The sequence below is a fragment of the Pantoea sp. CS_6 genome, assembly GCF_041954745.1.
Classification (GTDB): domain Bacteria; phylum Pseudomonadota; class Gammaproteobacteria; order Enterobacterales; family Enterobacteriaceae; genus Pantoea; species Pantoea stewartii.
In genome coordinates this window covers 56,543-171,885 of sequence record NZ_JAVAYG010000002.1, presented here as the reverse complement: position 1 = coordinate 171,885, position 115,343 = coordinate 56,543, and the positions used below count along the sequence as shown (strand labels likewise).

Here is a 115,343-nt window from a genome sequence, read left to right as displayed (position 1 = left end):
TGGGTTATGCCGGGCTGAAATATGGCGAACTGGGTTCACTGGACTACGGCCGTAACTACGGTCTGGTTTATGACGCATTAAGCTACACCGATATGTTGCCGGTATGGGGTGGAGACTCTGCCTATAACGACGCCTTCCTGACTGCTCGCTCAGGTGGTGTACTGACCTGGCGCAATAAAGACTTCTTTGGTCTGGTGAAGGGCTGGAACATTGCGGCACAGTACGAAGGTAAGAACGATCGTACCTCGACCAACAATGCCGGTCTGCAGGTGAGCCGTGCGAATGGCGATGGCTTTGCTTTATCTACCTCATATGACTTTGATTTTGGTTTGAGTTTTGCTGGCGCTTACTCAAGCCTGCAACGTACTCAGGCACAAAACGCAGCGACTTTTGGTCGCGGTGACAAAGGACAGGTATGGGCAACATCTGTTAAGTATGATGCTAACCAGATTTACCTGGCAGCAATGTACGGTGAAACGCTTAACGCCACACCGATGCCTTCCAGTGCGACCGGTTTCGCTAACAAAGCACAGAACATGGAATTTGTTGCGCAATACCAGTTCCTGAATGGCTTACGCCCTTCATTAAGCTACGTCACCTCAAAAGGCAAAGACATTGAAGGCATCGGTGATGCCGATCTGTATAAATACTCTTCTGTGGGTGCAACTTACTACTTCAATAAAAACATGTCGGTGTACGGCGAATACCGTATTAACCTGCTGAAGAAAAATAATCCGCTGGGTCTGGCAACAGATGACATTACAGCGGTAGGTCTGGTCTACCAGTTCTAAGCGTTACCCCCTCATTGTTAAACGGCCCGGCCTGTGTCTGACGGGCCGTTTCTCTTTACCCCGTCCTCTCAGCTCAGGCGATAGTGACAGTCCGGCTGCATCGGTTGGGGCAGATCCTTCTCTCCCGCCATTTCCCGCAAATTGATTTCTATGTTGATGCAGATAGCATCCATCGGCAGATGGTTATTCTTATAGCCAAACGGCATTTCCAGCTCTTCCGCCAGCGTATCGAGCGACAAAAAGGTGTAGGAAATAAACATCGACACCAGCGGCGTCATCGCATGCAGGTCCGGCGCCAGCGCAAACGGCAGCAACGCACAAAACAGATAAACGGTACGCCGTAGCAGCAAGCCATAGGCAAACGGCACCGGCATGCTGGCCAGCCGTTCACATCCTCCCAGTACTGCCGCAATCTGGTTGAGGTTGTTGTCAATCGTGCTCCAGACAATATCGCTGATTACCCCTATTTGTCGCTGCTTTGCCAGCCACTGCGACAATTGCAAATGCAGCATATTTGCCGCCGAGTGCTGGCCCAGCAGCACCTCGGCCTCGCTGCCCAGCAGGCGCGTCAGGTCGTCACGTGCATCCGTATGACGGAGTTGATGTTTCAGACTGGCACAGAATGCCAGCAGCATGGCCTGCACCCGCTCCGTATCTGCCGGACAGAAGGCAATAACCTGACGCAAAATATTACGGCAGGCAATCAGCAACGCCCCCAGTAACAGGCGGGCCTCGCTGAATCGCGCATAGCAAACGCTGTTACGGAAACCCAGAAAGATAGCGATGGAGACGCCCAACAGGCTGAACGGCGCCAGCGTGAGCTTAATGCCCAGGGTTTCATACCAGTCCAGCAACGCCAGGGCGAGCAGCGACATTAACAGGTTAAGAAACAGGCGGAACAGGATATCGGGCAGAACAGAGCCATGCCAGGCAAACAGGCGGATAAACCAATGGTTGGGGGGTCGAAGAATCATGGTGTGCAGATAAATGGATATTTTTGCCGATTCTGCGAGTGTGCGTGTGCTTTTACCAGTGAAAAAGTGTGACAAAAATCACACTTTATTGTGACGTTAGTCGCTGAAGCTCAGCGGATCGGTAACCGGCGAGCGCGCCTCCGCCTGTTCCGCGGGCGGCTCATCCAGCGACAACGGCGGCTGGACCCTGAGGGTGATCCAGTTGGACGTGACGCGCTGTTGTTTACTGTCTTCGACCGTAACCGACAGATGGTAAGTATTGCTGGCCCCCGGAGTGCTGTCCCACGGCGGCACAATCACGCTCCAGCCGTCCGTTGCACTGTTGTTCGGAGGAGCAGTCAGACTCAGCGCCGCCGTGTCGCCCTGCCAGCTCAGCCCCTTAATCGCATGACTGGCGCGTACCTGCAGCTTAAGTGGAACGCTCTCGCCCGGATTAAGCTGCCATGGCGGTGTCGCCAGAAACACGGAGAGGGTTTTGCGCTGCCGGTAAGCCATTACCGGCGTTTGGCTGCGCGTGACGGTATCGTAGCGACTGCCACGCAACGAACGCATCTCGGCGACGTTACTGGCATCCAGCTGGCGGCTTAAAGCCACGCCAAAACGATAATTCAGTTTCAGCCCAACCTGATCCTGGGTCTCGCCGGCACTGCTGGTTTTGTGGCTGGCCGTGAAGGTCACCAGCGGCACGGGCGTGTAAGACAGCCCGAGCGAGAGTGCCGCCGGATTGTGGTAGCGATTACCGCTGTTAAACAGATCAACCTTTTCACCCAGATACTGCTGATAACTGAATGACACGCCCAGTTGACGGTAAAAAGGCAGATAGCTTTGAGTGGTGATGTCGTAACCTTCGGCCATGCGGTATTGCTGGCTGCTGTCACGATTGCGCCATCCTGAAAGCGGATGATAGTAATTAGCGGAGAGCCGCAGGTTGTTGCTCCAGGCTTCCGTTCCCACCGATGCGCGCTGGAGGCCGCTGCGAAAACTGCGATCGATAAAACTGTTGTAGCCTAACAGCCAGTTGCCCAGATCCCAGCGCTGGCCCAGTCCCGCATTACCGACCACCCCTTCCACCGTATCGTGCAGACCAAGCTGACTAAACGTCAGATAGCGGTTTTCATCGGCCAGCGGACTAAACAGATTACCGCCGGTCCCGTCAAAATTGCCGTCCATGTCGACTTTCAGGTCGAATTCTGCATTGCCGTAGGGAGAGAGCAGCGACTGCCCTTCCGTTTCCACCCGCGTCGCAACTTCGTCACGCAGATGATTAAACGCCCACTGCCCGGCCTGCTGACCAAAGGTCACATCGCTGCTGCTTTCACTGGCTTCTGCAATGCTTTTCGCCGCCTTCGCCAGTTTTTCACTCCACTGATGATCCTCTTCGACATGCCCCAGCGACGGAAGGTCGTCAAGCGACTGCCGGAAACGAGCAGGATCGCCAAACGGGGTGGCAGGAATCTGACTGTCGGCTTGCAGCGCACGAACAGGGGCGGCGGCGATGGCCGTCATGACAGTCAACGCGAGGAGAACAGGTCTGTAAATCACATCATCAGGTCCGGGCATAAACATTATCAGGTGGTTTCTCAACGAGAATGACAAAACCAGCGCAGACTATTTTAGCATAATGTGACCCAGATTAATGATTTGAAGCGATATTTGTGCTTAGCGAAGCGGCAAACCCCGCATGAAACGGGGTTAAGATAACCCCTCACCGACGTAACGCGCCGGGGAAAAGATCAGGAGAAAATCAATCCGCCGTCCACATTGATCGTTTGCCCGGTAATATAGCGCGCATCATCCGAGGCCAAAAACGCCACCAGCCCGGCCACATCCTGCGGCTGTCCGGCGCGCTTCAACGGAATTGTGTCGACCCACTCCGCCATCAGTTCGCCTTTGCCATAGGTTTTCTTATCGCTGCTGAGAATGGCCCCCCAGGCCCGATCGTTGTAATCCCACATTTCACTTTCAATAATGCCCGGGCAAAACGCATTCACGGTAATGTTCCAGCGCGCCAGTTCCAGTGCCAGACTTTGTGTAATACCGATTACCCCCATTTTACTGGCGGCGTAATGCGGCGTGTAGATAAAGCCTTTGCGTCCCTGGCCGGAGGACGTATTGATCAGGCTGCCGCCGTTTTGCTGCACCATGTATTTGGCCGCCTCACGACAGCACAGCCAGACACCGGTGGTATTGACGGCGAGCACGCGCTCGAAATCGCTTTTCGGCAGCGCATCAAACGCATCAATGGTGATAATCCCTGCGTTTTGAATCGACACGTCAATGCCGCCAAAACGTTCTGCGGCCTGCCGATACAGGCGTTGTACCTGCGCTTCATCCGTGACATCCGCCTGCAGGGCCAGGATAGCGGCCCCGGTGGCGCGAAGACTGTCGGCCGTGGCAAATACCCGATCAGCATTGGAGACCATCACAAGGTTTGCGCCGTCCTGGGCAAAGCGGGCGGCGATGCCGGCACCAATCCCGCGGCAGGCGCCGGTGATCACCACGGTTTTTCCACTAAAATTGCGGTTCATGCTGCTCCCCTGTTATCCATGACTGATATCAGCCCGTGGCGTGACCGGCTGCTTTTTTTCATGACGACGCAGCAGTATCACTTTGCTCTGCAGGCGCTGCTGGAACTGGTCAATCACCACGGCGGTCACTATCACCACGCCCTTGATCACCATTTGCCAGAAATCACTGACGCCCATCATGACCATGCCGTCAGCCAGAAAGACGATAACAAAGGCCCCGATGATTGAGCCGGAGAGACGACCGCGCCCCCCCGCCAGCGCGGTACCGCCCAGCACCGTGGCACCGATAGCATCCATTTCAAACATATTGCCGGTCATCGGATGCGCAGTCTGTAACTGGGAGGCAACGATCAGGCCGACCAGTGCGGCACACAGGCCCGAAAAGGCATAGACGAATACTTTCACTTTGATAATCGGCACACCGGCCAGCCTTGCGGCCGGTTCATTGCCGCCCGTCGCATAGATGTAGCGACCAAGCGGCGTTTTACGGGTGAGATAAAGGCCAAGCAGCAGGAAGCCGATCATCAGCCAGATCGGAATGTACACGCCCAGGAAGGTGCCCGATCCTAACCACGCGAAGCCGGTGTTGCCTAACGCAGGCAGGCCCACCAGGTTGGCATAGGTCGCGCCATCGTTAAACAGCAGCGCCGCGCCGCGGGCGACATACATCACGCCCAGGGTACAGATGAAGGGGGCGACGCCCAACCGGGTAATTATCGTCCCGTTAAGCATGCCCACCAGCACACCAAACAGCGCTACCACCAGAATCACCTCCGGCACGTTCAGGAAGAGCCGGTTCCCGTCCCATAACGGGATGCCTGCGGTCAGCAACGCCCCCGCGACCATACCGCAGATACCGGCAACCGCGCCCACCGAGAGATCAATGCCGCCGGTCAGGATGACAAGCGTCATGCCAATCGCCAGCAGGCCGGTAATCGCCACATGCTGCGTCATGATCAGTACGTTAGAGGGCGTCAGAAAATTCGGCACCATGACGCTAAAGAAACCGACGACGATCAGTAAGGCAATAAAGGTACGCGCCTTGAGCAAATACATATAAAGCAGATATTTTTGGTTCATGGAGTTCTCCGGCACCTCAGGCTTGCGGGGTTGACGCGCTAATCAGTTTTTCGCGCGTGGCATCCGCGCGGGGAAGATCGGCAGTAATACGGCCGTCGGCCATCACCAGAATGCGATCGGCCAGCGCCATGACCTCAACCAGTTCAGACGACGAAAACATGACCGCCAGCCCCTGTTGCGCCAGCTGACCAATCAGGTGGTACACATCGGTTTTGGCGCCCACATCAATGCCGCGCGTGGGTTCATCGAGCAGGACGACCTGAGGACCGGTCATCAGCGCTTTGCCCAGCACCACTTTCTGTTGGTTGCCGCCGCTCAGCGAGGTGATGGGCAGTTCGCTGTCGCTGACTTTAATGGCCAGCTGCCGAATCATGTCATTCACCCGCTGCTGCTCCCGTTCAGGGTTTACGAGGCCCAGCGCGCGTCGAAACCCGCGCAGGCTGAGATCGGACAACGTCATGTTGGCGGTGATCGACATCAACCCCACGATGCCTTCGCCCTTGCGATCCTCCGGCACCAGCGCAATCCCACGCCTGAGCCGCTGCTGAAAATTACAGGTATCCAGTCGCTGCTCACCCAGACAGATATGCCCGTCCTGACAGGGCTGTAGCCCGATCAGACCTTTAAACAGCTCCGTTCGCCCGGCACCCAGCAGACCATAAATCCCAATCACCTCGCCTTTACGCAGGCTAAAACTGACTGCATTCAGGCGGTAACCGCCGTTCTGATGCAGCGCCGTCAGCCCGTCGACTTTCAGTACCGTTTCGCCCTGTACGGCAGGCTGATAGTCGAAGTGTTTTTTCTTGTCGCCCACCATTTGCGCAATGATCCAGGGCACGCTGGCCTCGCGCACCTCCCGTTCCGCAATAAAGCGCCCGTCCCGGAAAATGGTGATGTGGTCGCCAATTTCCATCAGTTCTTCCAGCCGATGGGAGATATAAATGATGGTGACGCCACGTCGCTTGAGTTGCTCAATCACGTTGAACAGCACTTTGACTTCCGACTGACTCAGGGCGCTGGTGGGTTCGTCCATGATCAGCACGCGCGTGTCCTTTGACAGCGCCCGGGCGATCTCTACCAGTTGTTGATGACCAATGCCTAACTCATCCAGCGGCGCACAGGGATCGACGTCCAGCTCCAGCCGCTCCAGCAGCGCCTGGGCCAGCTGATACTGGTACTTTTCATTGATGACGCCGCGCTGAAAGAATTCGTTGGCGATAAAGATGTTGTCCATCACGTTCATATTGGGGAACAGGTTCAGTTCCTGAAAAATAATGCTGATGCCCAACTTCTCAGCCTGATGAGTGGAACTGAGCGTAACCGGCTTGCCATCCAGCCAGATTTCACCTGATGAGGGCGTTTCAACCCCCGCCAGCATCTTCATCATGGTGGATTTGCCTGCGCCGTTCTCCCCGATCAGCACATTTACTTTGTTGCGATACACCCGATAATTGACCTGATCCAGCGCGGTCACACCGGGATACACGCGTGACAGGCCACGCGTTTCAATAATGACGTCGTCTTGCGGTTGCGCTTCAGGCATGATCACCTCCTCACTGACGCGTAATCTGGGCTGGCGTGATAGCAGGAAGGGCGCGCGGAATATCCCAGCTACTGAACACCCCTACCACCTGGACGTGATCACCGATTTTGATATGGCTGTCCTTCATCATGTTGACGGCCTGCTGATTAATGGCTTTGCCAAAATCACTGAACAGATCCTGATTGTTGAAGTCCTGATAGCTGGTGCCTTTATACGCATCCCGCAGCGCCGTACCACGAATGATCGGGCCCGTCTGAATAGTGACAGTGTCACCTGATGCATCTTTGACTTTCATTTTGCCGTTGCGCGAGGTGGTCTCCAGCGCCGTGACATCGCCGCTGACACTGACGCTAAAGACACAGGGGTTTTCGCTTTGTGAGCGATAGCCGAGCGCCTTACAGGCGCTGTCCAGATCCTTCTCTGCCTGCAGCCGCTGCATCAACTCGCCCAGCGGTCTGGCCTGAGCGACGATCTGCGGAACCAGCTTCTGCTGCCAGAGGGCGTGGATGTTGGCCATGTGCGGATTGGGGGGATTCTTGAGATCGGCCAGTTCCTGCTGCGAGACAATACGGCAGCCACTCAGCGCGGCAACCACCAGTATCAGACAGAGTCGGTTGTACATACATTCTCCCTGGCGCCCGTAAAGACGGGCGCAATACGCGTGAATTACGACTTGTAGTTAAAATCTTGTACGTTTTTGGCATTGTCTGGCGTGATCAGAATGCCGCGGAACATCACACGTTGTTTCTCCGGCTTGACGCCCTTCTGGATGTAGTTATCCAGGTCAGTCATGCCCTGCGCGGCAATCGCCTGGGCCTGCAGCATGACGGTGGCTTTTAAGGTCCCGGCTTTCACCGCATCACGCTCGTCATTGCTGCCGTCAATCCCGACCACGACCACATCGTTGCGGCCTGCCGCTTTCAGTGCGGCAATCGCGCCCAGCGCAACCGGACCATTACCGCAAATCACCCCTTTTACGTCCGGGTGGGCCTGTAAAATGCTGTCCATGATGCGTTTGCCGTCGATAAGCGTGCCTTTGGCATCCTGACGGGCGATGCTTTGCATATCGGGATACTGTTCCAGTACCTGGTGGAAGGATTTTGAACGGGTGACGCAGTTGTTGTCTGCGAGATTACAGGTCAGCTCGGCATACTTGCCTTTCTCACCCATTTTCTCGACAAACACGTTGGCCACATCCGAACCGGCCTGAAAATTGTTATGGGTGATTTGTTCCAGCGCCACATCGTCTACCGGGATTTCGCGATTGATTAACACCACCGGTATCCCGGCGTCTTTCGCTTTCTTAATGGCTGCGACGCTGGCTGTCGAGTCCGCGTTATCCAGAATGATGCCCTGCACTTTTTTGCCGATGGCCGCATCGATCAGCTCATTTTGTTTTTTGACATCCTCACCATGAGACAGCACCGAGGTTTTGTAGCCCAGTTCCTGCGCTTTCAGATTGGCCCCCTTCGCTTCTGAGGCGTAATAGGGATTATCCAGGGAGTTAACCAAAATCATGATGGTGCCCTTTTCCACGGCAAGCGCCGCGTGGGAAAACAGGCAGGCGGCAATCGAAGTACAGAGCAACGTCGTTTTTTTCATGGTAATGTCTCGCTATTATCGTTGTGGCAGGGAAAAGATGACGGGGCTGGTCGCCTTACCAGATGGTGAATCCACCGTCGATCATCAGGTCAGCACCGGTGATCATGTCGCTGCCATTGCTGGCAAAGAACAGGACGGCGGCGGCAATTTCGTCGGTATAGGCAAAGCGGCCCAAGGGGATGAGTTTTTTCATTTCTGTGCCCTTCTCACCGCGCCAGGCTTTTTCGCCCATGGGCGTCAGTACCACCGTCGGTGATAAGGTATTGACGTTAATGCGGTGCGGGGCGAACTCTTTCGCCATCACCTTTGTCATACCCAGCAGGCCAGCTTTCGCCGAGGTATAGGCCACATGGTTGTCGATAGCGATGGACGCCGCCTGAGAGGCGATATTAATAATCTTGCCGCCGTTGCCAGCCCGGACCATGCGTTTCGCCACTGCCTGCGAGCACAGAAAAGGCCCGGTCAGATTGACGGCGATCTGCTTTTGCCATTCCGCAAATTCGGTGTCCAGCACCGGCTGGAGCATCACATAGCCCGCGCAGTTCACCAGAATGTCGATATGTCCGTAGTGGTTTTCCACCGCCCCGAACGCCCGTTCAACGTCGCTAGGTTCCGTCACATCACAGCACACCAGCTGCACCGGCTGACCCGCGAACGTCTCACGCAGGTGTTCCGCCTTTTCGGCTTCAAAAGGCGGATAAAGCAGCGCCAGGCGAGCCCCTTTCTTCAACAACATCTCGTTACTGGCCATGGCAATGCCGCCCAGGCCGCCCGTCACCACGGCTACTTTGCCGCTGAGATCCATGTTGTTGTCTACGCCATAACGCAGGTTAACGTCATATTCACTGCTCATCCGACTGTCCTCTCAGGTTTTTAATTCCCCACAATCATTTTCGAACAAAAATATATGCTATCGAATTGATGGTTAATGTGGTTAAGATCAAATTTCGCGAAAATGCCCTTCAGGCAGCTACGGCCCGTTAAAATGCCGTGATCCAGATTACAGATCCCGTGAAACAGGCGGTGCAAACGGTGACAGGGTGAGAGACAGGAGGCGACAATAAGTCACATTCATTTTCGTTCGAAAACAAACAGAGAACCGGCGCTCACTCGCCAACGCGAAACCGGCAAGGTAAACTCTTTCACAGCGCGTGAATGCACGAAGCCCGATGCAAGTAAAAGAGGGAGCATTTCGATTGAAAAGCAAAACTGAGCAGTTAGCTGAAATGCAGCAGCGGCGTGAAAAGATTTTAGAGATGATTCGGGAAGACGGCACGGTAACGGTTAAAGCGTTAACCCAAACCTTTGGGCTTACCGAGGCCACGCTGCGGACCGACCTGCGCATGCTGCAAAAACAGGGATTTGTACAACGCTATCATGGTGGCGCAACGCTGATGACAGGCAAGCAGAACACCGGCCTGTTGCAGCTTGAACGTCAGACGCATCTGGAAGAGAAAGACGCCATTGGTCGTCTGGCCGCACAGCACATCGAAAATGGCGATACGGTGATTTTCGATTCCGGTACGACAACGACGGCAATTGCCGATGCCATCAGCCACATTCGCCGTCTGTCTGTGGTCACCACCGCCGTCAACATCGCCCTGAAACTGGGCGGTGAGCCCGGCATTAATGTGTTGCTGACAGGCGGCACCTTTAAGTTTCCGACGCTGTCAACGTCGGGCGAGAAAGCGGCCAGCTTTTTTGAAAATGTGCTGGCGGAAAAGCTGTTTCTCGCCACCGCCTGTATTTCGCCGCGGCTGGGCCTGAGCTTTCCCAGTGAAACCGATATTAAAGTGAAAATGGCGATGATTAACTCCGCCAGTACCGTTTATGTCGTGGCGGACTCCAGCAAAATCGACAAGGTCTCGATGTTTGCCCTGCCCTGCGACTGGAGCCACATCCACTATCTGATCACCGACAGTGGGATCAGCCCGTCGCATATTGCGGCCTTTGAAGCGCTGGGCGTCAGGGTGCTGGTTGCGCCTACTCCGACCCGCCGGTCAGGATAGTCTGTCCCTGATTTTTCCCCCGACGCCGTCATCGTCAGTGCGATGCCGTCACGCTCATCGCCGCCCCGCGCGGTTGGGCAGCCATAAGATCGGCACGGTAATAGCGCACCACGTCGCCTACAATCAGTAACGACGGCGACACCGGTTTTTGCTGTTCGACCGTATCAGGCAACCCGGCCAGCGTGGTGATCAGCACCCGCTGGTCTCGGCGCGTACCGTTTTCAATGATTGCCACCGGCGTCGCCTCACTGCGGCCATATTCCCGTAACCGGGCGCTAATCACGCTGCTCCAGCTTAACCCCATGTAAAACACCAGCGTCTGATTGGTGGCGGTCAGCGCCGCCGCATCCAGCTGCGGTTCGCCGCTGCGCCCGTGCCCGGTGATAAAGCGCAATGACTGGGCGCAGTCACGGTGCGTCAGCGGAATGCCGCTGGCAGCCGCACAGCCCACGGCGGCGGTAATGCCGGGTACCACCTCGCAGACAATATTCGCCTGCTGCAGGCTGACCATCTCTTCGCCGCCACGGCCAAAGATAAAGGGATCGCCGCCTTTTAACCGCACGACATTGCGCCCGCTGGCGGCCAGATCCACCAGCAGTTGATTGATCTGTGCCTGCTTCAGGCCGTGATGACCCGGCTGTTTACCAACGTCGATACAGAGCGCGCTGCTGGCGACTTCCGCCATCACCGCTTCGCTGACCAGGCGATCATAAACCACGACGTCCGCGCATTGCAGCAGACGCAGCGCCTTGACTGTCAGTAGCTCCACATCCCCCGGCCCGGCCCCGACCAGCCAGACCTTGCCCGGGCTGGACGCGTTTTCCGGCGCCAGCAGTTTATCTAAAGCGTTGATCGCGATCGTCATTCTTCCTCCGGTACAGCAACGGAAAGCAAAAGGTGTTTTAGCTCCGGCAGACAGGAGCCGCAGTTAGTACCACAGTTGAGTGCGTTACCCAGTGCCTGGGTGCTGTGACAGCCCTGTTTAATCGCCTGTAAGATCGTGTTTTCTCCGACGCCAAAGCAGCTACAGATCGTCCGGCCAGCCACGGCACGTTGTGCCGATTGTCCCGCCAGCAGAGCATGCCGTTCCGCCGCATTCGCCGGCGCCTGGCGAAAAGCCTGCGCAACCCAGTCATGATCGATCGCGGGTAACGACGCGCCGGTATAAAAGGCCAGCTGCAGCTCACCGTTGCGCCAGGCCAGCAGGCGGTAATGCGGTTCCGCCGCGTGGGCGGTTTGCCGTTGCAGCCCGTCCAGCGGGATCGTTGCCGTGAGCCACTGTTCTGGGGAACCGTCTCCGGCAAGGCTAAAACGTTGCGCGCCCTCATAGGGTGTACGCGCCCAGTAGCGCAGTCCGTCAGGCGGGCTTACGTCGCGCTGCCAGAGCCAGCCCTGCCAGCGGGTGTGGAGCGGCTGGATACGCACGGCGGTTTGTTTAAAGGCAGGCTGTGCCGAGGCCGGACAGCGCGTTGAGGCCACCAGCCCGCCGACCGTGCCCTGCAGACTGAACTGTCGGTTCCAGTGCATAGGGACAAAGATCTCACCGCGTCGCAGACCGCTGTCCAGCGTCACGCGCACCGTCATCCAGCCCGCGTCGGACTGCACCCGTGCCAGTGCCCCCGCGCACAGGCCATAGCGTTGTGCGTCCTGCGGATGCAGTGCTGCAAACGGCTCATCACAATGCTGCATGAGCCGGGGAACCAGACCGGTGCGTGTCATGGTGTGCCACTGATCGCGGATCCGTCCGCTGTTCATCAATAACGGATACGCCGCCCTGCACGCGAAGGGCTGCGGCGTGGCCGGTGGCAACAGGCGGGCTTTACCATCAGGATGGTAAAAGTGCCGGTCGCTAAACAGCCGCGCGCAACCCTGGGGATAGCGGGCGTTGACCGGCCACTGCACCGGCGTCAGTGCATCCCACTGTGCGTCGCTCATCCCGGCCAGACCGCTGATATCAAACGCGCGCTGGCCGTTGTTCTCAAACCCCGACAACGCCGCGTGTTCGCGGAAGATGGCTGCCGGGTGCGTCCAGGCAAAGCCTTCATGAAAGCCCAGACGCTGGGCGACCTGGGCGAGTAACCACCAGTCCGGTTTCGCTTCTCCGGCCGGGGGCATAAACGCGCGCTGGCGGGAAATCCGACGTTCAGAATTGGTCACGGTGCCGTTCTTTTCCCCCCAGCCCTGCGCGGGTAGCAAAATATGCGCAAAGGCGGTGGTATCCGTTTGCGCCAGTACGTCTGACACTATCACCAGCGGACAGGCAGCCAGCGCCCGGGCAATGCGATTGCCTTCTGGCATCGAAACCGCCGGATTGGTGCCCATAATCCATACGGCTTTGATCGCCCCGCGATCAATGGCGTCGAACAGATCGACCGCCGTCAGGCCGGGCTGACGCGCCATACGCGGACTGCGCCAGAAACGCTGTAAACGGTCGCAGTCTTCCGCAGTGAAACTCATATGAGCCGCCAGTTGGTTGGCCAGTCCGCCAACCTCCCGCCCGCCCATCGCATTCGGCTGTCCGGTCAGCGAAAACGGGCCGCAGCCGGGTCGGCCTATCTTGCCGCTGAGCAGATGCGCATTGAGAATGGCATTGTTGTTGTCACTGCCGCTTTGTGACTGGTTGATGCCCATACACCATAAGGTCAGTACGCGCTCATGCCGGGTAAACAACCGGTAGAACGCGGCGATCATGTCGTGGCTGATATCACAATGGGCTGCCACCGTCGCACAATCCCACTGCCGCGCGGCCTGTATGGTTGTGTCTACACCGTCCAGATGCGGCAGCATCGTGGCGTCAATGCCGCCATGCTGTTCCAGCCAGTGCAACAGGCCCGAAAACAGGGCCGGATCGCTGCCCGGCCGGAGCGGTAAATGCAGATCGGCGAATTCACAACTGGCCGTGCGGCGCGGATCGATCACCACAACCTGCATCTCAGGGCGCTGCGTTTTTGCCTGCTTCAGGCGCTGAAACAGCACCGGATGAGCCCAGGCGGCGTTCGAGCCGACCAGGATAACCACCTCGGCCTGATCCAGATCCTCGTAACAGCACGGCACGGCATCCGCGCCGAACGCCCGTTTATAGCCCGTCACCGCTGAGGCCATGCACAGGCGTGAATTGGTATCGATATTGGCGACGCCGAGAAAACCTTTCATCAGCTTGTTCGCCACATAGTAATCCTCGGTCAGCAACTGGCCGGAACCGTAAAAAGCCACCGCCTCCGGGCCGTACGTATCGATAATCCTGCGCAGTCCGTCAGCCGCGGCATCCAGCGCCGCCTCCATGCTGACGCGCTGGTGATGAAGCTGAGGATGCAGCAACCGTCCGGCCTGTGTCAGGGTTTCGCCCAGCGCCGCGCCCTTCACGCACAGCCGCCCGGCATTCGCCGGATGACTGGCATCGCCCCGGACCTGAGCCGACGCGCTCTGCGACTGCGTGACCTCGACGCCGCAGCCCACACCGCAATAAGCGCAGGTGGTTTTCATGATGCCTGCGCCATCAGGTTAAGCGGACGGTTGGCGACCCACACCTGGCCGTCCTCCAGTTTGACCGGCCAGCAGCGCAGTTGATGCTGAGGGTTATCCAGGCTCTGTCCGTCCCGCAGGCGCACCCGCTGTTTGTAAAGCGGAGAGATCACCACCGGCTCCCCGGCAACATCGCCAAGGATGCCGCGTGACAGCACGCTGGCTTCGCTGCCTGGCTCACGATCCTCCAGCGCATAACAGTCATCACCCAGACGGAATAAAGCAATACGGACGCTGCCAAGACGGGCCCCAATGCCGGCCTCTGGCGGGATGGCCTCCAGTGGACAGATTTCGCTCCAGGGTTCGGCGGGCAGATGCATCAGGGGAATACCGCTGGCCTTGTGGGGCTGGCGTTGTCCGCGCACGCGCGCATAGTGCAGCGTTTCATCCGGGTGATCGCTGTTCACTGTGGCGGTAAACAGCGCACGTCGCGAAGGATCGGCCAGCGTGGTCTGCCATTCGCACTGCCAGGTGTCTACCACCTGTTGCATGTCCTGTTCCAGCGTGGCGGCGATCCCCAGGCTGTCATGAATCACCACCTCACGCAGGTAGTCCAGCCCGCCCTCCATGTTATCCATCCAGACGCTGGTACGCTGCAGGCGATCCGCCGTGCGCACGTAGAACATCAGAATCCGGTCGACGTACCGGATCAACGTGTCATCGTCCAGATCGCTGGCAAACAGTTCCGCATGGCGTGGCTTCATGCCGCCATTGCCGCAGACATACAGGTTCCAGCCGTTTTCCGTGGCGATGACCCCGATATCTTTACTTTGCGCTTCCGCACATTCGCGGGTACAGCCGGACACGGCCATCTTGATCTTATGTGGTGCGCGCAGGCCCTTATACCGGTTCTCCAGCGCGATGGCGAAGGCGGTAGAATCCTGCACGCCATAACGACACCAGGTCGAGCCAACGCAGGATTTCACTGTACGCAGGGATTTTCCGTAGGCATGACCGGTTTCAAAGCCGGCTTCCAGCAGGGTTTCCCAGATAGCAGGCAACTGGTCCAGTCGCGCACCAAACAGATCGATACGCTGGCCGCCGGTGATTTTGGTATAGAGATCGTAACGCGCGGCCACTTCGCCGATGGCGATCAGGCCCTGTGGCGTGATCTCGCCCCCTGGCACGCGCGGCACTACCGAATAGGTGCCATCTTTCTGGATATTGGCAAAGTAACGGTCGTTCGTGTCCTGTAAGGGTAAATGGGCCGGTTTCAGCAGGTAATCGTTCCAGCACGAGGCCAGCAGCGAACCCACCAGCGGTTTACATACCTCGCAACCACAGCCCCGTCCGTGGCTGGCCAGCAGCTCGTCAAAGGTTTTGATGCCATTGATACGGATCAGGTCATACAGCGCCTGGCGGGAATAGGCGAAGTGCTCACAGATGTCTTTTTTAACGGCGACGCCCTGGTTTTCCAGCTGAAACTCCATTACCTGTTTTACCAGCGCAGCGCAGCCGCCACAGCCGGTTGCCGCTTTGGTGCAGCTTTTAATACTGGCCATCTCGCCACAGCCGCTCTGCACCGCCTGGCAGATATCGCCTTTACTGACGTTATGACAGGAGCATACCTGGGCGCTGTCCGGCAGCGCAGCGACGCCCAACCCTTTGGCCGGCGCGCCATTTAATACAGGCAAAATCAGCGCTTCCGGTGCTGCCGGCAGCGGCATGTCATTTAACATCGTTTGCAGGAGGGTGGCATAGTCGCTGCTGTCTCCCACCAGCACGCCGCCCAGCAGTCGTGTATTGTCGGCGCTCACGACGATCTTCTTGTAAATGCCTTTTGGTCCATTGGCCCAGTGGTAGCTCAGGCTGCCCGGCGTTTTGCCGTGCGCATCGCCAAAGGAGGCGACTTCTACGCCCAGCAGCTTCAGTTTGGTGCTCATGTCGGCACCAGTGAACTGCGCGGGTTCGGCCGCCAGATGCCCGGCCAGCACTCGCGCCATCTGGTAGCCCGGCGCTACCAGGCCAAAAATCTGCCCGTTCCACAGCGCGCATTCGCCGATGGCATAAATGTCGCTGTCACTGGTCTGGCAATGGTCATTGATGGTAATGCCGCCGCGCGGCCCCACGCTGATGTCGGCACTGCGGGCCAGCTCATCACGCGGACGGATACCGGCAGAGAACAGCACCAGATCGGTGGCCAGCTCGCCGCCATCGGCAAAGTGCAGCACCAGACTGCCGTCAGGCTGGCTGGCAATTTGTTCGGTCTGCTTCGCGGTATGTACCGTCACGCCCAGCGCGTCGATTTTTTGCCGCAGCATCAGCGCCCCACCTTCGTCCAGTTGCACAGCCATCAGGCGCGGCGCAAACTCAACCACGTGGGTCTCCAGCCCAAGCTGCTTCAGCGCGTTGGCGGCCTCCAGGCCCAGCAGCCCGCCGCCGATCACCACGCCGCGCTGACTCTGGCGGGCACAGGCTGCGATGGCATCCAGATCGTCCAGCGTGCGGTAGACAAAGCAGCGCTCGCCGTCATGGCCGGGGACCGGGGGGACAAAGGCGCGCGAGCCGGTGGCCAGCACCAGCTTATCCCAGGCCAGCTCACGGCCCGTGCTGTCGCGCAGGCTGCGCTGCTGGCGATCGATCGCCTCTACCCGGCAACCGCTACGCAGTTCAATCGCGTTTTGGGCAAAAAATTCCTCGCTTACCAGCGACAACTGCGTGGCCGTTTTACCGGTGAAATACTCGGAAAGGTGAACCCGGTCGTAAGCCTGATAGCGCTCTTCGCCGTAAACCACCACGTGATAATGTTGATGCAGGTTACGATCGACCAGTTGCTCCAGAAAATGGTGGCTGACCATGCCGTGACCCACCACGGCTAATACAGGTTTCGTTTGGCTCATCACAGGGTTTCCTGCAGCCAGCGGCTGCGTTTCAGGTTCATCAAGGCCGAACAGCGTATTCACAGAAACCGGTCCGGCATTATGGAGTTGGTTCAGCAGCGCACCACTTTGCTGGCAGTCGCCATACAGCAGCACGCCGTTCAGCCGGCCGTCTTTGAGGAACAGGCGGCGATAGTGCCCGGCGATCGGGTCAAAACTAGTGACAGACGGTGCTTCGCGAACGTCACCGGCGCTAAACAGGGAAATGCCGCTGACTTTGAGACGGGTGCACGTGGCCGCGCTGTAGAAATCCGCCTGAGGCCGATCGGCCAGTTGCGCCGCCAGAATCTTCGCCTGGGCCAGACAGGGCGCGACCAGACCGAAGGTCTCGCCGCTGATTTCACAACATTCGCCTACGGCATAAATTCCCGCGTGCGCACTGCGCAACTGGCGATCTACCAGAATGCCGCGCTGGCAGGGAATCCCGGCGGCCTGCGCCAGGGCGATTGCCGGCTGGACACCAATGGCCATCACCACCTGCCGCGCCGCCAGCACCCGGCCATCGTGGAGGATCACGCTATCCGTCCGGATCGCCGCAAGGCTGGTATTCAGTTCACAGCGAATGCCGCGCGCACGGAGCTGAGCCAGCAGTAATTCCCCTGCCCTGGCGTCCAGTTGTTTGTCCAGCAAACACGACTGACGATGAAGCAGCGTAACCTGACGCCCCTGTGCCTGAAGGCCGGCGGCCGCTTCAATACCCAGAAAGCCGCCGCCGACCACCACGACCGGACCCTGCCCCGCCAGCAAAGTGTCTACATCCTGCAGCGTGCGAAAGGTGCTGACATGCGGCAGGTCGCTGCCTGGGACAGACGGCCGGCAGGGCTGCGATCCGGTCGCCAGTACCAGGCGGTCCCAGTGCAGCAGGCGCTGGTCGGTGCGTAAGGTCCGCTCAGCGACATTCACCTGTTCCACCGTCTCTCCCGCCAGCAAGGTCACGCCGTGACGGTGATACCAGTCACGATCGTGGATCAGCGTTTGCGCAACGGTGGTTTCCCCGGCCAGCAGTGGCGACAACAGCACACGGTTATAGTTGCCGTGCGGCTCACGGCCAATCACGGTGATGTCGTAACGCGTCGGCGCCAGCTGCAACAGGGTTTCCACCATGTGCATACCCGCCATCCCGTTACCCACAACCAGCAACCGTTGTCTCATGGTGTCGTCCTTATGCCGCCGAGGTCTGTTTTTCGTAGAGAAAATGCAGCACTTTCTGACGCAGCTGGTGATAACGCACGTCATCCGCCAGCGCCACGCGTGAACGCGGCCGGGCCAGGTCAATCGTCAGGATGTCGCCCACCTGCGCCGCCGGGCCATTGGTCATCATCAGCACCCGATCGGACAGCAACACGGCTTCATCCACATCATGGGTAATCAGGACGATGGTGGTGTTCAGCGCCTGCTGGATGCGCATGACGCTGTCCTGCAGATGCGCGCGCGTTAAGGCATCCAGCGCACCGAAGGGTTCGTCCAGCAGCAGCACGCGAGGTTTCATTGCCAGCGCGCGGGCGATGCCGACGCGCTGCTTCATGCCGCCGGAGATCTCGCCGGGGCGCTTATGCATGGCATGACTCATTTGCACCTGGTTGAGGTTGTGCTCGATCCAGTCACGTCTTTCGGCTTTGTTCATCTTGCTTTTGAACACCTGCTCGACCGCCAGCTCAACGTTTTGATACGCCGTCAGCCAGGGCAACAGCGAGTGGTTTTGAAACACAACGGCGCGCTCAGGGCCGGGGCCGGTGACTTCGCGGTTATCGCATAACAGGACGCCGCTGGTAGGCCGGGTTAAACCGGCGATCAGGTTGAGCAGCGTGGATTTGCCACAGCCAGAGTGACCGATCAGGCTCAGCGTTTCCCCCTGATGAAGATCAAAGCTGACATTATCGAGCGCCAGAAAATCGCCGCCGGAGGTGGTAAAACGCTGGCTGACCTGCTGTACACGAATGATAGGTTGCATAGTGTTCCCCTTATTTATCCCAGCTAAAACGACGCGCCAGCAGCATCAGTCCCTGCTCCAGTAGCAGGCCAACGACGCCAATCAGCAAAATGGCAATCAGGATGTTTTCAACATTGAGGTTGTTCCACTCGTTCCAGATCCAGAAGCCGATCCCCAGGCCGCCTGTCAGCATTTCGGCGGCCACGATCACCAGCCAGGCGATGCCAATCGACAGGCGGACCCCGGTCAGCACCGCTGGCAGAACGGCGGGAAACAGGATGCGGCGCAGGATGGTCCATTCCGACAGTTGCAGCACGCGCGCCACGTTGAGGTAATCCTGGGGAATGCGCTGTACGCCTTCTGCGGTATTGATAATCATCGGCCAGATGGAACAGATAAAAATGGTCCAGCTGGAGGCCGGTTCGGCCCGCTGAAACAGCAGCAGGCCGATAGGCAGCCAGGCCAGCGGGCTGACCGGGCGCAGTAGCGCGATAACCGGATTGAACATGCGTGCTACAAAGGTAAAACGCCCCAGCAGAAAGCCTGCGGGAATCCCCACCAGCGCGGCCAGACCAAAGCCGACAGCCACGCGCTGCAGCGAGGCCAGCACATTCCAGCCGATGCCCTGATCGTTAGGACCGTTGTTATAGAACGGATCGGCGAACAGGACTTTCGCCGCCTCCCAGGTGGCGTACGGGCCGGGAAAGCCTTTGCTGGAAAGCGCCGCGATCTGCCAGATCAGGAGCAGAAGCAGCACACCGCACAGCGCGGGAATGGCACGCTGCAAAAACGGACGCAGGCGCGCAGGTGAACGCATCTTTTTCGGCGTCACCTGAAGAGGCACCACGGTGGCGTGGGTGGGCAGCGTCTCAGGCTGCGCCAGCGAGCGAGTCTGGGTTTTCATCACGACCTCTCTTTATGGTTAATGGCAAAGCTGGCGGCGTAAGCGGCAGGATTCGTGCCATCCCATACCTTGCCGTCCATCAGGGTGCTGCTGCGCATCTCATTGCCGGGCAACGTGACGTTGCCGACAGCGCTGGCAGCCTGTTTGTAGATATCGATCTGGTTGATCTGCTTTGCGACAGCCAGGTAGTCCGGATCCTGGGTCAGCATTCCCCAGCGCTTAAGCTGGGTAAGGAACCACATACCATCGGACAGATACGGGAAACTGACGCTGCCGTCATGGAAGAAGCGCATCGCATGCGGATCCTGCCATTTCTGTCCCAGCCCGTTTTCGTACTGGCCGAGCATGCGGCCTTGCAGAATCTCAGGTTTGGTGTTGATCCAGGCGCGCCCGGCCAGCACCTGCGCCGTTTCGCGGCGGTTATCATCGGAGGCATCGATCCAGCGTGCCGTCTCAAGGACAGCCGCCGTCAGCGCGCGCGCCGTATTGGGGTTCTCTTTCACCCACGCGGCGCGGGTGCCGAGAATTTTTTCGGGATGATCGGGCCAAATCTGCTGACTGGTGACGACGGTAAAACCAATATCGTCGCTGATGGCGCGCTGGTTCCACGGCTCGCCCACACAGAAGCCGCTCATATTGCCAATCTTCATATTCATCACCATCTGCGGCGGCGGCACGACGACGGTGCGCACGTCATCAAACGGATTGATACCGGCATTCGCCAGCCAGTAGTACAGCCACATCGCGTGGGTGCTGGTCGGAAAGGTATGGGCAAAGGTGAGACTGCCTTTGGCCTGGCTGTCGATGGTCTTTTTCAGGCTGGCGGCATCGGTAACCTTCTGCGCTTTCAGCTGGTTCGACAGGGAGATCGCCTGGCCATTGTTATTGAGCGTCATCAGGTTCGCCATCGCATGCTGCGGGCCGGCAACGCCCAGTTGCAGGCCATAGATCAGGCTGTACAAAACGTGTGCCGCATCAAGCTCACCGGAGATCAGCTTGTCGCGGACGGCTGCCCAACTGGCTTCTTTACTGGGCTGTAGCGTCAGACCATATTTTTTGTCAAAGCCTTTCACCGAGGCCATGACGACCGGCGCACAGTCGGTCAGCGGAATAAATCCCACCCGCACGGTGGCTTTTTCTGGCGCATCGGAACCCGCCGCCCATACGGCGTTGCGCAATCCCGGCAACAGCCACAGCCCGCCAACGGCGGCGCTGGATAACAGCAGTTGACGACGAGACAGTGAAACTGGCGATTTGCTCATTTTTTGCCACCCTCAGGAAATAAAAAAAGGCGTCCTCTCCACTGCTTTCACAGGGAGATGGACGCCTTTATCCAAAGCACTCGCTTTACCGCCGTTGGCAAAGCAAATGCACACACTCAGTAAGGTAAAGCAAACCGCGTGCCAGCTTTGAAACGGTCCTGCGCGTGGCGCTTCAGGGTTTCCTCTGGCGAGTTTTTAACCGATTTTGCACATTGGTGACGCAGATCACGCACAAGCATTGTGCAGCTAACGCTTTCGAGTTACCTCTTCATCGTGGCGGCCACCGTGACGATCGCCTGAGCGATTTCCGGCAGCCGTTTGTTCTGATCCATCGCGCTTTTACGCAGCCGTTGCCAGGCGTGCTCTTCACTCAACCCATGCTGCTGCATCAGCCAGTTTTTAGCCTGGTCGAGCAGTTTGCGCTCTTCCAGCGTGGCGCGCAGAGTGGCCAGCTCATTGGCCTGATGCTGCAAACGCTGGGACTGCTCCGCGATCAACGACAGCAGCGAGCGACCGAGCTGGGGCGCCAGCCCGTCGCTGTTCAGCGCACCGGACTCGGCAGCCAGCCAGTCCGCCCCGGAGACATATAACGTAAAATTGCAGCCCGACTGTGCCACATGCAGGGGTTCAGCGGCCTGATGCTGTGCCAGTGCGATCGCCTCGCGGCAGCGCGACATCAGCTTGGCTGACAGCTGATCCTCCAGCAGTTTCATTTGATCGATACGCTGTGACAGCAGTGAAAACCAGTGCGGTGCGCCGCTGTCATCCCGCCGCCCGTCGGTACAGGCAATGCGCCGCAGTCGTTCAATCTCGCGACTGGCCTGCGCCAGCGGCTGCCAGTGATGCAAAACCGCCTCATCGGCAAACTGCTGGAACGTCGAAAAACTTTGCTCCTGTGCTTCAATTAAGGCCACCATGGCGCTGCGCTGCTCTGCGCTGAACTGGCCGGCGGCAAAGCCGGCCGCTCCCAGAGCGCGTTCCTGTCCCGCCAGCTCTTTGCCCTGCATAAAGCTGAACAGCGCAATGAGCGCGCGGGTAATGTCAGGATGGCTGGCGGTGTCGGCGGCTTCAAAGACCAGGTTCAGTAAGCTACGGATAATTGTGTTGAATGCCGCAACGGCCTGCGCGTGCGCAATCTGTTGTTGCGTAATCTGCTGGCGCAACGCCGGTAACCCGGCCAGGGCCTGCAGCGCGGCGGCGATCAGGTTACAGAACCGGCTGTATCCCGGCTGGGCTTCGGCTTTGGGTAAGGCCTGGCAAAAATCCCGTTGGCAGCGCGCCACATCCTGCTCACTGGCGAGCCGCTGCTCACCGTAAAGCCGGCCTTCAGAACAAATCCACAGAGTGCTCGCCCCCCGCTCACGCTGAAGCTGATGCACCAGTTCGCTGACGGTGGTAATGAGTTTACCGGTCTGGCGAAGGCGTTGCAGGCTGGCAATATCGCTTTGCCGTGAGGCCTGCACCCAGCTCAGTGCGTCATCCATTGCTCACCCCCTTTTCGTACAAAAAAGGAGTCAAGCAAAAGCCGTGCCGTCTTTTCTTAGCCTGACGGCTTGTGCCGCACGTTCCGCCCTTTCCGTTTCTCACTGCGGTGTAAAGTGGTTAACGCGGCTTATTCTTTTACCCAGGCCGCCGGGCCGTGGCAGGGATCGGATCACCCGCTTTTTTGAGGCGAAATGTCGCGAGTAATGCGCCCGATACTGCCCCGGAGGCGCCATCCCTGAAGCCCCTGCACAAGGAACGGGCTAAACGGCCATTACCATGCTATATCATTGGGTGCAATGGTTTGAATTCTCAAAAGTCTTAGGTAGACTGAGCGCTGTAAAGAGTGACCATGAGCGGCCTTGTCTCTGAACAGATCACCTGCCCGGCTGTGCGCCTCCCGATGAGGAGGCGCGATACGTGTGATAAACATCGTGCAGGCAGAGACACTGACGTGAGGAAAAGGGTGAAAAATCATTTAGCGTTTTGCCCGTTAGCTGCACATTTTTTGTCCGGCAGCAAAACGCCCCCTCCTCGGTCAATGCCGATTCGCCGGTGACGTGCAGTGGAACGCGCGCGCCCTGTTCGGGACATGCCCACCGCCCTTGCCTGAGTCAGGCCGCGCGGGCAAAGGCTCAACACAGCCCCGGTCCACCCTGACGTTGCCGATACGGATATGCCATTGCGGTGATGTCCGCGGGCAGGCTCCCGGCGAGGTTGAGCTGACCACCGGTGTGAACCATCGTCCTGACGGTGACACGCGAGGCAGCACGCATTTGCATGGCCAGATAACTTAACCCCTGTGCGTTGACGTGGGTGGCGACAGCAGACACTGCGGTCCTGTCACGACGGCAACCTGGATCATGAACTGATGAAATTTAACCCCTGCCGTCCTGCGCATGCTGCCGGACGCGCAACGCAACGCGGGAAGTACACACAGCCATGAGCGTGGAATCTTCACCGCGTGAGGTGACGACCTCTGGTCGCGAAAATTTGTTACTTAAAGCGGCCGCGCCTCTGCTGAATGCGGTGGTGCAAATTCGTCAGGCTGCTACCCACGATGACCCGGCAGGTTTACGTCAGTCTCTGATTGATGAAATCCGCCTGTTTGAACAACGCTGCAAGCAGGCAGGCCTGCCGTTTGAGATGATCATCGGTGCACGGTACTGTGTGTGCAGTGCCCTGGATGAAGCCGCCGCGCAAACGCCATGGGGCACGCGCGGCGTCTGGTCCGGCAACGGCATGCTGGTGACCTTCCATAATGAAAGCTGGGGCGGCGAAAAGTTCTTCCAGCTGCTTTCACGCATTTCACAAAGCCCTCAGCAGCACCTTTGGCTGCTGGAAATTATTCATTACTGCCTGCTGCTGGGTTATGAAGGGCGTTACCGGGGCAGTGAAAAAGGCCGGGCGCAGTGCGACAGCCTGCGGGCAAGGTTAAAAGCGCTGATCGACGAAACCCGTGCGCAGCAAACCACGGAGTCCACGCCGCTGGTGCAGGTACATCCGCTGGTTAATACGCTGGCCCGTCCGATGGTGCCACTCTGGGCCTGTGCCATGCTGGTCGCCCTGATCGGCTGCCTGATTTACAGCGGACTCAACTGGCGGCTCGGCAACGCGGCTGAGCCTCTGCTGCGCAGTCTGTATAATATGCCGTTGCCACAAATCATGATGAATCGTCGCCCTTCTTCGCCACAGGCGCTGCTCGACTTACGTCAGCGGTTAAATGACGTGATCGCCGCCGGCCAGCTCGAAGTCAGCGACGGTGCGTTTGGCAGCAAAGTGATTATCCCGGCAGACAAGCTGTTTGCCGAACAGGGCACGGTGATTAATCCGGTGGGCCGGGCGCTTCTGGCGCGCGTCTCCGCAGCGATGAAAGACGTCAAAGGCACCATTCTGGTGTCGGTGTTTACCGACGATCAGCCTGTTGACGGCAGTCGGTTTGCCTCAAACTATGAATTCTCTTTCGCCCGTGCCCGTGCGATTAGCCAGTTACTGCAGGTGCAACTGGCCGATTCACACGTGCTCCGGTCAGAAGGCCGCGGCGACAGCGATCCGCTGCTGCCCAACGACAGCAGCGAGAACCGTACCCGTAATCGCCGTGTTGAAATTACGCTGTTTGCCGCACCTGAAACACTGAGTACTCACCAAGGAACACCCTGATGCGCGCTTCTTTCCGCTTATTCTTAACGCATCGGCTGCTGTGGAGCTTTATTGGCGTCACGGCACTGAGTTGCCTGCTGTGGATGCTGGGACCGCTTATCGCGTGGAATGAAACCCGCCCGCTTGAACCCGCGCTACACCGCAAGATTGTGGTCAGTCTGCTTTATCTTCTCTGGATTGGTTTCCAGCTGATTCCTGCGCTGTACCGTGCCTGGTTCAACAGTCGCCTGCTTGACCGGTTGCAGGTCGCAGAGAGCGACGATCCGGCGGAACGGCAGGCCACTGAGGCGCTGCTCAGCCAGCGCTTTAGTGAGGCGGCCATGCGCCTCAAGCGCACCCATTTTGGCCGACGCCAGGGCAGCCTGTGGGCACGGATTAACGCCAATTACCTCTATCAGCTTCCCTGGTATCTGATGATTGGGGCGCCGGGTGCCGGTAAAACCACCGCTCTGCTCAATGCCGGCCTGAAATTTCCCCTGACCGATACGTTCGGCAACGAGGCCGTTCGCGGCGTCGGCGGTACCCGGCACTGCGACTGGTGGTTCACCGACAGCGCCGTGCTGATCGATACCGCCGGGCGCTATGCGTTACAGGAAAGTCAGCGGGCACGCGATGCCAGCGAGTGGCAGAGTTTTATCAATCTGCTAAAGCGCTATCGGGCGCGGCAGCCGATCAACGGCGTCATCCTGACCATCAGCGTCGCGGATTTACTCAGCGATTCGGCTGAGGCGCGTTACGAACAGGCGAATGCGCTGCGCGAACGGCTGAACGAACTGCATCAGCACACCGGTATTCATTTTCCCGTCTATGTCATGGTGACCAAAACCGACCTGCTGAAAGGCTTTATGAGTTATTTCGGCAGCATGGAGAAGGCCCGCCGCGATGCTATCTGGGGCTTCACGTTTCCCTGGGAAGCCGGTAAGCCACACAAGCAGGACTGGCATCTTCACTTCGAGGGGCAGTTTACCCAGTTAGAACAGCAACTGCAGCAGCAACTGGCCGGGCAAATGACCCATGAGCGCGACCTCAATGAGCGGGCAGAATGTTTTCTGTTTCCGCAGGAGTTTGCCTCGCTGCGTCCCCTGCTCAGCGAATACCTGGACAGCATTTTTTCCCCGCGTTCTGAGACCGTGGCCTGGAATCCTCGTGGGCTGTTCTTTACCAGCGGTACACAGGAAGGTTTGCCTTTTGACCGCGTGATGGGCGAGCTGAGCCGCAAACTGCAACTGCGTCAGGCGGGGGCACACTCGATTGCCGCCTGGGATCGGGTCAACCGCAACAGCCCTATTCCCGGCAATAAAGGCCAGAGCTTTTTTATTCGTGATTTGCTGAGCAATCTGGTGTTTAAAGAAAGTGGCCTGGCGGGCAGCAATCGTCGCTGGGAATACCGTAATCAGCTCCTGCACTGGATTGGCTACGGTATGCTGGCCGGGGCGCTGGTGATCATGAGCGGACTGTGGTTGATCAGCTACTATCAGAACCAGCATTATCTGCAGCAGGTTACCGCGCGCGTACCGGCAATTTCTGCACAAAGTCAGCAAGTGATACATCAGCCCGCTGATAATATTTTTGATCTGCTACCCTTTCTGAATAACCTGGTGAAGTTACCGGTGTCCGACCAGTTTTCTCTCGATAATCCGCCGCTTACTATGCGGGCAGGCTTATATCGTGGCAATCAGGTCAGCGATGCCGCCTGGGCGCTTTATCAAAATGCGCTTAAGTCTTTACTGCTGCCCCGGGTCGCTCAGCAGATCACCAACCTGCTGCGTAACGATCCCGGTGATGACAATGAATACAGTCGTAATGCGCTCCGCGCTTATCAGATGCTGTATCAGCCCAGAAACTACGATGGGGAATTTCTACGGGCCTGGCTACTGCAAAATCTGCAGCGTTCGTTACCTGAAAAGGTCAGCGCGCGGGATCTGCAGCAGCTTGACTGGCACTTAAGCCAGCTACTCGATCAGCAAATTCAGTCTTCACCTTATGCGCGTGACAATGCGCTGATGATGCGCAAGCTGGCTGATAATTTGAACAATGCGGGGCGCGGCGGCGCGGTACTGGCGATTGCCCCCGCGAAGGCACAGCGCCCGACAACGCATAATCCATAATGGCGAGGTGAACATGTCTGTATCTCTGGCCCCTGGCTGGTTTGGCAAACTGCCCTCAACAGGGGACTTTATACATCATCGGCTCACTGAACAGGTCATCACGCCGTGGAATCACTGGTTTCAGCAGGGCCTCATTCACTGGCATCAGCAGGACGCGGCCGTGAGCGCCGATTTTCTGCGCGCGCCGGTGTGGAATTTTGTGTTACCGATCACGCCAACGCGTCAGCAGGTACAGATGGGCTGCCTGTTACCGTCATGCGATCGTGTGGGGCGCGCCTGGCCGCTGCTGGCCTTGCTGAGCTTTCCGCTCAGTCAGTGGCATCCGGCACAGTTAACGATCTCGGGAGACTGGTATCAGGATTTGGGGGCCACGCTGCTGAATGCCGTGACTCACGGCCTGAGCCCGGACCAGCTCGATCAGCACATCCAGGCCCTGGCTCCGCTGATGGTCCCGGTCCAGCAGCCGTCAGATATTATGGATGTAATCGGTTTCGCGGACCTGCCCTGCACGCTGAGCTGGCAGGACGTCGCCGAACATTTCGACCCGCAGCAACACATAAGTTACTGGTGGAGCAACCGCAGTGACGGTTTCGTACATGCGACACACAAGCATAGCGGTACCCTCACGGCAGAACTGTTCTCATTACTGTTTAATCCGGCAGCAGGTGCACAGCCGGGACGCAACGGCCTCTATCCACCGATGTTCGAGTGAGACGTTGCCTTTGTCCTTCATAACGGGATAGCTCATGCAATTTACCATCGTTCAATGCACGTCTGATGTGCCGGTGAAAACCGTCACGTTTCATCCGCCGGGCGGCACGATCGGCCGCAGTCAGGATAACGATTTGGTGTTACCGGATGAAGCCCGTTCTATTTCTCGTCTGCAGGCGCTGGTGCACCTGTCCTGTAACGGGGAGTGCCGCCTGACTAATCAGGGCAGCGTGACACCGGTCGAACACAACGGTGTGCCGCTCAGCCGGGGGATGCAGGTGAGCCTGAAACACGGGGATGCTCTGCGCATTGGCGACTATGCCATCGACGTACGTGACCCCGCGGTACAGGGCATCAACAGCGATCCGTTGGCGTTTTTTAGCCATGCGGGCCCGCAGACGAATCCGCTGGATATCCCCGAATTTACTGAAGTCGAAGAGGTCGCTCAGGAACCTGTCGCCAGACGCCACGACCACCGGGGCGATGCCAGACTGGCCATTGAGCCCCAGGCCGGTGAGCCCCGATATGCGCCCTCGCCCGCCGCACACGATCACGATAACCTGGTCGCGGCGCTGCTTGACGGTATGGGACTAAGCAACGGCCACAATACGGTGATTAACGAAGAACAGATGCGGACCACTGGCCGCATGTTAAGTCTGTTTTCGCAGGGCACGGTGGCATTGCTGTCGTCGCGCTCTATCCTTAAACGGGGCGTCAAAGCGGAAATGACGATGATCCTGAACGAAGCAAATAACCCGTTCAAGATTCTGCCCTCGGGCAAAACCGTATTGATGCAGATGTACCAGAGCCAGATGCCGGGCTTTATGCAGCCTGAACAGGCGGTACGGGATGCGCTGGTGGATCTGCAGGCACATCAGTTGGGCATGATCGCCGGGATCCGCGCCATCATCGCCGCCATGTTGCAGTCGTTTAATCCGCAGGGGCTGGAGGAGCAGGCGAAGTCAGACGGTGCCGTGTCAAAAGTCCCGTTTACGCCTTATCAAAAAGCCGCACTGTGGGACTATTTCACTCGCCGCTATCAGCGCACTGCGGGTGAAATCGAAGACGATTTCCATACGCTGTTTGGTGAAGCTTTCCTTCATGCTTACGACATGGAGGTGAATCAGTACAAAGATTCCCAGACGCGTACGGATGATGCATGAATATCGCGTTTGCCCAGCGAAGTCAGCAAGGTCAGCGTGATGAACATGCGGATCGCACCGGTGTGGTACTGGATGCCCATCAGGCCAGCTTCGTGGTATGCGACGGCGTAGCGGGACTGCCCGGTGGGGAACAGGCGGCACAACTGGTATGCGACAGCCTGCTGACTCAGTTGCACACCTGTCCGCACCTTACCCTCGCCTTCACACAGCAGGCGATAGAAACGTGCCGCTCTGTGCTTGAAATCGCACAGGGTAATAATCCGAATTTTGCCGCGATGTGCACCACGCTGGCGGGCCTGTTTATCGACCGCACCCGACAGCGCGCATGGTGGGCGCACGCGGGCGACAGCCGGGTTTACCACTTTCGGCATGGCGTGCTCAATGCGGTCACCCGCGACCACAGCCTTGTGCAAAAACTGAGCGAGGCAGGCTATGAAAATACCGGAATTAACAGTAATTTACTTTATAATGCGCTCGGCACAGAACCTGCCCATCCTGTGAGCTTTTCTGACGAAATACTGCTGGAAGACGGCGATGCGTTTTTAGTCTGTAGCGACGGGTTTTGGCTCAATCTGACCACCCGGGAAATGGAGCAGACCTTGCGCATGGTGAATGCCTGTGAAGAGTGGCTGACGTTGATGGAACATGCCGTGAGCCGTGAAGTAAAGAAAGATAATCTGAGTGCGCTGGCCGTGTGGATCGGCGAACCGCAGGAGGCCACGCTGCTTTATTCGCTGGCTGACTCAACCCGTTTTCTGCCCTCTCGTGATGGATGAAAGAAACGCTATGAAAGTGTGGTTGCCCGCTCTGGCTACCTTGTTGATGGCCTTTACTGCGCAGGCGGAAAATTATCGCGTGGTGTACTCACCCAGCCTCGAACTGGAAGTGTATATCGACAACGTTGAAGGCAAAACGCCCGACGACTGGTGCCAGGAGACACTGCCACTGCGTATTGTCTCGGGTAAGAGCCAGAATGCAGAGATCCTTAAATCGTTCCTGCCGCGCGTCGGGACACTGTTAGCGAATCAGTGTAATGAACTGGACGTTCTGCCCTGGCAAATGACCAACAGCCAGGGCAGCGTGCTGGCTTCCGGCAGCGCCAGTAAATTGCAGAACTGGCGTCTGATTGTGAACGCCGATGCTGCCACAAGCAGTAACGTTCCGGTTGTCGCGTCGCGGCCAGCAGACAGCACCCCGTTACAGCATTTTGCGTTACCTGATGGCTGCCGCTTTCGCACCGCATGGGACGAAAACGGATTGTCGATCTTTGTCCCGCAAGGCGGTCGGTTGCGCTGCTCGTCGGAAGGCTGGCTCGAAGGCAACAGTGATATTACCGTCAGTGGACACGGCCAACCGCAGACGCTTGCCGTCACGTTTTACCAGGGTTACCCGATCGCCAGTCTGGCCATTGCCGGTAACGCCCTGCAAATCGTTAGCGTCAATAAACAGCGCATGATTGTGACCCGTGCTGATGCGCCTGACAGCTGGCTGGTGCTGCCTTTCGACGATACGCAACATCTGTGGCGCTTTGAGGGCACCCTTCTGGTCAGAGCGGATAAAGCCACTGCGCAGCAGAATGCCAGCGCCCTGTCTTCACGGCTCGACACGCTGCGTAGCCGGTGGGCAGGCAGTTTACCGTCACAACAGAAAGTGAATGTGTTACTTGTGGACACCTTGCGCGCGGATCAGGTTGATCCCGGCGCAGGTGCCTGGCGTAACATCCATTAATTATCGCGTTGCCTGGCAAGCAGGCCCAGTTCAGAGAGTCCACTATGTCGGCTAATGACAATCAGAAAGCAGTACCGAATGCCTTGCCTGACGGATATCGCTTTAACGAGTTCGAAATCAAAGAAGTGATTGGCGGCGGCGGTTTCGGCATTGTCTATCGCGCATGGGACCATCAACTTGAACGCACCATTGCCATTAAAGAATACATGCCTGTTTCGCTGGCGGTCAGGACGGCGGATATGTCGCTGGAATTGCGCGGTGAACGTTTTCAGAAGCTGTTTAATGCCGGTCTGAACAGCTTTATTCAGGAAGCCCGACTGCTGGCACGCTTCAATCATCCGGGCCTGTTGCATGTCCTGCGCTTCTGGGAACAAAACGGCACCGCCTATATGGGCACACTTTACTACAACGGCATGACGTTGAAAGAGTGGCAGTTAACCAGCCATGAGTCTATCACCGAAGACTGGATTCGCCGCTTACTGCCGCCCTTGCTGGGGGCTATCAATACCATTCATCAGGCTGGCTATCTGCATCGTGATATTTCGCTGGATAATATTCAGATTCAGGAAAATCAACTGCCGGTGCTGCTCGACTTTGGCTCTGCCCGCAAAGAGATAGGCAATCTCTCTGATGAAACCGAAATCATGCTGAAACCGGGTTTTGCCCCCATTGAGCAGTACAGCGAAGAAGGCGAAGGTGAACAAGGCCCGTGGACAGATATCTATGCGCTGGGCGCGGTACTGCACACGCTGATTACCGGCTCCCCGCCGCCGGTCAGCGTGGTGCGCTGCATTGAAGACAACTATCAACCGCTGGTAGTGCGTAAGCCTTCAGGCTATTCGCTGCCGCTGCTGCATGCCATTGACTGTGCGCTATTGATGAAACCGCACGATCGTCCGCAGAGCATCGACGTGTTTGCTGCCCTCATTGCCTTACCGGTCAGCGATGTGGAGGCGGTCGTTAACAGTCTGCAACAGCGCAATGACGCGCAAAACCAACTGGACGCAGCCGCGGCCGACACGGTCCCACCGGTGGTCCTGGCGATGAATCACGGGGCGACGATGGCGGAACCGCTGACCGGACGCACAGTGCGTCGTCTGTCACCGGGGCTTCTGGCGCTGGCCGCCGTTGCCGTTATTGCCGTCGGCGCGGTGGTGTGGGTTGAAAACTCGCAAACCGCTTCGGTGCCGCAGGTGGCGAAACGCAGTGCTGCACCAGCGACCGGCACGGTGCCCGCGGGCCTGGCGATGGTTTACCTGAAACTGGCCGGTGATGAACAGGTGGTCCTGAACGGTCAGCCCGTGGCCTTGCACGCCAGCAGCAACGGTTTTGCCGTGCTGAACCTGGCGGCAGGCCAGTACCGCATTGATGTGCATGCCGGGAATACGACGCGCAGTCAGTCCGTGGTAATTGACAGACCGGGCACCTGGCTGATTAACCCAACCCAGTGACCGGATGCTGCTGGCCTGGCGGGCGCGGATTACGCCTGTCTTGGCCAGTGCTGCTGCAGTTCACGCACCTGGCGCGCCAGGCGGATCAAATCGTCCTCCTGCATCCCGCGCTTAGTCAGTTCTTCTTCCAGCGAAAACAGGTACTGGGCGTTCGAGCCTAACGGTCCACTGGCCGCTGCGATCAGGGGCGCAACCGCCTGAGGACAGGTATCCGGTTCATAAAGCGGATGACGCGGATCCATAATAAAAACCAGCGCCGTCACGCGGCGTTGATCGTCCAGCACCAACTCACACCAGGTCGGCAAATAGCAGCCGGTGATCATTTCACGCTTCCACAGTAATGCCAGTTCGTCGTGCAGCCGTGATTCCGGCAGGCGAAATGCCAGTCCCTGCGTAATGCCACCCTCTTTCAGCGCCAGCATGCGCCCCGGATGGGAAGCCGTGCCGCGCCCGGCTGTGAGGCGCAAGCAAAAGGCACGGTGCCAGCCGTGCAGCGAGGCCGATGCCACTTCATCGGCTTCAAATACCGGGTTCCACATCAGAGAACCGTAGCCGAAGATCCATACCGGGCTGTGATCGGGCCGACATGCCAGGGTTGCCGCCAGCGACGCCGCGCGCTGTTCACAACTCCACAGTAATGTCTCCTCAATATCACCAAATGATGTTTTACAATCCGCTTTTAATAAAAATTCCCGGGTAAGCAATGCGACCTCCTCGACTTTCACCACGTCCTGTGTAAGACACTCCTCGGTTCTGTTGCGTGAACATTCACAAATTTACGCTGTATTCATTAAACTGACATTAATTATTAACAAAATCAGTTTCAAGTAAGAGTGGGAATATCCGCTAAAAAATAGCCTTTATTTAACTATTAAAAGCGGCAGCTATAACACCCAAAAAAAGTGTTTTACAGCGCGTAAAACGGTAAGGGCTGATGAGTTTCTTCACGGCATCCTGGCGTTCAGGATAACCCCTGCTCGCGCAACGTGAAGTAAACATGCGTAACGTGGGCGCGACAAGAAGCCTGAAACGTGGGCGATCAGAGGGAAGAAATGCGCGTGAGAACGGACATGATGCTGGCGGGACGGGACATATAAACGGGCCTGCTGTTCAGGCCCACAACGCAACACACTATTTTTTGGGATGCCATTTATCGTCATCCCCTTTTTCATAGTCATGTTTCACCGCTGACCAGGCCACTTTATGGGCCACTTCCTCGCGTGATTCATTGCCTCGTCGGTCATCGGGATCCTTATATTGTGACCAGGCATTGTTAAAGGCCTGCTGATAGATATCCTGGGCATGCGCTGGCAGGACGTGCTTAACGCTTTCTGGCAGGTCGCTTCGCTTAGCATAAGGCATCGTTTATCCTCCTCTAACATGATGGTTTATAAGTCTGGCGCAGATAAGCCAAAATGCAAACTGTGGTTTCTGCGCCTCTCCGCTTGTTATTTCTCTGTTCCGGCATTAACGATCACCTTATTGGGATGTATTTTGCAATAATGCGGAAGATTATCGCGAAAGAAGATTTGCTTTATGACTGATTTATCTGACAAAAGCGGGAATAAATTTTTATAAACCCCTTTTCAGGCTGAATGTGTGTGAAAGTAAAAAGCGGTAAATTTTCACCTGCTGTTCGATTGAAAAGTTACACTGCCTGACTTATATATTTCCCTGTCAGGATGGGTAAATGAATTGCCCCTTTTATTCAGCAGCGAGGAGAGTGAATGCCTTTACATGAAAAAACACGTCACAAAGAGTTTTCACTGATACTTCCCCTTATTGCCCTGGGTGTACTCTATTTTTTTGGTGCACAAACCTCACTCCCGCTCGTCGTCGGCATTAATTTACTGGCGCTGGTTGCTATTCTCAGCAGCGCGTTCAGCGTGGTGCGTCATGCGGATGTGCTGGCTCACCGCCTGGGCGAACCCTATGGTTCCCTGATCCTCAGCCTGTCTGTCGTGATTCTGGAAGTCAGCCTGATTTCGGCACTGATGGCCACCGGCGATGCGGCACCTGCGCTGATGCGCGATACGCTCTACTCGATCATTATGATCGTGACCGGCGGGCTGGTGGGCTTTGCCTTACTGCTGGGCGGCAGAAAGTTTGCGACGCAATACGTGAATCTGGCCGGGGTAAAGCAATACCTGATCGCTATTTTTCCGTTAGCCATCCTGGTGCTGGTGTTTCCGAATGCCTTGCCGGGCGGAAATTTCACCGCTGCGCAAAGTTTACTGATTGCCGCTATTTCTGCCGCGATGTATGGCGTTTTCCTGTTGATTCAGACCAAAACGCACCAGAGCCTGTTTGTCTATGAGCACGAAGATGACAGTGATGATGGCGATCCTCACCACGGTAAACCTTCTGCGCACAGTAGCCTCTGGCACGCCATCTGGCTGATCGTGCATCTGATTGCGGTGATTGCCGTCACCAAGATGAATGCTAACCCGCTGGAGCATCTGCTGACCGACCTCAACGCACCGAAGCAGTTCACCGGCTTCCTGGTGGCGTTACTGATCCTCTCACCGGAAGGTCTGGGTGCCATCCGGGCCGTCCTGATGAACCAGGTACAGCGCGCGATGAACCTGTTCTTTGGCTCAGTGCTGGCCACGATTTCGCTGACCGTACCGGCGGTCTCTATTATTGCGACGCTGACAGGCCAGGAATTGATATTCGGCCTGGAACCGCCGCAGATGGTCATTATGATTGCCTCTCTGATCCTGTGTCAGATTAGCTTCTCAACCGGCAGAACGAATGTGCTGAATGGTGCCGCGCACCTGGCCTTATTTGTCGGCTATCTGATGACCATCATGCTGTAATCTCACAAACCTGAGACGAAAAAAAAGAGCGAGAATTCGCTCTTTTTTCGTCTGCACTGCGGCTTATTTGCTGGTGTCCAGTGCCGGGAAGCTTTTCACCAGATCGTCAATCGCCTTCATCTGCACCAGGAACGGTTCCAGTTTATCCAGCGGTAACGCCGACGGACCGTCGCATTTGGCGTTGTCCGGCTCCGGATGGGCTTCAATAAACAGGCCCGCAATGCCCACCGCCATACCGGCACGCGCCAGTTCGGCCACCTGAGCACGGCGTCCGCCTGAGGCTGCACCGAACGGATCGCGGGTTTGCAGCGCGTGCGTCACGTCGAAAATCACCGGCGAATTATTCGTCACCTTCTTCATGACGTTGAAACCCAGCATATCCACTACCAGATTGTCGTAGCCAAAGTTACTGCCGCGGTCGCAAAGAATAACCTTGTCGTTTCCGCCTTCGGCAAACTTGTCCACGATGTTGCCCATCTGGCCGGGGCTGACAAACTGGGGCTTCTTGACGTTAATCACCGCGCCCGTTTTCGCCATCGCCTCAACCAGATCGGTCTGACGCGCCAGGAAGGCCGGCAGCTGAATCACGTCAACAACATCTGCCACAGGCTGAGCCTGCGCCGCTTCGTGCACATCGGTGATGATTTTCACGCCAAAGGCCTGCTTCAGCGCCTGGAAAATCTTCATGCCCTCTTCCAGGCCGGGGCCACGGTAAGAGTGGATGGAGGAGCGGTTGGCTTTGTCAAAAGACGCTTTGAAAACGTAAGGAATGCCGAGTTTGTCGGTCACGTTTACATAATGCTCGCAGATGCGCATCGCGAGGTCGTAGGATTCCAGCACGTTCATGCCGCCGAAGAGAACAAATGGCAGATCGTTTGCGACCCTGATATCACCAATACTGACAACTTTCTGTGTCATGCCCTTTCCTTATCTGGGGTGACGCTTAATGCAGCGTCACGCGTTTTTGTTCGATTGCGTGAATCTGGACTTTAATCATTTCGCTGACCGGATCCTCAGGACACTGTTCAACGAAGTAGGTTAAGTCCGTTAACGCGATATGATCGCACTCAAGCTGTGCATAGATTAATCCCCGATCGCGAATTTCATAGGGATCGTCCGGGTCAATGCGCAACAACACCTGGCTGACGTTCAGGGCCAGCTCCATCTGCTTTTCTTCCATCAGCGCCGCTTTCAGCGTATCCAGCATTTTGCGCATTACGCTGACGGTTTTGGCTTCGTCGAGATCGTCATCATACAGACGCGCCAGCGGGCTGATATTGCCTTTCAGCCATACTTCGAGCGTGTGCGTATCCAGGGTTTCCCCGTTGAACGGATTAATCAGCCACTTGTCGCCATCCAGCCAGTCGGCGCGCAGAATCAACTGCGTCGGGAAAATCACCGGCATCAGGGGCAGTTCCAGTTCCGCCGCAATATGCAGCAGAATCACGCCCAGTGACACGGCGGTTCCCTGACGGGTTTTCAGCACTTTATCCAGCCAGAGTGCATCAGACAGATTATACACGCCGCTGGCACCGCCAAATTTCCACTGCTTGTAAAACAGCTCCAGCAGCTTTTCGAGCTTTAAATCCGCATCCTGTTGGTCGCTGACGTAATCCCGGGCTTCAGCCACTAACGCCGCTAACTGTTGTTCGACCGACAGGGTCGGAAAATCGGTGCGAATGGCTTTGGTTGCACCCATCACCGCCTCACAGAGCGGTGTTTCACTGTAATCGAGTTGTTCGGTGGAGCTCATACTATCCCCAATAACGGCATTTTACTCAGTGCCAGCTTAATGATCGTCACCAGCGCGATTAAGGCGACCACAAAGGCCATCCAGCGGGTGCGATCAGAACGAGGGCGGCGGCTCAGCGCCACGGACCCAAGGGCAATATAGATAATAACGCCTAACAGCTTCTCCGTCAGCCAGCTTCCCTGAGGTGAAAAAGGATAGAAGTGGGTCAGCATTACCAGCGCTGCGCCGCTCAGCAGCAGCAACGTGTCGTTGACATGTGGAAGAATACGGACCCAGCGGCGTTGCAGTATGGCTGCGCCAACGCGCTGCCAGTAGAAGCGCAGCAGAAACAGCGAAACCGTGATCGCCACGGTCAGCAGATGCAGGTTTTTTAGCAGTGGGTAATAAGTAAACATCATTCATCCCTGTGATTTTACGTTGCGGCACTATACCGGTATCGGCGCGGTCTGCCCAAATGTGACCCGGGGATTGCCACCGTAATCCTTCACCGTGTCCACTGCCTGATAGTGGTGCTGGCACATCAGTTGACGCACCGCCTCATCCTGCTGCCAGCCATGTTCCAGGAGCAGCCAGCCACCCGGCTGTAACCAGGCGGGTGACTGTGCGATCAGCCACCGGAGATCGGCCATGCCCGCTTCCTCTGCCACCAGTGCGCTGCGCGGTTCAAAACGCACATCGCCCTCCTCCAGATGGTGATCGCTGGCATCAATGTAAGGCGGATTACTCACGATAAGATCAAATCGGATCGGGGTGAGCTGTGCAAACCAGTGGCTGTGCATAAACGTCGCGTTAGCTATCGCCAGATGCGCAGCGTTATCCTGCGCCAGCGCAACGGCAGCAGGGACACGATCAACGCCGATCACGGTGCAATCGGGCCGTTCGCTGGCAATCGCCAGGGCAATGGCACCGGTGCCCGTGCCGAGATCCAGCACGCGCGCAGGTGCGGCAGGCAATCGGGCCAGCGCCTGTTCAACCAGGATCTCGGTATCCGGCCGCGGGATAAGTGTGGCGTCGCTAACCCTCAGCGGGAGCGACCAGAATTCGCGCTCGCCAACTAAATGGGCAATCGGTTCTCCCCGTGCGCGCCGTGCCAGCAACGCCGTCAACTGTTGTAACTGCGCGTCACTGAGCAGGGTTTCATCAAAAGCCACCAGCCAGCTGCGGGGTTTGCCTGTGACATAACCCAGCAGGATTTCCGCATCACGCTTCGGGCTGTCGCCCCCACACAGCGTGGCAACCGCCTGTTTGAGCCAGTGGCGAATATCCATTAATCCTGACCGGCCAGCGCCGCCAGTTGGTCAGCCTGGTATTCCTGAACGATGGGTTCGATCAGGCTGTCCAGTTTACCTTCCATGGTTTCATCCAGACGATAAAGCGTCAGGTTGATGCGATGGTCGGTCACACGGCCCTGCGGGAAGTTATAGGTGCGGATACGATCGGAACGGTCACCGCTGCCCAGCAGGTTACGGCGGGTGCTGGCTTCAGCTTCGTGACGTTTTGCCATTTCGGCCGCATGGATACGCGCGCCCAACACCGATAAGGCTTTTGCCTTGTTCTTGTGCTGAGAGCGTTCATCCTGACATTCCACCACAATACCGGTCGGCAAGTGGGTAATACGGATCGCGGAGTCGGTGGTGTTAACGTGCTGCCCACCGGCACCGGAGGAGCGGAAAGTATCGATTTTTAAATCTGACGGGTTGATCTCGGGCAGCTCCGCTTCCGGCAGTTCAGGCATCACCGCCACCGTACAGGCAGAGGTATGAATACGGCCCTGGGATTCCGTCTCAGGTACGCGTTGTACGCGATGGCCGCCGGATTCAAATTTCAGTCGGCCATAGGCACCGTCACCCATAATACGGGCAATCACCTCTTTATAGCCACCGTGCTCACCGTCGTTAGCGCTGACGATTTCCACACGCCAGCGACGTGACTCGGCGTAACGGCTGTACATACGGAACAGGTCACCTGCAAAAATGGCCGCTTCGTCGCCACCGGTACCGGCACGGACTTCGACAAAACAGTCGCGCTCATCGTCCGGATCTTTCGGCAGCAGTAACAGCTGCAACTGTTGCTCCAGCGCGTCGGTTTTCTCACGCGCCGCCTGCAGCTCTTCCTGCGCCATATCGCGCATTTCAGGATCGTCGAGTAACATTTTAGCCGTCTCGATATCATCCTGGTTCTGCTGCCAGTCGCGGAAGCAGCGCGTGACATCGGTCAACTGAGCATATTCACGCGACAAAGCACGAAAGCGTTCCTGATCGGCAATGACGCCTGCATCGCCCAGCATCGCTTCCACTTCTTCGTGGCGCTCCTGCAGCGCTTCCAGTTTCGCAACAATAGAGGTTTTCATTTAACTGTGGGATTCCCGTAACAGAAGACGACAGCAGTGTGCCTAATCGAGACCCAGGCTGTCGCGTAAAATCTGCAGGCGTTCGCTGTCGCCGTCGCGCGCGGCCTGCTGAAGAGATTTGGTCGGTGCATGAATCAAACGGTTGGTCAGCTTGTGGGCCAGTTCCTGCATCACTTTTTGCGGATCGGCACCCTGCTGCAGCGCCTGCAGCGCACGGCCTTCCAGTTCAGCGCGGATATCATCCGCCTGAGCACGGTATTCACGAATAGAGTTGACCGCGCCCTGGGAACGCAGCCAGGCCATGAAATCGCTGCATTCCTGCACCACGATACTTTCGGCCTGCACCGCAGCGGCTTTGCGCTGGGCAAGGTTCTGCTCAATGATGGCCTGCAGATCGTCAACGCTATAGAGATAGGCATTCGCTAACTTGCCCACTTCCGGCTCTACGTCGCGCGGCACCGCAATATCCACCAGCAGCATTGGCTGGTTACGGCGCGCTTTGAGCGCCCGTTCCATCATGCCTTTACCAATGATGGGCAAGGGACTGGAGGTGGAAGTAATGACGATGTCGGCATCGGCCAGGCGCGCGTCGATGTCCGCAAGGCCAATCACTTCCGCGCCCACTTCTTTCGCCAGCGCGTCCGCGCGTTCGCGGGTACGGTTGGCAATAATCAGTTTTTTGACCTGATGTTCGCTCAGATGACGCGCCACCAGCTCAATGGTTTCTCCCGCGCCAACCAGTAACACGTTGACGGTGGAGAGGGACTCAAAGATCTGCCGCGCCAGCGTACAGGCGGCAAAGGCAACGGAAACGGCGTTCGCGCCGATCTCCGTTTCCGTACGCACGCGCTTGGCAACCGAGAAGGTTTTCTGGAACATACGTTCCAGTTCACTGCTCAGTGCATGACCGCGCTGCGAATCGGCAAAGGCTTTTTTCACCTGACCTAAAATCTGCGGCTCGCCCAGCACCAGCGAATCCAGCCCGCTGGCGACGCGCATAAGATGACTGACCGCCTCATTGTCCTGATGCCAGTAGAGGCTGTTACGTACATCCTCTTCATCAAGCTGGTGATAGTCACACAGCCAGCGCACCAGACGTTCCTGCAGATCGACCTGTTGCTCTACACTCAGGTAGAGTTCGGTTCGGTTACAGGTGGAGAGCACGACGCCACTCTGCACCATGGGCTGGGATAACAGGCTGTCTAAGGCCTGTTCCAGCGACTCCGGCCCGAACGCAACGCGTTCGCGCAGAGCAATGGGTGCAGTTTTGTGATTGATTCCGAGAGCGAGCAGCGTCATGGCGATTTAGGTTGGGTTGTCCCAATAATGTCAGGGTTTTGTGAAGCGCATTCTACAAGATGCAGCAGATCAAGAAAAGCCATACAAAGGCTATGACTGTAATAAGATTAAGCCGATCATAGCGATTTTACCGTATAACAGCATTGACGGTTAAAATGCGGATGGTTAGCGTTACCTGTTACCAATGAAAAATGAGTCCGAGGAGATGACCACTTGATGCTTACTTCCCCACGCAATCTGTTGCGCCTTTTACCCCTGGCCGGTGCTGTTCTGCTGGCTGCCTGTAGCATCAATAAACCACAAGGTCCCGGCCCGAGCGCCACTGCGCCCCAATGGCAACATCATCAGCAAGCGGTCAGTAAAGTGACGCAGTACCAGACACGCGGCGCGTTCGCCTATCTGTCGGACAAACAAAAAGTCTATGCCCGCTTCAACTGGCAGCAGACCGCACCTGACCGTTATCGTCTGCTGTTAACCAACCCGTTAGGCAGCACAGAACTGCAGCTTGATGCGCAGGGTTCTGTGGTGCAGATCGTGGATAGCCAGGGCAAACGCTATGTCAGCAACGATGCGCAGAAGATGATCTCGCAGCTGACCGGCATGGATATTCCGCTGACCAACCTGCGCCAGTGGATGATGGGCCTGCCGGGCGATGCGACCGACTACCAGCTTAACGATCAGTATCAGTTGCGCAGCCTGAACTATCAGCATGATGGCCAGACCTGGCAGGTGACCATCGCCGGCTACGACAGCAACATCACCCCTGCGCTGCCCGCCAGCCTGGAGCTGAAAGAAGGCGATCAGCGCATCAAGTTACGTATGGATAGCTGGACGCTGAAATGATCACCACCTGGCCTGCTCCGGCAAAACTGAACCTTTTTTTGTACATCACCGGGCGCCGGGCGGACGGTTACCATAACCTGCAAACCCTGTTTCAGTTTCTGGATTATGGCGACAGTCTGGAGATTGTTCCCGATCAGAGCGATGCCATTACCCTTCTCACGCCCGTGTCCGGCGTGCCGGATGCTGAAAACCTGATCGTGCGTGCCGCCGACATGCTTAAGGCGGCTGCCCGCGCGAAGGGAACGCTGCCGGCGCAGGCGGGTGCGCGGATCGCCATTGAAAAGCGTTTGCCAATGGGCGGTGGACTGGGTGGCGGTTCTTCTGACGCCGCTACGGTTCTGGTGGCGCTTAATCATCTCTGGAAAACCGGTTTTTCGCCGACGGAACTTGCACAGATGGGCGTGAAACTGGGTGCGGATGTCCCGGTGTTCGTTAAAGGGCACGCCGCCTTCGCCGAAGGGGTCGGCGAGGTGCTTTCTCCCGCATCGCCTGCCGAAAAATGGTATCTTGTTGCCCATCCCGGCGTCAGCGTGGCCACGCCGGTGGTCTTTAACGATCCGGCACTCCCCCGTGACACGCCCGTGCGCACTTTATCAGCACTTTTACAGGCCCCCTTTCTTAACGATTGCGAATCAGTAGTAAGAAAACGTTTTCGTGAGGTTGATGAGCTTGTTTCATGGCTGCTAGAATACGCGCCGTCGCGCCTGACAGGGACAGGTGCTTGTGTGTTTGCTGAATTTGACACCGAGTACGCTGCTCGCCAGGTGCTGGAACTTGCCCCGTCATGGGTGCGCGGTTTTGTAGCCCGAGGCGTTAACGTCTCGCCGTTACAGCGCACTCTGCAAGGCGATTAGCGATAGCGTGACTGTGTCACCCTGTTCCAGATACAGCACGTTTCGCACTCACATACCCGTGTGAACGATCACGACAGTATTCGCCGGTTACTGTCATGACGTTCATTCTCTGGACGCAAAGCCTGAGGTTCTTCTCGTGCCTGATATGAAGCTTTTTGCTGGTAACGCCACCCCGGAACTAGCACAACGTATTGCCAACCGCCTTTACACCAGCCTGGGCGACGCCGCTGTCGGTCGTTTCAGTGATGGCGAAGTAAGCGTACAAATTAATGAAAATGTACGCGGTGGTGATATTTTCATCATCCAGTCCACCTGTGCTCCCACCAATGATAATTTGATGGAACTGGTCGTGATGGTCGACGCGCTGCGTCGTGCTTCAGCTGGTCGTATTACCGCTGTTATCCCCTACTTTGGTTATGCCCGTCAGGACCGCCGCGTGCGTTCTGCGCGTGTGCCTATTACCGCCAAAGTCGTGGCTGACTTTCTTTCCAGCGTCGGCGTTGATCGTGTTTTAACGGTTGACCTGCACGCTGAGCAGATCCAGGGCTTCTTCGACGTCCCGGTTGATAACGTCTTCGGCAGTCCCATTCTGCTGGAGGATATGTTACAGATTGGCCTGGAAAACCCGATTGTTGTTTCGCCTGACATTGGCGGCGTGGTTCGTGCCCGTGCTATTGCGAAACTGCTGAACGACACCGATATGGCCATCATCGACAAACGTCGCCCGCGTGCGAACGTTTCTCAGGTCATGCATATCATTGGTGACGTTGCGGGCCGTGACTGTGTGCTGGTCGATGACATGATCGACACCGGCGGCACACTGTGCAAAGCCGCGGAAGCGCTGAAAGAGCGCGGTGCCAAGCGCGTGTTCGCGTACGCGACGCACCCTATCTTCTCCGGTAACGCGGTGGAAAACCTACGTAAATCTGTCATCGATCAGGTTATCGTGTGTGACACCATTCCGTTATCCGAAGAGATGAAGTCGCTGCCAAACGTCCGTACCCTGACGCTGTCAGGCATGCTGGCCGAAGCCATTCGCCGCATCAGTAACGAAGAGTCCATTTCGGCAATGTTCGAACACTAATCTTCGCAGGCCGGACACGCTGTCCGGCCTTTTCTTTTGTCTGTACCTCTCCCCTTCCGACAAAGCTGCTTGATTCACAGAAATTTTCGTTATGAGTCACCGCCGTTATTGTCACGCTTACTACGAAAAACTCTTTCGCTGAAATTATCTTATCTGCTCTTTTGCCATTCTGCGTTGAGTGGTACTTTGCCCGCACTTTTTATTGCGATCGTTTTCCACTATGAACCTCGACGTCTATACGTTATTTATTTGCGAACTCTACGTACTGGGGTTTATGAGTCTGATCCTGGCATTTGCCTGGGTCGGTTCGCATTACGATCGCACGCTGGGCTATGTTTGCGTGGCCATTTTACTGACGCTGGTCGCCTTTATTCTCAGTAGCCTGCGCAGCCAGGGCTATCAGTTTTTACCGGTGGCCATGAGCAACGTGTTGCTTATGCTGGCTTACGGGGGATTGTTCAGCGCGTTTCGCACATTTTGCGGTAAGCAGCCGGGGATGAGTGGTCTGGTCGGAGCGCTGATCTGGTCACTGCTCTGCCTGATTCCGGGATTTTATTACAGCTTATCGCTGCGCGTACTGGTGCTCTGCCTGCTCTGCATCGGGTATACCGGAGCGCTTATCTATTTTCTCTGGCTGGCGCGGCGCAATATGGATGCAACGTTCTGGCCTGCCCAGCTCCTGCTCTGGATTCACCTGATATTCCATGTGGCTCGCATATTTCTGGATAATTCCCGCCCGGTTGGCGTTCAGGGCGCGATAAGCGGATCGAATTTCTCCGTCTATGTGATTATGGAATCCATGCTGTTTGTCATTGGGTTTACCGTGACGATTCTGGCGATGGTCAATGAGCGGACGCGCAATGCGCTGAAAGCGGCTTCACTGCACGATCCTCTGACCAATATCTGGAACCGTCGTGCGCTGTTTACCGGGGCCGAGGTGATGATTAAAGCCTGTCAGAAGCAGAATAAAGCGCTGACGGTGGTGTTATTCGATCTGGACCATTTTAAAGGCATTAATGACCGCTACGGGCATCATCAGGGCGACCAGGTTCTGATTGATTTCAGTCACCGTGTGTCCGGCATGCTGCCTGAAGGGGCGCGCTTTGCGCGACTGGGCGGCGAAGAATTTGCCGCCCTTCTGCCGATGATGTCAGCGCAGGCTAACGTCTGGTGCGAGCAGGTGCGCCAGGCGATCCACCTTTCCCGACCGGGGCAGATTCCCTATTCCGTCAGCATTGGCTTCTCTACCGCCGACAATCGCCACATTGATTTTGGCGAACTGATGGCGCTGGCTGACAAAGCGCTCTATCAGGCAAAAGCCAAAGGCAGAAACCGAACCCAACCCTGCCTGACGTTGCCGGGAACGTGATTATGACGAGTGATGGCTGCGGCGGCAGCGTTTATCGCCATAATGCCGCTCCCAGTAATAGCGATCTTCGACTTTCTCACGACCGCTAATGCAGGCACCGGCCAGCCATAACAGTGCGCCAAAGAAAATCCCAAACATCGCGCCCTGCGCCAGTATCTGCGGCAGATTTAAAGAGGGAAGTTGGTTGATAATCGAAAAACCAACGCCGAGTACCATGGTCACTAAGCCCAGTGCCATTAAGGCATTTCCTGCCATACGTGAGTGATGACGTTTCATCTTTCACCTCCTGACGGTGCGGTCCGATGAGCGCACACAATGTTAACCTGTCAGTAGTTTAGGCAATGACAGCAGGCTAATTTGTGCACTTCGTCACACTCAGAGCAGGATAAGTGTGACCAAAGCATAATTACAGCTTATTGATTTAGATGGAAAACAATTAATCACCGACACTAATAATTCGTGGCTCACACTTTGTGATCCGCAGCCTGGCACAGTAAACTACTGCCCTTTGGTGATAACAGCAGGATATTCCTTGTGAGCAGCATTAAACTGATTGTCGGCCTGGCGAATCCCGGTGCGGAATATACCGCCACGCGCCATAACGCGGGGGCGTGGTATCTGGATTTGCTGGCTGAGCGGCACAATCAGTCGTTAAAAGAAGAAACCAAATTTTTCGGTTATACGGCGCGACTGGCGCTGGCGGGCGAAGATGTCCGACTGCTGGTGCCCACCACCTTTATGAACCTCAGCGGCAAAGCGGTCGCGGCGATGGCGACCTTCTACCGTATTGCGCCCGAAGAAATTTTGGTGGCGCACGATGAACTCGATCTGCCACCGGGCATTGCGAAATTCAAACAAGGCGGCGGTCACGGCGGTCATAACGGCCTGAAAGACATCATCAGCAAGCTGGGCAATAATAATAACTTTCATCGTCTGCGCATCGGTATCGGCCATCCCGGTGACCGCAACAAAGTGACCGGATTTGTGTTAGGCAAACCGCCCGCCAGCGAGCAAAAGCTGATCGATGACGCCATTGATGAAGCAGCGCGCTGCACCGAACTGTGGCTGAAGGAAGATCGCATTAAGGCAATGAACCGCCTGCATGCCTTTAAGCCTGTCTAATCGCCCCGATTGTCGCGAATCTGTGTATAATGCGCGAAAATTATCTTACGTTTCCGGCAGCGCCTGCGTTCAGGCGTTGCCCATCCAGCTATAAAGGGTATTAAACCATGGGATTCAAATGCGGTATCGTGGGCCTGCCAAATGTCGGTAAATCCACTCTGTTTAACGCGCTGACAAAAGCGGGTATTGAAGCGGCGAACTTCCCCTTCTGCACCATTGAACCCAACACGGGCGTTGTACCTATGCCTGACCTGCGTCTGGATCAGCTGTCCGAGATCGTCAAGCCACAGCGCGTGGTTCCGACTACCATGGAATTCGTCGATATCGCCGGTCTGGTAAAAGGTGCATCGAAAGGTGAAGGCCTGGGCAACCAGTTCCTGACCAATATCCGTGAAACCGAAGCGATCGGCCACGTGGTTCGCTGCTTTGAAAACGACAATATTATCCACGTGAATAATAAAGTCGATCCGGCTGATGATATCGAAACCATCAACACCGAGCTGGCGCTGGCGGATCTGGACACCTGTGAACGCGCACTGCAGCGCGTGCAGAAAAAAGCCAAAGGCGGCGATAAAGACGCGAAAGCGGAACAGGCGGCGCTGGAGAAATGTCTGCCTCATCTGGAAAACGCGGGCATGCTGCGCGCGCTGGATCTGACCGATGAAGACAAAGCCGCCCTGCGTTATCTGAGCTTCCTGACGCTCAAGCCCACGATGTACATCGCTAATGTCAACGAAGATGGATTTGAAAACAACCCGTACCTGGATAAAGTGCGCGAAATCGCCGCCAAAGAAGGTTCTGTCGTTGTGCCAGTCTGCGCCTCTGTCGAATCTGATATCGCCGAACTGGAAGACGAAGATCGTGACGAGTTTATGGCCGAGCTGGGCATCGAAGAGCCAGGCCTGAACCGCGTGATTCGTGCCGGTTACGCACTGCTGAATCTGCAGACCTATTTCACCGCCGGCGTCAAAGAAGTACGCGCATGGACTATCCCTGTTGGCGCCACCGCCCCACAGGCCGCCGGTAAAATCCATACCGATTTCGAGAAAGGCTTTATTCGCGCACAAACGATCGCGTTTGAAGACTTTATTACCTATAAGGGTGAGCAAGGCGCGAAAGAAGCGGGCAAGATGCGTTCAGAAGGCAAAGAGTACATCGTTAAAGATGGCGATGTGATGAATTTCTTGTTTAACGTCTAATCCACACGGTGAAGTGAACTGCACGTGAATGAATAAGGTTGTGAAAGCCACGCGAATGCGTGGCTTTTTTGTTTTAAAGCTTCACAGAACAGGTTTGAAAAAAGCCGCTAAAACATTGAGGATCAAACGCAACGTAGGCTGAATTTTCCGTCTTGAAAATAAGGCGGTAAATAAGCAATCTGACGAGGTATGATAAATCACAACAAGAAAGCCCGGGTTCACTTTGCCATTACCTTAGTTGTTATCCCTGCTTAACAGAGACTGGCGCAGGGCCTTCCTGGTCGCGGCGCCAGCGGTGATTTACCGTGACGAGGAAAGTGTCTGCAGCACTTTCAGCTCGGCGACCGCTTCCTGCATCGCATCCATACCTGCCGTTAAGGTGCGCAGATTATCCAGCTGTTTCGCCATCCCTGCCCGTTCATGACGGCTTCGATCGCTCATGGCGGCAATCGCATCGGCAGCCTGGATACTGCGGTCTGTCATGTCCGTCGCGGTTTGTACCGTGTTTGTCGCGACATCGCGGATACGCGAGATCGTGTCGACCGCATCATTAATGTTGCTAGCGGTCGCTTCAGCCTGCTCTTTCGAGGATTGCGCCAGACGGCGAACTTCCCCTGCCACAACGGCAAATCCTCTGCCAGCTTCCCCCGCGCGTGCAGCCTCGACAGCGGCATTGAGCGCCAGAATATTGGTCTGGAAAGCGATATTGCTGATGCCGTGCGTAATAACGTTGATACCGTTAGATATCGCTTCCAGATCGTCCAGCCCGTCCCCCAGGCGCCCTTGTGCCTGCTGGCTTTCTTTGGCAAGAGTGCTGATAGCGCGAATGCTGCTTTCGGCCATCGACAACGCTTCGCTCTGGCTCTGGGTTGCCGCCTCAAGCACCGGCAGCGCCTGAACGATAGGTGCCAACTCCTGCTGATAGCTCACCACGCGAGCCAGCACGCCCGACTGGACGCGGTTTAGCGCTTCCCAGCGACGTAACGCGCGCTGCGCATAGTGCGCGGCATAGCTGGCATATTCCACCGGAAATTGCGCCATGGCGTTTACGTTATGATTGAAGAACACCAGTGCAGACAAAGTCTGATTGATCGGTACGCCCAGAATTTCACCAAAGCTGGAGAACCCGGCAGCCGGAATGCCTTTAAAGAAATGCGCATCGTGCAGCTTATCGGGATTGCCCTGTCGGCGCAGTATGCAGTCATTCATCAGGACCGCCGCCGGTTTGCCGTGACGTTGCGTAAAGGCCTGCCAGTCCCGCAGCGTAGCCTGCTTAAAATCGGTTTCACGCATTAAGTAAAGCCGATCGCCAAATTCCAGATCGCAAAAAAACTGTACACTGTGGCTGTCCATCTTCGCTACAGAACGAATGAAATACGCGTCACCTACCTTCACCGCAAACGTTAAACCTTTCAGACGCTCCGTCAGCTGCTGTTCATTGCAGCCCAGATGTTCAGCCAGTGCCTGGGTGAAGGGCTGTTGCTGCCCCTGTGGGTTGAACACGGAAGTCAGGGTACGCTTAACCGGATCCGCCTCGGCAATCAGCCAGCTCTTGTTCAGTGGCTCGAAGTTCTGACTCTTAAAGGGTGAAAAGGACTTACCCGCCGCCATTTTGCAGAAAACAATAACGGCTTTCCCCTGCAGTACACGCCCGCCAGCGCCAATCCATGTCCCGTCAAAGGTGACGCGTCCACCGGCGGATCCGCCGATTGCCAGGCAGGGAAAGCGGCCCGTATTATACCAGGCCTGCATTAAAAACCCTTCCGATGCAGACAGCCCGTCACAGTAAATCATGGCAAAGGTACGGTCAGCAGAGAGCGGCATGCTCAGCCTCAACGCAGCCAGCTCATCCTGGATGGCACGAATGCGATCCGTCGCCGTGTGGGTATCGTGAAGGTGCAGATCGACCACATGTGTTTCATGCTCTGCAATCAGGTTACGGGGTAACCAGAGCCAGCTGCCTTCCTGCCCGTCGCCTTTGCAGTACGTTGTTTGCTTGCCGCTGGCGCTGAGCGCTCCGTTAGAGGAGAGCGTAATGACGGTCAAATCTGTTGATGTAAAGCGTTGCCATGCCTGACTGACCTTATGAAAATCGGCCTCTGGCGGCACAAACGTCAGCAAAATACCCGCAGCACGACTGCTGAGGCCTGCTGCAGAGAGCGAAGTGGGTAAGCTTTCACAGTTAAAGATCCCGTTGGCGGGCTGAGATCCCCCCGCAAAACGTGAACCGGTTAAGCTTCTGGTCATTGTCTTGATGACAGACATATTGTTGTTTCCACTGTAATTAAAAGGAATGCACGTACTGGTGTCGTAAAAAAGCACACAAATGACTGAGTAATAATCAGCTTTGACGCTTCAGGCTCAGCCCCAACATTGAGCTGAGCATGCGTTATCGACACAGGAGGCAATTGCTTCAACGATTACTGCGATTATTGTTATTGATGGGTCAGTGCTGGACAGGGCGACGGTTGCAACAGGCTGGTTCTCTGCATTTTCATTGGGATGCCTGCCCGCAGTTAAGATGCGCACAGAACCGCCGCGCCCTTTCCGCCCGGACGCCTTCATGGCCAGCGCAGTGATCTGCCCTTCTGTTTTGTCATGCTAAAACCCGTCACGCCGTAAGACAGAGGGGAAGACATGACTTTTTTACTGCGATTTACCGATGCTTTGATGACGGGAGGGATATAAGAAAAACCTATGAATAATGCGTCTTAACTCATTGACAAAATTTAATTTTTACAGAAATTACCATGACGTGTTTTCTTACATTTAATTGTCCTGGTTTCGATAAAGGTTGGTCTGTCTGTGCCGAAAGATCACCGTCCCCCTCTCCCTTTATCAGGATAGATTTATGAAGATCGCAACACGGCTCGGTTTGGGTTTTGGCACGTTAATCATTTTTTTCTCCTTGTGCATAGTGGTAGCCATTCATTCTTTATACCAGTCTAAAAACACCCTTGAAGCCATTGTTCAGGGTGATATGAAGAAAACAAAATTAATCACAGACCTGACACTTATTCAGCGTGATATGGCAATCACGGTAAGGAATCTGTCCTTATTTACAGATGAAAAAGGTCTTGAAGAGCAATCCGCTCGTCTTGAAAAATTAAAAGCCCGGTTTGTTGACAGCAGTTCTCAACTGGGCCAGATGATTGACCAGTCGGGCAGTAACGAGGAAAAAAAAGCGTTTGAGGCAATAGAAAAGAGTCAAAAAAATGCCCTGGACTCCTTCAGTAATACTGTTCCTCTGGCATTGGGGAAAAATAACGCAGCAACAGTGAAATTTCTTCTTGATACCGTCAGACCAGCCCAGAACCCCCTGATTGACGGACTCACCTCAATGGGCGAAGTGCTCACTCAGCGCTCTGATAATGCCGTCAGTCAGAACAGTAAGACAACGGAGCAAGCCTATATTATTTTGCTGGTTCTGCTGGGCATTGCGGTCATTTTGGGCTTGCTGACGGGAAGTTACCTGATTCGCAAGATTATGCGTGAACTCGGCGGTGAGCCGGTTACAGCGCAACGGCTCGCTTACGCTATTTCACAAGGGAATCTGACCTCAACGGTTCAACTGCGAAAAAATGATGACCGCAGCCTCATGGCGTCTCTGGACGCTATGCAAGCCAGACTGCGCGGGATCGTGTTGCAGATTAAAGACGCCTCCGCGTCCGTTGCGCTGGCGGCCGATGAAATCGACCGGGGAAATACAGAACTCTCATCACGAACCGAGCAGCAGGCTGCCGCGCTGCAGCAGACCGCCGCCAGCATGGAGCAACTCACCAGCACGGTGAAGAGCAACACAGCCGGTGCGCAGCAGACCGCTGAATCTGCCCGGGCAACAGCAGAGACCGTTAACGCCGACAAGTCCAAGGTCAGCCACATGACCGATACCATGCACAACATCCATGAGAGCGCAGTCAAGGTCCGTGATATTACGTCCGTGATTGAAAGCATCGCTTTTCAGACCAACATCCTGGCGTTGAATGCCGCCGTGGAAGCCGCGCGTGCAGGTGAAGATGGTCGCGGATTCGCCGTCGTGGCTGGTGAGGTGCGGACACTTGCCCAGCGTAGTGCCACAGCCGCGAAAGACATCAAGCGTCTGATTGAACAGGCCGTCGCACACGTTGACAGCGGCGTAGAAATTGCCGCGCTAACCGGGCAGAGCGTCCTGAAGGTCATGAGTATGGTCAGCGACCTGGCTGAAGGGATGGACTCGATTGCCCGGGCCTCTTCTGAACAGCTGCAGGGAATTTCAGAAGTCAGCGTGGCAGTGAATCAGATGGACGGCGTCACACAGAATAACGCGGCGCTGGTCCAGGAATCGTCAATGGCCTCCCGTTCGCTGTCTGAACAGGCCCAAACATTACGACAGATTGTTGGGTCGTTTAGCGTCTGAACATTCAGGTAACGCCGGCGTTCCAGGCTTCATCAGGAAGGTACAGGGACAATCACATCCGCCTGGCGCAGGTTCACAGGCTGTGGTATCTGCGACAAATTCCGGCGCGTGTTACGAAGGGATGGCGCTTTGTATCGTGACTTATTCAGGCTGCCCTAAACGTCGCAACGGTAAAAGAGAGTGGCGCTCATGCGCCCTCTCTTCCTCGCCAGCGAAATGCGTGAGCCTGGCGCTGATTTTCATGCATGTCCTGATGTGCCACAACGCAGCGTTACCGGACGTCCGTATGACTGTCGTTGACAAGCCGCCTACAGATCCTGCAGGGCCTGGATAATTGACGTATTCATCTCATGAACCGCCTCTTCACGCCGGCGATAGTATGTCCATTTACCGACCTTGCTTGCCTCAAGCAGGCCGGCATCATGCAGCGCTTTCAGACATAACGAGGTGGCGGGCTGTGAGAGGCCCGCTTTGTCCTGAATAAGACTGGCACAGACACCGTACTGATCGAAGGGATACAGCTGAGAATAGTCAGCAAAGGCTTCGTCAGGGCGTTTAAGCCATTTGAGCACCGCAACCCGTGTCGGGTTAGCCAGTAATTTAATGGCATTTTCAGGTGTCATGCCGTCTCAGAACCTCAAGCAGAATAGAAAGGGTAGTCAGTATAGCCTTTCTCACTTCCACCATACAGTGAGGCAGGATCCGCGTTGTTCAGCGGGTAGCCCATTTTGAAACGCGCCGGTAAATCCGGGTTAGCGATAAACGTGCGCCCGAAGCCAAACAGATCGCCCCATCCCTTTTCCAGCATACGTTCGGCCTTTTCCCTGGTATAACGTCCGGAATACATGATGGGGGAACGGAAGGTTTCACGCAGCGCAATACGGAAGCTTTCGGGCATCTCCGGACTGTTGTCCCAGTCCGCTTCGGCGATAGACAGATAGCCAGTTTCAAGCTCGTTTAGCATCTGCGCAGCACGAATGTAGGTAGCATGCGGATCGCGTTCAACCAGCCCCAGATAAACGCGTTCTTCCTCTGTGCTTGAGAACAATGGCGCGAAACGTACGCCGACACGGTGACTGCCAAATACCGCACTCACCGCTTCGGTGACTTCACGCAGGAAGCGCAGGCGGTTATCAAGGGAGCCGCCATATTCATCGGTACGGAAATTGGTGTGTTCAGAAATAAACTGATTGATCAGATAACCGTTGGCGGCATGCAGCTCGACACCGTCAAAACCGGCTTTTTTCGCGTTCTCTGCTGCCGTGCGGTACATCGCCACAATCGCTTTGACTTCCGATGTGGTCAGTTCGCGCGGCATGCTGGGTTCCGTCAGCATACCGGCACCAGGTCCGGTTTCAATAAAGACCCGTACGCCGCTGGCGGCAACGGCGGAAGGAGCAACAGGCGGCTGTTTACCGGGCTGCAACGCATTGTGCGATACGCGGCCCACGTGCCAGAGCTGGCAAAAGAGCGTTCCGCCCTCTGCATGCACAGCGTCGGTGACGTTTCGCCATCCCGCAATTTGTGCGTCGCTGTGAATGCCAGGCGTCCAGGCATAGCCCTGCCCGCGCGGTTCAATTTGCGTACCTTCGGTAATCATGAAGCCCGCGCTGGCACGCTGGCGATAGTACTCCACCATCATCGTGCCGGGAATGTTGCCCGGCTGCTCGCTACGGCAACGGGTCAGGGGTGGAAGCGCAATGCGGTTACGCAACGTGAGATCACCCAGCGTCAGGGGCGTGAAAAGAGACGACATAATTAACATCCTTAAAAAGAAATAGGGTTGACATTATATTTACACATTTAAATTTGTAAATATGTAATGTGTGCGGTTATCTCCCGTTGTCATGATGACTCTGCCAGATTGCCTTCACCGCGCCCTTCACCTAAGCGTTACCGTTATCCTCACGGCGGAACGACCGGGCTGATGGTGGCTGTTTCGGCTTTTTTGCGGCAAAAATCAGCATCACTCCGCCGGTAGGAAAATCCCTCACTGCCCTTTATCAGCGCAGTATGAACGCGTGCAGCAGCCTGGATGATGAACGCAGCAAAACAATGGCAGATCGGCGCATAAAGCAGAAGATAGCCGCTTTATACCCTGTTAAATCGTCAGAACCGGTCACCTGAAACGCGACCTGCGGTACAGCTCGGGCAGAGACGAAGGCGAGTCGCCTTCACATAACATTGCTTGTCTGTCCCGTCCTCAGCGTATGCATGCCGCCCTTTTCAGGAGAGAAGACAGAGATATATCAGGCTGGGGATACGACGGCACGTAATCTTTGCGCCACGGGGGCTTCTTCACTGGCTCATGCCCCCATGTCTTCACCCTTTCCTTTGCACCCTTTTTACACCGCACCCGATCTTTTTTACGCCACTTTTACACGCCGGGCGCTTAAATCAACGGCACCGGGCGCTAAGGCGTCCATGTAAAAGGAAACCGTTGATGAAATGTGTGAATGCGGCCTCTTTCCTGCCGGTTTGTGGTGATGCCGTGATTGCGGATCTTGCCGAGCAGCAGCGGCTGCGCCTGCTTTCTCCCCGTAAATGGTTCAGAGAGACAATGGAGGTCAACACCGATCCGTCCATGCTCAATCCGCGGCTGATTGCCCAGTGGCTGGGTTCGGCTATTCCCGATGCACGTCTGCTGACGCTGGCGCTGAACAGCAGTCTTTGCTTTGGCCTCTATCGTCATACCCGGCAGATTGGTTTTGCGCGGGTCGTTACCGATATGGCCGAAACCTGGGTTATACAGGACCTGTTTATCTCGCCAGAGTATCGCTATATCGGGCTGGGATCCTGGCTGCTCCACTGCTGTCTGACCCACCCTGGCGCCAGTGGCTGTCATCGCATTATTGCACTGAGCGACAGCGCCCAGGACTTTCTTGAACGTAATGGATTCATTTGCCATGCCTCGCTGCCGGGTCTTTATCTCAGGGCGGTTGCCCCTTACGGCCTGAGCGACTCGTTGAGCGCTGACCGCGCCCACCACCATTAAGCGGACAGGACGCTTTGCCATGTGTGGCCTGCTGCAGTTTTTCATCCGACCTCAACCCGATAACGGCTGGACGCCGGGCACGGCAACTGATGCCCTGCCCGCCCATAAGGAAAACACCATGTCAGGTTTTATCCTTGTATCACATAATCATTCACAACGTTCCACGCTGTCTGCAATTTATGAAGGCCTGCTTTCCCGCCACGGCGGGCTCTGGATAAGCTGGGATGGTGAGACGACGATGCTGCCTTCTGATGCACCAAGGCCGCTGAGCATTCAGCAGAAAGGCCCTTATGAAACGCTGAACTTTCCTCTGTCTTCCGCCGAAGTGAAAGAGGGTTATCACCATTATGTTCATCAGGGATTGTGGCCGGTTTTCCACCAGCGTCCGGATTTGGCCCGCTTTTCTGCTGACGGCTATCGGGAATACAAAAAGATTAACGAAGCCTATGCGCGGGTCATCTGTGATAACGCTATGCCCGAAGACACCATCTGGATACAGGATTACCATCTGCTGGGCTGCGCCCATTACCTTCGTGAGGCCGGACTGACTAATCCTGTGGGCTTTTTCCTGCACCAGCCCTTTCCCTCAGGCACGATGTTTGAGGCGATTCCCGACTGGCGCTGGCTCACACAGTCGCTGCTGTGCTGTGATTTGCTCGGCTTTCAGACCGTTCAGGACCTGAACAACTTTATCGTCTGGCTGGAAAGCGAATTCCGCACCGAGCGCCTGAGCGTAGACAGCGTTCGCGTGCAGGGGCGGATTGTAAAGCTCGGCGTCTTTCCTGTCGGGATCGATCTGGACGATGTGCGCTGCCTGCGTGACAGCAACAGCTGTGCGTTTATGGAAATGCAGTGTCGTGAAAGCTTACCGGAAAACACCGTTCTGAGCGGCGGTCATCTTGATGAAAGCGCCGGACTGCCTTACCGCATCAGCGCGGTAGAAGTGTTACTGCGCAAACATGCCGTCTATCAAAAAAATATTACCCTGCTGCAACTGGCCCCGCCTGCTGCGGGCTACGCGGACCGGGCAGCGGCTGTCACGCACACGTTAGAAACTCTGTGCGGAGAATGTAATGGCGTGCATGGCATGATGAACTGGTATCCCGTGAATTGCCTGACGCATGCCTACAGCCGTGAGGAGCAGGCGGGTATTTATCGTGCCTCACGCGTCGCGCTGGTCACGCCCCTGATGTCAGGCATGAGTCTGATGGCGAAGATGTATGTGGCCCTGCAGGATCCAGAAAACCCGGGTGTGTTGATCCTGTCACAGTTTGCGGGCGCGGCGGAGCAGATGGACGGCGCGCTTATCGTCAATCCCTACGATCCGGATGCCATGGCCGATGCCATTCACAGTGCTCTGCTGATGCCGCTGCGTGAACGGCGACACCTGCACGCGCGCCTGATGAAGGGGTTACATCTGCATGACAGCCATCACTGGGCAGAGGCATTTCTGTCTGTGCTGGGCGGCATGCCGGTCCTTCCGGGCCCGGTTATGGCAGCCGCGCCCGCGTTGCGTCTGAGCAGCAGCCGGGTGCGCTACTGAGGTGACAGGCAAACGCTGCGCCAGTCAGCCCCCTGGCGCCGGTTGCGGCACGGCAGACAACCTGACCGGGTCGCTGTCCTTTGCTGGCACTCAGAGCAACGCTTCAAATCACAGCCGCTGTGCTTTCCAGCGCGGCAACAATCGCGGCTTCCATTTTTTCAGGAGAAGTGATGGGGGCAAATCGTCTGAGCGGTTTACCATCACGCGCGATCAGAAACTTAGTGAAATTCCACTTAATCCGCCCACCCAACACACCAGGCAATGCCTGTTTCAGGAAACGAAACACCGGGTGCGCTGCGGCGCCGTTGACCTCGACTTTCTCGAACATCGGGAAGCTCACGCCATAGTTGATATGGCAGGTCTGTGCGATATCGTCGGCATTACCGGGTTCCTGCCTGCCGAACTGGTTGCAGGGAAAGCCCAGTACCACCAGCCCCTGATCGGCATACTTTTTGTAAAGCGCTTCCAGGCCTGCATATTGGGGCGTGAAGCCACAATGACTGGCGGTATTCACCACCAACACCACCTTGCCTGCATAGTCGGCCATCGTAATGCGCTCGCCATGTAAACGGGTCGCACTGAGTTGATAAAAGACCGTCATAGTGTAATCCTCAGAGAAAAACTTTTATCGCCAGGACTGGCGCGCCGTACATCACAACACAGGGACCCGGCAAGCCGACTTTTGATCGGCGGCAAAGGCGCTGGCAACAGGATGTGGCCCGGCCCACCCGTTTTATGGCACACCCTCTTCGCGCTTAGCCAGGGATAACACTGGCCAGGGTATTTAAAAAGACGTGGCCAAAGCATAACAGAGAAATACGCCTGTCATTAAACCAGCGGTGTAAAGCGGAACGATGTCGCGTTAAGATGAAAAAGGCCCGGCCCCCGTGTTTACAGGCGTTTGTTGCCTGTCCCATCAGAGCGGCTGTCTGGCTCATCCTGTCCGTTTCTCCCAACGTCATTGGGCGATCAGTTACTTTGAAACCTGATGATTTGACCTCTAAAAATCAGAATCCAAAATAAACCTGTACAATGACTGATTTGTTGTATAACTTAGATCTATACACTCAGCATAATAACTGTACAATGGAGAAACTTATGCAACACAGACTGCCCGTAACTGGCGTAAGTAAAGATGTTTCATCCTTCTTCAGCCGCGCATCACTGCCCTCTCAGCAGGAAACGTTGGGCGTTGTTGTGGTTGAAATACTCAGAGCAGGTCGTACGCTGAACCGCAAAGCGCTTTGCAAGTCGCTCATTGAACGTATGAGCCATGTTTCTTCTCCTCAGGAAGAAGAACACCTGCAGGAACTGTTGCGCCTTCTGTTCTGATACTGGCTGGAACCTTCTGAAAGGGACTTTGCGGCACAGTGGCTGATATACACGACAGCCGGGCAGGCAAAACTTATTCAGAGAGTAATAATGACATACAGTAAAGATGAAAAACTCCGTGACACACTCATTGGAGAGGCTGCCCTGGCATCCCTTGAGGAGCAGGGCAGCGTCACATTCAAGAGCGTGCTGGAAAATCTTGATGCCATCATGCGTTCTTCTGACAGCGAAGAGAAAAGCCGCGCAGTCAGCATGGCCATCAGTGAAATTAAAGCCGATATGGCCGCTCGTCGCTCTCCTGATGACAGGGACGATGACCATGCCGCCCATCTGTCACAAGATGCCGATGAAACCTCACGGAACTGACCGTGTCTCAGCGTTATACACGTCTGTCAAAGCAAGTCATTTACGATTAACGACACAAGCAGGCTGTCTGTTTGGGGGTGAAAACAGCGTCGAAGCGTTATCCCTGCCAGGCAAGGCTTTCTGGAAGACAAAACGTTTCGTATTACCGTGACCGGAACGACACCAGAGAGAGTAAGGCCCGATATTCTGCGCACGTAGATTACGGCGACTGGCCCGACTGCGACGCAGATAAGAAGATGCCTGACGTGAAGCGGATATTAATGCATCTTTTTCATAAGCCGGATAATGAGTTCACCGCAGTCCGCGCGCGTTTTTGCCTCTACGCTATGTTCACTCATCGTCTGCAAGGCCTTCGTCAGGTCTTCAGGCATGACAGTGCCCTCCCGTCTCAGGAGCTGGCTGACGGTTCTGCCTACCAGAGCAAGCACCTCTTGTGGAATATCGTGCTCATTGTTTTTCAATCGTCCTCCCGGCAGGTGTATAAACATACAGTTTATCACTTTTCATCCCACCACCCAACCCTGGCTCTTTCTTGCGCTTTCAGGTTAAGACAGTGCAAATGAAACTGAACACCCGAAGAGATTACGCTAACGGTAATAACTTTAAATGAAAAAGATTTTCTCCCTTCCGGTCGCAGTGCCATTATGTTCCCTTTAACGCACGAATAACAGACTTGGTCTGGGTTACGCGTACCTGTTTCTGAGCGCATCACGACAGAACAGGGTAAGTGCTGAATATTTTAAGCAGGCATTATCTGCGGGGACGACTACAGTCAGTGGTGAGGTTGTCATAAATCGTACTTATGGAGGATTGACCGTGTTACTTCAAGACGACGAGAAAGGCCACGTCATTATTGGCGAAGCAGCATTGCACCTGGCGCTGGCTGACAGGGAAATAAACATTACTTCTCTGATGAATGAACTGAGACGCATGGCAACAGACAATTGCAGCGACGATCGCCTGAGTAAAATCCTGGAAGCCAGAACATGGCTAAGAGCATTTTTAACGCCCGGTCTCGTAAAGCAGCCAGTGCCCTACCTGCAGACACTTGCAGGCCTGAACGAAGAAAAGAAATAACGCCAATGGACGTAGTCCGGCCCCGGCCGGAAGACGACGATACGAGATAACCTCATCGGTCTCGCGCGAGCGTGTACCGGCCGGAGATACTGTCAGGGACGACACTTCACGGCATGTTGCGCATAACCACGGTGTTGTCTTTTGCTCCTCGTGCGGTCAAAACACGTTCTGTAAACGAAACGATCGCGTCAAACACGCGGAAACAGCTGGCTCACGACGCGTGGCGCTTTCTTTCAAGTACGGCCGCCCCCCTTCCTCACTGTGTTCCCCTGACACTCACTTTCGGGTTGACTTTGCAGCCTGTCAGAAATATGCAGGACGATTTAACGTTGACCTGCGTGTCGTTTTGTTTATAGTGAGTCGCTGTTCTGCTCAGGAAAGCACCATTTTGTCCCCTGACAGGCATCGCCGTCTGCCCCGGACATCGCGTCCCGGCAGGAATGTCCTTCCTGAAAGCCCCTTATGGCCGTAAAGGAGAATTACCATCATGCGTCTTACGCCACCCTGAGTTTTCCCCCTTCCCTGGCGCACCGGCTTAACCGATCGCGCACGCAATAACATCCCGACTGCGGATGTGCTTTTGCATCACTAAATTTTGCCCGCATGGGCTTACTTTCATCTAAAAAAATGAGAAATCAATATGTTGCTGTCCTCGACGCGTAAGGACTGGCTGGGTAACGTCCGGGGTGACGTCCTTGCCGGTATTGTGGTCGCGCTCGCCCTTATTCCAGAAGCGATCGCCTTTTCGATTATTGCTGGCGTAGATCCCCAGGTCGGACTCTACTCCGCGTTCTGTATTCCCTTCGTTATGGCCTTTCTCGGTGGCCGACCGGCGATGATTTCGTCGGCCACCGGCGCGATGGCGCTGCTGATGGTCACGCTGGTTAAAGAGCACGGCTTGCAGTATCTGCTGGCGACCTCCGTGCTGACCGGCCTTCTGCAGTTGCTGGCAGGCTATCTCAGGTTAGGCAGTCTGATGCGCTACGTCTCACGCTCGGTGGTGACCGGCTTCGTCAACGCGCTGGCCATCCTGATATTTATGGCCCAGTTGCCGGAACTGACTCATGTGAGCTGGCAGGTTTATGCCCTGACCGCTGCCGGGCTCGGCATCATTTATCTTTTCCCCCGGATCACCAAAGCCATCCCTTCCCCCCTGGTCTGCATTATTGTTCTGACTGCAATCTCTGTATGGCTCCATCTGGATGTGCGCACCGTCGGCGATATGGGCAGGCTGCCCGACAGCCTGCCCGTGTTTCTGATCCCGGACATTCCGCTGAATCTGCACACCCTGCTGATCATCCTGCCTTACGCCGCAGGCCTGGCTGTGGTGGGATTGCTGGAGTCGATGATGACCGCCACCATCGTGGATGACATGACCGATACAGGCAGCGATAAAAACCGCGAGTGCAAAGCGCAAGGGATCGCCAACATCTGTACCGCCTTTATTGGCGGTATGGCGGGCTGCGCCATGATTGGTCAGTCGGTGATTAACGTGAAGTCAGGCGGCCGGGGACGGTTGTCCACCCTGACGGCGGGCGTGGTGTTACTGCTGATGGTGGTCTTTCTGCGCCAGTGGGTGTCTCAGATCCCGATGGCAGCCCTGGTCGCCGTGATGATTATGGTATCTGTAGGAACCTTCTCCTGGCAGTCGATTGCCAACCTGCGCACCCATCCCATGTCCACCAGCGTGGTGATGCTGGCCACCGTCGTCGTTGTGGTCGCCACTCACAACCTGGCGCTGGGGGTGCTGATCGGCGTACTGATTGCCTCGCTGAACTTTGCCACTAAAGTGGCGCGCTTTATGGCGGTGTCCTCTGAACGGCAAGGCAACACACGAATTTATACCGTGACGGGCCAGGTCTTTTTTGCCTCGTCCGATCGCTTCACCCGCCATTTTGACGTCAGCGAGGAGGTGGAACGCGTCATTATTGATGTCACCCATGCACATTTCTGGGACATCACGTCAGTAAGCGCGCTGGACCGCATCGTGATCAAGTTCCGGCGGGAAGGCACGGAGGTCGGGCTGCGGGGAATGAATGCGGCAACGCAAACTTTGGTTGACCGCTTCGGCGTGCATGACAAACCTGACGAGATTGAAAGACTGATGAACGGTCACTGAGAAACAGGGCTGGGGCTGTTTGTCCCAGCCACTGGAGGCGTGGCCAGACGCGCCACGCTTTCCCGCAGTTGAGTGTTTCGGATGGGCCTTCTACGCTTAAGCCTGACCAGATGGGCGTTACTGTACCGTCTGTTTATATTCAACGGTTAACGGAGGTCAAATGACAGACACGACTGTCACCCATAGAGATACCCACACGCTTTTTTTTGATGTCAATGAAACCCTCCTGGATACCGCGCCGTTAAAAGCCTGTGTGGTGCGTCGCCTGGGCAATAAACCCGAACGCGCAGAAGCCTGGTTCACTTCGCTGCTGCATTACTCGCTGGTGGAATCCGTCACAGGCAGCTGGCACAGCTTTGGTGATATCGCAGAAGCCGTGCTGCAGATGACCGCCGAACGCTATGGGATCACGCCTTTACCTGACGCTACTTCGCTGGCTGACGCCTTATCGGCCATGCCGGCTTTTCCTGACGTTGCAGACGGTTTATCCGCATTAAAATCGCACGGCCTGACGCTGGTGGCGTTGACGAACTCGTCACAGGCGCTGGCTGAAAAACAACTCAGTCAGGCGGGACTAAGCTCTTTTTTCAGCCGGGTGCTCAGCGTCGAGTCATTACAGGTCTATAAGCCGGATTTGCGCGTTTATCGCTGGGCAATGGATGAAATGAAACAGCCAGCCACATCATGCATGATGGTAGCCGCGCACGGCTGGGATGTCGGCGGTGCGAAGCGCGCGGGGATGAAAACCGCCTTTATCGCGCGGCCGGGACAAACGCCTTTCCCGTTGGCGCCTGAACCCGATGTGATCGTCAGGGATATTGGCGCGCTTGCCGCTGTGTTCACTCACCGGTGAAACAGAACCTGCCCCGCGGTAACGACAGCCCGCAGGGCAGAAAAACCCACGCATCCCTGCTATGATCGCCGCCTGAAAAGCAGTAAGCACTTTCCCTGAGGACCTGATATGACCCCTGATGTTCCACTCAAGTATTATGACATTGCTGAAGAATACGCGGCAGAGACAGCAACGCCGGTCAGCGAGTCAGAACATGATGCGCTGGCGCACTACTTCCAGTTACTGATTACCCGGCTGATGAATAACGAAGCGATCAGCGAAGACGCGCAGCAGGAGATGGCCGCCGAGGCAGGCATTGATGCGGCGCGTATTGACGAGATCGCCACCTTTCTGAATCAATGGGGCAATGAGGACTAATGTCGATAATTGATGCACGTCCGTGCATCAGTTTTATGGGCTGCCTGTCCGCTTTCTGTTTCTTTTAATATATGGACTCAAAAAAAGGCTTTTTCACACTCAGCAGGAGCAAGAGGAACGGCACAATGCCTGATGTGGGCGGTCAAGAAAGTGAATGTCACAACGGAGCGCCGTCATGTGAAACTGCACCTGTGCCGGGCACAGGCGCAGACGATAAACGCTAGGACGCGTGTTTGCCGAAGGATACCGACTCCTCCTCCTCATTGGTAATATTAGGTTTCGCCAGGCTGGCGCTCACGCCCCAAAAGTAGCAGACCAGGGATGCGACAATGATAAGGATCATATCGAATGGCGTGCTAATCACGCCGCTCCCGCCGTAGGTACCGAGCATGGAAATCACCATCACCACAATGTAGTAAGCCAGCAGCCACCAAGCGCAACGCAGATCCTGACTGAATTCGCTGTTCTTCTTACCAAAGACGGCGTAAGCGACCCAGGCAATAATCAGGATCGGGATAAGAATCTCATTGACCGACCAGCCGCTCCAGTAAATCAGGAGCGTACTGGCTACAAACGCCAGCGGACTGAGCAGCCCGGCTATCGGCAGGCGAAACGGGCGCTGCATGTCCGGCAGGTGACGACGAAATGCGCCCAGCGTGATCGGGCCCGGCATATAGGTAAAGACGGTGGCCGAGGTGACCGCACCGATTAATCCGCCCCAGACCTGAAACTCAGAAGGCAGCGTCCAGGCGATGGCCAGCAGCAGCGATAACCACAATGCGCCGCGTGGTACGCCCGATTTTGCATCCACTTCACCAAACACTTTAAACAGATGACCGTTACGCGCCCAGGCAAACAGCACGCGCGCAGCCCCCGCCAGATAGATGTTGCCGGTTCCGGCCGGAGAAATCACGGCGTCGATAAGAATCAGGTTAATCAGCCAGGTCAGTCCCAGGCTGCGCGCTAAATCGGCATAGGGCGACTGGAACACCTGCTTCAGCCCGGCCCAGCCATGTTGTGACAGTAAATCGGCCGGCACCGCGCCCATAAAGGCATACTGCAGGGCCAGGTAAATCACGAAGCTGACAGCAATGGCAATACCAATCGCCAGCGGTACGTTGCGCTGTGGGTTTTTGGCTTCACTCGCAAAATCCACGGCCTGGCGAAAACCAAGGTAGGCAAAGACAATCCCTGCCCCCGTCAGCGAGCTAAAAACACCATGCGCCCCGCCCGGCGGTGCTGGCGGAACGTCAAGATTCGGCGCATGAAAGTAAAGCAGGAGCGTAATGATGGTCAGTACCGGCACGATAAATTTGAAGGTGGTAACAATGGTATTCACACGACCAAAAAAACTCACGCTCCAGTAGTTAAGCAGGAAAAATACCACCAGCAGCCCAATCTGCACCACAAACCCTAATCCCGTTGGGCTGCCGTCCGTATGCCCCAGGGCAGGCCACCAGTAAATCGCGTACTGACGAACGGCCTCCACTTCCACTCCGGCGGTGCTGGTATACGCCAGCAGAGAACTGACACCAATGACAAAGCCGACGATATTGCCGTGCGAATAGTTGGGATAGCGCACAAAACCGCCTGCGCGCGGCAACGCCGAGGAGAGCTCGGCGTAAACCAGGCCAATCATCAGCACAATCACCGCACCCAGCACCCAGGCCCAGCCGGTATGGCTGCCTGCATAACCGGAGCTGTTAAGGGCGGCATACAGCCAGCCCGACCCGATCATGGAGCCGATGCCCAGTAACGACAGATCGACCAATCCTAATTTCTTTTTAAGTCCCGTGGACGCCATAATATGCCCCTGTATGATTTTGATTATTAGATGTTGTGCGTGGGAATAAAGCATATTGTGTGCCAGCACTATTTTACTGTCGTGATGGTTTATGTAAGAAACATTCTGGTTCACATAAGCAGGCGATAAAGGGTTTCAGGCGATACTTTCTACGGAAATAAACAGATCTGTCGACAATCAGGGCAAAATTAAGCAGGAGATCACGGTGCAAGGCGCACTGCAATGATCCGAAAAATATATTGTGAAGGTAATTGAAACATTCCGTCACCGGTAAAAAAGTCATGACACAGTTTTGGACGCCTCTGAGCCTGAAAGCCGGTGAAACAGCCCCCTGAGAAACTGACGCGCCTACCTTCTGCCCTGCCTTAGTCAGGCTTTGTACGCCCGCCGTTCGCATTTTGCCGGGCCATCCGATGCGGGAACGTCAGACGCAAAAACAGGCTTTCCCCATCCTCATTAATATGATCAATAAGAGCGGGCAGTCACAGACGGCGTTTTTTGCACCAGGCCGACACGTAAAGATGTGTTCTGGCCTGCCGGGAATAAAAACAGATTGGTCAGGCGGCACGGAACTTTTTTATCTGGCCCGCTGATGGTGTGTTAATACCCTGTCCGCAACATGAAGGGAGAATAAGTGAGAAAATGACGCAGTGCGGTGCCCTTATTTAAACAGCGGATGTCAGTGAATCATCTTTATTAAACGGGCACATTTTGCGCCTGTTGCCAGCGTCCTTAACGGATCCGGTAATCCAGCCCATCCGGGCTGGATTACCGGCACAACAGGCTCCCGGGAAAGCCACCGTTACCCGATACTCAACTTTGGGTAGGCTTCCCACTATACCGGCTGATCGGTTTTTCAGACGGCTGTTTCATCTCACGTCCAAACGCGCGGACGCCTGCCAGAGCCGGTTTAATCCCGCGCCATAACTCTTCATCTTTCAGTAATCGGATGATGCCGCGGATGCCGGGTGCGCTTTTGTCTTCCCCGGCCAGTCCGGCCCCCCGCATCGCTTTTGCGGCATTAACGATCCCCAACAGCACAGGATTGAACTCTTCGGGGGGAATCGTTGCCAGCGCCTTAAAGACCAGGGACAGATTCTGCATGGCATTAAGCGCTCCAGGCTGGTTCAGGCCGTCAACCAGCACTCCGGCAATCTGGGTATTGGCATTGACGATATCTGTAGCCAGACGCAGGAAGCCATGTTGATGAAGGCTTTCCAGCAGCGTGGCAAGGGCTTCGTTTGCTGTGGGCTCGGTGCGCGTGGGCGGCACGTCATACTTTAGCGGTTCAGCCATTAAAACTTCTCCGGATGGGCGGTGTGTTCAGGCGGCAGCGTATAACCTGGCTGACGCCATTTATCCTCAACGGGCAGATGATCGCGCGGCGTGCGGTGCCCATGGCGAAAATTGTGCGACGGCAGCGGTGAAGCGTGAGGAGGACGCGCCAGCTTCTCCAGGCGAATGGCAATTTCTTTATAGGCTGGCGTCTGCACGTCTGGATCGTGATGATCCCCCGTGAGTCCGTTTACGCCCGGCTTACCATGATGTATCGGGATAAAAAGGATATTACCTGCCACGCGTTCAGTAATGATCACCGGCACCTCAAGCGCACCGCGCCGTGACGTCAGTCTGACCCAGTCGCCTTCCTGCAAGTGACGCTCCTGCGCCAGTGCGGGGCTGATTTCAACGTACCAGTGAGGCGACAGCGAGGTGATTCGTCCCCCCGCCCCCGTCTGGTTGGTGGCCTGAAAATGCTCCAGCATGCGGCCGTTGTTAAGCAGCAGATCATAATGGGCATCGCTCTCCTCGGCAGGCGCTTCCCACTGCAACGGATAAAGCCGCGCTTTGCCATCGGGGAAGTGAAAACCGTCGGTATAGAGCAACGGCGTGCTACTGCCGTCGGCGCTGACAGGCCAGAGCTGTGACTGCCAGCCCGCCAGCCGGTCATAGCTGACGCCGGCAAAGATACCGGCGATGCGCGCCGCTTCCGCCATGATGTCGGCAGGATGCTGATAATACCAGGGATGGCCCAGACGGCTGGCGAGTTCGGTCAGTATCCGCCAGTCGGGACGACTGTCGCCTAAGGGCGGTAGCACCTCGTAAAAGCGCTGGATACGCCGTTCGGTATTCACGAACGTCCCCTCTTTTTCGACGCTCGGGCAGGCAGGCAACACGACATCCGCAAATTCTGCCGTCCGGCTCATAAAGATATCCTGCACCACCATAAAATCGAGACGACTGAACGCCTCATGGACTTTTGTGGAATGCGCATCCGCAAATGCCGTTTCTTCACCAATGATGTACATCGCTTTCAGCGTGCCCTGATGCGCCTGCTCGATCATCCGGTAATTATCTGCGCCCTCTTCCGCCGAAAGCGCTTCCGGATCGACGCCCCAGGCCGCCGCCCATTTTTGCCGCACGGCCGGATCCGTGACGCTTTCATAGCCGGGATAGACATTACTCAGGCAGCCAAAATCACTGGCCCCCTGCACATTATTGTGGCCGCGCATGGGATACCCGCCGGTGCCTGGCTTACCATAGTTGCCGGTCACCAGCAGCAGATTCGAGAGTGCGGTGCTGGTATCCGAACCGTGACTGTGCTGCGTAATGCCCATCGCCCACAACAGACAGGCGCTTTTGGCCTGGCCTATCATTTCTGCCGCGTTCGTCAGTTCCTGCACACTCAGACCGGTTAACTGACTGGCATAGTCGAGCGTGAAAGGCGCCAGCGACGCCCGAAACTCGGCGACGTTATTGACCTTTTCGGCAAGAAAGGCCTCATCGGCATAACCGTGATCGAACATGTAACGCGCCATCGCCGATGCCCATACCATGTCATAACCCGGCTTAATCCGCAGGTACAGATCCGCGCGCTCAGCCATTTCATGGCGACGGGGATCCACAACGAGAAGCTGCTGCCCGTGATGTTTATGGGACTGTTTGATATGGGAGGCAATGACCGGGTGATTTTCTGCAATGTTGCTGCCGACGATAATGATCAGCGACGCCTGCTGCATATCCTTGATGGTTCCCGCGTCGCCCCCATGCCCGACGGTCCGGAACAATCCCTGGGTGGCAGGGTTTTGACAATAGCGGGAGGAGTTATCGACATTGTTAGTGCCAAAGATTAAACGGGCGATTTTTTGTGTCAGATAGGCTTCTTCATTACTGGCTTTACTGGAACCGATAAAGCCGATGCTGTTGCCGCCCGACTGTCGATGAATCTGCGTCAGGCGCTGGACGATAACCGCCAGCGCTTCATCCCAGCTGGCGGGACGAAAGCGCCCCTGCTCACGGATAAGCGGGGTGGTCAGGCGGTGCGGATCATTCACAAAATCCCAGCCAAACTTGCCTTTTACACAGGTTGAAATGCCGTTTGCGGGTGCATCTGCAACCGGCTGCACTTTTAAGATGTGGCGATCACGCGTCCACATTTCAAAACTGCAGCCTACGCCACAATAAGTGCAGACCGTTTTCGTTTTTTTAATTTCAGACTGGCGCATCGCCATATCGATCAGTGAAACACCGGTAACGGGTCCCGCGCCGATGCTGTTTTCCAGTTTTTTAACCACGTCAATCAGCGGACGTTTCACGGTTTCCGGCATATTGGTGAAGGGACCGGCATTGGGCTGCATCGTTTTTTCCAGCAGCGCATTGCAGGGGCAAACGGTAACGCAATGGCCGCAGCTCACACAGCTTGATCCGGCTATGCGCTCGCCACCGTCCCACAATACGCGGGGATGATCGGCGGTGTAATCGATAGACAGCGTTTCGTTTACCTCGACGTTCTGGCACGCCTCTACACAGCGACCACAGAGGATACACTGGTCAGGATCGTAAGTATAAAAGGGGTTGGTATGGTCTTTTTCCGCAGGTTTACGCTCATAGGGATAATACTGAATCGGTATCGCCATATCGCTGACCGCGTTGTGTAAGGTGCAGTCGCCGGTATTGTGTTCGCATACCGTACAGTAAAGTTCATGGCGCGCTAAAACGCGGTCCATGCCCTCTTCCTGCGCCGCCTGCGCCTGCGGATCTACACTGCTCACCACCATGTCGTGTGCGGTTTCTAACGTACATCCCCGCACCAGTTTGCCCGCATGCTCTACCCAACAGACATCACAGGTTTCCAGTGGCTTCAGAGCGGGGTGATAACAGACATGCGGCAGTTTTTTGCCGTGCAGTTCGAGAAAATCAATCAGGGGCAAACCTGCCTGACCTGACAGCCGTTCCCCGTTGTAGACAATGGTGCATGTTTCCATGATTTTACCTTTTTTCTTTTCGCGGATGGGATACGCGGTCATCGGCTTTCTGCCTGTATAAAGGCCAGGTAATTTTTATTTCCTGTTAAAACTAGTTGTGCACAGTCGATAAATCAGGCGAGACGGCAGGAGAATTTGAGGGCAAAGGGGTAACAAAGTGTAAGCGCAATATCGGAAACAGGATTCTTATACCAACGGAATATGAAACAGGCAGCCAGCCACCAGGAAAACTCTTAAATTCTTTTTTTTGCTCCCTTCCTAATAGTTTTAGGTTGCCGCTTACGCTTGCGAAAAAATATTTTGTGAAATTAACTTAGCGACAGGTTTCCCCCAAACCGAATTTCACTGTTTCACTTAACCGCCGCGCCGGCGGTTTTTTTTCGCTTAAATAAAGCCAGCAAATGACGTAGCGCCATCATATAACAGACCCGCGTTTTTTCGGTGCATACTTTCGGATGCCAAACGATTATATTCACGTTTCTCTCGTATTATAAACGCCGCCCTGTACCAGACCTTTCCACAGCAGGTATGGGCTGTGACTTACGCTGGCACAGTGAAGGCGAGGCGGCCTCGTCCTTTGCCAGCCATGCTGTTGAGATAAAACGTCATCGGTCAGCCAGCTAACCACAGGGGCCGTCTTTAACCGCCAACAGTCCGGTCCCCCGTACTCAGACGAGATCCCAGACTGCGGCGGCCCGGTTAACTGCGGATTATTCAGGGTTTTAAAATCACTTTTGTCCACCCGCTGTCGCGGTTGTCAAAATGTTTATAGCCCTCTGCGGCTTCTGTCAGCTGTAGCCGGTGGGAAATGATTTGTCCCGGCTTCGCTTTGTCCTGCGCGATCAGACGCGCCAGCTGGCGGTTATAGGCTTTGACGTTTGCCTGGCCAGTGCGGACAGACTGGCCTTTAAACCAGAAGCTGCCGAAGTCGAAAGGCATTTTACCTTCTTTCGCCAGATCGGTGGCAGCACCAGGATCCTGTGGCACAAACACACCCACCACACCAATGCCGCCCGTCGCTTTGGTGGAGGCCACCAGGCTGTTCATGGTGTCGGCGTTATCTTCAACCCCATGTTTGTTACAGCACTGATATCCCACACATTCGCAGCCACAATCGGTGCCCCGGCCATCCGTCAGGTCGAGGATTTTATTTACCGCATCGGCCCCGGTGGCATTAATGGCAATGGCACCGAGTTTTTCAGCCAACGCCAGCCTGTCGGCGTGCGTGTCCACGACGTACACTTCGGAGGCACCCTTGATAATCGCCGAATGCGCCGCCATCAGTCCTACCGGCCCAGCGCCATAGATAGCCACACTTTCACCGGGTTTGAGCCCCGCCAGTTCAGTGGCATGCCAGCCGGTGGGAAAAATATCAGACAGCATGACGTAATCGTCTTCCTTTTCAACCGCATCGGGTGGCAGCACCAGGCAGTTAAAATCGGCAAAGGGTACGCGCAATAATTCTGCCTGACCACCAGACCAGGGCCCCATTTCGGCAAAGCCGTACGCCGCCCCTGCCGTGCCTGGATTGGTCGTCAGGCAGAAGCCTGTCAGCCCTTTTTCACAGTTTTCGCAGAATCCGCAGCCGACGTTGAAAGGCAGGCAGACATAATCTCCGACTTTCACGCGCTCTACACCGCTGCCGATCTCTACCACCTGCCCCAGATTTTCATGGCCCAGGATACGGCCCTGTTCGAAGCTGGTACGCCCTTCGTACATATGAAGATCGGATCCGCAAATATTGGTGGTGGTGATACGAACCAGAACATCCGTGGGACGCTCAATTTTGGCATCGGGCACGTCTTTTACTGACACATCGTATGGTCCGTTATAAACGACTGCTTTCATATTTTTCCCCTCGGGTCATGGATGATTTGGCGCCCACCGGCCCTGACCGGGACGGCGAGCGGCATCAGATTTTCTGGGCTGGTTAATCAGCCTGACGCTAATCGTGCGTTCGCTGTGGAAAGAGGCCGTTCGCTTAAAATACGCGTGACTAAAAAGCGTGATTGCCTGCCCTGTTTTTAAAATAATTAGGGTTGCGCAATATTTTCGGATATTTCCGACAAATTTAACTACGGTGGAATAATGACAGATTCCCTCTGGAATGACCTGCGATACATTTCTCCTTCGTGGTTAAGATTTGCCTTCATGTTCTTTTTAAATCAGTCTTAAAAGCGTAACTGAGATAAATAAAATTGCTGCTCATCGTGAAAATTAATTCAAATAAAAATAACTTAGACTTTTTTTACAATGACTTATCTGAGAAGGTGATTATGTGAACGGAAGTTACAAAGGAGAAAAGCGAAGCCGCCTGCTGATTTAATGCACAGCAAGGCCGTAAACCTGAACAGATTAATTACAGACGGTATCCGAAAACATGCATTCCTTCTGTCTGACAGAAAATCGTGTTTATTTTTCACAGGTTGCGCATTATGCCCGGCAGGGGATTATCACGGCCTGGCTTATATTACCTTTCTGCGTGTTAATTTATCATGGCAGTATTCGCGCTTGTGGCCCGTTCACGCCGGGCTTTAATTACAGGCTGCCGGATGCTTACTCTGTCAATACAGATTCAGGCAATACGCTGATCCTGCCTGTGTGCTAACGGTTCTTTCCTTCGGTGCTGAGCCGGTCTGGCGGGTCAGACCGGTGTGGAGACATAAACGTGCACAACGCTATCAGGCAGGGAGATGGCAGCAGGTAAGTGATCTCCGGCCTGCCCCGTCCGATGAGGTGCCTGCGAGGGCGCAGGTTTTTACGATGCGGCAGCGTGCCCATTCAGCTGGGTTTTGAACGTCCCGGCAATATCTTACTTTCCGCGCCCTGCTGTTTAGCGGAAAAATCCTGTTCCACAGGGTGTTCTGTGCCCATCCGGCTACTGATGTCGATACCGAACACACAGAAGCCCAGCAAGTCTTTGGCTTCATCTTCCACCCGGGTAATGATAACCAGATCAATTCGACCGCCCGGCAGCGTCACTTCATAAGGCGGATAAGGCAGCCCTTTTTCACGGAAGTTTTGAAGCCATAACAGTTTATCCGCCTCCGAAGGGATGACTTCATAGATATAACGGTCGATGAGATCGTCCAGCTCCCAGCAGACGCGTTCGGCGAAGGTCTCACTGGCATCCACGATCCGGAGATCCGTGTTGAGGAAACAGATGGAGGTCCCGGGCGCAGCGTACATGGACGAGATCTGATGCGCGCGCTGATCGAGAGACATGCGTTCTACCCTGCGATGAAATTTTTTGCCCGGTCGGGTGAGTAACAACGCATGCGTCTCATCTGCGGTCAGCGGCTTGCCGAATAAATAGCCCTGCGCATAGGTGCAGCCTATCTTACGCAGCATTTCCGCTTCTTCCTCTGTTTCAACCCCTTCGGCGATCACATCCATATCCAGGCTGCGTCCCAGGCCGACAACGCTGGAAACAATCTTGCGACTGTCCTTTTGGTGCAGCATTGAGCGAATGAAACTGCTGTCGATTTTGATTGTGGTGGCAGGAAGCTGAATGAGCCAGGCCAGGCTTGAGAAGCCGGTGCCAAAGTCATCCATTGCTATCATGCAGCCCATCTCTGAAAGGTAATCAATCTGCGCACGCGCTGAATCCACATCATCTATCAGAGCCGTTTCGGTGATTTCTATCTTGAGCCTGGGCAAACTGAAGGCGTACTGATTTGCCACGTGCTTGATGATGTCAGGCAGATGACGGCCCTTCAGTTGGGAAGGCGAAACATTAACCGATAAAAACTGCTGTTCGGGCCAGGTGCCTGCGGTCAGAATGCCCTGAGTTAACAGGACGGCGGTCAGTTCATTCAGCAGGCCCTGACGTTCCATTTCGGGAATGAATTGATCGGGCGGGATAATAAGCCCGTCCGGTAAAACGCGGCGGGCCAGCATTTCAAAGCCGACTACCCGCTCATCCTCGAGCGACACAATCGGCTGAAAATAAGGCGTAAATTCACCGGCCTGAAGCCGTTTCTTAAAGCAGGTATGCAATGTCGCATTTTTTCTTTTCGTGTTCATTCAGGTGCCTGCAACCTGCCGCGTGTTTTCATCCGGCCGTTATGGGTGATCGGTTAGTCGTTAAGTCCTCATAAAATGACGAGGTTTCATATCTGAAAAAGGCGCGCTGGCGGAATGTCTGCCGTCACCCTCTCTTTCAGTCAGTCATGAAAGGTTGAGCCGCCGTGAGACGGCCGCATCATATTGCTGCACGTCGGGAAACGCCGGGCGTTTTGCCTTTCATTCTTCTGCCAGCACTTGCGCTGTGATCGTGTTATCGGCATTAAACAAGCGAACCGTAGTGATTTATGCTTTTCAGTTGCGAATCACCTCGCATGATCCCCGCTAAGCCCCTGCCCTGTCTTGCTGACAGGCTACTGAAGAGCCGCAGCCAGGCGGCGCATTGACCATGTTGATCAGGCTGGGGCGAAATTTTTTCGTCCTGCGTGGCGCGTCACTGACAAACGCCCCGGAAAGACGAGGGACACCGTCACGGCAGACTGACTTGTCCCTGCAGCAAAAACGCGGTGCTCCCGCTACCTTGCTTCATCCTGAACGAGCCGGCACGCGGGAGGTTATGTAAAGACAGAAACTGACTATGTAAATTATTCCTTGTCTGGCCGGGCCTGCCGATAACCTCTTTGCAGCATTAGCGGAAACAATTCGTATGGAGAACCCTATGTTCAGACCAGGAAAAATGTCACTCAACATGATGCTCAACGCGGCTTTCCTGACCGTCATCATGCTCGGCGTGTGTATTACCCTTTTTGCCGGTATCAAGCTCAGTACGGTCAGAGATCAGCAGAAGCTGACGGTGGCCCGACTGAATGATTTACGCACCTTACAGACCATTAAGGACAACGTTGCACAGCAAACTACGCTGCTTCTGGCGGCATCCTCGGGTGACAGGCACGCATCCATACAGGATATCGCTGCAAAATTTGCGGCATTACAACAAAACAGTGATGACACCACTGCCCACTTCCGCACGCTGATTAACGGTGCGCGTACCATTCCGGGTATTAACCTCAGCGAAGTGGATGAAGCCTCTGACTTTTTGAAAAAAATCGAAACGTCATCGCCGCCTTTCAAGGCCAGTGCGACGCGCGCCCTGCAACAGGACGCCAATGCCGTCCGTGAACATATCGACAACGCGCTACTGACGGACCTGGCGAACTACCGCTCAGCCGTCAGCGATATGGTGGCTTATCAGGATCGTGTAACCGGCGGTACGGCAGTGAAGACCGAAACGGGGCTCGCAGGCGTGTTCCTGTCGCTGAGCGTGCTCACCGTGGTGTTTATCGCTCTGGGCTTTGTCATGAGCTGGCTGATTACGCGCCGTATCAAGAAACAGTTGGGCGCAGAACCCGCCCAGGCACAGGCACTGGCCGCCGCCATTGCCGCCGGCGATCTGAGTACGCCGGTTAAACTTCGCCGCGATGATGCTTTCAGCCTGATGGCCTCACTGGCAGGCATGCAGGACAACCTGCGTGATCTGGTATCGCAGATTAAAGCCTCATCCGCTTCCGTCTCGCTGGCGGCCGATGAAATCTCACGAGGCAATACCGAGCTGTCTTCCCGAACCGAACAGCAGGCCGCCGCGTTACAGGAAACGGCCGCCAGTATGGAGCAGCTGACGACAACGGTGAAAAACAATGCCGCCAGTGCGCAGAAGACCGCCGAGTCTGCCCGTGAGACCGCATTGCTGGCACGTAAGGGGGAAACTGACGTGCAGAAAATGTCGGATACCATGCACACGATTTCGGCCAGTGCGCTTAAAGTTCGCGACATCATCGCCGTGATCGAAAGCATCGCCTTCCAGACCAATATTCTGGCGCTCAATGCCGCCGTAGAAGCCGCGCGCGCCGGTGAAGATGGCCGGGGTTTTGCGGTCGTTGCGGGGGAGGTCAGAACACTGGCGCAGCGCAGTGCGACGGCAGCCCGTGACATCAAGCAGCTCATTGAGCAGGCGGTTACGCAGGTGGAAAGCGGCGTGGGCGTCGCACAGGGAACGGGGGAAAGTATTCTGAAGATTGTCGGTATGGTCGGCTCACTGGCGTCCGCCATGGATGAGATTTCACTGGCATCGTCTGAGCAGATGCAAGGCATTTCCCAGGTCAGCATCGCCGTCAGCCAGATGGATGGCGTCACGCAAAATAACGCAGCCCTGGTTGAGGAATCTTCCACCGCGTCTCACGGTCTGTCTGATCAGGCGCATGCGCTCCAGGCGATTGTGGAAACGTTCAGGATCTAATCCCGACAGAGGCCAGATGCAGATGCTGGCCTCTTTCATGCTCAACGCGCCGCTCTCAGCTCTCCCCTTTCCCGTTTCTCAGCCATCAGGCATCGCTGTCTTTTAGCGGCTTCGTTACGGGCTTTCATGACAAACCATCTGCGCATTCATTTCTATCGGTCAGGACAGTCAGATGAAACGCCATTCAGTCCCTCGGCATCCTGTTTAAAGGATTTAAAATGCTGATTGTCGTCAATTTTCACCACATAGATAGAATCGAAATCGGTTGCTGGCCAGTCCGGCACCTGCCCGGCATCCCCACCCGTTTTTTCAACCAGCCTGCGCGCAGCGGTCACCAGATTTTTGTGTTCCCAGGAGATAAACGTCAGAGGCACCGCTTTTTCTGCCAGCAGATCCGCGACCAGCTTATTGGGCTTGTCGGCGTGAAAGCGCAGTATGACGGGTTGAGAAACCTGTACCGCCAGAGGAATAAGGGTTGAAAGCGGGCGCAGTGAACTGCCGGTTTTATCCTCTTTTGGTGCCGAGGCATAAAGCGCATCGGGATTACCGTAGCGGCTGAGCAATACCCTCGGCAGTTTCAGGGCGCGATTCAGCCCTTTGCAGGTCAGTTGCCCGCTGGCATTGTCGGGCTTTTCGCCATGACGGAAAAACACAAATGTACTGTCAGCCGAAGCCTTCAACGGGATAAGTGTTGCAAGACCAAACAACAGCGCGAAAACGTTTTTCATCCGGATTTCCTGTTGGCGATGATGGCGGAGTGGATAACCTACTTCACGTGGGCCTGTAATAACCAGGGGTAAATGATGGGTAAGACGGCAAAAGCAAAAGACTGGCAAAGATATCGCGGTTGCTGTGGTCAGATTTATCGGCTGTATTGCGTCTGCCAGGCGCGAATATTTTTTGGCGGCGGTCTGTGATTATAAGGCCTGCCCCGTTTCCCTTCTCTGCGTTGTAAGAGACCGGCCCGCGAAAAAAGCCCCATTCGGGCATTACCCTACATGATCTGCAGACAACGCTGCCCGGCTAAACAGTAGAAAATTTAATCATTTAGCTGACTTATGCATCCTGCAACATGGCCGATAACCTGTCTGTAGTTAATTTTAATCACAGGGAGCAATTATGTTAGGCAAATTATTCAGGAAATCCCCGCCCGCGCCAGAAGTCATTTTACCGCCACGCCAGGAGGTGCCCGTCGAAGAAGTGCCGCCATGCGGGACGTTATCCGATCGTCTGGACAGTTTTTTGACTCTGCTGCCAGAGTTCTTGTGGGTCTGTGAGGGGAAAGACATCACCGACAGCACTCCGCTCTGGATTTCATCTGCCGCGCCGTTTAATTTTCCGCAAGGGGGCAACAATATCCTGACTCTCTCGGCGCTTTGCTCGCTTGTTCATGATGAAGACAAAAGTCATTTCAGACAGCTTTTACGAACCGTTCAACCCTCTGCCGCTTCCGGTGTGACCCATAAATGCCGTTTTATGACGGCAGGCGGCAGCTACGAATGGTTTCAGGTAGCCGTTAAACGTGAGCGCGGCGCTGACGGCCATAATCAGAGGCTGACAGGTACGTTGCTGAACATCAGTGAGGACGTGGCGCACGAAAGCGAATATGACATTGTCATGACCCGCTTCAACCTGTCGCGTGAAATGCTGAATGACGGGCTCTGGGACCTGCAGATCATCAATGGTGACCCTTTACATCCGAATAACGTTTTCTGGTGGTCCCCACAGTTCAGAAAACTGCTTGGATTCGAAACCGTTGAAGAGTTTCCTGATGTGATTGACAGCTGGGCTTCCCGCCTCCATCCCGACGACAGTCAGCACACGCTGGATGCCTTTATCAAACACCTTAACGACCATTCGGGCGCAACAGGTTATGACGTTGAATACCGCGTTAAACTCAAAAACGGCAATTACCGGTGGTTCCGTGCACGTGGGCAGACCCGACGGGACAAAGAGGGTATACCTTTGCGGGCGGTCGGGGCGCTAATCGATATACAGACGCTGAAAGACCAGGAAGTTCAGGCTGAACATGAACGCCAGCGAAGAGATGAGGCATCAGCCTCTGTCAGTGAGATCGCTGATTTGGTCTCTGAAAATGCCAATATTGCCGCTCAGATCAAACTCATCTCACTGAATGCCAGCATTGAGGCCGCCAGAGCCGGCGTGCAGGGACGAGGGTTTTCTGTTATTGCCAGCGAAATCCGCGAACTGGCTGACAGAACCGCGGAGATAACCGAAAACATAAGCCGTCTGCAGATCCGGCTGGATGCCTCTTCGCGCCTGTAAAATTACCACTGCACCCTTCAGTTTTATCGCACACTTTCTGGTTGGCTTCCGGGGAGTGTGCCCACTACTCAACACAACATCCCATTTTGCCAGGCTCGGACTGAATTGCGCATCCTACCGTTTACTGCCTCTACTACGGGTCCAAAACCGGGCCTGGTCATCGGTGAATATGTGTTAACGCGCGATGAGACAAAATATGGACTGGATTTTGCTTGTTTTATGGGCTGTATCAAAGGGCGTGCAGGCAGGAAGAGCGCTTACGCTTCACGGCGCTGAATGCTGATGAGCTGCATTACGGAATGCAGCTCACCGGCGTCTGTTAACGAAGCAGAGACAGCATGGTCTGCGGCACCTGGTTGGCCTGTGCCAGTACAGAAGAACCGGCCTGCTGCAGGATCTGCGCGCGGGACATGTTTGACACTTCCGTCGCGTAGTCCGCATCCTGAATACGGCTGCGGGCAGCGGTCAGGTTGGTCACGGTGTTGTTCAGGTTGCTGATGGTGGACTCAAAACGGTTCTGAGACGCACCCAGCAGGCTGCGCTGGTTGTCGACCGCCTTAATCGCTTTATCAATGTCGGCCAGCGGCGTATTGCTGGACGCCGTCCCGCCAGTGCCGCCGGTGACCGCGCCCTTCAGAACGTCGAAGCCGATAGCAGAGGTGCTGCGGGCATTGCCGTTTACGGTCTGGCCCGTGGTTGTCTCGGTATTCTGGGTGGTGCCAGACTGCCCCGCTGCCGCCAGGTCGAAGCCGTCACTTGCGCTCAGCGTAATGCCGATTGTCTGACCGTCTTTTGCGCCTACCTGGAAGTTGTAGGTGGTGCTGCCGGAACCGGTGTTCAGGACTTTAATGCCGTTGAAGTCGGTTTGTTTGGTGACGCGGTCAATTTCCTGCATACGCTGGTTAACTTCAGCCTGGATTGAGTCAATGTCAGACGCTGAGTTAGAGCTGTTCTGCGCCTGAACGGTCAGGTCGCGTACGCGTTGCAGGTTATTGTTGATTTCAGTCAGTGCGCCTTCAGCTGTCTGCGACAGAGAGATCCCGTCGTTGGCGTTACGGGCTGCAACAGTCATACCGTTGATGTTAGAAGTAAAGCGGTTAGCGATAGCTTCGCCGGCTGCGTCGTCTTTAGCGCTGTTGATGCGCAGACCGGAAGAGAGACGCTCAATTGCCGTGCCCAGAGCAGACTGTGATTTGGTCAGGTTATTCTGCGTAACCAGTGAAAGCGTATTTGTGTTAATGACGGCCATGTTAAGTCCTTGTAGTTAAAGCGTGTATATCACGCTATACCGTTATCGCCACGATAGTTACTTTCTTTAACTGTGTCGTAGAGAAATCATCTAACTGTCATATACTGCTGCTTTTTTAACCAGGCCTCGTTGCTGATAATGCCCGCGTTGAGCGAGAAATGGAGATATATATTCTCAACGAGAGATCTTTCTTTTTTTATGGTTACTCAGAAAGTTTTTTAGGCCATCAATAAAAATGCGCACCCTCAGGGAGAGATGTAAGCGAGTGGGGTAAATAGCATGGATAGCAACCTCCTCGCCTTGTGTATCAGCCAATACCTGTACCAGGTGTCCTGCTAAAATATCCTTTTCAATCATGAATGAAGGTAAATAACCGATACCCAATCCGGTTATGGCAGCTAAGCGTATGGCATCGCCGCTGTCGAACCTGACATGGTTCCTGCCGTTCAGCGTTATTTGCCCATGCTCCTCGTCAAAGAGTGTCCATGCGCCTGAAGCCGCTCCTAAACCATAAACAAGACGACGATGCTCTTTAAGGTCAGCAGGTGATTCCGGTTTACCCCATTGCTTAAGATAGTCCGGTGATACGAATAGCTGTGACCTTGCTCTGTCGATCACCTGCGTGATGTATTGGTGGCTTGTGGCTGCATTGCCTACCCGAACGGCAAGGTCAAATCCTTCTTCCACCAGATCGACAACCCGATCGCTAAAGCTGAGTTCAATGTTTATATTCGGTGAGTTCTGTAAAAACGTCTGGAGAAAAGGAAGGATAACCATTTTGCCATAACCCTCTGACACGGTCAGTCTCAGGATGCCTTTTGGCAGTGGTGAATTATGCCGGATACTGGCTTCGGCTTCTTCTATGTCTTCCAGTAATCTGCAGCAGCGGTGATAGAATTCATGCCCCTCTGTGGTCAGAGATAACCGCCGCGTGGTGCGTTGAAAAAGCCTTGTCTGCAGGTGCTCTTCTAACCGGGTTATCGCTTTACCCGCCGCAGAGCGCGTTAACCCCATCGCCTTGCCGCCAGCAACAAAACTCCCTGCCTCTGCAACCGCGACAAAGATCCGCATTGCCCTGATGTCCAGAGCGGAGCCTGTAGACTTTGTCGAAGCGATTTTCCTGCCCGTCATTAGGGAACCTTTTTCGTCAATAATTACTTTAAAGTGAAATTGTAGAATTTCACTCATTAAGGTCACAACAATGTTGTCGAAAAATGCACAAAAGCTCTTGAATGGATGGATAGCTGCGGCTGGCCCGGTTGTAAAGAAGCTGTATGGTCAGTCTGAAGACAGCTGGACTGATATCCGTAAACACTATATGCAAGGCCTTGAAAAAATTTTTCCTGCTATCGAAGGGGTTTCCTGTCACACCACCACGTTGGGCAACGTGCCGGTAATGATCAGCGAAACTCAAGAACATGCCGGAAGCCGGGTGGCGCTGTACATTCATGGCGGCGGCTATGTGCATGGCGGTGTCGAAGCGTATCGGGGATTAACGGGCAGGATAGCCACATCGTTAAAAGCCAGCGTCTATACCCCAGACTATCGACAGGCTCCCGACTTCCCTTTCCCAACGCCTGTAGATGATGTTTTTTCAGCTTATCGGTCGTTACTCGACAGTGGTATCGATGCCAAAAATCTGGTTCTGGCAGGCGATTCAGCGGGAGGTGCAATGGTAATTACAGTGATGCGTAAGGCGCGTGACGCGGGTATTCCGCTCCCCGCTGCGGCAGTGGCTATTTCACCCTGGGCAGATCTTACTCATAGCGGTTTGTCAGCCACGACCCGTGAGGGAATTGATCCTGTTTGTAGCGTCGGTTTTCTCAACCGATTAGCAAGAGAGTTTCTTGCAGGTGAGCTTCCAACGCATCCTGATGCCTCTCCGGTTTATGCGAATGTTCAGGGGCTTGCACCCACACTCATACAGGTGGGTGAGAATGAAGTCATGTTAAGTGGGGCGATTCAACTCGCTTCGAACTTAGGGGAAGCACGTGTGCGCACGTCGCTTGAAGTCTGGCCCGGCATGTTCCATGTATGGCACTTACTGGCCGGTACCCTGCCAGAGGCCGACCAGGCTCTGCGCAATGCGATTCGTTTCCTGGATGATGCTTTAACAGAGGGTTAACCTGCTAACAATAAATCAGCACGGCATTTTACATCCGCTTCTGGCACGGAGCGGACGCTAAGATCTCTTCCTTTGTCCGCTGTGAGCGAAAAGCGGACTTTCGTCGTTTTTCTACATCAGGTAAAGACCTGTAACGCAGCCTCTTATCAGTCAACCGGGAGCAGCTAACCTGTACAGCTGTCGCTATGGAGGAATCGTAAATACATTATTCAGACACAAGGTTGTGATTTTTTTCCTGAAAAAAATCCCCTCACACTTATCGTGAAGAAATAAAACAGGCATTTAAGATAGTTATATGCTCAATTTTCAAAAACAGCAGGTAATCTCATGATTTTAAGTGCTGATCACGTCGGTTTTTCAGTTAAAAATATTGAAGACTCATTATTCTTTTGGACCCATATCCTTGGAGGGAAGTTATTACGCGAAGGGAAAATGTCTGGACCTGTTATTGATGAAGTAACAGGCGCAAGGGGAGCGGATGTCCGAATGGCTTTGCTTGAACTGGCTGGCATTAAAATTGAATTATTACAATACAATAACATTGAACAGCCACAGGAGCCTTCAGCGCCCTATATCCCAGGCTACGCGCATCTTGCGTTTATAGTGCAGGATCTTGATGTGCTCTTGAGCAAAGTATCGGACTATGGCTGGAAGACGCCAGGGAAACCGCAGACAATTTTGTCAGGACCCATGCAGGGAACCAGAGTAATATATTTACAAAGCCCCGATGGTCAGACGCTTGAGTTGATGGAACGCAGTCAATGAAGTCCACATGTTATGACTTATTAAAAAAGTAATATTTGCAATGTTTGCTTCTGGCACAAAGCAGACTCCCGGTCATATCATTTAAGATGAGCCATCAGTATATCACTGCCAAATAACCCCTTAATTTCTAAAAAATAAACACTGGTTAAGCTGTGCCGGCAGCGTTGCGAGGCTGTCGGCAATGCTTTTTCCTGTAACAGCTGACTTATATGAGTCTGTTAACGTTGGCCCGATCCTTCCTTTTCATACAGTTCAGGCTATCCACATAAATCCTGATCGCAGGGCGGATGCACATTACTGAATAAACAGGAAAGTATTTATCCACCGTGACAACCCGGCACTTAAACGGAACACGCTCTTAGAATGTCTGCCAGTTATTATCAGAACGACCCGCTTCGCCTGGGGAAGGATAAACATGTCCCTGCCCTGACGTTTCCGGGCTGATTACCGGCTTCTTATTTTCTGAGCTTTTGCGGGCGATATAATAAAAGCAGAAACCAGTTTGCTCAGTGACATGGCCTGCTCCTTAAGGGACAGCGCAGCCGCAGAAGCTTCATCGACAAGTGCAGCATTTTGTTGTGTAACGTCATCCATCTGATTGACCGCCTGATGAACCTGGCTGATACCCTGCGACTGTTCTCTGGCCACCACTAATATTTCATTAATAAGGTCGTTCACCTGATTCACCGCATCGTTCATGCGGTCAAGATTATATCTGACCCCCTCAGTCTGTTCCGAACCTTTATGGATAAACTGCATCGACGAATCAATCAGCTCTCTGATTTCCTTTGCCGAGGAGGAGGTTCGTTGCGCAAGATTACGTACCTCGCCAGCCACCACGGCACAACCATGGCCTTCTTCACCGCGCGACGGACGTATTGATTATGATGCGATTCAGCGCCTGGGTAGCATCAATGGTGTTAAAGGATGAGTTGTCCTGGGGCATGCGGGTGAAAGCACATTCCTGACCCGGGAAGAACAGGCCTCGGTAATACGTGCTTTCGTTACGTCTGTTGAAGGAAAGATTCCTGTGATTGCAGGTATCACCAGTGAGGGGCCGGAAGTGGCAGCGCTTGAAGCTAAGCGGGCTGTTGATGCGGAGGCTTCAGCTGGCCTTCTTTATCCTTCACATGGCTGGCTCCGGTTCGGTTATCAGGATGGTGCTCCTCAGGACCGCTATCGCGTTGTGTATGAGGAAAGCGGGCTACCATTGATTCTGTTCCAGTACCCGGATGTGACCAAAGCGACTTATAACCTGAAAACCTTACTTGATATCTCAGCGCAGCCCGGGGTTTTTGCCATAAAGAACGGTATCAGAAACATGCGTCGCTGGGATACAGAAATCCCCTTGATTCGCCGGGAGCGTCCTGACCTTCAGGTGCTGACCTGCCACGATGAATATTTGTTGCACACCGTTTTTGATGTGGATGGCATGTTAGTGGGCTACGGTAATATCGCCCCGGAACCTCGGATTGAAATGATTAAGGCGGGCAAGGTTCAGGATTACAGTAAGGCCCGTAAAATCCATGACCGCCTGCTGCCTGTAACGAAAGCGGTTTACCATCGCGGATCTCACATGGAAGGCACGGTGGCACTGAAACATGCACTGGTTGCACGTGGCATTCTTGACCATGCGACAGTGCGTTCTCCCCTGCTTCCTTTAGGCGATGGCGCAGCAGCAGAAATCCATGCGGCGATGCGTTCTGCTGAACCTGGGCTTGTAAATTAGTGTTCCTTGTCTGAGGCTTGATTAGCCGGCCAGACGTTTCGGACCGGTTAATGTTTTATCAAAAAGACTGTCAGTGAATACGATTACCGACTTCTGTTGCGATCGTGGCTGGCGAAGTCAGAAATCTTGCACAGCGATCCTCCGCCTCGACGCGTGACTGATTGAATCATCCATCGCGTTTGTCGAGGCCGGAGCGTCTCAGGCCAGTGACGTTGGTGAGAACATGGCGCGAATGGATGATGCAGTCCGTCAGGTCACCGATCTGATTGAAGAAATTTCGGTTGCAGCGCAGGAGCAGTCGCTGGGAATAAGCCAGGTGCATCAGGCGGTGAATCAGATGGACGACGTGACGCAGCAGAACGCCGCGTTGGTTGAAGAAGCGTCCTCCGCTGCCCGTTCTCTGACCGAACAGGCAGAAGCGCTGAACGGCCTGGTCGCCGCGTTTACGCCTGGTGCAGACGGGAACGTCAGAAAGCCCGATATCAAGCCAAATCCGGGCAGATCTGCCGCGCAACCAGTAACATTAACGCCGCTGGCGGGAACATACCAGAGTAGCGAGAATAACTGGACGCAGTTCTGACACACAGGATATACCGCCGGCCAGCCCCGGCGGTATATCCGCCATCTAAGGGCAATCGGCTCACCGAAGGCAAATCAGAATGCACAGCAATATATTACAGGCGGTAAAACAGCTGTATTAAGCGCATTATTGAGGATGCGAACAGCACGTTGATTAACTATGTTGACGCAGGCCTGGATTACATCAGAATCCAGGTCCTGGCGGATACCATTTCGCATTATGAATTGTCTGTCACCCGGCGCTTTATACATTCTATAAAGAACTGGTCCATTATGGTTTGACAACGCAAATCATCAGCAAAATATACTATTACTTGAGATATTCGGACTAATATATAAATTATATTTCAACATAATCATAAACTTGCAATTTACATTTACTTTGCCGATTATCATTAAGCGAACCGGCTAACCGGTGAGTAACACTCTATAATCGATAGCAAGTTAATGCAGTCATTTGGGGCTCACGTCCGGGCCCCTTTTTTCTGTGGTTTTAAGGCATGAATACGCGCCTGACGTCAACCCGCATAAGGACGAAAGCGAAAAGCATTACACTTAATATTCGTCTTGTGATCGCGACAAGGGATTGGCTTTTAGCGCTGAGCAGAGGCGTTGAATACTTCATATTTCAGCGTTTAATACCCGACAGGCAAAGCTTGCACCTTTCACTTTATCCCGATGATGTAGTGTTCTCACATTATGGCAGACCGCGTTTCTGTAACAGGGGTTTTACACTAAGGTAGTTATGAAACGATTAATTTATTTTTTCTTATTGATGACAGGCAATGCTCTCGCCGCTCAGACGCCAGACCTTAAAACAGTACAGGAATACTGCCACATCACGTCCATTCCGTTAATTCAGGCCGCCTCTGATGCCGTCATTTTTGACGCGTTTGGACACCCTGAAAAAATGAAAGCGCTGTCTGATACCGTTTTTTCAAGCCAGATTTTTAAAACTGCGCCTGACGATGTCCGGAAAGCGATGAAAGACACGCTTGAAGAGGTGATTCTGTCCAAAGACAAGAAAGATAAACTGTTAAAAGCCTACTCAGGTGACAGTCAGCATGACCGGAATGTCCTGTCGTCAGTCTGGGCATATTATTCAGTCGAACCTTACCTGATCAGGTGCGCATATATGAAATTTGCGGGCTAAATCCCCCAATCTTTTCTGCCTGCGCCTGGACAAATGACGGAGCGACGTCACCGACCATCAGCGTCAGCTCCTTACTCCTGTTCTCCGCCTGGTTGGCCATACGCAACCTGTAAGCAGCGGTTCGGCATGTTTGCGCGGTCTTACCTTTGCCGTACGTTTACAGCATGCGCAAGTCGCAGATGGCGGGGAGCGAGTGTATCTGATGCCAGCCAGGACGTTTAATAAATGCGCCGTGCGTACAGAGGATAAACGTCAGCGATACGCAGCCATTCTGCGCACGACACCTTACACTTTTTTGCAGGTAAGCTGGTTTTCCGCAGCAGAAAAGCAATGTGCCCGGGATGCACGCCGAAAGTCGCTTACATTGTCTGTGTGATGATTGATCACCTGCTCTGCGCCCGTTAGCAGAGCAGGTTTAATGATAATGAAACTCGGCTATCGGACGTAAAGCGGCCTGGGTTGCGTCGTTTTAAACCGCCTTTTACTCTGTAAACCCACCTTCCGGGTCAGATTCATAAACGATCGCGTTTGCATCAGCCAATCACACGGATCAATGCTCCGCGAATACGCATCATCACTCCCTCATAACGGTGACTACCCCACACTGCCGCGTTTTGCGCAGACATAGGTGGCGAAAGTTTGCGGTCTGCTGAGCGTCAGTAAAGATGTTAATCAGGCGACGCGCCTGCTGATAGCATTGCCAGCCGCTTCTGCCGGATTTATGCACTGCGCCCTCCTCTCGTCTGTTCATGAACTCCAGTCAGGCTGCCGCCTGCTTCGGACGCACGCTTAACCTTCCGGTGTCCGGCCAGACGGCCAGTCAGACGCTGGCGGGGGAGCAGGACAGCGCTCAGCCTACAGTGCGCCAACATTTTCGACGCGCCAAATGTGGCACAGGCATTAACGTACAGAGAGGGTTCAGTCCCAGGAAAACGGACGCAGAAGGGTTAAAGAGCACAGCGTCAGGCGAAGGCGTGATCCGCTAAAGCACGCCGCCCAGCGACGTTCGCGATGGAAAGTGAAATATTAATTTAACAAAACAAGTGTGGAGCAAGCGGAGCGGTGTGCCGATAGTAAATTGTAGTTAGTAACTAAAAACACAGCAAAATAACAACTTAAAAGAGAGAGCGCATGAAAATTTCCACCCGCCTTGCCGCCGGTTTCGGCCTTCTTATCCTCCTGTCTGCCATATGTACTGGCACTGCGCTTCATGCCCTCATTAAAGCGCGTGAAAGCCTGGATGATGTTGTTCGTTACAAAATGAAAAAAAGCCAGCTTGCCACCCTCATGCTCAGTGAACTGAAAGACATGGCCATCTCGGTGAGGACACTCGGCCTGCTCAGCACTCCTGAAGACATGAAACCTGCTGATGTACTCATGCAGAAGAGTAAAGCCGACTTTCTGACCAGCCTTGCAGAAATGCATCAGATCATGGAAGCAGACTCAACGCCAGCGGGTCAGGAAGCGCTGAAAAGACTGAACGACGCTCAGAACGCTTTTTTTACCGTTTTTGAAAATGCCAGACAGCTCGGACTCGCCAATCAGGACAAGGCCTTTATTGCCTATCTTGCAAAAGAGGTCAATCCGGTTCAGGACAGGATGCTCAGCGCCCTTACTGACCTGGTAAAAATACAGAAGAAGGTTAGCGTCACATCCGGAGAACAAAACAGTGCCGCCATCGCACATGCCTCACTCATCCTGATGTTGCTCGCTGTCGCATCCGTGCTTGTTGCGGCAGGCACCGGTGTTTTCATTACCCGGCTGCTGATGCGTCAGCTGGGCGGTGAGCCCGCACAGGCGCAGACGCTGGCTGCCAGCATCGCCGCAGGTGACCTGACCACCCCCGTCGTCCTTCGCCGCAACGACACAACCAGCCTGCTGGCCTCGCTGGACAGCATGCAGGCCAACCTGCGCGGCCTGGTGTCGCAGATCAAGGATGCCGCCGCCTCCGTGGCCCTGGCCGCCGACGAAATCGCTAAAGGTAATACAGAACTCTCTTCCCGCACCGAAGAACAGGCCGCCGCGCTGCAGGAAACCGCCGCCAGCATGGAGCAGCTGACCGCCACGGTGAAGAGCAACACTGCCGGTGCGCAGCAGACTGCGGAGTCCGCCCGCGAGACGGCGCGCACGGTCGACGCCGACAAGGCAAAGGTCACTGACATGACGGAGACGATGCATAACATTCAGGCAAGTGCGCTGAAGGTCCGGGATATTACGTCGGTGATTGAGAGCATTGCGTTCCAGACCAATATCCTGGCGCTGAACGCCGCCGTTGAAGCGGCGCGCGCCGGGGAGGAAGGTCGCGGCTTCGCCGTGGTGGCAGGTGAGGTCCGTACGCTGGCGCAGCGCAGCGCCACGGCAGCGAAGGACATCAAGGCCCTGATTGAACAGGCCGTGAGCCAGGTGGAAAGCGGCGTGGAGGTTGCCACTGGCACCGGGCAGAGCATCATGAAAATCGTGGATATGGTCGGTGAACTGGCCGAATCCATGGACACGATTGCGCTGGCCTCGTCGGAGCAGATGCAGGGGATTTCGCAGGTCAGCGTGGCGGTGAGCCAGATGGACGGCGTGACGCAGAACAACGCGGCGCTGGTCGAGGAGTCATCGTCGGCATCCCGCTCCCTCTCTGAGCAGGCGCACGCCCTGCGCGGCATGGTGGAGGCATTCCGTGTCTGAAAAGGATGACATCGAGTACATGACTCTCGTCCTGAGACTAAAAGCAGATGTTGATGTACTTTTTACGCAACTGAAAAGCGGTGACTACAGCAGCCCGGATACCTTTGCCAACAATCTCCATCATCTGCTGCGAATGGTTAAGGACATTGAGCCCTTTCTGGCACAGTCCGGTCTTATTGATCGCCTGGCGCGTACTGATTTGCTGCTCACGGCAGATCTGCTGGGTATCGTCAGTTCAGTCGCCATACTGGGAAACTTTATTCACTGTCTTTCCCGTCAGGCCGCAAAAGAAACAACGGAGAAGCCGAAACCTGACGCGGGCTGAAATATGCCTGTCATGAAGTGCGAGTTAACTCTGATGTGATGTGGTTGTTGTCAGAAAGATACTTATCGCCTTCGGGCTGGCCCGTCGCGTTTATGCCGACGGGCTTTTTTTTACAGGCATAATGTCTGCCAGACAGCCCCTGACTTCCCCTGCCCTTCCCTGCCTCCGGCCTGTCCGATCCTGTAGCGTGTTTCTTCACGGTCAGAAGACGCCCTGGACCGGACTGAATAAACAGACATTACCGGCTCACCGGGCGGACTATTCTTATCATTTGCGTTAGTCGCCATTTCCGGACCGGCAGCATTCGCTGACAGTCGGGTACACCGAAGCCTGCCGTGGCTGACGATGACACGGCATTGTCTCTGCTTGCGCCAGGCGCCTGCCCCCGCTGTACAGCACCAGCATGTGAATCCCTCCCTGTGGGCGCATTACGCTTCCAGATTTGACTACATCAAGACTCCGTGCGGCATCGTCATCAATAGCGGTATGAGCACCTTGACTCCCGTGCTGGCCGGGCATTTTTCAAACATAAAGCGCGCGCATTGCTGCTCATCTTCCTTACACTGTGACTTCCCGCTCCTGTCTGCACCCCACATGAACCCCAGTGAAATTCCCCCTGAACCGCAACGAAACACGTCAGCGTCATAATGGTTGCGCCACGCTTATCGGCACCTCGGATACCGACAAGGCAGGATTAAACAAACCACGGCTTTAAGCGTCCAGGCGGACGCCGCTTAGTGCATCAGGACGACTGATGTATCAGATGGCAGGTCAGATGTTTCGTGTGCGCTGTTTTGCTTTTTTGCCGCGCCAGTACTCTTCAAGGTAAGGCAGCAATTCAAGCACCACTATTCCTGTAAGCACAGCCACGATATAGTGGCCTGGCAACGGGTCTGTTCTGAGTTTAAGTTCAAATCGTGCAGATTCCTCACCGAAACCAAACAGCGCCAAAAACTGCGGCCAGTGACGGGAAACCACCAGCAGAAGCGCCACTAAAGGTAGCATTTCCAAAAAACTGTGCACATGCTGCTCAACCGGTGAGACCCGCCTTGCGGTCACAGCATAAGTCACATCCCACAGCGCTGTTGCCTCATGGCAGAAAAACAGCACTATCATAAACGCAATGACTAACGCGTTTACCTCTAAAAAGAGGGCCGCGAGTAAGGGCAGGCCCATCTCCAGAAACATCAGAATATGAATATAGGTTTCTTTCAGACCGGTGGTGGTTTCGATATCAGTGGCTCTGTGACAAAGCCAGTCCGCAAACCCAGCAATAAGCCAGACAGGCAAAACAAAGTAGAGCAGCAGCAACATCTGAGGATCGGAAGAAGGAAGCATTTTACTTTACCTGTAAAGCTTAAATGAAAAAGCATAGACGCAGAGCGAGGGTGAGCAAGGCAACCGGGACAGGATGAGCAGGACTGCGCGCCCCAAACAACTACATAAGCAGGTCAGAAACGTCCGCTTCTGCCACCGCACAAACATTCATGCGTCAGACAAGCGACACTATCCTCGCGAACCTTGTATTAGAAACAGTGCCAGAGCAGCAGACGTTACCCTGGCAGAGGGGAACGACCGCCTTTACAGGCAAACATGGCGGGCTTACAAACCGGTTACTGCACCGTCTTCCCTGAATTATTTACCCTCAGTTGCAACGCAGCTCCCTCGACAAACGCTCAAGATGTCACCGCGCGTTATAAAAGCGGGGGGATGAAGTGTAAGCCGTACTTCTACAGGTCCTTGCACATATACACGCTTAAAGGATCGCTGATATAGGGAGGGAAAGCCTCACAAAGTCTGTAGCCGCATCGACGATACAGCGCTATAGCGGGCTGTTGATGAATGCCGGTTTCAAGGCGTAGCTGATAACAGCTGTTCTCTGACGCGAATTTTTCAAGTGAGGCCAGAATTTGCTCGCCGAGTTGGCGCCCCCGATATTCTGGACGAATGTAAACCCGTTTAATTTCGCCTACGTTGCCGTCCTGAAGAAGTAAAGTGCCACAACCAGCGGGCAGCCCATTAGCATCACGCGCAATGACGCAGCGCAGTTTCTTATTACTGACGGTGGAAAGGTCCAGGCAATGATGACTTTCTGCAGGATAAAGCGCGCGTTGAAACGCATCAAGTTCACTTACCAGGCAGGCTAACGCAGCGTCATCTTTATTTATTTCTGACAGGTAGAACATGATAGTCCTTTTCATTTTCGTCTGATGAAATCATCACGATATTTCAGACCTGTTTATATTGTTTGTCTGACTCAGCACATGAACAGGCCTTATTTAATGACGCAGGCCATCACCTGTTGTGCTCCATGCCGGGTTCTGGCGCATTATTTCAACAATCGGTCTCACGTTTAAAAAACGCGCTTCCCCTTTACTGGCGTACAACAAGAAAGTCACCCTACCTCCCTTCAATCAACGATAAACAGCGTTGCGCCCTGCGTTGTCGTCGAGCGATGCGCTTCGGCATTGTCCGCCACCTGATAGCTCATGCCAGGCGTCAGGACAAACACTCGTCCATCGTCCAGTTCCGTGGTCATTTCGCCTTTCAGGCACAGAAGAATGTGACCTTTTAAACACCAGTGATCGGCGACATAACCCGGAGAGTACTCAACCATTCTCACCCGGATAGCGCCAAACTTTGCCACACGCCAGAGCGCGAAGCCGCATTCACCTTCATGGCGTTCTTCCTCGATCTGTGACCAGTCGGTTGTGCCAAAAGGGATATTTTCCATCTTCATTTTTTATGCCTTATTCGCGAGGGTGAGTGACGTCACCTGGGGTATTTAAAGCGGAGCAGGCAGATAACGGCTGGCTCAGTAAACGCGACGCTTCTGCTTCAGGCCATTAAAACATTTCCTACCCTCTGCGCTCGGGTATGTGAGCCGTGAATACGAGTGGAATCGATGACAAACCTGGCGATAGTTAAACGGATCAGCGGATGGCTTTATCACTTTCCGGCTTTCTGTTTAGCTTTCTTAAACGTGTTATCTTTTCCCTGAACACCCGTACGTATTGACACTGCGTCCACGTAACGGTTTAGCGCAGCAAATTGCGTTTAATCCAGCGCCTCAGGGTTGATCACGTGGCTTGTGTCACCCTGGAAAAAACGCACCACATTGTCAAACGCGGTGCGGAAATAAAGCGTGTAACTGTCCTTTTCAACATAGCCGATGTGGGGCGTGCAAAGTACGTTGGGCATCGATAACACTGGATGCGCCGGATCGTAAAGGGGCTCTGCCTCAAAGACATCCAGCGCGGCAAATCCCGGACGGCCCTGCCGGAGCGCGCTCAGCAGGGCGCCCTCTGCCACCAGCTCTGCCCGGCTGGTGTTCACAAACAACGCATCGGGCTTCATCTGCACCAGATCGCTCAGCGTGATGTTGCCCTCGGTGGCGGCCACCAGGCGCTGATGAACAGTTATCACATCGCTGGTCGCAAAAAACGCCTCACGGCTGGCTGGCACGATTAAGCCTTCTTGCTGCGCTTCCTGTCGGGCGCGATCGCTGCCCCAAATCTGCACTTGCATGCCAAACGCGCGGGCGTAAGCCGCAATGCGCTTGCCGATTTTGCCGTAGCCCAGAATCCCTAACGTCTGTTTGTGTACACCCTGCCCCAGTTCTGCCTGCCAGTGTCCGGCACGCATGGCGTTAACGGCCTGTACGAACTTCCTGCGGGCCGCCATGATTAACAGCCATGTCAGCTCTGCCGGCGCAACGGGCGAACCCACGCCTTCCACCACCGCCACGCCAGCCCGGGAACAGGCTGCAAGATCGATATTGCGGGCGATCTTGCCGGTCTGGCTGATCAGCTTCAGTTGGGGCGTACGCTGTAAAAACGCCTCGTCAATGGTGGTGCGCTCGCGAATCAGGATCAGGGCCTGAGCACTTGCCAGCGCTTCAGCGGCGGCGGGATCGCAATGGATATCCCCAACAGCGGTACAGTGAAAGGCCGGATGGCGTTTCAGGCAGTCCAGTCCTGCCGTAGCCAGTTGATAATCGTCGGGAATACATACCGGTATCGTCATCGTTACGCGCGCCTCAAGAGTCGGATTCGCTTTTCACTGCCGCCTGTAAACAGTCTTACATCATTAAAACACCAACAGGGTTTCGTCAATCGACTTCGCCGCATTCTGTCCACGCTTTTGAGCAAGGCAGGCCCTGCCAATGGGTTGCAAAAAAAAGAGTGAATAGAAATCGCAGGACGCACGTTTACTCAGCAGAAATCTGAACGAGAGAACCCACGTCATGATTCATGCTCAACCCGTAAAACCCCGACAGCACGATGACCGGCTGACTCTGGCGCTGCACTGGATCACCGCCGCCAGCCTCCTCTTTTTATTCGCCAGCGCCCACATCTGGCAATGGCTGGAGCGCGGCACGCCGCTCAGGAAAGGCTTACAGTCAGTGCACATTTCCTGGGGTATTTTGCTGGCGCTGGTGATGGTGGTTCGTCCGGTCTGGCGGGTGATGAGTCAATGCTCGCCGCGTTATGCCCTGCCTGCGGCGTCGATATCCCGTCCGGCATCCATTCTGTCTCACTGCGTGCACGGCGCGCGCTGTCTGTTGCTGTTCACACAGGTTGTATTGGGCTTTCTGTTCCGCTGGGCACAGCAGGAGCCGTTTCACTTTTTCGGCCTCTTCGAGCTGAGCGGGCGGGTCCATGTCGATCCCCTGTTTAAACATTCATTGAGGGAATGGCATAACACCATCGCCTGGACGCTGATCGTTCTGGCCGCGTTTCATGCCCTGGCCGCCCTGCTTCATCACTTTGTTTTCCGCGATAACGTGCTGCGTCGCATGCTGCCCGTTCGCCCCTTCCGTTAACTGGAGCTCTGCCATGAAAAACATTGCATCGATACTGCATAATACAGGCCGTAAACTATGGGTTCCGGCGCTGCTGCTGGTTATCCACACCGCACCCGCGCTGGCCGCAGGGGATGACAGCACCAACAGTACGATCCCGGACTGTCCGCATGGGCAGGTTTATGACAGCAAGCGTAAACAGTGCGTCCCCGATAAATCGGCGCGTCTGACTGACGAAGACAAAACCCGTTATGCCTATCATCTGGCGAAAAAAGGCGAGTACCAGGCCGCGCTGACGCTGCTGGACAAGCTGAAACAGCCTGACACCGCCGAGGCCTGGAATTACCGCGGCTATGCCACCCGAAAACTCGGGCGAACCGATGAAGGTATCGGGTATTATCAGCGTTCGCTGGCGCTCAATCCACGCTATGCCAAAGTACGTGAATATCTCGGCGAAGCGTGGCTTATTAAAGGTCGTCCCGACCTGGCGAAAGCGCAGTTAAATACTCTCGCCCGCCTGTGCGGAACGGGCTGCGAGGAGTATCGTGATTTGCAGGCCGCCATTGCTGGCCATCCGGAATCCTGATACGCAATGCGAGGACAGTGATATTACGACCAGCGAAGTTCGTCAGCAGCTTGCTGCCCATCTGACGCGCCTGTGGCGCTACGGCCTGGTGCTGTCCCGAAACCACGACGTTGCCGAAGAGCTGGTACAGTCGACCTGCGTTCGCGCGCTCGAAAAGAGCGCGCAGTATACGCCCGGCACGCGCATCGATCGCTGGCTGTTCACGATCCTTCACTCCATCTGGATTTCTGATCTGCGCGCCCGCCGCGTGCGGCTGGGACAGGGCTTTGTTGACAGTGACGAACTGCTGGCCCCGGACGCGCAGGAACGTGATGAAAAACGCCTGCATTTTCAGAAAATCATGCAGCGCGTCAGTGCGCTACCGGAAGCCCAGCGTAATACCGTGTTTCTGGTCTATGTAGAAGGCTTTACCTACCAGGAAGCCGCAGAGACGCTGGCCGTGCCTGTCGGCACCATCATGAGCAGGCTGGCCACCGCGCGTTCGGCGCTGGCCAGGTCGTTTGATGATAGGGATGCCGCAAAGGAGAAACGCTCATGAACACGTCGCAATTTACGCCTCCGTACAGCGACGAAGCCCTGGTCGCCTGGCTGGATGGCGAGATGGATCCGGCTGACGCGCGCAGGCTCGAAGCGCTGCTGGAGACGGATTCTGATCTGGCTGAGCGCATTGATGAACTGATGAAAAGCCAGCTCGACTTTGAGGCGGCCTTTGCGCCGTTACTGGACAAAGCCCCGGAAGCCAACATGCGGCGCCAGTTGGATGCGCTCTCAGCTCCCCCCACGCCTGAACCCAAAATGACGTCCACTACGGGCGTCAGTCGTCGTTCACTGATCGCCGCCTCGCTGAGTTTTCTGCTGATCGGCTCGGGACTGGGTTATCTGGCGCGCCCCGGCAAAACCGCGCTGAGTGAGAGTGAGAAGATTCGCGATCTTGAAGCGCAGTACATGTCGCTCTACAGCGCAGAAACCCTGCTGGATGCCGATAACTCCCCTGCCGCCTTGCAGCATGGCCTGGCCCGCACGGCACAGGATATCGGTCTGCATCTGAATACGCAGCAGCTCACGCTGCCCGACGCAGAGTTAAAAATGGTGCGCATGCTACGCTATGACAGTACGTCAATTGCGCAGATTGCCTGGATCCATGCGGAATATGGCCCGATGGCGCTGTGCATTTCCCCCGATGCGCATCCGACCTCAACCGGGCTTGAGCGCGAACAGCGCCATGATATGCGCCTGGTGTGGTGGCATCACCGCGGCTACCAGTTTGTTCTGATTGGCCGCAATCCGGCCGGGGAGTTATCCGCCAGCGCCAGTGCCCTGAAAACCGCGCTTAACGCCTGACCACCACGCGGCAGTTAGCCAGGCGCGTTCAGGGGACATGGCTGGCCTCTGCCTGAATATCGATAGTAATGGTTACCCTGTCATCCACCAGCGAGGTAAAGCGATCCATATGGTAGGCCGAGCGCGAGATCGTGGTCATCGCATGCAGCGAGATCCTGTCGCCAGTCTCTGCGGTGCGATCATGCTCTTCCATCGTCGCGTCAAGGATCACTGGTCGCTGGACGTCCTTCACCGCTAACGCACCAAAAAGCCGGTATTTACCGTTGCCGCGCGCCACGATGCGGGTGCTGGTAAAGACGATGTTGGGATAGCGCGGCGCATCAAAAAACATGCTGCTTTTCAGCTGATAGGTCAGCAGATTGTTTGAGGCGATTAGCGTGGAAACCGGAATGGTGACCCGGACATGATTATCCAGCTCATTCGCCGGGTTCAGCGTCACCTCGCCGGTCACGCCCGTCAGTTTCGCATGCGACATCCCGCCAAAGGCACGCCATGACAGCCCTATTGCCGTGTCAGGCGTGGAAATCGTGTAGTAAAGCGGGGCCGCATGGGCGAACGGACTCAGCAGCACTCCAGCAACCAAAAAAGAAACAGCGCGCGTCATAGCAGGTTTCTCCAGTAAACAGACAACGCGTTAACGCGCCAGGTGACAACGTTATTCGATTAATACTTACAGTTATATAACATTCGTGAGGCCGGAGATCGCATTTGGATGGGGAAGCGGCACGGTTATGTGAGGTAGATGCAGGATAGTGCGGCGGTTTTTGGCGATGCGCGAGCGTCTTTCCGCTGTGAGCGGGTTGTTGGCGCGGTGTCCGGCGTGGAGGTTGCCCAACCTGTTATCTGAAGCGGATGCAGATCTTCATCGCTTGTGATAAGAAAGAAAATTAATCTGAGTTCAGGAGATGAGTTATGTACCTGGATGATATTCCCCTTAATTTTCGGCAGCATGAAACCTTTTATCTGATCGCCCCGGACATGAGTCGTACGGAAGAAATGCAGCAAAAACTGAATGCATTTAGTTCCCTTCATCATGAATTCCTGCTCTGGTCTCCCGGTTTTCACTCTCTGAATGCTGTTGAGAAAAGTATGGCGGAGGCGGCCGGGAATTTCCTGAATGACAACGTTGAATATAAGTTTTTAATCATTGATCGTCAGTCAGATGACCTCTCAGGCTGTATTAGCTTATTTATCAGGAATCGCGCGATTCCTTATTATGAAATCGGCTACTGGCTCGCCACTGATATGTGGGGTAAAGGCATTATGTCTGAAGCTTGTAAGCTGGTCACAAACATGGCCGCCGATTTTTTTCAGGCAAAGCGAATCGAAATTCGTACGGCAGGGCGTAACGTACGCAGTCAGTCTGTTGCGTTAAAGTGCGGTTTCAAACCCGAAGCCAGACTGGTTAACGAACGCCTCGATAGTCTGGGGCGGATTGATGATACGGTTATCTACCGGTATTAGCACGGCTTAAATATGAGTGATAAATCAGAAAAAGAGCGGTTTTCTACCTGCTCATTTTGCATCTCGTCAGCGATGCCATCACAGCTTCAGTGCGATGACACAAATGCAGAGTTTTGCTGCAAAGGCGGAAAGGCGAAATTACGTTGCATACGCTTTATCTCTTCTGCCGGTGGCAGGCCAAACAGCCGTTTGAACTCGCGATTAAACTGGGACGGGCTCTCGTAGCCAACGGCGTAGCTCGCGGCGGCGGCAGTGAGCTGCTGACGGACCATCAGCATTCGCGCCTGATGCAGGCGAACTGATTTTACATACTGCATCGGCGGCAGCTGGGTTATGGCTTTAAAGTGGTGATGAAAGGTCGGCACGCTCATACCGCTTTCCGCCGCCAGTTGCGTGAGCGTTAAAGGATCAGCATAAGTGGCATGGATACGTCGTAAGGCTTTGCCGATTTTGCCGAACTGACCTTGTAAAGCCAGCGCCGCCCGCATTGCGTTGCCCTGCGCGCCGGTTAATACACGAAAATAAAGTTCGCGCATCCTCCCGTGCCCCAGAATGGCGGCTTCTGCGGGATTCTCCAGCACGTCAAGCACACGTAACACAGCCGTTTTTATCGTGTCATCCATCGGGCTCGATATCATGCTCTCAGGCGCGGCGGAAAGTTGCGGTGCACCATGCTGCTCAATCTGCAGCATCAGTTCCGCAGCAAGCTGAAAATCCAGATGAATATATATAGCCAGTAGCGAATGGTCTGCCGATGCGTCAGTTTCCATGGTAAAGGGCACGGGGACTGAGACGGCAAGATAGTGCTGTTCATCGTACAGATAGGTCTTTTGACCGAAATAACCGCGTTTACGGCCCTGGCAGACAATGACAAGGCCGGGATCATAGAGCACAGGGGTTCTGGCAAGCGGGCGGTTGGCGCGCAAAATTCTCACATCGGGCAGCGCAGTAAGGTTGTACCCTTCCTGAACGGCCAGTGTTTTTACCCGTGTAATCATGTCGGACATTATCGCACCCTCATAAAATCAGGCAATAAAACCAGAAGATATGGCCTGAAAATCCATCGGTGCAGAGAATATCATGCAGCTTTTACTGCATGGGAATAAATTATGACATCTGCAAAAACGATTTTTATCACCGGTGTGAGTAGTGGCTTTGGTCTTGCCCTGGCGAAGGAAGCCCTGCTTGCGGGCCATCGGGTTATCGGAACCGTGCGCAACCCTGACGCATTACAGGCATTTGAAGCGCTTGATGCGCAGCGGACATTTGGTCGCCTGCTTGACGTGACAGACGTTGAGCGAATTGCTGAGACCGTTAAGGAGATAGTCGCTACCGTTGGTCCTGTTGATGTTCTGGTTAACAATGCTGGTTATGGTCATGAAGGCATTCTGGAAGAATCCTCGCTGGAAGAAATGCGCCGCCAGTTTGACGTAAATGTGTTTGGCGCAGTGGCGATGATAAAAGCCGTCCTGCCAGAGATGCGTCAGCGACGCTGCGGTCACATCATCAATATCACGTCAATGGGTGGTTTTATCACCCTGCCCGGTATCAGCTATTACTGCGGCAGCAAATTTGCGCTGGAAGGCATATCAGAAACCTTAGGTAAGGAACTGGCCCCGTTTAATGTAAAAGTCACCGCGGTCGCACCCGGCTCGTTTCGCACCGACTGGGCCGGTCGCTCAATGTCACGCAGTGCCCGCACCCTCCCGGACTATGACGCGTTATTTGACCCCATTCGTCAGGCGCGTCAGGAAAAAAGCGGAAACCAGCCCGGTGATCCCGTAAAAGCAGCGCAGGCCATCCTGACGTTGATTGAAAGCCCGAGCCCACCCGCGCACTTGTTGTTAGGCAGTGATGCATTAACGTTGGTGCGGCAAAAGCTCGCCGCTTTGCATCATGAAATCGAACAGTGGGAATCCCTGACACTTTCAACAGATGGCTAATTCGTTGCTGAAATACATCCCTGTGGTGGCTGTTGAAACGGTCAGTCATCACAGGTGGATGGTGCGTATGATAAAGGGGTTACCCGGGAGTGAAGGTAATTTCCATTATTCCCGGGCGTTGAAATTGTTCTGTAGCTTTGTGCCAGAATCAGACCTGGAATCCAAAATGAGGCGCTGTTAAATACGAAAACGATTAGTTTTTCGAAGCTGCTCTTGTCTTCAGGTAATACTCACCTGCAAGGTAACCCGTTACCGCAATGAAGGTTATTGCCCCGCCCAGTAATGTATTGCTGGGCGGTAATTCACTGAAAAAGATCCAGACCCATAAAGGCCCCAGCACAATATCAGTTTGCGCAATAAGGCTGGCTTCAGCGGGGTTAATATACCGACTACCTGCCATGAAAAGGAGATAACTCAGACTCTGCGTGGCCAGCGCAAAAGCACACAACCATACCATGTCATGTAAACCGGGAAGTGGAAGGCCCTGCGGCATCATTGTAAAACAGAATGCACCGCAGAGTGCGCACGCCAGTGCCGTAACTGCTGGCAGATTCATATCCGGCCATGTCCCGGACATCACGATGCTGGCGGCAAAACCGGCCGTCATCATGAGTGCCAGTGCGTTACCCGCCATATCGCCCGTACCTGAGGCAGAGGTCGCCATAACAATGACCCCCACGAGACTCAGTGCCGCAGAAATAAGCGCGCGCTTTGTTATTTTTTTCTTCTGTATCAGCCAGCCCAGCCCCATGGCAAAAAAGGGAATGGTGGCATAAACCGTCATCACACCAGCAACACTGGTGAGTTTCAATGCCGCTACGTAACAAAACATAGAAACCGCCATGACGGCAGCAGTGATCAGACCTTTTATACCCACATCATGACGGAATGCAAAACGGCGCAAATACCCACCCAGCGCCAGCAGAAGAACCAGTGACAGAAAAGCAAACAGTGACCGCCATGCGACCATTGCCCACGTGTTCATATCGAGCATTCTCACGAAGAAACCTGCTGAACTCCACATGACGGCGGAAAGGCACACCATGCTTATCCCCAGACTGTGCCTGCTGGCGGTTTTAAACAGTGGCATCTCTTATCCTTGTTCGCTATAGTTTAAAAAAAAAGTAGAACGGTCTAATTATTATGGCAAAGAGTGATACGCGCAAACGTCTTTTAAATGCCGGTGTAAGGGTTTTCATGAGGGAAGGATATGAAGGTAGTGGTATTACCACTATTCTTGGTGAAGCAGGAATGCCTAAAGGATCATTTTATAATCTCTTCTCCAGCAAAGAAGAATTTGCCTGTGCCGCCCTTGACGTCTATATCAAGACGTTTGACGCACTCCGGGAAAATACACTGCTGAATACAGCGCTTGCTCCCCGCCAGCGTCTGATAAACTGGCTGACCGGACACAGGGAATATATTGAGCGTGAACCCGAAGCAGGCGGCTGTCTGGCAGGAATTATAGGTCAGACGGGCGCTGTACACAGTGAAAAAATGCGTGAGAAGCTGCTGGCAATTTTTAGCGCCTGGGAGCGCGATCTGATTAACATCTTTACTGACGCTCAGCAGTCTCAGACATTATCGCCACGCATGTCTCCGGAAAGCGCGGCAATGCTGGTTATTCACAGTTATGAAGGCGTGATGATCCGTATTCGCATAGAGCGTCGCCTTTCTCCTTATGATTTTTTGATGCAAACGCTACCAGACCTTCTTTTTGCTGAACCTGACGCTGTTTAAAGCGTTACAGTCCGTCAAAACGGCTGACGGGACAGTATGGCTAACCGCATCGCCGGGCCTGATACAGGGCGGACTCTCACAAAAGGCACCTTGCGGTAAAAGTCGGTTTACGCCGCCAGGCACTTTGTACGGCATTGCAGAAATATTCCCGTTATGAGGTCTGCCTCTTTCTGCCCGAAAACGCCACCATCCAGACCGCAATGCCGATGAGGCAGGCGCCTGCAATAAATTTCTCTCCAATTTTCTCGTCAAGCGCAAGATAGCCCCACAAGCAGGCAAAGGGAGGGATAATAAATGTGACCGTAAGAGATTTCAGAGGCCCCGTATCTGCAATAAGCCTGAAATACAAAATGTACACCAGCGCAGTACAGATTAAGCCCAGCGCGACTACGCTGCTCCATACCCAGGGCTGAAACCAGTTAACGGTACCTGCTGAAAACAGGTTCCAGCCAAAAAAGGGGAACAGAAAAACGGATGCCCCAGCCTGACTTCCAGGTGCGACCAGAAGCGGATCGAGCCCTCCCCGCTCGGTAATCCATCGTCTGGTAAGATAACCCGCAAGTCCGTAACAGGTTGTCGCCACCAGACAGGCCAGCGCGCCTGCTATAAACATTCCGCCTAAACCAGAGAAAGCAGGACTGCTTATAAGCATTATTCCCGCCAGACCCGTTAATATTCCGATCAATTTTCTTACGGTGATGACTTCCCCAAAAAAGCAGTAGCCGATAAGTGCTCCCATCATCGGCGCTGTCGCGTTAAACAGTGCGGAGTAGCCCGTCGGGAGCCATCTCGCCGCAATACAGTACATCAGAAAAGGAAGGCCGGAATTGATGATGCCGAGCATCAGCGTTGCCCTCAGTTTCCCATTGAATGTCTGTAATTGCCTGTTGAACAGGACGACGGCGGCAAGACCCGTAAATCCTAATAGTACGCGTAAAAAAGCCACGTTAATGGATCCAAAGGCGGGCACGGCTATTCTCATAAACAGAAAACTTGAACCCCACACCGCGGCCAGTAAAATAAGCCTGACAACATCAGAAATCTTCATCTGGTTTTTCCTGACCGATCCCAAACGGCATGCTCATTTACAGAACACGTTCGGCAAGACAGGCGAAACATCCCCGTTTTGCGTAGTGGAAATGAATATAACTTACGGCAGGATCGTCGAAAAAATGATTCAGCCATTGTTCCGCTGCATTGCCCTGACAGATTTCAGCTTTTACCATAAGATGGTTTTCACTATAGGCTCTGAGGGAAAGAAGTCTGTGGATCATCACTTCCGGTATGTTATTGAGATATATGCCCTGCTCCGTACATCCCTCCCACAGATAGATGGCATGAGAGCCATGGTAAGGTGTATTTGCGGGCTGATAGGTATGGTTGATCAGAATCGCTGTTTCACCGGCAGGAATATCGCGCAGCGAGATTCTGTCGGGATACCCCGGGCAACTCTCGACCTTGACTCTTACAGCACCGTGGAAAGTTAAATAGTGTTCGTCCTGGCCAAAAAGATGGACGAACTGTCCCGCATCAAGCCCCGAAATTTTGTAGTTCATTTTCGCCTCCCGTGTTGGTCAGAATGACAGTACCTTTTTATTGACGGGAACTGCTCGCTGTTTTCGGACAGGGAAATACTGCATACAGGATTGAGAAAGGGTTACGTTAAAGCCGTGGTAAAAGGCGAAGGAATCAGAGGGAATGCTGGCATTCAAACGCATGTGTCTGCTACAAGCCACTCACAGGTCGGCCCGGTCAGCCGGTAGGTAACCTGACGCATCACAAACGACATCATCAAGTGCAGGCAGCCGCCTGGCAGGCTCACAGTGATTGCTACTGTCCGCCAGGTCGAAAGCGTGGTAATGCCTCCCGGAGTATGAAAACGCATTGTCGGTACGGTCAGTTGACATCCTGAATTTGTTTGAACACGCAAAAATTTTTTAGGAACTGACAAAGGCGCAGTTGATGCGATGAGGCTTTGTGCTTTCGATAAGGTGAGTTCTTCTCTGTAAGGTGACTCACTATCCCCTTTGAACCGGGTTAAATTCAGATAAGTTCTGCCCTTTGTGCATTCACCTGTGTGGTCCGCACGGCGTCAGAAGCGAACGTTTAAAATGTATTTTGCTTCGCCGGGCAACAACCCCGAATCAGATCTGAAGCCTGTTCCCCCAGTTACTCCTTAAAAAAGGAAAGGATTATGTCTCTATTGCAGAATCACCGTGACCTGCTTCCTGTAAATGAATACGCGGCTTCATTCACAAATTCTTCAGCTACTCTCGGCTAACTGCGCGCGTCCGCTATTCGCTCAAAGCGGACCTTCATCTTAGTCAGCTCGTTCGCTCTGCGCCAAAAGCTGACGGACTTAAATCAGTCTGGTATTTTTATCGTTGCTACCGTTCATCCTGTACAGGAGTAAACGAATGAAAACAGACTGGCACGGTTCTTCATTGACTCGTAACACTGTCGTGGATAACAACTACAAAAACACACAAAACGTTCGTCGTTTCATGACTGATGAATGTGGGCCAGATTTTAGATTTGATCGTGCTTTTATGGCCTGGATTCGAAACGATATCCCTAAAAATTTAGGTGATGTGGTGGATGAGTGGAAACGCAGACATTGCCTTTAAAAGTTACCCAACTGGTTACTCTCAGCTTAAATTGTACCGTGATACTGCCCGTTACGTGCAAAGAGCGAACCTTGCTAATGTTCTGCCATATCGATCAAATACGAGTCGGTCACCTCAGGCGTACAGGTACCTGTTTACGTACCGCATTCGACAGAACTAAGGATGTCGTCACTGAACCATGAACTGCAAGGGCATCGACAATGGCCTCCAGATCAGTCGGTTGAGAAAAAACGCAACGTACGATGAAGCAGTCCTCTCCTGTGATTCTGTCAGCTTCTATCACTTCAGGAATAGCGTTAAATAACGCCAGATATTGTTTGATGTATTGGTGGGTGGTGCGCACTCGCAGGATCGCCTGTAATCCCAGTCCAATCTCTCGCAAACTGACGCGGGCACCGTAACCTTCAATGACGCCTGCACTTTCGAGTTTTTTGACCCGTTCGCTCATCGCTGGCTGCGAAAGTCCAATGCATTTGCCCAGAGACGCCAGACTCTGACGTGCGTTCGTTTGGAGTGCTTCCAGAATTTGCCGATCTTTACTGTCAAGCTCCATGCTGATCCTTTGCCCAAAACAGAGATGAATCATCGGCTAATCGGGCTGTATTTCGATGATTTGCCATTCAGGAACGATGTGGCATTTGACTACATTATGTGAACACCTCTTTGGGAATCAAGACATGACATCTCCAATATTGCTTCTTCCGGGAATTGACAACTCGGGCTCCGGACACTGGCAAACGCTGTGGGCAAAAACTGACGCGTCAATGACCCTCATTTCGGGACAAGACTGGGATCACCCGATTTGCGAAGAGTGGGTCGAAAATTTAGAAACTGCCGTCAGAAAGATCGGGCCAGACGTCATTTTGGTCGCCCATAGCCTTGGCTGCCTGCAGGTTGCGAACTGGGCACAACATAGCCGCACGATTGTGAGAGGCGCTTTGCTGGTCGCAGTGCCAGATCCCACACGCGATGCGTTTCCAGAAGAGGCTCAGGGGTTTAGTGTTTCCCGAAGTGAAAAGCATTTCGCATTTCCGAGCATAATGATTGTCAGTTCCAATGACCCTTATGCCGATATCCATTACAGCCAGTGCCGTGCCGATGCCTGGGGCAGTCGTCTGGTCAATATCGGTGAGCGAGGGCATATCAACGCAGCCAGCGGACTCGGTGACTGGCCTCAGGGGAGAGCATGGTTAAAAGCGCTTATTGCCATGTCCACAATGCCGAACTGATCGTGAGTATGCCGCCCAAAAGAGATATCGCTGCTGGCGTTCACCGCCTCGATACCCGCTACAGTAAAAGCCAGAAGCTGAATGGCATGTTGGCGCACGATGTCAGGATTTTTACTGCCGCAGTTGGTCGTGTTGCTCGAGTTCATAATCAATAAACGCACCGATCATCGCCCGGTAGACCTTTTCGATAATCACTTCGGGAAGTCCTGCTTCAGTTGCCTGTTTACTGACTTTGTCGATTACCTGCTGGACGCGGTCTGGAGCACGCACAGCTGAGTGGTCACTTTTAAAAGCTGCTGCAGCTTTAACACATCGGCCACGTTGCGCGATCATTTTAACCAGTTCACTGTCAATTTGATCGATACGATTTCTGACATCATCAATTGATGAAAAATCCATTTCAACCCCATTTAGCTAGTACATGAGTACGTCAGGTTACACAAATTTTCGATTAAAAACAGTCTTCAATTTTGACCTGTTCCCTGAAAATGAATATACGGCCTCATTCGCAAATTCCTCCTCCACGATCTTATAACCGCGAACGTCCGCTTTTCGCTCATAGCGGACGTTCATCATCTGCAAACACTACACCTCGTTGAAACACCCTCTTTGGTTGACATCAAACACAACTGCTCTTCCGTGCGGTTGCCTGCGGCGTCCCAGAAGAAGCGCTCTTCCTTCTGCGGTTCGACGGCCTTTGTGACCTGACCGGCGGCGTCGTAGTCCCACAGATACTGGCTGTATTTTTCACCGGGAGTTGTCGGTGTCGCGTCGGTGTGTATCTGCTGGACTATCTGGTCGGTACGGTCCCAGCGGTAGCGGCGTTCGAACACCAGCTCCCGGCGCGCATCCAGCACCGTACGCTGGGTGATGCGTCCCACGGTATCGTAGTGAGTCTCCTGCGAGAGCACCCCTGGCTGCGGGAGATTTCCCGGTGCAGGCGGTCGCGGCCGTATGCCGCCAGCGTGTGCGTGGCCCCGCCGTGGCGTACAGCCGGAGGCTCCGGTTGCCGTGCTCGTCGTAGCCGTATTACCAGTTGCTGCCGTCAGCAAAATATTTAAGGGTCTGGTTTACTCTTGATTTTTACCAGAATACAGCCCGAAGTATCAATGTGGGACATGGTATTATCACTGGATATTGCTTATAATAAATAATGATATCTACAATCTATAATTGAAAATCATGAATAAAATAACCACTTCTTTAACTCCAACAAATGAAATTAGAGCATATTATACTGATGATTTCATTCGAGTCTATCAGGCGTTTTCTGATGAAATAGCAGAAAGCGCTCTTGAGAACAAAACCTTCGTATCTCCACCGTTCAGTATGAGCAGAATGACATGGATTAAGCCTTCTTTTTTATGGATGATGTACCGTTCAGGATGGGCAAAAAAAGACTCAAGACAAAAAAGAATTCTGGCAATAGATATAAGCCACACAGGATTCCGTGAAATACTAAAAAACGGCGTACTTAGCAGTCATGGCGAGTCTCTTCATAATAGCTTAGACAGTTGGCGCACCGATATAAAAAAATCAGATGTAATAATACAATGGGATCCAGAAAGGGACTTATATCTAAATAAACTAAACTATCGCACCATACAAATAGGATTACGTAATCAAGCCGTTGAAAATTATTGCAAAAAATGGATTGTCAATATTTCAGATGTAACCAGCCTTGTCGAAAAAATAAAAGGGTGTATAGATGCTGGGGACATACATTTAGCAATTTCCCTTCTCCCTCTAGAACGGCCTTATAAAATTTAAGCCGGAAACCGGCTTAAATATAAATTTATTTTTTAATCTAAAATACCGTAAGATTTCCCAACCTGTACTGCTTTGTTTTTTATTTCAGGAATGGAGTTTCTTGATAATGCTTTTAATTTCTCAACAGCGTGTTTTGAACCTATTTTCGCTAAAGCGTATATACAGTTCCATGCCAACATATAATTATCATCCTCTCTTTCATCAGCCAAATAATCATATTCAGACAAAGCACAGTTATATAGGGCATTTACTGCATCGTCGCTTTTAGCCTTTATTTTAACTAAAGCCCTCACAACATCATCATGTTTATAATGAAAATCATCACCCAAAATATGTATCAAGATATCTTCATGCTTGCTTGTAAATCCAAAATGAAATCCAATATATAAAGCGTATTCAACTTCTTTCAGGTCTTTAGAAGAATGCGCATTTTTTAAAATGTCATCTATAAAATCCTCAACATTTTCCTGAGTACATGGAAAAAGTTTTAGAAATTCTTCATCTGTTATTTTTCCGGCTCGAAGTGGCTGATTATTAACCACAGAAAGCACTAAGTTCTTTTGCTCTGAATTCATTATTGCCTCAACACATTAAAAGAATCGATACCATCGTTAAAGATTTTTAAAGCAGCGCCCCCTTCCCTACCAAGACCAATATTTATCTGGTCATTTTCGCCTTTAAATCGAGCATTTATCAATCCCCAACCTTTTGATTTTACTGGGCTTGGCATATCAGGATGGGTTACAGCAGCCAGATCAGACTTATCTCTAATGCCAATACCTTCTAACTGTGCTCGTGTACCTGGTTTTAGATTGAATTGTACCAATATCCCGTCATAGTCTTCTGAAAACTCACGGGTAGGAGATATTGTTGTTTCGGTTGTACCTGGCATCCGTCCTGTTTTTTGTAAAACAGCAAAATCTTCTTTTGACATGGTCCTGTAAAAAACATTCTCATGCGGTGGCTTATAACATGCAACCAACCCCAACGGATCCACCCACACCAGTGGATCACGCACATAGCTGTAGGTATTCATACCGCCCGTTAAACCAATCGGGTCCATCTGCGTGTAACGCCCGGCGACCGGGTCGTAGTAGCGGAACAGGTTGTAGTGCAGCCCGCTTTCGCGGTCGAGATACTGCCCCTGGAAACGCAGGTTCTGCGGCACCTGCCACTGCGGTACGCTGAGTTCGCGCTCCGTTTTGCCCCAGGTGCTGAACTGTCCGCGCCAGACGGTATGGCCGTCAGCGTCCGTTACCCGCTCCGGCAGGCCGTTAAGTTCGGTGTGGTACCAGTAAATTTCGCAGTCGTCGAAGACGCTGTCGACGCGCGCCAGCGGCTCGTAGCTGCCCTCGGTATAGACGTACTGGACGTAGTGGTCCGGCTCGCGGTCGCTCTGTTCACCGGCGAGCTGTAACCCCTGCCAGTCGAAGCGGATGGTTTCCGGGTCTTTTTCACCGTAGCGCCAGAGAATCTTGTGCGTCCTGCGCCCCAGCGGGTCGTAGCGGTATTCCACCTTTATGAATTCGGCATGACCGGTGAAGGTGATTTCTTTTACACGCTGCTCATCGTCATACGCAAAATGCTGGATAACGCCAGACCTGTCCCGCCGCTTAACAAGCCGCCCGAACCCGTCATAATCGAGCTTCAGCCCGTCGAGGCGCAGCAGCAGGTTGTGCCACACCGGGTTACGGTGTTCTTCGGTGCGGTTGCCCGCCGGGTCCCAGAAGAAGCGCTCTTCCTTCTGCGGTTCGACGGCCTTTGTGACCTGGCCGGCGGCGTCGTAGCCCCACAGATACTGGCTGTATTTTTCACCGGGAGTTGTCGGTGTCGCGTCGGTGTGTATCTGCTGGACTATCTGGTCGGTACGGTCCCAGCGGTAGCGGCGTTCGAACACCAGCTCCCGGCGCGCATCCAGCACCGTACGCTGGGTGATGCGTCCCACGGTATCGTAGTGAGTCTCCTGCGAGAGCACCCCCTGGCTGCGGGAGATTTCCCGGTGCAGGCGGTCGCGGCCGTATGCCGCCAGCGTGTGCGTCGCCCCGCCATGACGCAGCTGCATCTCCAGCAGGTGCCCGGTGCCGTAGCGAAGGCTGGCCAGCTCGCGCCCGTCCGGGTATCGCGTGCTGCTGAGGTTGCCCAGCGCGTCGTACTCATACTCAAACGTCCCGCCGTGGTTTTCCTCGCTCACCAGCTCGCCCGCGGCATTGCGGGTGAAGATGAGCACCGCGTCCCACTCGGGCTCTCGCTCTTCCAGCAGCGCGCGACGCCACTCGGCGCGGGTGGCCCGGCGGATTTCCAGCGACAGCGTGTCGTGGCGGTATTCGGTGCGGTGGTCAGCGGTTTCCCGCGCCGTCAGACGCCCCAGCACGTCATACTCAAACGCGGTGACCAGCGGCGCCTCCTGGCTGCCCGGCAGCGGATGGCGAATCACCTCCGTCACCTGGCCCAGCGCGTCGTGGCGGTACTCCGTCAGACGACCCGCGTAGTCGCGCTGGCCCGTCAGCCGCCCCGTGGCGTCATACTCAAAGCGCCAGCTCTCGCGGTTCGGGTTAATCAGCGTCGTCAGGCGGCCCAGGCGGTCATAATGCAGGCGCGTCAGGTGGCCCGCCGGGTCGGCGGCGCTCACCACCTGCCCGCGCGCGTTGCGCGTGACTTTGCGCTCGCGCAGCCCGTCTTCGTCCTGCCCACACAGCAGCCCGGCGTTGTCATATTCGTAGTGCGTCTCGCGGCCATCGGCCCGTCGCCAGGTCTGCAGACGCCCCGCCGCGCTCAGCGTCCAGCGGTCGGTGTTGCCTTCGGCATCCCCGGCGCTCAGCGGCCGCCCTGCGGCATCGTACAGCCGGTGGCTCTGGTTGCCGGAGCAGTCCTCATCGCGCACCAGCTGTCCGCGCTCGTTCCACCAGAAACGGTGCGTGTTCTCCAGCGCGTCCGTCTGCTTCACCAGATCACCCTGTTCGTTCCACTCAAAGCGCGTCAAGCCGCCTTTCGGGTCAGTGAGCGAAACCACGTCGCCGCGCGCGTTATACTCATACTGCCAGGTGCCGCCGTCCGGCAGCACTTCCTTCAGCGGGAACGCGAAAACCGGGTGCCAGGTGGTGAACGTGCTGTTGCCGAGCGGGTCGCGCACTTCCGTCAGGTTGCCGTGCTCGTCGTAGCCGTATTCCCAGCGGCTGCCGTCCGGCGTGGTGGCCGCCTTCAGCAGTTCGGCGTAGTCCGCCCACTCGTAGCGCCATACGCCGCCGTTGCGGTCGGTGAATTCGGTGATGCGGTAGAGGAAATCCCAGCAGTGGCGCGTCGAGAAGCCCGCGTCGCAGCTCACCGTCGCGGAGCGTTTCGCCTCGTCAGCGTCGATGCGCCAGCGCTCCAGCACGTTATCCTGGTCATCCAGCACCTGATAACTGCACACGCGCCAGTTGGGCGCATCGGCGGCGGGCTGCCACTGATAATGCACGCTGAGGTTGGTGGAGTAGCTGTGCCAGCCCATCATGTCGCTGGCGCGGTCCCAGCCGAAACGGCGCGTGACGATGCCGTCGGCGTCGGTCACGTCGGTTAGCTGGCCGTGTTCGTTATAGCCGTAAGTCACCAGCAGGCGGCGCTCGCCTGCGTAAACCTGATGCACGCTGGCGAGACGGTCATGCTGTTTCTCATAGGTAAGCTCGACATCCAGCGATTCGTTGTCACCGGAAATCCGTACCAGTTTGCCGTGCTCGTCCCAGGCGTAGTGCTGACAGTTCTCGTGACGATCGTAGATGCGGAACAGGCGCCATTCGCCGGGGTTCGTCGGGTCCGGCTCATAGACATGGTATTCACCGTTCGCCATCTGGAGCATCAGCGTACCGGTCACGGTGTAATAGAGCGTGATACCATCTTCGAGATAATCCACCACGTCGCCGGGGTTTAGCTCCCCAAAGCCCAGATCGCGGCCTGACATATCGCGCCAGATAAACGTATTGTCCTCAAGGCGGAAGAAGCGGGTCTCGAACGGCAGCAGCCAGCCAGTGCCAAGCATACCGGTCGCCAGATTGCGGCTGTTGTAGATGCGCTGCCAGATGAGCGGAATACGATCTTCGAGCGTGAAATCGCGGTCTTCCTTGCCCGCGAGAATTTTCGCACCGCTGGCAATATCCACCGGGTGCTGCGTGTGGCGCGCTTCGCTGCCAACCTTCCCGGCCTGGATCAGCCCGAGCGTGGCTAGCCCCATTCCGAGATCGCCGGCGAGCTGACAGCAAAATGCCTTGAGTATCTGGCGGCTGAAAATCGTCTTCAGCAGGCCTTTACTGAGGTTGCGAATAATTCCCGGACCGAGGCTGCCGATGGCGTTACCAATAAGCCGCGCCCAGAAATTTTTACCGCTGCGGATATCGCGCACGACAATGCTCTCACCGCCGATGCGCACGCGCGTGTTCTCTTTAACTTTTATCTTTGCTTCGCAGGTGCTGCGATCGCCGTCACGACAAGCAGGCTGACCATTGATCAGCACCTTTTTTGAGCCTTCCGCCAGGAAGTTACCGCCAGTAACCGTATGGCCTTTGGTACACTCAACGGTATCCAGCGGCGCTTCTTTAGCAAAAGGGCTCGCCCCCGCCACGACCGGCTGGGTTAAGTTATCCCAGACGCTGCCCGCAAAATTTTTCACACCCTGCCAGCCACTGCTGGCAATCGCGTTTGCTCCCGCTGCCAGATTATCAACCGGGTGCAGCGTAAACTGCGCCACTTCGAGAATGGTAACGGCCGTGTTTATCGCGAACGCTTTCGCCTTATCGGAAAAGCTCTCTTCCGGGATAGGCGTATTGAGATAATCATGATCGACCGTGCCCGCCGCACGGGCGGCAGGGAGATCCATGATATGAACGTTGTGCGAACCGCTGGTAATAAGGGCATCCGGCGGTCCACGCCAGCCGAAGAAATCCAGCACGGCATCGGCACCCTGGCCGACCATATCGCCTGCTTCCTCCGCGATGCCGCTGGTGAAGACAACGGCAATCAATGCAACGCCCGCGACCGTGCCAAGCCCCGTCGTCATCATTGCCGTACCCGCGGTAAACGCGGCAAGACAGATGGCTCCTTCGACCACACCGCTGACAACGTCGGCGAGCAGAGAGCTATGGATGAGCGGATCCTGATAACGGGCAGCTAACGGTTCGGACACGCTTATGCTCCTTCCCCGGGCGTAAACTCCAGACCCGCTTTAATGGATTCCCATAACGCCAGCTCGTCTTCATCAAACGGCGCGGTGCGGCTCATGGCCATCACCAGTAGATGATCGTCAAGCATCGTGGTCGCCAGCTGTTCATGAACCGTCACACCGTGGTTTTCAAAACGCAGGGCGACTTCCTGTGCGGGCCGGCCACCGACCTGGGTGTCCTGCACCTCACCGCCGGTAAACTTCTTCATGTCGCGTTTGATTTTAGCGACCTGGCTTTTCAGGTACGCCTCTTCCTCGCCAGGCTTCACGTCCCATGCGCGGGTCAGCACCAGCGACGCGCCCGCTTTCGGCAGTGACAATATTGTCATGCTGCGATCCTGCACCGCTTCCGGCAGCGTCAGCGTCCCTTCTGATAGCGTATATTTCACGTTGCTCATGCCTGCCCTTCTCCGTCAGGGGTAAAAGTTTTTGCCACTTCGTTCTGAATATCTGCGGGTGTCGGCGCCACGTTTGTCGCTTTGTCCGGATCCTTGAGATTCAGATCGAGCGTACCGCCGGTGTTAATTTGCCCCGTACCGCTGGCATTGATCGCAAACCTGGTACAGTAAAGGTTGACCTGGCCATTCGAGCCCATCTCCAGCACAGAATCGCCCGTCACCAGACGGATGCCTGTTGCGGAAGAGATAGTTACCATCCCCTGGCCTTTGATGTCGTACTGGCCGCCGACCAGCTCGTTGCGGGTCATCTGAATCGCGTGCTCGTGTTTGCCTTCCACTTTGCCGGTGTAGTCCTGCTTAATGGAAAGCAACTGCGAACCGCCGACGCTGTGGGTCTCGTCTTTCTTGATGCTCGTATCAAGGTTGCGCTCGGCCTGCAGCCACACCTGCTCGGCACCGGCTTTATCCTCGAAGCGCAGGGCGTTGGCGTTGTCCGGCGAGCCGTCCTTCGAGCGGCTTAAAAAACCCATCTGCGTCGCCGCCGCCGGCAGCGACCATGGCGGCATGCTCGCCTCGTTGTATACGCGCCCCGTAATCAGCGGGCGGTCCGGGTCGCCGTTGATGAAGTCCACAACCACTTCGTCACCCACGCGCGGTATCTGCACGCCACCGAAGCCCTGGCCCGCCCATGCGCTCGACACGCGCACCCAGCTCGAGCTGGTGTCGTCGCCCTTCGACAGCCGGTCCCAGTGGAATTTCACCTTCACCCGGCCATATTTGTCCGTCCAGATGCTCTCGCCCTGCGGGCCCACGACCTTCGCCGTCTGCGGCCCGTAGGTACGCGGCCACGGCGTCTTCTGCGCCGGGCGGTACGGCACGTCCGCCGGTATCACCTCAAAGCGCGTTTCGTGGATGGTGTTACTGTCTGCGCCACTGGCGTAGCGGTTTTCCTCAAAGTGGTAATGGGCAACGGTGGTCAGGTACTCGCCGTTGTCACCAAAGAACGGGGCGTTGCGCAGCACAAAGGTGTGCCCCGGCGCGATACCCAGCGCCGTCCCGCTGCCCTGCGTCTGGCGGTGCTCCACCTGCCAGCGCTCCTGGCGGATGCGCGCGTAAAACTCCCCGTGATCGTGCTCCACAAAGCGGCCCGGCCAGTCATAGACGTCAATGCTCCCTGGCTGTGGCGATTTTGGGTTCTGCCGCGCCTGGAACAGCCACGCGTTCGGCTTGCGGAAGTCGTAGTCGTCGAGGCTGTAGATGCCCGGTGTCACGTTATCCTGCAGCGCCCACTGGCTGATACCCTCTTCATCGGTTGTACCGCCTGATGGCGTCACGTGGTACGGAATAGTCTCGTAGCCGGGAAAAGGCTTGTACTGGCCGGGGGCATCAGTAAGCACCAGCGTGTGGCGTTCCTGCTCGTGGCGGAAGTGATAGGTGATGCCCTCCAGCTCCAGCAGGCGGCTCATGAAGTCGAGGCTGCTCTCCTGATACTGCACGCAGTATTCCCACACCCGGTAACTGCCGGAGAGCCGCTCCTCGACGTTCACCTGACTCTCGCCCAGCAGCGTTTTCACTATCTGCGGCACCGTCTGGCCCTGGAAGATACGCAGGTTGCGGTCGCGCTGCATCGGCCATACGTCCGGCTCAACCGTCAGCTCATACGCCGCGTAGCGGATGCCGGACATCTCCACAGCGGTCACCGCCACCCGTGTCACCTTGCCGTTGAGGTAGCGCGGCGTCATCAGGGCCTGAGTCGGGATGGTCACCGTCACCGGCTGGCCCAGAAGCGCGCTGCGGTCGGTACGCGCGTCAGTCCCAAGCAGCGTCAGGGTAAACATGAACGGCTCCGACAGCGACTCGCGCCCGGAAAGCTTCCAGAAAAGTAGCCCCTCGACCGGGAGCTGAACGGTGATTCGGTTAAGCATAACTTACATCCCTATGTGTATATGCGCTGCAAACCAGAGCCCGAGACATCCATCTGGCTATGCCCCGTAGATCACAGCACATCAGTAAATGACGCATACTTTCACGCTTCCGGCAGCACAGCAGAAACTCATTGCATTTTTAGATGATTCGATATTGCAGAACTGAAATTTCATAATATGGCTACCGCCGGCGAAGCCTCAGCAGAGGTTAAGCCTATCAGGAAATGTCAGGTTGCGAAGCGGCAATAAAGGCCATATACAAACGACGTGCGTGCGAGGGGCAAATATACCAATAAGAGACTCTTCGGAAAACTACCATTATTCTGAATATACAGATCATTCTGATTCCAGTACGGATAAGTATTGATAGCTGGCATAAATTCCGGAGAACAGCAGACTGATTTTATGGAAGACGTCACTAATAACGCACTGAAATATTCATGAAAGAAAGAGAATTTTCTTTTACTGGCCGAGCTGAGAAAGCGCTTTTATATGAAAGGATAATATTTAGCTTAAGGGTGGCCTGCTACCGGTATTAGATACAACGCTCAGTTATAAATGCCGGTTTGTTTATCTTCTAATTTTCCATTTCTCCAGCTTGTTGCAAATTCAGCCGACGTCTGGTAATTCAGCGATGAATGAGGTCTGGACTCGTTATAGTCCTGCCGCCAGTCATTAATGATTTTCCGGGTATGAGGAATATCGCTGAACCAGTATTCATTCAGGCATTCATCCCGAAAGCGACCGTTAAAGCTCTCTATAAATCCGTTCTGCGTTGGCTTACCTGGCTGGATAAGGCGCAACTCCACACCATGCTCAAAGACCCATTGTTCGAGCGCGTGGCAGGTAAATTCCGGGCCCTAATCAGTTCTATTGGCGCCGGCCAGCAGCGAAAGAGCGCGATACTGTCCAGAATACGCGTGACCTGAACGCCTGAAATCCCGAAAGCAGCGCTGATCGTCAGACACGCCTTCGTGAAGTCGTCCACACAGGTCAGGCACTTGTTCCTGCGACCGTTGGCCCGTGCATCCATGACAAAATCCATCGACCAGGTCAGGTCCGGCGCATCCGGGCTAAGAAGCGGAAGCCGCACAGCCGCCAGCCCCTTATGATGTCGTCTGCACTTCACACTCAGGCCGTTAAGGTGGTAAATGCGGTATACCCGCTTGTGGTTGACGGGAAGATCCTCCCGACGTAATCACTGCCAGATGCGCCGGTACCCAGAACGCCTTCGTTCGGGCGCCAGTTCTGTGATACGGCCTGATAAATGTGCATCAGCCGCCAGACGCTGAGCTTCATAGAGGCGGTCGACAGGGACAAACCTGTAAGCCTGCTGGCAGGACGTTGAGACAGACTGGTCGCATCACACATAGACTCAACGATTTCCCGCTTCTGGTCTGTCGTCAGTACTTTCGCCGAGAGCCACCTGAAGTGCTTCCTTATCCAGCATAGCTTCGGCAGACAGCTTCTTGAGTCTGGCGTTCTCTTCCTCAAGCGAATTCAGTCGCTTAACCTCGGGCACCTCCATACCGCCATACTTCTTACGCCAGGTATAAAAGGTGGCGTCGGAAATGGCGTGCTTGCGGCAGAGCTCATGGGCAGAAACCCCGGCTTTAGCCTTGCGGAGAATACTGATGATCTGTTCGTCGGAAAAACGCTTCTTCATGGGGGTGTCATCAAGTGGCTTATGAAGACATTACTGACATCGCGGTGTATTAATCAACGGGGAGCAGGTCAGTCGGCCTGTATCTGGCGACAACCCAGCCACTGGTTCTGATGGCAGCCATCTTTATGGCGGGGTTTGGTGTAAACGGCATCTTTGCTGGCTCCGGGCCCTTCCTTGCCGAGATTATTGGCGACACACAGTCACGCGGCTTTTTAATGGGCCTGGCTTATAACGGTGGTCGCTTAGGTGGGTTTATTGCACCGCTGCTTATTGGCTATGTTGCCAGCATAGGGGGATTTACCGCAGGGCTGGCGACCACGGTTCTGGCCTTTATCGCCGCGATGGTTGTGGTGTGGATGGCACCCGAAACGAAAGGCATTAAGCTGCAATAGCCCTTTTCTTTAAGCCTGATAAGGCACGGCTGTTTTGGTCGTGCTTTTTTAGTGGCGCGGAGAGACAACCGATGGTTAGTGCAATGCTAACCATCCTTCCGGGCTCACCGCTTTTGATCAATTTATTACCCTAATAACGTGCAAGTCTTGCTGCCTCAGACCGACTGTCGGAAGAGCGGTAATCCGGCTTTCGCTATTCATTTTTCCTGCGGAATATTGTGTCCGCTTTGTGCCAGAAGTGGACGTTCAGCGTTGGCTGACGGATCGTATTCCCACTGTGATTCATCACTGTAAATCGCACCATCATCATCCATTACCTGGGCATTAAGATGTTTTGCAATCTCTAACATCTTTCTGTACAGATAGATATCTGGCCATTTGGTATAAATATTACCTGCGTTCCAGTCAAGCCATGAATCTTCACATGACGAGGGACCTGACCACAAGACATGGTAATCGCCGTTTATACATCTCTGCTTAATTCATTATCTTTATTAATGTAGTTAAGCCATTCGTCAGCGGATATCTGCGCATCACCTTTATCTGCCCAAAATTCAGCTCGCGTTATGTGAAATTCGACACCCATAGCATCTCCTGAACGCTAAACTTTCTGGCCTAATAATTATCACCTGAGTTGGCGGGATTTTTAGTGTCTCCCTCAAAACCGGGTTTACCTGCCCCCACTCTAGTATCACCATTTTCTTTAGGGCAGGATAACCGTTCTTTTGATTCTGTGTTAATGGTGCAGTTGGTGAAAATTTACATTCGAGGCAAGAATCCCCACCATTCCCATCCCTCATCATAATATTAGCCCTGACGTTGTGTCATTATCTGTCCCGATTGTAAACTCATCTGCTGTTTCTGATTGCCCCTTGAGTATTTATTGTATATTTCATCTTTGACTGATTTGCCCTTTTGCATAAGGGCTGATAAAAACACCCCGGCTTATTAAGGCGGGTATTTTCATTTTTTGTAGTGCACCTTTCCTATGAAGGCCCATTTATGATTAACTCTCTTTTCTTTGAAAAACACTATGACCTTGACCTGGAATGATTTTCTCCGGACAGTCAATCCTTTTTATAATGGTTTCTATATCAAAATCGCCATCAAAATCTGCTATCACCTCTGTTTCAACTATAGAGATGTTTTCTTTATCATCATCTTTAATTTCCCCATCAATAAAAAAACACAGCAAAATTTTATTTCCACAAATGTCTACGGCTATGTTTCTCATATTTTCAGTAACAGCACCAAGAAGAGCCGCTTGTATTGATAACTTTAACCTTTTTATATATTCATAGTTATTTTTCATCATAATCTCCCGATCAGAAACGCGCTGGCACTGTATGAACACAATCCTTATCATAATGAACAATTCCTTTTGGCGTCGGCACAGATAAACCAGTAGCTTTATCGACAAAAGTACCAATAGTCTTAACAAAATCAATTCGTTCTTTAGAACCTGCCAAACCCACTTCTATCTTCTCAATCTACTGTCCTG

At 54.6% G+C, this 115,343-nt stretch carries 99 protein-coding genes and 6 pseudogenes (1 of these 105 cut by a window edge); 45 read left to right on the top strand and 60 right to left on the bottom strand.

Going from position 1 to position 115,343, the window contains the following annotated elements; genetic code table 11:
- A protein-coding gene (locus RAC90_RS03775; protein WP_033741100.1) for a porin crosses the window boundary here: on the top strand, nt 1–791 show its 3' portion. 301 nt of this gene lie to the left of the window's left edge; the window shows 791 of its 1,092 coding nt (coding positions 302–1,092); its start codon lies beyond the left edge, outside the window; it ends in the stop codon at nt 789–791.
- Between the two features lie 68 nt (nt 792–859).
- Here RAC90_RS03775 and RAC90_RS03770 read toward each other — a convergent pair whose 3' ends face one another.
- From RAC90_RS03770 to RAC90_RS03735, 8 genes are all read right to left on the bottom strand, one after another.
- A complete protein-coding gene (locus RAC90_RS03770) occupies nt 860–1,765 on the bottom strand; it encodes a bestrophin family protein (RefSeq protein WP_375123981.1) in 906 nt (301 codons plus the stop codon).
- A 96-nt stretch (nt 1,766–1,861) separates the two neighbouring features.
- Nucleotides 1,862–3,334: a YchO/YchP family invasin gene (locus RAC90_RS03765; RefSeq protein ID WP_133745311.1), complete on the bottom strand. Its 1,473-nt coding sequence runs from the start codon at nt 3,332–3,334 to the stop codon at nt 1,862–1,864.
- A gap of 164 nt (nt 3,335–3,498) precedes the next feature.
- Nucleotides 3,499–4,293, bottom strand: a complete 795-nt coding sequence (locus RAC90_RS03760; RefSeq protein ID WP_033741098.1) for a glucose 1-dehydrogenase — start codon at nt 4,291–4,293, stop codon at nt 3,499–3,501.
- Between the two features lie 12 nt (nt 4,294–4,305).
- Nucleotides 4,306–5,373 carry an ABC transporter permease gene (locus RAC90_RS03755; RefSeq protein WP_033741097.1) on the bottom strand — a complete coding sequence of 356 codons (1,068 nt, stop codon included), beginning with the start codon at nt 5,371–5,373 and terminating at the stop codon, nt 4,306–4,308.
- A gap of 16 nt (nt 5,374–5,389) precedes the next feature.
- Entirely contained in the window at nt 5,390–6,916 is a 1,527-nt protein-coding gene (locus RAC90_RS03750; protein ID WP_375123980.1) for a sugar ABC transporter ATP-binding protein, read from the bottom strand.
- Nucleotides 6,917–6,926: 10 nt separating this feature from the next.
- Entirely contained in the window at nt 6,927–7,538 is a 612-nt protein-coding gene (locus RAC90_RS03745; RefSeq protein WP_375123979.1) for a DUF2291 family protein, read from the bottom strand.
- Between the two features lie 44 nt (nt 7,539–7,582).
- On the bottom strand, nt 7,583–8,518 hold the full coding sequence (locus tag RAC90_RS03740; protein WP_033741095.1) for a D-ribose ABC transporter substrate-binding protein: 936 nt from the start codon (nt 8,516–8,518) through the stop codon (nt 7,583–7,585).
- Nucleotides 8,519–8,573: 55 nt separating this feature from the next.
- Nucleotides 8,574–9,371: a GolD/DthD family dehydrogenase gene (locus RAC90_RS03735; RefSeq protein ID WP_375123978.1), complete on the bottom strand. Its 798-nt coding sequence runs from the start codon at nt 9,369–9,371 to the stop codon at nt 8,574–8,576.
- Nucleotides 9,372–9,714: 343 nt separating this feature from the next.
- Here RAC90_RS03735 and RAC90_RS03730 point away from each other — a divergent pair, with 343 nt between their 5' ends.
- Nucleotides 9,715–10,527 (top strand): DeoR/GlpR family DNA-binding transcription regulator, encoded by an 813-nt coding sequence (locus tag RAC90_RS03730; protein ID WP_033741089.1) that lies wholly within the window; start codon nt 9,715–9,717, stop codon nt 10,525–10,527.
- Between the two features lie 34 nt (nt 10,528–10,561).
- Here RAC90_RS03730 and cobA read toward each other — a convergent pair whose 3' ends face one another.
- From cobA to RAC90_RS03690, 8 genes are all read right to left on the bottom strand, one after another.
- Nucleotides 10,562–11,392 (bottom strand): uroporphyrinogen-III C-methyltransferase, encoded by an 831-nt coding sequence (cobA, locus tag RAC90_RS03725; RefSeq protein ID WP_282498713.1) that lies wholly within the window; start codon nt 11,390–11,392, stop codon nt 10,562–10,564.
- Nucleotides 11,389–14,010 carry a molybdopterin-dependent oxidoreductase gene (locus tag RAC90_RS03720; protein WP_375123977.1) on the bottom strand — a complete coding sequence of 874 codons (2,622 nt, stop codon included), beginning with the start codon at nt 14,008–14,010 and terminating at the stop codon, nt 11,389–11,391. Before RAC90_RS03720 ends, cobA begins: the two co-directional genes overlap by 4 nt.
- Complete coding sequence (nirB, locus tag RAC90_RS03715) at nt 14,007–18,080, bottom strand: nitrite reductase large subunit NirB (protein ID WP_375123976.1); 4,074 nt, start codon at nt 18,078–18,080, stop codon at nt 14,007–14,009. The genes RAC90_RS03720 and nirB overlap by 4 nt, the downstream gene beginning before the upstream one ends.
- A gap of 10 nt (nt 18,081–18,090) precedes the next feature.
- Nucleotides 18,091–18,879 (bottom strand): ABC transporter ATP-binding protein, encoded by a 789-nt coding sequence (locus tag RAC90_RS03710; RefSeq protein WP_375092608.1) that lies wholly within the window; start codon nt 18,877–18,879, stop codon nt 18,091–18,093.
- A 10-nt stretch (nt 18,880–18,889) separates the two neighbouring features.
- Nucleotides 18,890–19,762, bottom strand: a complete 873-nt coding sequence (gene ntrB, locus RAC90_RS03705) for a nitrate ABC transporter permease (RefSeq protein WP_006118920.1) — start codon at nt 19,760–19,762, stop codon at nt 18,890–18,892.
- Nucleotides 19,762–21,024 carry a CmpA/NrtA family ABC transporter substrate-binding protein gene (locus RAC90_RS03700; protein ID WP_375123975.1) on the bottom strand — a complete coding sequence of 421 codons (1,263 nt, stop codon included), beginning with the start codon at nt 21,022–21,024 and terminating at the stop codon, nt 19,762–19,764. The genes ntrB and RAC90_RS03700 overlap by 1 nt, the downstream gene beginning before the upstream one ends.
- Nucleotides 21,025–21,284: 260 nt before the next feature.
- The gene (locus RAC90_RS03695; RefSeq protein ID WP_375123974.1) at nt 21,285–22,508 is read right to left on the bottom strand and encodes a nitrate- and nitrite sensing domain-containing protein; all 1,224 of its coding nucleotides are present in this window, start codon (nt 22,506–22,508) and stop codon (nt 21,285–21,287) included.
- Nucleotides 22,509–23,141: 633 nt separating this feature from the next.
- A complete protein-coding gene (locus RAC90_RS03690; RefSeq protein WP_155489648.1) occupies nt 23,142–23,339 on the bottom strand; it encodes a hypothetical protein in 198 nt (65 codons plus the stop codon).
- Nucleotides 23,340–23,448: 109 nt separating this feature from the next.
- Between RAC90_RS03690 and icmH the strand changes: the two genes are divergently transcribed.
- From icmH to RAC90_RS03655, 7 genes are read left to right on the top strand one after another with little or no spacing between them, the layout of a single operon-like run.
- Complete coding sequence (gene icmH / locus RAC90_RS03685; protein ID WP_033741082.1) at nt 23,449–24,666, top strand: type IVB secretion system protein IcmH/DotU; 1,218 nt, start codon at nt 23,449–23,451, stop codon at nt 24,664–24,666.
- Entirely contained in the window at nt 24,666–26,774 is a 2,109-nt protein-coding gene (gene tssM, locus RAC90_RS03680) for a type VI secretion system membrane subunit TssM (protein WP_033741079.1), read from the top strand. Before icmH ends, tssM begins: the two co-directional genes overlap by 1 nt.
- A 13-nt stretch (nt 26,775–26,787) precedes the next feature.
- Entirely contained in the window at nt 26,788–27,486 is a 699-nt protein-coding gene (gene tagF, locus RAC90_RS03675; RefSeq protein WP_006118915.1) for a type VI secretion system-associated protein TagF, read from the top strand.
- A gap of 34 nt (nt 27,487–27,520) precedes the next feature.
- The gene (gene tagH, locus RAC90_RS03670; RefSeq protein WP_033741076.1) at nt 27,521–28,648 is read left to right on the top strand and encodes a type VI secretion system-associated FHA domain protein TagH; all 1,128 of its coding nucleotides are present in this window, start codon (nt 27,521–27,523) and stop codon (nt 28,646–28,648) included.
- Nucleotides 28,645–29,424 (top strand): PP2C family protein-serine/threonine phosphatase, encoded by a 780-nt coding sequence (locus RAC90_RS03665; RefSeq protein WP_375123973.1) that lies wholly within the window; start codon nt 28,645–28,647, stop codon nt 29,422–29,424. The genes tagH and RAC90_RS03665 overlap by 4 nt, the downstream gene beginning before the upstream one ends.
- A gap of 10 nt (nt 29,425–29,434) precedes the next feature.
- Nucleotides 29,435–30,376 (top strand): hypothetical protein, encoded by a 942-nt coding sequence (locus tag RAC90_RS03660; protein WP_375123972.1) that lies wholly within the window; start codon nt 29,435–29,437, stop codon nt 30,374–30,376.
- Nucleotides 30,377–30,420: 44 nt separating this feature from the next.
- The gene (locus RAC90_RS03655; protein WP_006118911.1) at nt 30,421–31,827 is read left to right on the top strand and encodes a serine/threonine-protein kinase; all 1,407 of its coding nucleotides are present in this window, start codon (nt 30,421–30,423) and stop codon (nt 31,825–31,827) included.
- A 29-nt stretch (nt 31,828–31,856) separates the two neighbouring features.
- Here RAC90_RS03655 and RAC90_RS03650 read toward each other — a convergent pair whose 3' ends face one another.
- Both RAC90_RS03650 and chaB read right to left on the bottom strand, forming a co-directional pair.
- Complete coding sequence (locus tag RAC90_RS03650; RefSeq protein WP_277284214.1) at nt 31,857–32,531, bottom strand: gamma-glutamylcyclotransferase; 675 nt, start codon at nt 32,529–32,531, stop codon at nt 31,857–31,859.
- A 427-nt stretch (nt 32,532–32,958) separates the two neighbouring features.
- Nucleotides 32,959–33,189 carry a putative cation transport regulator ChaB gene (gene chaB / locus RAC90_RS03645; protein ID WP_006118909.1) on the bottom strand — a complete coding sequence of 77 codons (231 nt, stop codon included), beginning with the start codon at nt 33,187–33,189 and terminating at the stop codon, nt 32,959–32,961.
- A 365-nt stretch (nt 33,190–33,554) separates the two neighbouring features.
- Here chaB and chaA point away from each other — a divergent pair, with 365 nt between their 5' ends.
- Nucleotides 33,555–34,646 (top strand): sodium-potassium/proton antiporter ChaA, encoded by a 1,092-nt coding sequence (gene chaA, locus RAC90_RS03640; protein WP_006118908.1) that lies wholly within the window; start codon nt 33,555–33,557, stop codon nt 34,644–34,646.
- 63 nt (nt 34,647–34,709) lie between these two features.
- Here the strand turns inward: chaA and kdsA are convergent, their stop codons facing one another.
- The 6 genes from kdsA to hemA are packed head-to-tail and all read right to left on the bottom strand — an operon-like array spanning nt 34,710 to nt 40,048.
- The gene (kdsA, locus tag RAC90_RS03635) at nt 34,710–35,564 is read right to left on the bottom strand and encodes a 3-deoxy-8-phosphooctulonate synthase (RefSeq protein ID WP_006118907.1); all 855 of its coding nucleotides are present in this window, start codon (nt 35,562–35,564) and stop codon (nt 34,710–34,712) included.
- Between the two features lie 25 nt (nt 35,565–35,589).
- The gene (gene sirB1 / locus RAC90_RS03630) at nt 35,590–36,399 is read right to left on the bottom strand and encodes an invasion regulator SirB1 (RefSeq protein ID WP_033741062.1); all 810 of its coding nucleotides are present in this window, start codon (nt 36,397–36,399) and stop codon (nt 35,590–35,592) included.
- On the bottom strand, nt 36,396–36,794 hold the full coding sequence (locus RAC90_RS03625) for a SirB2 family protein (protein WP_039340706.1): 399 nt from the start codon (nt 36,792–36,794) through the stop codon (nt 36,396–36,398). Before RAC90_RS03625 ends, sirB1 begins: the two co-directional genes overlap by 4 nt.
- A gap of 30 nt (nt 36,795–36,824) precedes the next feature.
- The gene (gene prmC, locus RAC90_RS03620) at nt 36,825–37,667 is read right to left on the bottom strand and encodes a peptide chain release factor N(5)-glutamine methyltransferase (RefSeq protein ID WP_375123971.1); all 843 of its coding nucleotides are present in this window, start codon (nt 37,665–37,667) and stop codon (nt 36,825–36,827) included.
- Nucleotides 37,667–38,749, bottom strand: a complete 1,083-nt coding sequence (gene prfA / locus RAC90_RS03615; RefSeq protein ID WP_006118903.1) for a peptide chain release factor 1 — start codon at nt 38,747–38,749, stop codon at nt 37,667–37,669. The genes prmC and prfA overlap by 1 nt, the downstream gene beginning before the upstream one ends.
- Nucleotides 38,750–38,791: 42 nt before the next feature.
- Nucleotides 38,792–40,048, bottom strand: a complete 1,257-nt coding sequence (gene hemA, locus RAC90_RS03610) for a glutamyl-tRNA reductase (RefSeq protein ID WP_033741057.1) — start codon at nt 40,046–40,048, stop codon at nt 38,792–38,794.
- 216 nt (nt 40,049–40,264) lie between these two features.
- Between hemA and lolB the strand changes: the two genes are divergently transcribed.
- From lolB to RAC90_RS03590, 4 genes are all read left to right on the top strand, one after another.
- Nucleotides 40,265–40,891, top strand: coding sequence for a lipoprotein insertase outer membrane protein LolB (lolB, locus tag RAC90_RS03605; RefSeq protein ID WP_205955412.1), 627 nt, complete (start codon nt 40,265–40,267; stop codon nt 40,889–40,891).
- Complete coding sequence (gene ispE / locus RAC90_RS03600; RefSeq protein WP_133745180.1) at nt 40,888–41,745, top strand: 4-(cytidine 5'-diphospho)-2-C-methyl-D-erythritol kinase; 858 nt, start codon at nt 40,888–40,890, stop codon at nt 41,743–41,745. Before lolB ends, ispE begins: the two co-directional genes overlap by 4 nt.
- Nucleotides 41,746–41,881: 136 nt before the next feature.
- The gene (gene prs / locus RAC90_RS03595) at nt 41,882–42,829 is read left to right on the top strand and encodes a ribose-phosphate diphosphokinase (protein ID WP_006118899.1); all 948 of its coding nucleotides are present in this window, start codon (nt 41,882–41,884) and stop codon (nt 42,827–42,829) included.
- Between the two features lie 220 nt (nt 42,830–43,049).
- Complete coding sequence (locus RAC90_RS03590; protein ID WP_033741053.1) at nt 43,050–44,198, top strand: GGDEF domain-containing protein; 1,149 nt, start codon at nt 43,050–43,052, stop codon at nt 44,196–44,198.
- Here RAC90_RS03590 and ychH read toward each other — a convergent pair whose 3' ends face one another.
- Entirely contained in the window at nt 44,199–44,474 is a 276-nt protein-coding gene (gene ychH / locus RAC90_RS03585) for a stress-induced protein YchH (protein ID WP_033741052.1), read from the bottom strand.
- Nucleotides 44,475–44,732: 258 nt separating this feature from the next.
- On the opposite strand from ychH, the gene pth reads away from it, so the two are divergent.
- Both pth and ychF read left to right on the top strand, forming a co-directional pair.
- Entirely contained in the window at nt 44,733–45,320 is a 588-nt protein-coding gene (gene pth / locus RAC90_RS03580; RefSeq protein ID WP_375123970.1) for an aminoacyl-tRNA hydrolase, read from the top strand.
- 107 nt (nt 45,321–45,427) lie between these two features.
- A complete protein-coding gene (gene ychF, locus RAC90_RS03575) occupies nt 45,428–46,519 on the top strand; it encodes a redox-regulated ATPase YchF (RefSeq protein WP_033741049.1) in 1,092 nt (363 codons plus the stop codon).
- Between the two features lie 300 nt (nt 46,520–46,819).
- Here ychF and RAC90_RS03570 read toward each other — a convergent pair whose 3' ends face one another.
- Nucleotides 46,820–48,784, bottom strand: coding sequence for a methyl-accepting chemotaxis protein (locus tag RAC90_RS03570; protein WP_375123969.1), 1,965 nt, complete (start codon nt 48,782–48,784; stop codon nt 46,820–46,822).
- 586 nt (nt 48,785–49,370) lie between these two features.
- On the opposite strand from RAC90_RS03570, the gene RAC90_RS03565 reads away from it, so the two are divergent.
- Nucleotides 49,371–50,915: a methyl-accepting chemotaxis protein gene (locus RAC90_RS03565; RefSeq protein ID WP_033741048.1), complete on the top strand. Its 1,545-nt coding sequence runs from the start codon at nt 49,371–49,373 to the stop codon at nt 50,913–50,915.
- Nucleotides 50,916–51,223: 308 nt separating this feature from the next.
- Here RAC90_RS03565 and RAC90_RS03560 read toward each other — a convergent pair whose 3' ends face one another.
- Nucleotides 51,224–51,538: a helix-turn-helix transcriptional regulator gene (locus RAC90_RS03560; protein ID WP_006119667.1), complete on the bottom strand. Its 315-nt coding sequence runs from the start codon at nt 51,536–51,538 to the stop codon at nt 51,224–51,226.
- 14 nt (nt 51,539–51,552) lie between these two features.
- A complete protein-coding gene (locus tag RAC90_RS03555) occupies nt 51,553–52,671 on the bottom strand; it encodes an alkene reductase (RefSeq protein ID WP_054633929.1) in 1,119 nt (372 codons plus the stop codon).
- Nucleotides 52,672–53,358: 687 nt separating this feature from the next.
- Between RAC90_RS03555 and RAC90_RS03550 the strand changes: the two genes are divergently transcribed.
- Complete coding sequence (locus tag RAC90_RS03550) at nt 53,359–53,910, top strand: GNAT family N-acetyltransferase (RefSeq protein WP_054633930.1); 552 nt, start codon at nt 53,359–53,361, stop codon at nt 53,908–53,910.
- A 118-nt stretch (nt 53,911–54,028) separates the two neighbouring features.
- Nucleotides 54,029–55,453, top strand: coding sequence for a trehalose-6-phosphate synthase (locus tag RAC90_RS03545; protein ID WP_375124056.1), 1,425 nt, complete (start codon nt 54,029–54,031; stop codon nt 55,451–55,453).
- A 103-nt stretch (nt 55,454–55,556) separates the two neighbouring features.
- Here the strand turns inward: RAC90_RS03545 and RAC90_RS03540 are convergent, their stop codons facing one another.
- A complete protein-coding gene (locus RAC90_RS03540) occupies nt 55,557–56,054 on the bottom strand; it encodes a glutathione peroxidase (RefSeq protein WP_058708729.1) in 498 nt (165 codons plus the stop codon).
- A gap of 497 nt (nt 56,055–56,551) precedes the next feature.
- Between RAC90_RS03540 and ycgZ the strand changes: the two genes are divergently transcribed.
- Both ycgZ and RAC90_RS03530 read left to right on the top strand, forming a co-directional pair.
- On the top strand, nt 56,552–56,785 hold the full coding sequence (ycgZ, locus tag RAC90_RS03535; RefSeq protein WP_006119672.1) for a regulatory protein YcgZ: 234 nt from the start codon (nt 56,552–56,554) through the stop codon (nt 56,783–56,785).
- 90 nt (nt 56,786–56,875) lie between these two features.
- Complete coding sequence (locus RAC90_RS03530) at nt 56,876–57,151, top strand: hypothetical protein (RefSeq protein WP_033741039.1); 276 nt, start codon at nt 56,876–56,878, stop codon at nt 57,149–57,151.
- 257 nt (nt 57,152–57,408) lie between these two features.
- On the opposite strand, the gene RAC90_RS03525 is transcribed toward RAC90_RS03530, so the two are convergent.
- A complete protein-coding gene (locus RAC90_RS03525; protein ID WP_375123968.1) occupies nt 57,409–57,612 on the bottom strand; it encodes a hypothetical protein in 204 nt (67 codons plus the stop codon).
- 355 nt (nt 57,613–57,967) lie between these two features.
- On the opposite strand from RAC90_RS03525, the gene RAC90_RS03520 reads away from it, so the two are divergent.
- From RAC90_RS03520 to RAC90_RS03505, 4 genes are all read left to right on the top strand, one after another.
- Entirely contained in the window at nt 57,968–58,228 is a 261-nt protein-coding gene (locus RAC90_RS03520; protein ID WP_006119675.1) for a hypothetical protein, read from the top strand.
- Nucleotides 58,229–58,868: 640 nt separating this feature from the next.
- Nucleotides 58,869–60,347: a SulP family inorganic anion transporter gene (locus tag RAC90_RS03515; RefSeq protein WP_039340743.1), complete on the top strand. Its 1,479-nt coding sequence runs from the start codon at nt 58,869–58,871 to the stop codon at nt 60,345–60,347.
- A 160-nt stretch (nt 60,348–60,507) separates the two neighbouring features.
- Nucleotides 60,508–61,200 carry a haloacid dehalogenase type II gene (locus RAC90_RS03510; RefSeq protein ID WP_375123967.1) on the top strand — a complete coding sequence of 231 codons (693 nt, stop codon included), beginning with the start codon at nt 60,508–60,510 and terminating at the stop codon, nt 61,198–61,200.
- A gap of 108 nt (nt 61,201–61,308) precedes the next feature.
- Entirely contained in the window at nt 61,309–61,557 is a 249-nt protein-coding gene (locus RAC90_RS03505) for a DUF2543 family protein (RefSeq protein ID WP_006119678.1), read from the top strand.
- 220 nt (nt 61,558–61,777) lie between these two features.
- Here the strand turns inward: RAC90_RS03505 and RAC90_RS03500 are convergent, their stop codons facing one another.
- The 5 genes from RAC90_RS03500 to RAC90_RS03480 all read right to left on the bottom strand — a co-directional run bounded on the left by RAC90_RS03500 (nt 61,778) and on the right by RAC90_RS03480 (nt 71,649).
- Nucleotides 61,778–63,361: an APC family permease gene (locus RAC90_RS03500; RefSeq protein ID WP_039340752.1), complete on the bottom strand. Its 1,584-nt coding sequence runs from the start codon at nt 63,359–63,361 to the stop codon at nt 61,778–61,780.
- A gap of 813 nt (nt 63,362–64,174) precedes the next feature.
- On the bottom strand, nt 64,175–64,657 hold the full coding sequence (locus RAC90_RS03495) for a DUF1641 domain-containing protein (protein ID WP_039340755.1): 483 nt from the start codon (nt 64,655–64,657) through the stop codon (nt 64,175–64,177).
- Nucleotides 64,657–67,623, bottom strand: coding sequence for a formate dehydrogenase subunit alpha (gene fdhF, locus RAC90_RS03490; RefSeq protein WP_058708742.1), 2,967 nt, complete (start codon nt 67,621–67,623; stop codon nt 64,657–64,659). The genes RAC90_RS03495 and fdhF overlap by 1 nt, the downstream gene beginning before the upstream one ends.
- Nucleotides 67,624–68,337: 714 nt before the next feature.
- A complete protein-coding gene (locus tag RAC90_RS03485) occupies nt 68,338–69,471 on the bottom strand; it encodes a glutathione-independent formaldehyde dehydrogenase (RefSeq protein WP_033741031.1) in 1,134 nt (377 codons plus the stop codon).
- Nucleotides 69,472–70,404: 933 nt separating this feature from the next.
- On the bottom strand, nt 70,405–71,649 hold the full coding sequence (locus RAC90_RS03480; RefSeq protein WP_375123966.1) for an EAL domain-containing protein: 1,245 nt from the start codon (nt 71,647–71,649) through the stop codon (nt 70,405–70,407).
- 658 nt (nt 71,650–72,307) lie between these two features.
- Here RAC90_RS03480 and RAC90_RS03475 point away from each other — a divergent pair.
- Nucleotides 72,308–73,882, top strand: coding sequence for a methyl-accepting chemotaxis protein (locus tag RAC90_RS03475; RefSeq protein WP_375123965.1), 1,575 nt, complete (start codon nt 72,308–72,310; stop codon nt 73,880–73,882).
- 152 nt (nt 73,883–74,034) lie between these two features.
- Here RAC90_RS03475 and RAC90_RS03470 read toward each other — a convergent pair whose 3' ends face one another.
- Complete coding sequence (locus tag RAC90_RS03470) at nt 74,035–74,610, bottom strand: histidine phosphatase family protein (protein WP_054633940.1); 576 nt, start codon at nt 74,608–74,610, stop codon at nt 74,035–74,037.
- A gap of 391 nt (nt 74,611–75,001) precedes the next feature.
- On the opposite strand from RAC90_RS03470, the gene RAC90_RS03465 reads away from it, so the two are divergent.
- A complete protein-coding gene (locus RAC90_RS03465; protein ID WP_054633941.1) occupies nt 75,002–76,168 on the top strand; it encodes a PAS domain-containing methyl-accepting chemotaxis protein in 1,167 nt (388 codons plus the stop codon).
- Between the two features lie 319 nt (nt 76,169–76,487).
- Here the strand turns inward: RAC90_RS03465 and RAC90_RS03460 are convergent, their stop codons facing one another.
- Nucleotides 76,488–77,417, bottom strand: coding sequence for a flagellin (locus tag RAC90_RS03460; RefSeq protein ID WP_039340776.1), 930 nt, complete (start codon nt 77,415–77,417; stop codon nt 76,488–76,490).
- Between the two features lie 174 nt (nt 77,418–77,591).
- Nucleotides 77,592–78,548, bottom strand: coding sequence for a LysR family transcriptional regulator (locus tag RAC90_RS03455; RefSeq protein WP_375124055.1), 957 nt, complete (start codon nt 78,546–78,548; stop codon nt 77,592–77,594).
- Nucleotides 78,549–78,618: 70 nt separating this feature from the next.
- Here RAC90_RS03455 and RAC90_RS03450 point away from each other — a divergent pair, with 70 nt between their 5' ends.
- Both RAC90_RS03450 and RAC90_RS03445 read left to right on the top strand, forming a co-directional pair.
- Nucleotides 78,619–79,542: an alpha/beta hydrolase gene (locus RAC90_RS03450; RefSeq protein ID WP_375123964.1), complete on the top strand. Its 924-nt coding sequence runs from the start codon at nt 78,619–78,621 to the stop codon at nt 79,540–79,542.
- Between the two features lie 327 nt (nt 79,543–79,869).
- The gene (locus RAC90_RS03445) at nt 79,870–80,307 is read left to right on the top strand and encodes a VOC family protein (protein ID WP_054687836.1); all 438 of its coding nucleotides are present in this window, start codon (nt 79,870–79,872) and stop codon (nt 80,305–80,307) included.
- Nucleotides 80,308–80,783: 476 nt separating this feature from the next.
- On the opposite strand, the pseudogene RAC90_RS03440 reads toward RAC90_RS03445, so the two are convergent.
- Nucleotides 80,784–81,171 (bottom strand): annotated as a pseudogene (locus tag RAC90_RS03440) (methyl-accepting chemotaxis protein); the annotation flags it as partial.
- Nucleotides 81,172–81,184: 13 nt separating this feature from the next.
- Here RAC90_RS03440 and RAC90_RS03435 point away from each other — a divergent pair.
- The 5 genes and pseudogenes from RAC90_RS03435 (at nt 81,185) to RAC90_RS03415 (ending at nt 86,769) form a co-directional block, all read left to right on the top strand.
- Nucleotides 81,185–82,036, top strand: a pseudogene (locus RAC90_RS03435) (dihydrodipicolinate synthase family protein).
- Nucleotides 82,037–82,134: 98 nt separating this feature from the next.
- Nucleotides 82,135–82,616: pseudogene (locus RAC90_RS03430) on the top strand (methyl-accepting chemotaxis protein); the annotation flags it as partial.
- 744 nt (nt 82,617–83,360) lie between these two features.
- On the top strand, nt 83,361–83,768 hold the full coding sequence (locus RAC90_RS03425; protein WP_054633970.1) for a hypothetical protein: 408 nt from the start codon (nt 83,361–83,363) through the stop codon (nt 83,766–83,768).
- Between the two features lie 1,131 nt (nt 83,769–84,899).
- Complete coding sequence (locus RAC90_RS03420; protein WP_375123963.1) at nt 84,900–86,444, top strand: methyl-accepting chemotaxis protein; 1,545 nt, start codon at nt 84,900–84,902, stop codon at nt 86,442–86,444.
- A gap of 19 nt (nt 86,445–86,463) precedes the next feature.
- A complete protein-coding gene (locus RAC90_RS03415; RefSeq protein WP_133745163.1) occupies nt 86,464–86,769 on the top strand; it encodes a hypothetical protein in 306 nt (101 codons plus the stop codon).
- A 771-nt stretch (nt 86,770–87,540) separates the two neighbouring features.
- On the opposite strand, the gene RAC90_RS03410 is transcribed toward RAC90_RS03415, so the two are convergent.
- From RAC90_RS03410 to RAC90_RS03395, 4 genes are all read right to left on the bottom strand, one after another.
- Entirely contained in the window at nt 87,541–88,107 is a 567-nt protein-coding gene (locus RAC90_RS03410) for a hypothetical protein (RefSeq protein ID WP_058702773.1), read from the bottom strand.
- Between the two features lie 392 nt (nt 88,108–88,499).
- Nucleotides 88,500–88,955, bottom strand: coding sequence for a GNAT family N-acetyltransferase (locus RAC90_RS03405; RefSeq protein WP_033738395.1), 456 nt, complete (start codon nt 88,953–88,955; stop codon nt 88,500–88,502).
- A gap of 224 nt (nt 88,956–89,179) precedes the next feature.
- Complete coding sequence (locus tag RAC90_RS03400; RefSeq protein ID WP_039340834.1) at nt 89,180–89,509, bottom strand: DHCW motif cupin fold protein; 330 nt, start codon at nt 89,507–89,509, stop codon at nt 89,180–89,182.
- Nucleotides 89,510–89,826: 317 nt separating this feature from the next.
- The gene (locus tag RAC90_RS03395; RefSeq protein WP_054633975.1) at nt 89,827–90,795 is read right to left on the bottom strand and encodes a D-2-hydroxyacid dehydrogenase family protein; all 969 of its coding nucleotides are present in this window, start codon (nt 90,793–90,795) and stop codon (nt 89,827–89,829) included.
- A gap of 220 nt (nt 90,796–91,015) precedes the next feature.
- Here RAC90_RS03395 and RAC90_RS03390 point away from each other — a divergent pair, with 220 nt between their 5' ends.
- The 4 genes from RAC90_RS03390 to RAC90_RS03375 are packed head-to-tail and all read left to right on the top strand — an operon-like array spanning nt 91,016 to nt 93,500.
- Entirely contained in the window at nt 91,016–91,594 is a 579-nt protein-coding gene (locus RAC90_RS03390; protein ID WP_058702772.1) for a cytochrome b, read from the top strand.
- Between the two features lie 13 nt (nt 91,595–91,607).
- Complete coding sequence (locus RAC90_RS03385; protein ID WP_054633976.1) at nt 91,608–92,159, top strand: tetratricopeptide repeat protein; 552 nt, start codon at nt 91,608–91,610, stop codon at nt 92,157–92,159.
- Complete coding sequence (locus tag RAC90_RS03380; protein WP_033738459.1) at nt 92,140–92,697, top strand: sigma-70 family RNA polymerase sigma factor; 558 nt, start codon at nt 92,140–92,142, stop codon at nt 92,695–92,697. Before RAC90_RS03385 ends, RAC90_RS03380 begins: the two co-directional genes overlap by 20 nt.
- The gene (locus RAC90_RS03375) at nt 92,694–93,500 is read left to right on the top strand and encodes an anti-sigma factor (RefSeq protein WP_058702771.1); all 807 of its coding nucleotides are present in this window, start codon (nt 92,694–92,696) and stop codon (nt 93,498–93,500) included. Before RAC90_RS03380 ends, RAC90_RS03375 begins: the two co-directional genes overlap by 4 nt.
- 28 nt (nt 93,501–93,528) lie before the next feature.
- Here the strand turns inward: RAC90_RS03375 and RAC90_RS03370 are convergent, their stop codons facing one another.
- The gene (locus RAC90_RS03370; protein ID WP_054633978.1) at nt 93,529–94,104 is read right to left on the bottom strand and encodes a YceI family protein; all 576 of its coding nucleotides are present in this window, start codon (nt 94,102–94,104) and stop codon (nt 93,529–93,531) included.
- A gap of 308 nt (nt 94,105–94,412) precedes the next feature.
- On the opposite strand from RAC90_RS03370, the gene RAC90_RS03365 reads away from it, so the two are divergent.
- Nucleotides 94,413–94,964 (top strand): GNAT family N-acetyltransferase, encoded by a 552-nt coding sequence (locus RAC90_RS03365; RefSeq protein ID WP_164481819.1) that lies wholly within the window; start codon nt 94,413–94,415, stop codon nt 94,962–94,964.
- Nucleotides 94,965–95,050: 86 nt separating this feature from the next.
- Here RAC90_RS03365 and RAC90_RS03360 read toward each other — a convergent pair whose 3' ends face one another.
- Entirely contained in the window at nt 95,051–95,971 is a 921-nt protein-coding gene (locus RAC90_RS03360; protein ID WP_375123962.1) for an AraC family transcriptional regulator N-terminal domain-containing protein, read from the bottom strand.
- A gap of 102 nt (nt 95,972–96,073) precedes the next feature.
- Here RAC90_RS03360 and RAC90_RS03355 point away from each other — a divergent pair, with 102 nt between their 5' ends.
- The gene (locus tag RAC90_RS03355; protein WP_375123961.1) at nt 96,074–96,907 is read left to right on the top strand and encodes an oxidoreductase; all 834 of its coding nucleotides are present in this window, start codon (nt 96,074–96,076) and stop codon (nt 96,905–96,907) included.
- Between the two features lie 193 nt (nt 96,908–97,100).
- Here RAC90_RS03355 and RAC90_RS03350 read toward each other — a convergent pair whose 3' ends face one another.
- Nucleotides 97,101–97,997: a DMT family transporter gene (locus RAC90_RS03350; protein ID WP_289366714.1), complete on the bottom strand. Its 897-nt coding sequence runs from the start codon at nt 97,995–97,997 to the stop codon at nt 97,101–97,103.
- A 53-nt stretch (nt 97,998–98,050) separates the two neighbouring features.
- On the opposite strand from RAC90_RS03350, the gene RAC90_RS03345 reads away from it, so the two are divergent.
- The gene (locus RAC90_RS03345) at nt 98,051–98,647 is read left to right on the top strand and encodes a TetR/AcrR family transcriptional regulator (protein ID WP_205958258.1); all 597 of its coding nucleotides are present in this window, start codon (nt 98,051–98,053) and stop codon (nt 98,645–98,647) included.
- 151 nt (nt 98,648–98,798) lie between these two features.
- Here the strand turns inward: RAC90_RS03345 and RAC90_RS03340 are convergent, their stop codons facing one another.
- Together RAC90_RS03340 and RAC90_RS03335 are read right to left on the bottom strand one after the other, a co-directional pair.
- Complete coding sequence (locus RAC90_RS03340) at nt 98,799–99,695, bottom strand: DMT family transporter (RefSeq protein WP_375123960.1); 897 nt, start codon at nt 99,693–99,695, stop codon at nt 98,799–98,801.
- A 37-nt stretch (nt 99,696–99,732) separates the two neighbouring features.
- Nucleotides 99,733–100,203 carry a DUF1203 domain-containing protein gene (locus tag RAC90_RS03335; protein WP_110267633.1) on the bottom strand — a complete coding sequence of 157 codons (471 nt, stop codon included), beginning with the start codon at nt 100,201–100,203 and terminating at the stop codon, nt 99,733–99,735.
- 861 nt (nt 100,204–101,064) lie between these two features.
- Between RAC90_RS03335 and RAC90_RS03330 the strand changes: the two genes are divergently transcribed.
- Entirely contained in the window at nt 101,065–101,274 is a 210-nt protein-coding gene (locus RAC90_RS03330; RefSeq protein ID WP_205950035.1) for a DUF6434 domain-containing protein, read from the top strand.
- Between the two features lie 109 nt (nt 101,275–101,383).
- Here RAC90_RS03330 and RAC90_RS03325 read toward each other — a convergent pair whose 3' ends face one another.
- Nucleotides 101,384–101,827, bottom strand: a complete 444-nt coding sequence (locus RAC90_RS03325; RefSeq protein ID WP_033737491.1) for an Lrp/AsnC family transcriptional regulator — start codon at nt 101,825–101,827, stop codon at nt 101,384–101,386.
- 124 nt (nt 101,828–101,951) lie between these two features.
- Here RAC90_RS03325 and RAC90_RS03320 point away from each other — a divergent pair, with 124 nt between their 5' ends.
- The gene (locus RAC90_RS03320; protein WP_375123959.1) at nt 101,952–102,503 is read left to right on the top strand and encodes an RBBP9/YdeN family alpha/beta hydrolase; all 552 of its coding nucleotides are present in this window, start codon (nt 101,952–101,954) and stop codon (nt 102,501–102,503) included.
- A gap of 111 nt (nt 102,504–102,614) precedes the next feature.
- On the opposite strand, the gene RAC90_RS03315 is transcribed toward RAC90_RS03320, so the two are convergent.
- Nucleotides 102,615–102,902, bottom strand: coding sequence for a chorismate mutase (locus RAC90_RS03315; RefSeq protein ID WP_033737493.1), 288 nt, complete (start codon nt 102,900–102,902; stop codon nt 102,615–102,617).
- Nucleotides 102,903–103,135: 233 nt separating this feature from the next.
- Nucleotides 103,136–103,494, bottom strand: a pseudogene (locus RAC90_RS03310) (Rhs-family protein); the annotation flags it as partial.
- Between the two features lie 191 nt (nt 103,495–103,685).
- Here RAC90_RS03310 and RAC90_RS03305 point away from each other — a divergent pair.
- Nucleotides 103,686–104,273, top strand: a complete 588-nt coding sequence (locus RAC90_RS03305; RefSeq protein ID WP_325991004.1) for a DUF4291 domain-containing protein — start codon at nt 103,686–103,688, stop codon at nt 104,271–104,273.
- A gap of 32 nt (nt 104,274–104,305) precedes the next feature.
- Here RAC90_RS03305 and RAC90_RS03300 read toward each other — a convergent pair whose 3' ends face one another.
- From RAC90_RS03300 to RAC90_RS03280, 5 genes and pseudogenes are all read right to left on the bottom strand, one after another.
- Nucleotides 104,306–104,848, bottom strand: coding sequence for a HEAT repeat domain-containing protein (locus tag RAC90_RS03300; RefSeq protein WP_164481812.1), 543 nt, complete (start codon nt 104,846–104,848; stop codon nt 104,306–104,308).
- Nucleotides 104,848–109,425, bottom strand: coding sequence for an RHS repeat-associated core domain-containing protein (locus tag RAC90_RS03295; protein ID WP_367143129.1), 4,578 nt, complete (start codon nt 109,423–109,425; stop codon nt 104,848–104,850). The genes RAC90_RS03300 and RAC90_RS03295 overlap by 1 nt, the downstream gene beginning before the upstream one ends.
- 2 nt (nt 109,426–109,427) lie before the next feature.
- Nucleotides 109,428–109,859, bottom strand: a complete 432-nt coding sequence (locus RAC90_RS03290; protein WP_164481811.1) for a DcrB-related protein — start codon at nt 109,857–109,859, stop codon at nt 109,428–109,430.
- Nucleotides 109,856–111,784, bottom strand: a complete 1,929-nt coding sequence (locus RAC90_RS03285) for a type VI secretion system Vgr family protein (RefSeq protein ID WP_164481810.1) — start codon at nt 111,782–111,784, stop codon at nt 109,856–109,858. Before RAC90_RS03285 ends, RAC90_RS03290 begins: the two co-directional genes overlap by 4 nt.
- 548 nt (nt 111,785–112,332) lie before the next feature.
- Nucleotides 112,333–113,450, bottom strand: a pseudogene (locus RAC90_RS03280) (IS3 family transposase).
- A gap of 59 nt (nt 113,451–113,509) precedes the next feature.
- Between RAC90_RS03280 and RAC90_RS03275 the strand changes: the two are divergent.
- Nucleotides 113,510–113,842 (top strand): annotated as a pseudogene (locus RAC90_RS03275) (MFS transporter); the annotation flags it as partial.
- Nucleotides 113,843–114,039: 197 nt separating this feature from the next.
- Here RAC90_RS03275 and RAC90_RS03270 read toward each other — a convergent pair.
- The 4 genes from RAC90_RS03270 to RAC90_RS03255 form a co-directional block, all read right to left on the bottom strand.
- Entirely contained in the window at nt 114,040–114,192 is a 153-nt protein-coding gene (locus tag RAC90_RS03270; RefSeq protein ID WP_375123958.1) for a hypothetical protein, read from the bottom strand.
- A gap of 113 nt (nt 114,193–114,305) precedes the next feature.
- Nucleotides 114,306–114,428, bottom strand: a complete 123-nt coding sequence (locus RAC90_RS03265) for a hypothetical protein (RefSeq protein ID WP_375123957.1) — start codon at nt 114,426–114,428, stop codon at nt 114,306–114,308.
- 420 nt (nt 114,429–114,848) lie between these two features.
- On the bottom strand, nt 114,849–115,157 hold the full coding sequence (locus RAC90_RS03260; protein ID WP_375123956.1) for a hypothetical protein: 309 nt from the start codon (nt 115,155–115,157) through the stop codon (nt 114,849–114,851).
- 10 nt (nt 115,158–115,167) lie between these two features.
- The gene (locus tag RAC90_RS03255; RefSeq protein ID WP_375123954.1) at nt 115,168–115,317 is read right to left on the bottom strand and encodes a polymorphic toxin type 50 domain-containing protein; all 150 of its coding nucleotides are present in this window, start codon (nt 115,315–115,317) and stop codon (nt 115,168–115,170) included.
- Nucleotides 115,318–115,343 lie beyond the last annotated feature (26 nt).

Excerpts from the sequence above, each read along its gene's own strand:
- RAC90_RS03770 (WP_375123981.1), bottom strand. The coding sequence starts at position 1,765 with ATGATTCTTCGACCCCCCAACCATTGGTTTATCCGCCTGTTTGCCTGG.
- RAC90_RS03760 (WP_033741098.1), bottom strand. The coding sequence starts at position 4,293 with ATGAACCGCAATTTTAGTGGAAAAACCGTGGTGATCACCGGCGCCTGC.
- RAC90_RS03755 (WP_033741097.1), bottom strand. The coding sequence starts at position 5,373 with ATGAACCAAAAATATCTGCTTTATATGTATTTGCTCAAGGCGCGTACC.
- RAC90_RS03750 (WP_375123980.1), bottom strand. The coding sequence starts at position 6,916 with ATGCCTGAAGCGCAACCGCAAGACGACGTCATTATTGAAACGCGTGGC.
- RAC90_RS03745 (WP_375123979.1), bottom strand. The coding sequence starts at position 7,538 with ATGTACAACCGACTCTGTCTGATACTGGTGGTTGCCGCGCTGAGTGGC.
- RAC90_RS03740 (WP_033741095.1), bottom strand. The coding sequence starts at position 8,518 with ATGAAAAAAACGACGTTGCTCTGTACTTCGATTGCCGCCTGCCTGTTT.
- RAC90_RS03735 (WP_375123978.1), bottom strand. The coding sequence starts at position 9,371 with ATGAGCAGTGAATATGACGTTAACCTGCGTTATGGCGTAGACAACAAC.
- cobA (WP_282498713.1), bottom strand. The coding sequence starts at position 11,392 with ATGACGATCGCGATCAACGCTTTAGATAAACTGCTGGCGCCGGAAAAC.
- RAC90_RS03720 (WP_375123977.1), bottom strand. The coding sequence starts at position 14,010 with ATGAAAACCACCTGCGCTTATTGCGGTGTGGGCTGCGGCGTCGAGGTC.
- nirB (WP_375123976.1), bottom strand. The coding sequence starts at position 18,080 with ATGAGACAACGGTTGCTGGTTGTGGGTAACGGGATGGCGGGTATGCAC.
- RAC90_RS03710 (WP_375092608.1), bottom strand. The coding sequence starts at position 18,879 with ATGCAACCTATCATTCGTGTACAGCAGGTCAGCCAGCGTTTTACCACC.
- ntrB (WP_006118920.1), bottom strand. The coding sequence starts at position 19,762 with ATGAAAACCCAGACTCGCTCGCTGGCGCAGCCTGAGACGCTGCCCACC.
- RAC90_RS03700 (WP_375123975.1), bottom strand. The coding sequence starts at position 21,024 with ATGAGCAAATCGCCAGTTTCACTGTCTCGTCGTCAACTGCTGTTATCC.
- RAC90_RS03695 (WP_375123974.1), bottom strand. The coding sequence starts at position 22,508 with ATGGATGACGCACTGAGCTGGGTGCAGGCCTCACGGCAAAGCGATATT.
- icmH (WP_033741082.1), top strand. The coding sequence starts at position 23,449 with ATGAGCGTGGAATCTTCACCGCGTGAGGTGACGACCTCTGGTCGCGAA.
- tssM (WP_033741079.1), top strand. The coding sequence starts at position 24,666 with ATGCGCGCTTCTTTCCGCTTATTCTTAACGCATCGGCTGCTGTGGAGC.
- tagF (WP_006118915.1), top strand. The coding sequence starts at position 26,788 with ATGTCTGTATCTCTGGCCCCTGGCTGGTTTGGCAAACTGCCCTCAACA.
- tagH (WP_033741076.1), top strand. The coding sequence starts at position 27,521 with ATGCAATTTACCATCGTTCAATGCACGTCTGATGTGCCGGTGAAAACC.
- RAC90_RS03665 (WP_375123973.1), top strand. The coding sequence starts at position 28,645 with ATGAATATCGCGTTTGCCCAGCGAAGTCAGCAAGGTCAGCGTGATGAA.
- RAC90_RS03660 (WP_375123972.1), top strand. The coding sequence starts at position 29,435 with ATGAAAGTGTGGTTGCCCGCTCTGGCTACCTTGTTGATGGCCTTTACT.
- RAC90_RS03655 (WP_006118911.1), top strand. The coding sequence starts at position 30,421 with ATGTCGGCTAATGACAATCAGAAAGCAGTACCGAATGCCTTGCCTGAC.
- chaB (WP_006118909.1), bottom strand. The coding sequence starts at position 33,189 with ATGCCTTATGCTAAGCGAAGCGACCTGCCAGAAAGCGTTAAGCACGTC.
- chaA (WP_006118908.1), top strand. The coding sequence starts at position 33,555 with ATGCCTTTACATGAAAAAACACGTCACAAAGAGTTTTCACTGATACTT.
- kdsA (WP_006118907.1), bottom strand. The coding sequence starts at position 35,564 with ATGACACAGAAAGTTGTCAGTATTGGTGATATCAGGGTCGCAAACGAT.
- sirB1 (WP_033741062.1), bottom strand. The coding sequence starts at position 36,399 with ATGAGCTCCACCGAACAACTCGATTACAGTGAAACACCGCTCTGTGAG.
- RAC90_RS03625 (WP_039340706.1), bottom strand. The coding sequence starts at position 36,794 with ATGTTTACTTATTACCCACTGCTAAAAAACCTGCATCTGCTGACCGTG.
- prmC (WP_375123971.1), bottom strand. The coding sequence starts at position 37,667 with ATGGATATTCGCCACTGGCTCAAACAGGCGGTTGCCACGCTGTGTGGG.
- prfA (WP_006118903.1), bottom strand. The coding sequence starts at position 38,749 with ATGAAAACCTCTATTGTTGCGAAACTGGAAGCGCTGCAGGAGCGCCAC.
- hemA (WP_033741057.1), bottom strand. The coding sequence starts at position 40,048 with ATGACGCTGCTCGCTCTCGGAATCAATCACAAAACTGCACCCATTGCT.
- lolB (WP_205955412.1), top strand. The coding sequence starts at position 40,265 with ATGCTTACTTCCCCACGCAATCTGTTGCGCCTTTTACCCCTGGCCGGT.
- ispE (WP_133745180.1), top strand. The coding sequence starts at position 40,888 with ATGATCACCACCTGGCCTGCTCCGGCAAAACTGAACCTTTTTTTGTAC.
- RAC90_RS03590 (WP_033741053.1), top strand. The coding sequence starts at position 43,050 with ATGAACCTCGACGTCTATACGTTATTTATTTGCGAACTCTACGTACTG.
- ychH (WP_033741052.1), bottom strand. The coding sequence starts at position 44,474 with ATGAAACGTCATCACTCACGTATGGCAGGAAATGCCTTAATGGCACTG.
- ychF (WP_033741049.1), top strand. The coding sequence starts at position 45,428 with ATGGGATTCAAATGCGGTATCGTGGGCCTGCCAAATGTCGGTAAATCC.
- RAC90_RS03570 (WP_375123969.1), bottom strand. The coding sequence starts at position 48,784 with ATGTCTGTCATCAAGACAATGACCAGAAGCTTAACCGGTTCACGTTTT.
- RAC90_RS03565 (WP_033741048.1), top strand. The coding sequence starts at position 49,371 with ATGAAGATCGCAACACGGCTCGGTTTGGGTTTTGGCACGTTAATCATT.
- RAC90_RS03560 (WP_006119667.1), bottom strand. The coding sequence starts at position 51,538 with ATGACACCTGAAAATGCCATTAAATTACTGGCTAACCCGACACGGGTT.
- RAC90_RS03555 (WP_054633929.1), bottom strand. The coding sequence starts at position 52,671 with ATGTCGTCTCTTTTCACGCCCCTGACGCTGGGTGATCTCACGTTGCGT.
- RAC90_RS03550 (WP_054633930.1), top strand. The coding sequence starts at position 53,359 with ATGAAATGTGTGAATGCGGCCTCTTTCCTGCCGGTTTGTGGTGATGCC.
- RAC90_RS03545 (WP_375124056.1), top strand. The coding sequence starts at position 54,029 with ATGTCAGGTTTTATCCTTGTATCACATAATCATTCACAACGTTCCACG.
- RAC90_RS03540 (WP_058708729.1), bottom strand. The coding sequence starts at position 56,054 with ATGACGGTCTTTTATCAACTCAGTGCGACCCGTTTACATGGCGAGCGC.
- ycgZ (WP_006119672.1), top strand. The coding sequence starts at position 56,552 with ATGCAACACAGACTGCCCGTAACTGGCGTAAGTAAAGATGTTTCATCC.
- RAC90_RS03530 (WP_033741039.1), top strand. The coding sequence starts at position 56,876 with ATGACATACAGTAAAGATGAAAAACTCCGTGACACACTCATTGGAGAG.
- RAC90_RS03515 (WP_039340743.1), top strand. The coding sequence starts at position 58,869 with ATGTTGCTGTCCTCGACGCGTAAGGACTGGCTGGGTAACGTCCGGGGT.
- RAC90_RS03510 (WP_375123967.1), top strand. The coding sequence starts at position 60,508 with ATGACAGACACGACTGTCACCCATAGAGATACCCACACGCTTTTTTTT.
- RAC90_RS03505 (WP_006119678.1), top strand. The coding sequence starts at position 61,309 with ATGACCCCTGATGTTCCACTCAAGTATTATGACATTGCTGAAGAATAC.
- RAC90_RS03500 (WP_039340752.1), bottom strand. The coding sequence starts at position 63,361 with ATGGCGTCCACGGGACTTAAAAAGAAATTAGGATTGGTCGATCTGTCG.
- RAC90_RS03495 (WP_039340755.1), bottom strand. The coding sequence starts at position 64,657 with ATGGCTGAACCGCTAAAGTATGACGTGCCGCCCACGCGCACCGAGCCC.
- fdhF (WP_058708742.1), bottom strand. The coding sequence starts at position 67,623 with ATGGAAACATGCACCATTGTCTACAACGGGGAACGGCTGTCAGGTCAG.
- RAC90_RS03485 (WP_033741031.1), bottom strand. The coding sequence starts at position 69,471 with ATGAAAGCAGTCGTTTATAACGGACCATACGATGTGTCAGTAAAAGAC.
- RAC90_RS03480 (WP_375123966.1), bottom strand. The coding sequence starts at position 71,649 with ATGAACACGAAAAGAAAAAATGCGACATTGCATACCTGCTTTAAGAAA.
- RAC90_RS03475 (WP_375123965.1), top strand. The coding sequence starts at position 72,308 with ATGTTCAGACCAGGAAAAATGTCACTCAACATGATGCTCAACGCGGCT.
- RAC90_RS03470 (WP_054633940.1), bottom strand. The coding sequence starts at position 74,610 with ATGAAAAACGTTTTCGCGCTGTTGTTTGGTCTTGCAACACTTATCCCG.
- RAC90_RS03465 (WP_054633941.1), top strand. The coding sequence starts at position 75,002 with ATGTTAGGCAAATTATTCAGGAAATCCCCGCCCGCGCCAGAAGTCATT.
- RAC90_RS03460 (WP_039340776.1), bottom strand. The coding sequence starts at position 77,417 with ATGGCCGTCATTAACACAAATACGCTTTCACTGGTTACGCAGAATAAC.
- RAC90_RS03455 (WP_375124055.1), bottom strand. The coding sequence starts at position 78,548 with ATGACGGGCAGGAAAATCGCTTCGACAAAGTCTACAGGCTCCGCTCTG.
- RAC90_RS03450 (WP_375123964.1), top strand. The coding sequence starts at position 78,619 with ATGTTGTCGAAAAATGCACAAAAGCTCTTGAATGGATGGATAGCTGCG.
- RAC90_RS03445 (WP_054687836.1), top strand. The coding sequence starts at position 79,870 with ATGATTTTAAGTGCTGATCACGTCGGTTTTTCAGTTAAAAATATTGAA.
- RAC90_RS03425 (WP_054633970.1), top strand. The coding sequence starts at position 83,361 with ATGAAACGATTAATTTATTTTTTCTTATTGATGACAGGCAATGCTCTC.
- RAC90_RS03420 (WP_375123963.1), top strand. The coding sequence starts at position 84,900 with ATGAAAATTTCCACCCGCCTTGCCGCCGGTTTCGGCCTTCTTATCCTC.
- RAC90_RS03415 (WP_133745163.1), top strand. The coding sequence starts at position 86,464 with ATGACTCTCGTCCTGAGACTAAAAGCAGATGTTGATGTACTTTTTACG.
- RAC90_RS03410 (WP_058702773.1), bottom strand. The coding sequence starts at position 88,107 with ATGCTTCCTTCTTCCGATCCTCAGATGTTGCTGCTGCTCTACTTTGTT.
- RAC90_RS03405 (WP_033738395.1), bottom strand. The coding sequence starts at position 88,955 with ATGTTCTACCTGTCAGAAATAAATAAAGATGACGCTGCGTTAGCCTGC.
- RAC90_RS03400 (WP_039340834.1), bottom strand. The coding sequence starts at position 89,509 with ATGAAGATGGAAAATATCCCTTTTGGCACAACCGACTGGTCACAGATC.
- RAC90_RS03395 (WP_054633975.1), bottom strand. The coding sequence starts at position 90,795 with ATGACGATACCGGTATGTATTCCCGACGATTATCAACTGGCTACGGCA.
- RAC90_RS03390 (WP_058702772.1), top strand. The coding sequence starts at position 91,016 with ATGATTCATGCTCAACCCGTAAAACCCCGACAGCACGATGACCGGCTG.
- RAC90_RS03385 (WP_054633976.1), top strand. The coding sequence starts at position 91,608 with ATGAAAAACATTGCATCGATACTGCATAATACAGGCCGTAAACTATGG.
- RAC90_RS03375 (WP_058702771.1), top strand. The coding sequence starts at position 92,694 with ATGAACACGTCGCAATTTACGCCTCCGTACAGCGACGAAGCCCTGGTC.
- RAC90_RS03370 (WP_054633978.1), bottom strand. The coding sequence starts at position 94,104 with ATGACGCGCGCTGTTTCTTTTTTGGTTGCTGGAGTGCTGCTGAGTCCG.
- RAC90_RS03365 (WP_164481819.1), top strand. The coding sequence starts at position 94,413 with ATGTACCTGGATGATATTCCCCTTAATTTTCGGCAGCATGAAACCTTT.
- RAC90_RS03360 (WP_375123962.1), bottom strand. The coding sequence starts at position 95,971 with ATGTCCGACATGATTACACGGGTAAAAACACTGGCCGTTCAGGAAGGG.
- RAC90_RS03355 (WP_375123961.1), top strand. The coding sequence starts at position 96,074 with ATGACATCTGCAAAAACGATTTTTATCACCGGTGTGAGTAGTGGCTTT.
- RAC90_RS03350 (WP_289366714.1), bottom strand. The coding sequence starts at position 97,997 with ATGCCACTGTTTAAAACCGCCAGCAGGCACAGTCTGGGGATAAGCATG.
- RAC90_RS03345 (WP_205958258.1), top strand. The coding sequence starts at position 98,051 with ATGGCAAAGAGTGATACGCGCAAACGTCTTTTAAATGCCGGTGTAAGG.
- RAC90_RS03340 (WP_375123960.1), bottom strand. The coding sequence starts at position 99,695 with ATGAAGATTTCTGATGTTGTCAGGCTTATTTTACTGGCCGCGGTGTGG.
- RAC90_RS03335 (WP_110267633.1), bottom strand. The coding sequence starts at position 100,203 with ATGAACTACAAAATTTCGGGGCTTGATGCGGGACAGTTCGTCCATCTT.
- RAC90_RS03330 (WP_205950035.1), top strand. The coding sequence starts at position 101,065 with ATGAAAACAGACTGGCACGGTTCTTCATTGACTCGTAACACTGTCGTG.
- RAC90_RS03325 (WP_033737491.1), bottom strand. The coding sequence starts at position 101,827 with ATGGAGCTTGACAGTAAAGATCGGCAAATTCTGGAAGCACTCCAAACG.
- RAC90_RS03320 (WP_375123959.1), top strand. The coding sequence starts at position 101,952 with ATGACATCTCCAATATTGCTTCTTCCGGGAATTGACAACTCGGGCTCC.
- RAC90_RS03315 (WP_033737493.1), bottom strand. The coding sequence starts at position 102,902 with ATGGATTTTTCATCAATTGATGATGTCAGAAATCGTATCGATCAAATT.
- RAC90_RS03305 (WP_325991004.1), top strand. The coding sequence starts at position 103,686 with ATGAATAAAATAACCACTTCTTTAACTCCAACAAATGAAATTAGAGCA.
- RAC90_RS03300 (WP_164481812.1), bottom strand. The coding sequence starts at position 104,848 with ATGAATTCAGAGCAAAAGAACTTAGTGCTTTCTGTGGTTAATAATCAG.
- RAC90_RS03290 (WP_164481811.1), bottom strand. The coding sequence starts at position 109,859 with ATGAGCAACGTGAAATATACGCTATCAGAAGGGACGCTGACGCTGCCG.
- RAC90_RS03285 (WP_164481810.1), bottom strand. The coding sequence starts at position 111,784 with ATGCTTAACCGAATCACCGTTCAGCTCCCGGTCGAGGGGCTACTTTTC.
- RAC90_RS03270 (WP_375123958.1), bottom strand. The coding sequence starts at position 114,192 with ATGTTAGAGATTGCAAAACATCTTAATGCCCAGGTAATGGATGATGAT.
- RAC90_RS03265 (WP_375123957.1), bottom strand. The coding sequence starts at position 114,428 with ATGGGTGTCGAATTTCACATAACGCGAGCTGAATTTTGGGCAGATAAA.
- RAC90_RS03260 (WP_375123956.1), bottom strand. The coding sequence starts at position 115,157 with ATGATGAAAAATAACTATGAATATATAAAAAGGTTAAAGTTATCAATA.